The organism is Nocardia xishanensis NBRC 101358 (assembly GCF_001613365.1).
Taxonomy (GTDB): Bacteria; Actinomycetota; Actinomycetes; order Mycobacteriales; family Mycobacteriaceae; genus Nocardia; species Nocardia xishanensis.
The window spans coordinates 1-89,421 of the sequence record NZ_BDCF01000031.1; the positions used below are offsets into that span (position 1 = coordinate 1).

Below are 89,421 nucleotides of genomic sequence, written 5' to 3' on the forward strand. Positions count from 1 at the left end.
CGCGGCGCGGGCAATCAAGGCGGTCGCGCCGAGGCGGGTCCGCCTCGGTTCTCGCGACCCAGCCAGAACAGGGCGAACGCGGCCGGTGACGCGCCTGCTCGCGCGCAGCGGCCCGCTCCGCCGACGAGATCCGGCGACGACGACATCCCGCCGCCCGACTATCCCGATCTACCCGACGACCCGGGCCCCGGCGACTATCCGCCGCCTGATCCGGGCGGGTACGAATCGTTCTCCGGTCCGGCCGGAGTCGGCTCCGGCGGAGTGCCGGGTCCGTCCACCCCGGAAGAGGAACAGGAGATGCTGGCCGAAGCCGCCAAGCCGGTGGCGCCGGAGGCCCGCCACGACCCCGACGAGGTCGCCCTGGAATTGCTCCGCAGTGAGCTGGGTGCCACACGGCTGGATGGTTGACAACCACCGCCTCGAGGACGTTAAGTTAACCGGAGTTCGCACACGACGGTAGTATGAACGGGTGGCCGTGAGCTCCGGTGTGGCGGCGTTCTATGGTATGCCCAGGCGTATGGGCGTGTCCGGAACGTACGTCCGCCGGTGCTCGCCGACTTTTGTACAGCGTTATGCGGTGCGAGCGACGGGTCCGGGGACGGAGCATTCGTAGCCGCGCTGGGCCTCGTGAGCACGGCAAACTGAATACGGACGGTCGGTCTCATGGCCGGTCGGCGAGGTGACCCGCGGCCGTGCCGCACAAACGCGGTGCAGGCGCACCCCAAGGAAGGAAACACTCCGATATGACCACAGAGGCCTACATCTACGAGGCCATCCGCACCCCGCGCGGCCGCGGCAAGAAGAACGGTTCGCTGCACTCGGTCAAGCCGATCGACCTGACTGTTGGTCTGATCCAGGAGCTGCGCGGCCGTTTCCCGAACCTCGACGAGGACCGGATCTCGGACCTGATCCTCGGTGTCGTCGCGCCGGTGGGTGACCAGGGTGCCGATATCGCCCGCACCGCCGTGACCGTGGCGGGCCTGCCCGACACCGTCGGCGGCTTCCAGCTCAACCGCTTCTGCGCCTCCGGCCTCGAGGCCGTCAACCTGGCCGCGCAGAAGGTGCGCTCGGGCTTCGACGACCTGGTCATCGCCGGTGGCGTCGAGTCCATGTCCCGTGTTCCGATGGGCTCCGACGGCGGCGCCTGGGCGATGGACCCGACCACCAACTACGACACCTACTTCGTGCCGCAGGGCGTCTCCGCCGACCTGATCGCCACCATCGAGGGCTTCACCCGCGATGACGTCGACGCCTACGCGGTGCGCTCGCAGGACCTGGCCGCCAAGGCCACCACCGGCGGCTACTTCGCCAAGTCCATCGTTCCGGTCAAGGACCAGAACGGCCTCGTCGTGCTCGACCGCGACGAGCACATGCGTCCCGGCACCACCGCCGAGGACCTGGCCAAGCTGCAGCCCTCCTTCGCCGTGATCGGTGAGATGGGCGGCTTCGACGCGGTGGCGCTGCAGAAGTTCCACTTCGTGGAGAAGATCAACCACGTGCACCACGGCGGCAACAGCTCCGGCATCGTCGACGGCGCCGCGCTGGTGCTGATCGGTTCGGAAGAGGCGGGCAAGGCCTCCGGCCTGACCCCGCGTGCGCGCGTCGTCGCGACCGCTACCAGCGGCGCCGACTCCACCATCATGCTGACCGGTCCGACCCCGGCCGCCAAGAAGGCGCTGGCCAAGGCGGGCCTGACCCTCGACGACATCGACCTGGTCGAGATCAACGAGGCTTTCGCCTCCGTGGTGCTGAAGTTCCAGAAGGACCTGAACATCCCGGACGAGAAGCTGAACGTCAACGGTGGCGCGATCGCCATGGGCCACCCGCTTGGCGCTACCGGCGCGATGATCACCGGCACCATGGTCGACGAGCTGGAGCGCCGCAACGGCCGCTACGCGCTGATCACGCTGTGCATCGGTGGCGGCATGGGCGTGGCGACCATCATCGAGCGCGTCTAACCCCAACCGACAGCACAGAATTCAAGGAGACACAGAGCTGTGAGCGAGACCAACATGATCGGTTGGGAGCAGGATTCGGACGGCATCGTCGTTTTGACGATGGACGACCCGAACCAAGGCGCCAACACGATGAACGAGCTGTACAAGACGTCGATGACCGCGACCGTCGACCGGCTCGAGGCCGAGAAGGACAGCATCACCGGTGTGGTGCTGACCTCGGCGAAGAAGACCTTCTTCGCGGGTGGCGACCTGAAGAACATGATGAAGGTCGGCCCGGAAGACGGCCAGGCCCTCATGGACGAGCTGGGCACCATCAAGGGTGCGCTGCGTCGCCTCGAGCTGCTCGGCAAGCCGGTCGTTTCCGCGATCAACGGCGCCGCGCTCGGCGGCGGCCTGGAGATCACCCTCGCGACCCACTACCGCATCGCGGCCGACGTGCCGGGTGTGCAGCTGGGCCTGCCCGAGGTCAGCCTGGGCCTGCTGCCCGCCGGTGGCGGCGTCACCCGCACCGTGCGCATGCTCGGACTCCAGGGTGCGCTCATGCAGGTGCTGCTACAGGGCCAGAAGTACCGCCCGGGCAAGGCCAAGGAGATCGGCCTGATCAACGAGGTCGTCGGCTCGATCGAGGAGTTGGTGCCCGCCGCCAAGGCGTGGATCAAGGCCAACCCCGAGGGTGGCGTGCAGCCCTGGGACAAGAAGGGCTACAAGATCCCCGGTGGCACCCCGTCCACCCCGGCCTTCGCGGCGAACCTGCCCGCGTTCCCGGCCAACCTGCGTAAGCAGCTCAAGGGCACCAACATGCCGGCGCCGCGCGCCATCATGGCCGCCGCGGTCGAGGGCGCGCAGGTCGACATCGACAACGCCTCGCTCATCGAGTCGCGCTACTTCGTCAGCCTGCTGACCGGCCCGGTCGCGAAGAACATGATCCAGGCGTTCTTCTTCGACCTGCAGTCGATCAACAACGGCGGTTCGCGTCCGAAGGACGTGCCGAAGAAGGACATCAAGAAGGTCGGCGTGCTCGGCGCGGGCATGATGGGCGCGGGCATCGCGTACGTCTCCGCCAAGGCCGGCTACGAGGTCGTGCTGAAGGACGTCACCATCGAGGCGGCCGAGCGCGGCAAGAACTACTCCGAGAAGATCGAGGCCAAGGCCCTCTCCCGCGGCAAGACCACCGAGGAGAAGTCCAAGGCGCTGCTGGATCGGATCAAGCCGACCGCCGACGCGGCCGACTTCGCCGGCGTCGACTTCGTGATCGAGGCCGTCTTCGAGAACACCGAGCTCAAGCACAAGGTGTTCCAGGAGATCGAGGACATCGTCGACGCGGACGCGCTGCTGGGCTCCAACACCTCCACCCTGCCGATCACCGGTCTCGCGACCGGCGTGAAGCGCCAGGAGGACTTCATCGGCATCCACTTCTTCTCGCCGGTCGACAAGATGCCGCTGGTGGAGATCATCAAGGGTGAGAAGACCTCGGACGAGGCGCTGGCCCGGGTGTTCGACTACACCCTCGCGATCAAGAAGACCCCGATCGTCGTCAACGACAGCCGCGGCTTCTTCACCTCGCGCGTGATCGGCACCTTCGTCAACGAGGCGATCGCCATGCTCGGCGAGGGCATCGACCCCGCGACCATCGAGCAGGCAGGTTCGCAGGCGGGCTACCCGGCCGCGCCGCTGCAGCTGTCGGACGAGCTGAACATGAAGCTCATGCTGAAGATCGCCAAGGAGACCGAAGAGGCCATCGCCCGCGGCGACGCCGCCATGGGCAAGACCCGGCACCCGGCCATCGACGTCATCGAGTACCTGGTGAACGAGGGTCGTCCGGGTCGCCTGGAGAAGGCCGGCTTCTACGAGTACGACGAGAACGGCAAGCGGACTGGCCTGTGGCCGGGCCTGCGCGAGCACTTCAAGTCGGTCACCGACTTCAATGTGCCGCTCCAGGACCTGATCGACCGCATGCTGTTCATCGAGGCGATCGAGACCCAGAAGTGCTTCGACGAAGGTGTGCTCGAGACCACCGCCGACGCCAACATCGGCTCGATCTTCGGCATCGGCTACCCGGCCTGGACCGGTGGTGTGCACCAGTTCATCGTCGGCTACCCGGGCGGCCAGGAGGCCTTCGTTGCTCGCGCCGACGAGCTGAAGGCCAAGTACGGCGACCGCTTCGAGGTTCCGGTCTCGCTGCGCAAGTAATCGCGCCGCGTAGGTAATCGCGCAACGGCGAAGCCCGCCACCGCTTTTCGCGGTGGCGGGCTTCCGTCGTCTCCGGGCCGGTGTTCCGATGGCGTTCACCGCCCGGTTCGTGAGTGCCGCTACGGTGTGGCGCGTGGCAGTGCGCAGACGAATCGGATTCCCGCTCGCCCTCGCGGTCGGCGTCGCCGCGCTGACCGCGGCGCCCGCGGCGCACGCCGAACCTGCCGTGCGGCTGCTCGGTCAGCAGATCCTGCCGCGCGCGATGGACTTTCACGGCACAGCGGTCGGCGGTCTGTCCGGCATCGACTATCTGCCTGGCACAGGCGAATACGTGCTGATCAGCGACGACCGCTCGGAGCGCGCCCCGGCCCGCGGCTACACCGCTCGCTTCACGGTCGACGCCGATGGTGTCGGCCCGGTGGCTTTCACCGGCACGTTTCCGCTGCGCACCGCCGCGGGCACGGTCCACCCGGCGAAATCGGTCGACCCGGAGGAGATTCGCGTCGATCCGTGGACGGGCGACTACTTCTGGACCCAGGAGGGCGAGCGCGCGGAGGGCGTGCTCGCCGACCCATCCGTGCGCGTCGCGCGGCCGGACGGGACGTTCGTCGCCGAACTGCCGATCCCGGACGACGAGCGGATGCGGCCGGACGCCGGACCGCGCCGCAACGCGGCGCTGGAGGCGGCGACCTTCGCCGCGGGCGGCGCGCTGTTCGTGACGGCCGTCGAGGGCCCGCTGTTGCAGGACGGACCCGACGCGACGGTGACCTCGGGCGCGCTCACCCGCATCGCGGTGCAGGCGCGCTTCGGGCCTTTGCTCGCGCAGTACGCGTATCCGATGGAGCCGGTGTTCGCCGAGTCGCGGCCGGAGCCGGGACGCGGCGGCAACGGCGTCGCCTCGATCCTGGCCGCCGATCCGCTCGATCCGGCGAAGTTCCTGGTGCTGGAGCGCGCGTACGTCGAGGGCGTCGGCAACAAGATTCGCATCTACGAGGCCGACACCACGGGCGCGACCAACGTGCTCGACGCCCCGCTCGGCGACGCGCGCCCGGTCGCCAAGCGGCTGCTCGTCGACCTGGCCGACATCGGGCTCACGGACATCGACAACATCGAGGGCATGACCTGGGGGCCGCGGCTGCCCTCCGGGGAGCGGACGCTTGTGCTCGTGAGCGACGACAACTTCGCCGCGAATCAGATCACCCAGCTCGTCGCGCTCGCGGTGCGCTGAGCTCAGTCGGCGCGAAGTTCTTCCGTCGCATCGAAAAACGCGTCGGCGGCGCGGCGGAAGTAGTCGAACAACAGCTCGCGCTGCTCGGGCTGGTATCCGGCGATGATCTCGCCGACGCGCCGCCGCGCGGGGGCCAGCACGCGATCCAGTTCGGCTGGCGTTTCGACCAGTTCGACGGTGATCTTGCGCCGGTCGCCGGGGACCGGAACCCGCCGCACGTAGCCCGCCTCCTCCAGCCGGTCGACCAGCCGGGTGGTCGGGCCGGTGGTGAGGCCGGTGCGCGCGCCGAGTTCTCCCGGCGTCATCGGGCCGCTGAGTTCCAGCACGTTGAGCGCGTAGAGGTCGGTGGCTCCGAGGTCCACCGCCCGCGCTCCGGCCTGTCCGTGCAGCATGAGCGCGCTGAGGTAGCGGCTATAAATCGCACTCGCCTCCGATCGCGCCCTTACCCCTGACTGCGCGGCGTCGGATTGGTCCGGGGCGGATTGGGTTGGGCCCGATTGCGCCGTGTCCGATCGACCTGAGCCGGATTGCGCCGGGCCCGACTGTGCCGCGTCCGAGCGCCCTGGAGCCGATTGCGGTGCGCCCGATCGCGTTGCTTCCGATCGCCCTGTTGACACGATTACCTCCATCTCCTAATCTCTGCCTCAACGAAGAGAAATCTTCAACGAAGAAAGTTCTTCCAAGCAGAAATCTATCACGGAGGGCATCATGACCACCATCGATTCGGCCACCACCAGCCCCTCGCACCCGCGTCGCCGCAAGACGGTTCGCGTCCTCGCCGCGACGGCGCTCGTCCTCGGGCTCGCCGCAGGCGGCGGATACCTCTGGCTGGACAAGACCTCCGGGGTGCGCAATCTGGGGACCTCGGACTGCTCGGACCTCGTCCCGTCCGGGGCGGCCGCGACGCCGGAGGCCGTCGCCGAGATCTGCGCTGTCCTCGACCGGCTCACCGAGGCGTGGGCCGCGGGCGACGCCGACGCCTTCGGCAGCGTATTCACCGAGGACGCCACGTACACCACCTATGTCGGCACCTACTACGAGGGCAACGCCGATCTCGTCGAAGCGCACCGCGCGCTGTTCGGCGGTTTCCTGAAGGGCACAAAACTCGCCGATTCCTACCTCGGCATGCGGTTCTACGGTCCGGATACGGCGGTGGTCACCAGCCGCGGCGACACCTACAAGGGCGAACGCAAGAGCGCAGACGAGCTGACCAAGACCCAGACCTACACCCTGGTCAAGCAGAACGGACGGTGGCTTGTCGCGGCCTTCCACAACACCAAGCGCGGCAACGTCATGGAGCGAATCTCGTTCCTGTTCGCGCCCGACACCAGGCCGGCCGCCGAGCGTTGATCGCGCGGCGGCCACGGGTGGGGACGACACTGCCGCAATCTTCACCCAACCGGCCGTGCACCACGCTACGTTGGAGTATGCGCAGACAATTCGGGCACCGGGTGGTCGACGGTGCCCGACGTCGGCATGTTCAACGATCGCCGGTGACGCCGATTCGATGTGAGTTCGAGGTGGTCACGTGAATCCACAGGCGGGTTCGGGCAAGGTCAGTCCCGAAGCGTCCCAGGCCGATCCGAATGCCCAGCGGGAGATGGATCCGCGCGCCGCGGCAACGCAGCGCGTCGGGGAGACTCGACGCGGCGCGGACACCCAGCGCAGCGAGCCGATCGGCATCGCCGACGAGCTCGAGGTCATGGGGCTCTCCGGCGCCGTCGAGATCGGCCGGGGCGGATTCGGCGTGGTGTACCGCTGCCTGCAAACGGCGCTGGAACGGGTCGTCGCGGTGAAGGTGCTCTCCTCCGAGATCGATGTCGAGAGCCGCGAGCGTTTCCTGCGCGAGGAACAGGCCATGGGCAGGCTCTCGGGCCACCCGAACATCGTGGACATCCTGCAGGTCGACGTCACCGCCAGCGGGATGCCGATCATCGTGATGCCGTACTGCACCCACGGCTCGCTGGAACAGCTCATCCGCGAACGCGGCCCGCTCACCTGGGCCGATTCGCTGCGGGCCGGGGTGAAGCTGGCGGGCGCGATCGAGAGCGCGCACCGGGCGCAGATCCTGCATCGCGACGTCAAGCCCGCCAACGTGCTGCTCAGCGGCTACGGCGAGCCGCAGCTCACCGATTTCGGCATCGCCAGGATCCCCGGCGGCTTCCGCACCTCGAGCAGCATGATCACCGGCTCCCCCGCGTTCACCGCGCCGGAAGTGCTCAAGGGCGAGGAGCCGACCGTCCGCTCGGACATCTACGGTCTCGGCGCGACGCTGTTCGCGCTGCTTACCGGCCACGCCGCCTTCGAAAGGCAGGCGGGGGAGAAGGTGGTGGCGCAATTCTTGCGGATCACCACCCAGCCGGTGCCGGATCTGCGCGAACAGGACATCCCGCCCGACGTGGCCGAGGCGATCGAGCGGGCCATGGCGCCCGACCCGGCCGACCGGCCGGAGTCGGCGTTCGAATTCGGCATGCTGCTGCGCACGGTGCAGCGGGAGCACGAACAGCTGCCCGACGAGATGGCGTTGCTCGACACCACCGAGTCGCTCGAGGAACACGACGGCGAGCACCCCGCCGAAGCGCAACCATCGACGCGCACCCGCCGAGCGGTGACGCGCCGCAGCTGGCCGTTGACGCTGCGGCCCGCCGTCTCGCGGCATCCGAGCAGCCCGGCGACCATGCCGCCCACCGCGGCGACGAAGTTCCACCCGCCGTCCCCGGCCCTCGAACCGGTTCCGCGGCCCCGCCTGCTGGACATTCTGCGCGGGGGCGGCCGCCGCAGGCTGGCGGTGATCCATGCCCCCGCCGGGTTCGGCAAGAGCACGGTGGCCGCCCAGTGGCGTGCGGAGCTGGCCGGCGGCGGCGTGCCGGTGGCGTGGATCGGCGTCGACCAGGACGACGACAACGAGATCTGGTTTCTCGCACACCTCATCCAGGCCATCCACCGGGTGCGCCCCGACATCGGCGCCGGACTCGACCGAGCGCTCGAGGAACGCGCGGGCGATGCGGTCCCCTATGTCATCACGACCCTCATCAACGAGATCCACGCGAGCGGGGAGACCATCGTGGTGGTGGTCGACGACTGGCACCGGGTCAGCGATCCCGGCACGCACCGCGTGATGGAGTCGCTGCTCGACAACGGCTCCCATCACCTGCGCTTCGTGGTGACCAGCAGGGAACAGTCCGGCCTGCCGACCAGCCGGATGCGAGTGCACGACGAGCTGGTCGAGATCGGGTCGGCGGCGCTGCGGCTGACCATGGCCGAGACGAAGCAGATTCTGGTGGAGCGCAACGGTTTCGCGCTCACCGAGGCGCAGCTGGAGCAGATCCACGAGACCACCGACGGCTGGCCCGCCGCCATCCAGCTGATCAGCCTCTCGCTGCGCGGCAACGCCGACGCCGACCAGTTGATCGCGACACTGTCGGAGGGCAGCCACGGCATCCGCGAGTATCTCGCCGAGAACGTGCTGGACGCGCTCGAACCGCGAATGCTGGACTTCCTCACCGCGATCTCGGTGACCGAGCGCGTCTCGGCTCCGCTGGCCGCCGCGCTGTCCGACGACAGCGAGGCCGAGCTGCTGCTGGCCCAGGCCGAGCAGCGCGAGCTGTTCCTGCGGCGCATCGAGCACGATCCTGAGTGGTACCGGATGCAGCCGCTGTTCGCCGAGCATCTGCGGGCGCGGCTGGAGCGGACCCATCCCGGGAAGCTGAAGACGCTGCACCGCAAGGCCTCCCGCTGGTACGCCGAACATCAGCTGCTGCGCAAGTCGGTCGACCACGCGCTGGCCGCGGCGGATCTGAAGATGGCGCTCGACCTGCTCGAAGGCGGCGGCATGGATCTCATCGACGCGTCCCGGCTGGCCACCTTGCTCGGCACAGTGTCGAAACTGCCAGTGCAGCAGGTGGCTTCGCGATCCAAGCTGTTGATGGCGGTGGCGAGGGCGAACGTGAACCTTCAGCAGTCGAGCGCGGCGCGCAGCGCGCTCGGCAGGCTGTCGAACATGCTGGCCCGCGGCTCGGCGGGCGACGCCGACGTGATCCAGCAGCGCTGGGAGGCCGCGGTGCTCAACGCCGCCGACCAGATCGCGCGTGACCACACCGAGGGCGTGCTCGATCGGATCGAAGGCTGCCTGGAGCATGCCGACGAGCTGCCCGCCTGGACCATTTCCACCGCCGCGAACCTGATCTCGTTCGTGCGGTTGTGCGAGTTCGACTTCGAGGGCGCCCGCTCCATCCAGGATTGGGCGGCCGCGTACCACGCCGTCTCGAAGGATCCGCTCGGTGCGGTGTTCGGTCTGTGCGGGCAGGGCGCAGCGGCCTACGAACAGCTCGATATCGCCACGGCGACACAGTGTTTCCAGCAGGCGTGGGAGACGGCCAGGCTCCGCTCGGGCCCGCGTACCGACGCGGTGCGGGTGGCCTCGGCGCTGCTCGGCGAATTGAACTATCGAAGGGGCGATCTGGACACCGCCGACCGGCTGCTCGACGAGAGCCACCAGCTGGTCACCCGGGTCGGCCCGGTCGACTTCCTGATCTCGACGTACGTCACCGGCGCCAGGGTGAAGGCGGTCCGCGGTGATCTCGCCACCGCGGCGGCGCGGCTGGACGACGGCGCCCGCGTGGCCGCCGAGCAGCGGTTGGTCCGGTTGGCCGCGCACATTCGCGCCGAGCGGCTGCGCCTCGGCCTGCCCGTCGAGCCCCGCGGCGACGGGCAAGCGGAAGCGCTCGGCGTCGTGCACCACCGCTTGGTCGGCTCCGCCGCGCTCACCGCCGAAGCCGAGGAGATCGCCGGTATTCGCGGCCTGCTCGGACGCAAGGCACTGCACTCGGACGACACCGCCGTGCGCCGCGCCCGCGCCCTGCACAGCCGGATGCTCGAACAGAACCGTCCCCGAGCGGAATTGGACACCGCCCTGCTGCTCGCTGAATGCCTCGCCGCCTCGGGTTGGGTCGGCGAGGCAGCGGGACTGCTGCTCCCGGCCGCCGCCACCTGCGCGGAACTTGGCTGGACCCGTCCGCTGCTGGACGCGGGACCGGGCGTGGTCGGCATTCTGCGCGTGCTGCGCACCGAGATGCGCACCGCGCCTGATCAGCTCGAGGACGTGGCGCTACCCGCCCTGTTCCTGGAAGAACTCCTGGATTGAGCGGGTAGCGGCTGCGACGTTCTGCTTACGCCTCCCACCACGGGCGCAGCGGGACCGTCCACGATCCGTCGGCGGGCAGCTTGACGCCGAGCACCTGGTGCAGCTGAACCACGTTGCGCTGGAAGCCGAGCCGGCAGCCCGCCATGTACAGACCCCACACCTTGGCGGTGCCCTCGCCGACCTCCTCGACGCAGGCGTCCCAGTTGGCGACCAGGTTCTTGCACCACTCGTGCAGGGTCAGCGCGTAGTGCTCGCGCAGGTTCTCCTCGTGCAGCACCTCCAGCCCGATGTTCTGGATCTCGGAGATGATGCGGCCGGAGCCGATCAGTTCGCCGTCCGGGAACACGTACCGGTCGATGAAATCGCCCGCTTTGGTGCTGCGGGTGTTGTCCGGTCTGGTGATGCAGTGGTTCAGGAACAGGCCGCCGTCGCGCAGCTTGCCCTTGATGAAGTCGAAGTAGTACGGGTAGTTGTGCACGCCGATGTGCTCGGTGAGACCGATGGAGGACACCGCGTCGAACTCGCCCTCCGGCACGTCGCGGTAGTCCGAGTGCCGCACCTCGGCGAGATCGGACAGTCCTTCTTCGGCGATCTTGCGCTGCGCCCACTCGGCCTGCTCCGCCGAGAGCGTCGCGCCGATGACCTTCACGCCGCGCCGCGCCGCGTACCGCACCATGCCGCCCCAGCCGCAGCCGATGTCGAGCAGCCGGTCGCCCTCCTTCAGGCGCAACTTTTCGAAGACCAAGCGGTACTTGTTCTCCTGGGCCTGCTCCAGCGTCCAGTTCTCGTCGCCGTAGGCCGCGCAGGTGTAGGTCATCGACGGGCCGAGGACGTGCTCGTAGAAGGCGTTCGAGACGTCGTAGTGGTGGTGGATGGCCTCCGCGTCGCGGGTCTTGGAGTGGCGCAGGCCCTCGAACGCGATCCTGCGCCAGCGCGGCAGCGTCTCCTGCGGCGGCGGCGCGACCGGCTTGAGCCGCTCCCAGCCGAGCGAGCGCGCGATGGTGACCAGCGCGAGCGCCGAGGGACGCCGGAACTTCAAGTCCTGCATCGCCTTCAGGAGGTCGTACGGGTCGCCGGGGTGGACGCCGGTCGCGGTCATGTCGCCCGCGATGTAGGCGCGCGCCATGCCGAGATCGCCGGGCGCGGTAGCCAGGTAGTTGATGCCGCGCGGCGTCTTGATGTCGAGGGTGTAGTCCGAATCCTCCGGCCCGGTCGCGCTGCCGTCGTAGGCGGTCAGGCGAATCGGGACCTCGCCGTCGACGAGGGTCTCGAAGATCTCGGCAATGCTCAGCTTGGTTCCCAGATCCGCGAACACGTCGGAACGGTCCTTGAAAGTCGTCATTTCCTTTGCACCGCCTTCGAATACAAATCCAGCAAGCGCTGGTCCGGGTCGTAGCGTTTCTTCAGTTCGGTGTAGGTCTCGCCGCCGTAGAGCGCCGCGAACTCGTCCTCGTCGTAATAGGCGTCCGAGTACAACGATTTGTGCCCGTCGTATTCGGTCACCGTGCGTTCGATGGCCCGGTTGGCCGCGCCCTCCTGCTGTCCGGGAACGGTGGGCACGGCTGACCAGAATCCCACGTTGACGTAGGTCCGGTTCGGCTCGATCGGGTAGAGCGGCCAGGCGCGTTCGCCCGTCGCGGCGGGCGCGCCCGTGTCCCGCAAGCGCAGCGGGCACAGCCAGATCGGCTCGATCGGGATCTCGCGCAGGAACCACTCGACGAAATCCGCGGTGCGCTCCACCGGGACCTCGATGTCCTGCACCACCCGTTCGCGCGGCGGGTTACCCTTGCGGGCCTCCAGCTTGTCGCCGATGTCGTATTTGTGGTCGAGGGCGACCAGCTTCCAGTAGAAGCTGCTGCGCCGGTAGCGCTTCGGCCAAAACCGGCGGATCCTCGGGTTCTGCGTGCCGAAGGCGCGCGAGCACCAGAACCAGTCGGTGTCCCAGCGCCACAGGTAATCGTGAATGGTGAGGCGATCGCGCTTCGGTTCGGCGGATTCGTGCTGGATCGAGCGGTAGTAGATGTCCATCCCGGTGTAATCGCTGACCGGGCCGGGCTCGTCGGTCTGCCTGCCGAGGGTCAGGTAGCTCTCGCCGGCGGTGAACACGACGCCGTCCAAGTAGTCGACCCGCTCGCCGTCGTAGGACTTCTCGTCCACGATCCGCGCGATCGCGGCCTCCAGCTCCCGCAGGTCGCGGAACCGCACGTGGCGCAGCGCCACGTAGGGCTCGACCTGCTCGAGCTCGATCTTCAGCCGGACGGTGTAGCCGAGCGTGCCGTAGGAGTTCGGGAAGCCGCGGAACAGATCCGCGTGCTCGCCGCCAGGCCGCGCGGTGATCAGCTCGCCCGCTCCGGTCAGCACGTCCATCTCCAGCACGGATTCGTGCGGGAGGCCGTTGCGGAACGAGGTGGACTCGATGCCGAGTCCGGTGACCGCACCGCCGAGGGTGATGGTCTTGAGCTGCGGAACCACCAGCGGCGCCAGCCCGTACGGCAGGGTCGCGGCCACCAGGTCCTCGTAGGTGGTCATACCCGCGACGTCGGCGGTTCGTGCGTCCCTGTCCACCGCGATCACCGAGGCCAGACCGGAGACGTCCAGGCCGGGTGCGGTGTTCTTCGCCCTCGCCCGGAACAGGTTCGAGGTCTTCTTCGCCAGCCGCACGTTGGCGTTCGCGGGTATGGCGCGATAACTCGCCAAGAGGCGATCCACACCCGCTCGATGCGCGGCAAACCCTGATTCGCGTGCGGCCGGACCGTGACCGGCCTTCCCCAACAGACTCACTGCCACCCCTCGACGCTAGTACGCACCGTGACCTTCAGCCACTGAGAAATGATCAAGCCGGGATAAATGTCACGGGAATGTTGCATCGGGAATACCCGGTGTTCCGCGTGGCAGCGGCGCGATCGGACACGGAGCGAAACGCGGTCGGGCTGGACGCCGCGCCCATGGGGGCGCAGGGCAGGATAGGGGACGGTCGAGACACCGCACCCGGACAAGGAGCACATAGTGGGACAGGTCAGCGCCAGCAGTTCGATCACCGTCGCCGCGGATCCGAAGCGCGCGCTGGAGGCCATCGCGGACTACGACACGGTGCGTCCGCGCATCCTCTCTCCGCACTACCGCGACTACAAGGTCGTCGAGGGTGGCAAGGGCGCGGGCACCGTGGCCGAATGGACCTTGCAGGCAACCGAAAAGCGCTCACGGAATGTGCACGCCGTCGTTTCGGTGTCCGATTCCATTGTCACCGAGCGTGATTCGAACTCCACCATGGTGAACACCTGGACCGTGACGCCGGAGGGCGACGGCGCGCAAGTCACGCTGCGCACCACCTGGAAGGGCGCGGGCGGCATCTCGGGCATCTTCGAGGGCATCTTCGCGCCGCTCGGCCTGAAGAAGATCCAGGCCGAGGTGCTGGAGAATCTGCGGCGCGAATTGGCCTGAGCTCGAATCGCACTCGAACGAGGCCGGGGCCGGGTCGTGGAAAAGACCCGGCCCCGGCCTCGTTCGGCGGTCGTCAAGCGGCGCCGATATCGAAGAGGTTGCCCTCCGGGTCGGCCAGCGTGGCCCATTGCTGCCCGTACTCGTCGAAATCGGCGATGTGCTTCGCGCCGAGGGCGACCGCGCGTTCGACCTGTTCGCGCCACTGCGGCGCGTGCAGGTCGAGGTGCACGACGTTCTTGCCTGGCGTCTTGTCCGGCACCTGGATGAACATCAGCACCGGCGACCGTCCCGATGCTCGTCCGACGGTCGCGAAGAACTCACTGGCCTCCTCGTCGACGGGCAGTTCGAGCAGCTCCGCCCAGAATCCGGCTAGCGCGCCCGCGTTCTCGCAGTCGAAGGTGACGTTGGCGATGGACAGCGTCATGGTTGTTCTCTCCTGTCTCAGCGTCCGCCGATGGGCCAGCAGACTTCGGTGATGTATTCGGTGGGGTCGTCGGTGTCGTTCGGGGCCACCAGGTAGAGCTCGCGCACCGGCTCGGGCAGCGCGGTGTCGTGTTCGGCGACATGGCTGCCAAGCGCGCCGTAGGTGCGGTCGAAGTCCTCGAAGGCGCCGCTGTGCACGGCGACGGCGAAACGGCGCGCGGGAAGTTCCAGCACCGAAAGTCCTTCGGGCGGTTCGATGGCCTCGCGCATGGCGATCGGCACGAAGGCGACCACCTCGCCCGCGTCGTCTTCGAAGAACTCCATCGAGTAAGTGGCGCCGCCGACTCCGGCGGGAGCAACGCCCGCGGCCGCCAAGGTCTCGTAGAGCAGCGTGAACGAACGACCGCACCACGCATCGATACCGTCGCGCTCGACGAAGCCGGTGACGGCCAGCGCCGGAAATGCCGGAATCGAGCGGTAATTCACCGAGATCGGCGCTGCCTCGGTCAGCAGTGAACGCAGCGAGGCCACCACCTCGCGGGTCCGCTGTAGTTCGGCCTCCATGCGCTCCAGATGCGCACGCAGCGCGCTGTCGCGCGCACCGACGTCGGGCGCGGCGAGCACGGCCTTGATCTCCGGCAGCGGCATGTCGAGGCGGCGCAGGCGCCGGATCAGATGGGCCTGCGCCACCTGCTCGGTGGAATAGCGCCGGTAACCGGAGCCCGGGTCGACCGACACCGGTTCGAGCAGCTCGATGTCGTGGTAGTAGCGCAGCGTCTTCACGCTCAGGTAGGTCAGCCTGGCGAACTCACCGATCGAGACGGTCGCGGTCATTCGCTCAGCGAACACCCTCCAGTGAGGGGAGAGTCAAGCGACCCGTTCAGGCCAGCGCGAAGGTAAGCAGCAGGGTGGTCTGAATCGCGCCGCGCCACCACGAGTAGCCGAGCCACACGCCGGGGGTCACCTCGCGGATCTCGTCGTAGAGCGGCGGGGTCGGTGACGGGTCGTAGTTCAGCGCCCACGCCGGGCCGCCGTCGAAGATCGCGGGCGCGCGGTACACGTCGGCGCGCCAGGCCTCCATGCCCGAGCTGGTCAGCCGGTTCAACAGGTAGCCGCCGTCGGGGCCGGTGTAGAAGGTCTTGCCGATCCACAGGCTCGGCGTGATGCCCTGGACGTAGGCGGGACGGACCACCCAGCCGTCCCTGACGCCCATCGGCACCGCGCCGGACGGCGCGTCGTGGAAGATCGCGTCCTGCTGCTCGGGCGTGCAACGCAAGCGCAGCGAATCGAGGGTGGCCGCCTTGTCGCCGGGATACAGCACGCAGCCGCCGCCGTAGTCGGACGCCGCCGGGATCACCTCGGAATCCGCCGAGGCCGCGGGTGTGCCAGGGCCGAGGATCGGGAAGAGGGCCGAAAGCGCCATGGCGCCCACGAGAAGTACGCGGTCTGTATTCATACCGTCTCCAGAAATACCGAATCCGTATGCCGACCCACATCAAGGTTATGCGGGCCGGGGTGGCTGTCTCGACATATGCGGGAGGACTAGTCTGAACCGTGACAATCTCCCCCAGAGAGGACGAGCCGTGCAGCCTGAGGGTCAGTTCGACATGCAGCAGTTACTCGCCCAAGCGCAGCAGATGCAGCAGGCGGTGATGCAGGCGCAGGCCGAGATCGCGGCTTCCGAGGTGGAGGGACAGGCGGGCGGCGGTCTGGTCCAGGTGCAGATCAAGGCGACCGGCGAGGTGCTGTCGCTGACCATCGACCCGAAGGTGGTCGACCCCGACGATGTCGAGAGCTTGCAGGATCTGGTGATCGGCGCGGTCAACGACGCGATGAGCAACGCGCAGCGGCTGGCGGCCGAGCGCCTCGGACCGCTCTCCGGCGGCGGTTCGCTGCCCGGGCTGCCGGATTTCTGATCGAGGACGGGACGGTTGTACGAGGGTCCGGTACAGGATCTGATCGACGAGCTGGGCAAGCTGCCCGGCGTCGGTCCGAAGAGCGCGCAGCGCATCGCTTTCCATCTGCTCCAGGTGGAGCCGCCGGAGATCGACCGGTTGCAGGCCGCGCTGCAGAAAGTGCGCGACGGCGTGCAGTTCTGCGTGGTGTGCGGCACCGTCTCCGACGGCGAGCTGTGCCGCATCTGCGCCGATCCTCGTCGTGATCGCAGCATGATCTGCGTGGTCGAGGAGCCCAAGGACGTCCAGGCGATCGAGCGCACCCGTGAATTCCGTGGCCGCTATCACGTGCTCGGGGGAGCGCTCGACCCGCTCAGTGGCGTCGGGCCCGACCAGCTGCGGATTCGGGAGCTGTTGGGGCGCATCGGCAATCAACAGGACGGCGTCGACGTCAGCGAGGTGATCATCGCGACCGACCCGAACACCGAGGGCGAGGCGACGGCCACCTACCTGGTGCGGATGCTGCGCGATTTCCCCGGTCTCGCGGTGACGCGGCTCGCCTCCGGTCTGCCCATGGGCGGCGATCTGGAGTTCGCCGACGAATTAACCTTGGGGCGAGCCCTTTCCGGCAGGCGTGCGTTGTAAGTTCTCCGGCTTCGTCCGGTCGCGCGGATTACAGTGCGGGGGATGAGCATCGAGTTCTTGCTGACGACGCTCGTCATCGTCGCCACCCCCGGCACCGGCGTCCTGTTCACCCTGGCGGCCGGACTTTCGCGCGGCGTACGCGCCAGCGTCGTCGCGGCCTTCGGCTGCACCCTCGGCATCATCCCGCACATGATCGCGGCGGTGACCGGTCTCGCGGCGCTGTTGAACGCCAGTGCCGTCGCCTTCCAGACGCTGAAGTACCTCGGCGTCGCCTATCTGCTGTACATGGCGTGGAACACGGTGCGGGACAAGGGCGCGCTCGCCATTCCCGACGCCGGAGCCGGTCGCGCCGCGCCCAGCGCGCGCCAAGTGATCGCCTCGGCGGTGCTGCTCAACATCTTGAATCCGAAGCTGACGATCTTCTTCTTCGCGTTCCTGCCGCAGTTCGTGCCCGCGGGCGCGCCGAACGCGCTGGCCCGAATGCTCGAACTGAGCGGCATCTTCATGCTGGCCACCTTCGTGGTGTTCGCGGCCTACGGCGCGTGCGCGGCGGCGGTGCGCACGTATGTCATCGCGCGGCCGATGGTGGTGACGTGGATGCGGCGGGTGTTCGGTGTGTCGTTCGTGGCGCTCGCGGGGCGGCTGGCCGTGCAGAACCAGTAGGCGATCAGAACTCCACGCGGGTCCACGGGACGCGGGCGAGCGCGTCACGCTCGCCGGTGGTCCACGCCCAGATCAGGTCCGCGACCGTGGCGGGGTCCTCGACGGTGGCGCCGTAGTGCCGATCGGGTCCGCCGTCGCGGTATTCGACGGTGTATTCGCCGGGCTTGCCGCGGTAGGTCTGGATGTAGTCGTGGTCGGCCCGCTCCACGATCAGGTACGGGTTCGGCGCCGCGAGCTCCGGAACCCACTGCCGCACAAGCGCTTCGGTGAGATATGGGAACGCGCCCGCGCCGCCGTGGGTGACGGTGACCGGCACGTGCCCCGCCGGGTCGATCAGCCAGGCCAGCTGCGGATCGTAGATCGCGTAGTCTCGCGGCGTCGCGATGTCGAACAGCAGCTCGCGCACGTAGCCGATCGCGTCGTACGGACACGCCACGTGCAGCACGGCCCCGTTCGCCGCCCCGCCCACGGACTCCTCGCTGAGGAAGCTGTCCTCCTCCGGCAGCTCCAGGTTCCGCTCGTTGATCTCCGCCGCCATCTGCGCCACCACCGCGGCCTCGGCCACCCCCTGCTGCCCGGTCAAATACGCCTCGACCTCGGTCGGGCTCGCGGCAACCCCGGACGGCAACAACACGTGGTCGTAGTTCACCCGGCCAGCGTACGGGGAGCTACCCACCGGCTCGCCGCCCACCGGGGGACCAGACGTGCGGATTGACCTACGATTACTGCGACTACCAGCCTGAAGGACGGTCGCATGTCGGAACTGTTCGACTGGTCTTCCCCGAAGACCTACATCCTGCCGGCGGATATGGACGACTACCTGGCAATGCCCGAGGAAATGTCGCGCAATATCGAGATCAAGGACGGGATGATCGTTCATTGCGAATCAGCCTCGCCCAATCACTGCGCCATCGCCAGCAACATCGAGCGCGCGCTGATGGATGGCCGCGCGAAGCGTGATTCCGACGCACCGTGTCTGCGAATCATGCGCGAGGTGGACATGCTGGTGTCGGAAGTACCTCTGCACTACAAGCGGCCGGATGTGGTCGTCTACCGCTGTATCGAGGAACCGCGGCCCAAGTGGAAGAGGAAGCCTACTGCGGCGGACGCCGTGCTGGTGGTCGAAGTCGTCTCCCGGACGACCCGCACGACGGATCTCATCGATAAACGGGCGGAGTACGCCCGGCTCGGCATCCCGAACTACTGGATCGTGCGAATGGCCAACGACGACGGCCCAGCGATTTCGGTCGAGATGCTCACGCTCAGCTCCGCGGGCGAATACGCCCTGCACAGCCTCCGGACCCGCAATCCCAATGACCTGCTGGCTCCGGCTATCGAGACGTATTTGCCCTTCGAAGTGCAGGCTACCTGGCAAGACCTCGACGAAGACGTCGACTGAACGGTCAGGCTTGGCGGCGGGTGGGGGTTTCGGTGGCGCAGGCGCAGCCGCCTGCTATGTCGAAGCAGTCGACGATGAAGGTATGCCGGGCGTGGCAGAAGGCGGTGCAGCCGGGGTCGGTGCATTCGGGCATGCGACCCGCGTGGACGATCAGGGTTCCGTGGCAGTGGTCTACCGCGGATTCGCAGGATGTACAGGTCACGCGCATGGGACCTCCTGACGAGATCGGTTGGTGATTCGGTAATAGCACTCGCCAGTGGCGGGTGGTGGGAGGCCGTGACCGGCGTGTCGGAGCGTTTCGCGGCGTGCCGAGTGGTGAAAATGCTTGCGCGCCAAGCCCGGACGCGTCGACGCCGGGCCTGGCAATCGTGCCGCAACCGGCGTGTCGAGACCGGTGGACACACCGAGACTCGGGTTGATCGAGGGATTCACGTGCGAAGATGGCTGCACAGTCGACCGGCATCGGCGCGCAGAGCACCCCCGATCCGCACGTATGGACACCGGTCGGCGACCGGTGCGCGCGCACCGGACGCCCGTGGGTCACGGCCGGACGCGCAACGTCTGACAGCGGAGGTGAGGTCGGCATGGTCGCCGATGCGGTGCCCCCGGCGGCGACCGCCGCCGACGTGCGAGAACAGATCGCCGAGCAGTTCGCGCGGTACCGCGCGGAGGGCGGGCACAGCGGCGGCTACGACGAATGCGGCAGGCCGACCGGCGGCTACTACGACGAACTGGTCGACGCCGACGGCAAGGTGCGGCCGATGTGGTCGGAGCTCTCGGCCGACTTCGTCGAAATCGGCATCGCCGGCCTCGGCAGGCTGGACACCCGCGTGCGCAGGCTGATCGAAGACGACGGCATCACCTACACCGAGGTGGTGCGGGCGGGCGAGGCCGCGATTCCGACGCCGTGGCGGCTCGACCCGATCCCCCTGCTGGTCTCGGCCGACGACTGGACCAGGCTCGAGGCCGGTCTCGTGCAGCGCTCCCGGGTGCTGGACGAGGTGCTCACCGACGTCTACGGCTCGCGCCGCACCATCACCTCCGGTCTGCTGCCGCCGGAGGTGGTGTTCGGCAACACGGGCTATGTGCGCGCCGCGCACGGCATCACGATCCCCGGACGACACCAGCTGTTCCTGCACGGCTGCGACATCAGCCGGTGGAGCGACGGCGAGTTCCGCGCTATCGCCGACTGGGCGCAGGCGCCGTCGGGCGCCGGTTACGCGCTGGCCGACCGGCGCGTGGTTTCGACCGCGATCCCGGAGGCGTTCGAGCACTCCAGCCCGCGCCCGCTCACGCCGTTCGCCAGGGCGATGCGGCTGCTGCTGATCGAGGCCGCGCCGGTGGCCGCCGACGACCCGGTGGTGGTGGTGCTGAGCCCGGGGGTGCATTCCGAAACCGCTTTCGATCAGGCGTATCTCGCGTCGCGACTGGGGTTCCCGCTGGTCGAGAGCGCCGATCTGGTGGTGCGCGACGGCGCGCTGTGGATGCGTTCGCTCGGCACGCTCCGGCGGGTGGACGTGGTGCTGCGACGGGTGGACGCGGAATTCTCCGATCCGCTCGACCTGCGGCCGGATTCGCATCTCGGGGTGGTCGGACTGGTCGAGGTGCTGCGCCGCGGCGCGGTGACCGTGGTGAACACCCTCGGCAGCGGATTGCTGGAAAACCCTGCGCTGGCGGCGTTTCTGCCGCGGATATCGCGCGCGTTGCTCGGCGAGGATCTACTGCTCGACAGCGCGCCCACGTACTGGGGCGGCGACTCGAGCGAGCGTTCGCATCTGCTCGCCAATCTGGCGAACCTGATCATCCGGTCGACGGTGGACGGCGCCACGTTGTTCGGGCCGGACCTCACGGCCACCATGCGCGAGGAGTTGCGGCGGCGCATCGAGACGAACGGCTGGCGATGGGTCGGGCAGGAGCCTGCCCAGTTCTCGGTGGCCCCCGCCGTGCAGGGTTACGGCGGCTTGGCGGCGGCGCCGGTGGGCATGCGGCTGTTCTCGATCGCCCGCCGCGGCGGATTCACCGCGATGGCGGGCGGCCTCGGTCAGCTGCGCCAGCGCACCCAGCCGGACCGGATGGTGATCAAGATCGCGGCCAAGGACGTCTGGGTCCGCGCCGCGCCCGCAGCGACGACCGCCGTCAGCGCCGAGGCGCCGCACGAGGCGCGCGAGCGGCGGATCGCGCCCGTCGTCGAGGCGATCAGCTCGCCCCGCGTGCTCAACGATCTGTTCTGGATGGGCCGCTACGGTGAACGCGCCGAGGCGGCGGTTCGACTGCTGATGGCGACCCACGACCGCTACCAGGACTTCCGCTACCGGCCGTGGATGGAGGGCGCGGAGGCGGTGACCGTGCTGATGTCGGCGCTGGCCGCGACCACGTGCACGACCGCGCCCGACGCGGTTGTCGGCGACATGCGTCCACCGTGTCCCGTCGAATCATCGAGTGCGACAACAGGTTTTTCGGACGAAGCGCACCCGCGCCCGGCGGAGGCTGCCGAGCACGGCAACGGCTGGGTCGCCGCGGTCGCGGGCGCGTCCCGCGAGGGGCACGACTACCTCGAATCGCTGACCATCGACCGTGAACTGCCCGGATCGCTCGCGTTCGCGATCGATCGATACGGCTCGTCGGCGCGCGCCGTGCGCGACCAGCTCTCGCACGACACCTGGATGATCCTGAGTTCGATGGACCGGGCGCTCGCCGAATACCGTGGCAGCGGAGGCGATCAGGAGACGGCGCTCTCGGCGGTGCACGCGCAGACGCTCGCCGCGCTGCTCTCGCTGGCGGGCATCTGGTCCGAATCCGTGGTGCGCGACATCGGCTGGTTCGTCACGGATATCGGCAAACGCGTCGAGCGCGGACTCGCACTGACAGCATTGCTTTCCGCGGCATTGACCGAGACCTACCCCGCTGAGGCTCAGCGGGTGGTCACCGAGGCGGTGCTGCAAGCCGCCGAGTCCTCGGTGAGTTACCACCGGCGGCACCGGGATTCGGTCCGTGTCTCGGCGGTGGCCGGGCTGCTGCTGTTCGACAGGGGCAATCCGCGGTCGCTGGCCTACCAGCTGGAACGGTTGGAGACGGATTTCGCCGCGCTGCCCGGCGCCTCGGGATCCTCACGGCCGCAACGGTTGCTCGCCGAAGCGCAGCGCATCCTGCGCCGCCTCGACCCGGACGAGCTGGAGGTCACCGACGAGAACGGAAGGCGCACCGAATTGGCCGACCTGCTCGAAGGCGTGCACCTGCGGCTGCGCAAGATCGCGGAATCCTTCGAGACGACGAAACTGTCTCTGCCGATCGGCATTCAGCCGCTGTGGGGCAGCACCCGGGTGGTCGGATGATCGGCGGCGACGGGGCGACCCGGCGGTATCGGGTGGCGCACCGCACCACGTACTCCTATTCCCAGCAGGTCACCAGCTCCTACGGCCGGGCCTATTTGACTCCGCGGGAGTTCCCTGGGCAGCGGCTGCTCGCGCACGACGTGCACATCGACCCGGCGCCGTCGGACCGGTCCGTCGGCGCCGACGTGTACGGCAACACCACCTGCTATTTCCACGTCACGGCCGGACATCGGGAGCTGGTGGTCAGCGCCGAGTCCACGGTCGAGGTCGACCCGCCCGCCGAACTGGCGGACGGACCGGCCGTGCTGCCGTGGGAGTCCGCCCGCCCCGGCCACGGAAACGGTCCGCTCGCAGTGGAATTCACCCTGGACCTGCACCCGCCGGAGATCACCGACGAGGTCACCGCGTATGCCGCGCGATCGCTGACGCCGGGCCGTCCGCTGCTCGCCGCGGTGCGCGAGCTGACTACCCGCATCCACCGCGACTTCGCCTACCGGTCCGGCTCGACGAACGTCTCGACCAGGGTCATCGACGTGTTCGCCGCGCGCACCGGCGTCTGCCAGGATTTCGCAAGAATCGGCGCGGCCTGCCTGCGCTCGCACGGGCTGGCCGCCCGGTACGTGTCCGGCTATCTGGCCACCGACCCGCCGCCGGGCAAGGAGCGCATGATCGGCGCGGACGCCACGCACGCCTGGGCCGCGGTGTGGATACCCGGCGGGAGCCCGGCCGAGCGCGCGGGTCGCTGGATCGGCTTCGACCCGACCAACGATCAGCTCGCCGACGAACGCTACATCGTCGCCGCGTGGGGTCGCGACTATGCGGATGTGCCGCCGTTGCGCGGCATCATCTACACCGAGGCCAAGGAGAGCGCGATCACCGTGGCGGTGGACGTCACTCCGGTCGAGGCGCCGTGAGCCCGAGGCTCCGTGACACCGAAGCGCTGTGATCCTGAAGCGCTGTGATCCTGAAGCGCCGTGACGCTGAGGCTCAGGCGCGCAGGCGTTCGCGGCGGAGCTGATCGACCTCGGGGAGGTTCAGCGGCTCGAGCGCGTCGACGCCGAGGGCACGGGTGAGCAGGAGGTCGGCCAGCTCCGGGTTACGGGCGAGGGCGGGACCGTGCATGTAAGTGCCGATGCACGAACCCTGGACCACGCCTTCGAGGCCGTCGCCAACTCCGTTGCCGACGCCGCGGGTGACGCGCGCCAAGCCGGTCGCCTCGGGGCCGAGTTTCGTTCCGCCGCGATGATTTTCGAAACCTGTGAGCGGCGCGGTGAGACCCGCGAGCATGGGGCTGGTCGTCACCTCGCCGATGGCGCGCTTGGCCTGCGGTGAGGTGGTCACGTCGATCAGGCCGACGCCGTCGACGCGTTCGCCCGACGAGGTCTCGTACCAGTTGCCGAGCACCTGGATGGCGGCGCAGATGGCAAGCACCGGAGCGCCTTTCGCGGCCGCCTCCTGCAAGCCTGGGTAGCGCTGGAGGTGCCGGGTGGCCAGCCGCTGCGCCGAGTCCTCCGCGCCGCCGAGGGTGTAGATGTCCAGCGAGTTCGGAACCGGTTCGGGCAGCGTGATTTCCACGATCTCGGCATCGTAGCCGCGCATGCGAAGGCGCTGGCGCAGCACGAGGGCGTTCCCGCCGTCGCCGTAGGTGCCCATCACATCGGGCAGTACCAGGCCGATCCGTACGGTCGAGTCACCCATGATTCTCCAAGTCGCGGTTGAGGTCGCGGAACGCGGTGTAGTTGGCGAGCACCTCGACCTGACCGGGCGGGCAGGAAGCGATGGCGCGCAACGGATCGGGCACGGTGGTGTGCTCGACGCCCGCGTAGGTGAGGCGCACGGCGAGGTCGGTGGCGCGCTCGCCGGAGGCGACCACCTGTACGCCCTCGAAGTGCTCGAAACGCACGTCCCACAGCCAGGACAGGTCCTCGCCGTCGGGCACCTGCCCGTTCACCGCGATCACCAGTCCGGCCGCGGTCGGCTCGATCATCGACAGCGCTTCCTGCCAGCCCGCTGGGTTCTTGGCGAGCAGCAGACGGGCGGCGTGCTCGCCGACCTGCACGGTGCGATAGCGCCCGGCGATCTCGCGCACCGTCCCTGCGGCCACGACGGCCTTGGCCGCTTCCGCGCCGAGCGCGACGGCCGCGGCCACCGCCTGCGCGGCATTGCCCCGGTTGGCCCGGCCGGGCAGCGCCAGCTCGAGCAGGTGGCGTTCCCCGCCGGGGCCGACGAGATCGTTCCCGTCGAGCCACCAATCCGGTTGCGGCCGTTCGAAGTTCGTGCCGGTGCTGCGCCAGTGCGCGCCCTCCCACACGATCGGCTCCCCGGAGCGCGGGCAGCTCGTCGCGTCCATCGCCCAGCCGCTGCCCGCGGCGACCCACACCACGTTCGGGTGGTCGTAGGCGATGGAGGTGACCAGCACGTCGTCGCAGTTCGCGATCACCACGGTGTCGGGGTGGCGGGCCAGCCCGGCGCGCAGCTTGCGTTCGATCATGTTGATCTCGCCGACCCGGTCCAGCTGGTCGCGGCTGAGGTTGAGCAGGACGACGGCGGCCGGATTCAGCGAATCGCTGACGTGCGGCAGGTGCAGTTCGTCCACCTCGATGGCGGCCAGCGGCACACCCTGGTGCGTGCTCAGCGCGGCGACGATCCCCGCGTCCATATTGGCGCCGTCGGCCTGCGTGGCGACCTGTCCGAGGGTGCTCAGCGCGGCGGTGGTCATCCGCGTCGTCGTCGACTTGCCGTTGGTCCCGGTCACCAGCACCGTGCGCCTGCCGCGTCCGAGCTGATCCATGATGGTCGGATCGATCTTCAGCGCGATCAGGCCGCCGATCATCGAACCCTTGCCGCGTCCCGCCTTCTGCGAGGCCCACGACGCTGCCGCCGCGGCCCGCAGGGCGATCCGCCCACGCATCGATATCTTCGCCACGCCGAGAGTCTATGTGCGAGGTGCGGGCGGTGCCTCGACAGTGTCGGCGGGGGTGCGCGCTGTCACGTCGGGTGGTGTTCGCGCGCGGTCGGTGCGGCTCAGTCCTGGTACAACTTGGTCGCGTAATTCTCCGGCGAGTAGTACCGCTCCAGCTCCTCGACCGTCTCCGTGACGTTCGCCTGCACCTCTTTGACCAGGCGCGCGGCGCTGGGCAAGGTGTCGGCGGCCCACTCCTGCGGTTCCCACAGGTGGCTGCGGATGAACGCCTTGGCGCAGTGGAAGAAGATCTGTTCGACGGCGACCTCGACGGCGAGGATCGGGCGGTGACCCTTGACCACCATGTCGTCGAAGTACGCCGCGTCGCGGACCAAGCGTGCGCGGCCGTTGATGCGCAGGGTCTCGCGGCGGCCCGGGATCAGGAACAGCAGGCCGACGTGCGGGTTCGACAGGATGTTGAGGTAGCCGTCGGCCCTGCGGTTGCCAGGGCGCTCCGGGATGGCGATGGTGTGGTCGTCGAGCACCTTCACGAAACCCGCAGGGTCGCCCTTGGGAGAGGTGTCGCAGTTGCCGTCGGCGTCGCTGGTGCTCATCACCAGGAAGGGGGAGTTGGCGATCCACTCGCGGTCGCGCGGGTGCAGCGCGACGCGCTCCTTGGTCGCCGCGCGTGGCATCACCGCGCCCAGCAGCGCGCGCAGGTCGGCGGGGTCGGTGATCTCCGTGGTCTCGCCCATCTTTCGATTGAAGCACCGCCGTCGCGACCGGGGCGACCGAATATCCAACGACGGCAGGGAGATCCGTCACAGTCGCCGCGGGCCACCGACCGCTCGCGCGGAGACGCGGTCAGAACTGCACGTCGAACAGGTTCGGCTGACCCGCCGCGTAGCGGTCGGCGTCCATGCGCCGCAACGGCTCCAGCTCCGTGGCGCGGTACAGCGTGTACATCCGGCAGCGCGGCGCGTCCGAGCCCGCCACGTCGAGCAGCGCGTTCACCGCGGCGCGCGCCGACTCGTTGGCGCCTTCCATGGTGGCCAGGTCGACGTTGGTGCGCACATAGTCGCCCGCGAGGAAGAGGTTCTCCAGGTCGCCGTGCGGTTCGGGGCGGAGATCCCACGAGCCCGCGGTGTTGATCAGCAGCGGGTCGGCGTTGAAATTGCGGCGCCGGTCGGACTGCCAGACGATCGCGGGGTCGAGGAACCAGGAGTGCAGATCGGCGTCGCGCAGCTCCGCACCGCGGTCGTTGAGATGGGCCTGCAACTGCGCCCACACCTCGCGCGCGATCTCCTCGTGCGTGCACTCCTTGGCGGGTTTGCCGTACAGAATGCCGGGGGTGTTCCAGTCGGAGATGTCGACCGAGAGGCAGTCCTGCACCGTGCCGTCGCCGAATTCGGCGAGCTTGCGCGTCCAAAGCTGGTTCTGGCTGATCGAGGTGAGCGACCACGGTGCGTCGATGTAGGCGGTGTGGCCCTTGGATATGTCGGCCGGTCTGCGCAGGTAGAACTGCATGCCGGTCATCCAGTCCACGAACAGCCGGTCCATCGCGGCCAGTTCGGGGCGCACCGCGAGCACGTCGGGCGACCACAGCGCGCGTGCCTGCTCGGCGGCCAGCGCCACCACGAAGTAATCGGCCTCGATCGTGCGGCTGCCGCCGGCGTCGACGATGCGGGCGCCGGTGATGCGCCGATCGCGCACCTCTAGCCCGCGCACCTCGGCGCCGAGCGCGAACTCGACGCCGAGCTCGCGCAGCGACGTCGTCCACGGGTCGATCCACGCCGCATTGGTCGGTCCGTTCAGCACCCGGTCGAGCGCGCCGTCGTTGCCGATTTCGAACGGATTGCCGAGGAACTGCTCGCCCATGTTGCCGATGGTGCGCACACTGGCGAGGTTGTCCTTGGCGGCGACCATGATGCTGGTCAGCGTGCGCGAGATCAGCGCGCGGAATTCGTGGGAACGTTCGTGGGCGCCGACGTAATCGCGCCAGGCCATCCGCTCCCACTGGCCGAAACGGCGTGCGTCGCAACTGGTGTTGAACACCAGCAGCCGGTTGGCGAAGAAAAGTCCTTCGGCGGGGGTCATTTTCAGCGAGGTAGCGATAGCCGCGCCGACGGTCTCGCGGAATTCCTCCGGACTCGGGGTGACGGGTTTGGCGCGGAAGCCGAGCGGAACACGGAAGTCGTCCCCGCCACGGCGGGACATGCGCGCCTCGGGCATCGCGATCAGGTTGTTCCACACGCCATCGGCGTTGCCCGGGAAGGGAATCCGGCGCATGGTGTCCGGAATGTGCTGGTAGAAACCGGGAAAGAAGCGGAAGCCGTGTTCACCGGGTAGATCGGGACGTCCGCCGGATCCGCTGCCAGGCACCGGGATGCTGCGCGCCTTGCCGCCGAGCGCGCGTCTTTCGTAGACGGTGACCTGGAATCCACGTTCGGCCAGCTCATGTGCCGCGGTGAGGCCCGCGACCCCGCCGCCGAGCACCGCGACGCGTCTGCCGTTCGGAGCGCCGGACGCGGGCGCGGGTCCGAGCCCACTGGCCGTCAGCGCCCCCGCCGTCGAAACCCCCATTGCCACCGTGCCGCGAAGCATCGTTCTTCGCGAGACGGCCCATCGCTTTTCTGCCATGCGCGACTCTGCTGCCTAGCTTTCGGACCCTACCTTCACCGCCGCACTCACTGTAAAGCGCCTGTTGGGGGCCATCCCACCCGCCCCTGCCGCCGCCGGTATCGAACCTCGGCCGCGTCGAGTACAGCGCCCCGAGAGTACCGCCGCCCGCGCGCGCGGTGCGAGCTACTTCCCGAAACTCGCAAACCGCAGACTCGTGATCCGGCGCACCCTCAGCTCAGCGCCGGTTCGGCGACCCGATCCGGCGCGGTCGTCTTCTCGGCTCGCGGCGCGCGGCCGCCGGTGGTGGCGACGAACGCGCCCGCGATCACGATCGCACCGCCGATCAACTGCCACGCGGTCGGCGTCTCGTCGAGCAACGCCCAGGCCGCGGCGATTCCGACGACCGGAACCAGCAGCGACAACGGCGCGACCGTGCCCGCCGGATAGCGGCTCATCAGGAAGGTCCACAGCCCCGAGCCCGCGACGGTGCCGAGCGCGACGATGTACGCCAAGCCGATCGAGGCGGGCCACCCGGTCGGCGACGCGATATCGGCCAGCGCGCGCCACCCGGTCGCCGGTCCCTCGGTGAGCGCCGACAGGGCGAACAGCGGCAGCGGCGGCACCACCGTCATCCACAGGGTCAGGTGCAGCGGGTTCACGCCGCGCCCTGCGGCGGCCAGCCGGGAGCCGATATTGCCGAAGGCCCAGCCGAGCCCGCCCGCCAAAGTCAGCAGCAGCGGCAGCAGTGGAGCGACGTGCATGCGGTCGGCCCCGATCACCACGATCCCGACCACCGCGACGACCAGACCACCCAGCTGGATCGGGCGCAGCCGCTCGCCGAGCAGCAGCGCGCCGAGCACCACCGTGAACGGTGCCGAGGATTGCAGTACCAGCGAGGCGAGCCCGGTCGGCATGCCGGCGCGCATGGCGGTGAACAGGAACGCGAATTGCAGCACGCCGAAACCCGTTCCGTACAACAGCAACCAGCGCGCGGGCACGCTTGGGCGCGGCACGAACACGAGCACCGGCACCGCGAGCACCGCGAAGCGCAGGGCCGCGAAGAACAGCGGAGGGAAGTGGTCGAGGCCGACCCGGATGGCGATGAAGTTCAGGCCCCAGAGCAGGACGACGGTGAGGCCGAACAGGCGGTCGCGGTTGGTCACGCACACCATGGTCGAGCGCGAAAACCATCAGCACAATCGAATAAAACTGCACTGATATTGTAGAGATGCTTCACTGTTCATAGGGGGTGCGCCGATGCCGATCGAGCCGCAAGGGCCGCCGATGTCCGTGGACCGGCTGCGGGTGCTGCGCGAATTCGCCGACCGGGGCACCATTTCGGCGGTAGCCGACGCGCTCTCCATGACGCCGTCGGCGGTCTCCCAGCAGCTGAAGACGCTGGCCAAGGAGGCGGGCGTCGCGCTGCTCGAACCGGACGGCCGCCGCATCCGGCTCACCGATGCCGGGCAGGCGCTGGTGGTTCGCGCCGACGAGGTGCTCGCGGCCGTCGACCGGGCGGTGGCCGAGATGGCGCGCTATCGCGGATCCCCGCGTGGCCGGGTGCGCGTCGCGCTGTTCCCGTCCGGCGCCGCTCTGTTACTGCCGCTGGTGCTTCCGGCGCTGGCGGGCAGCGATGTCGACGTCGTCGCCCGCGACGAGGACGTGCCGCCGAGCGGCGTGCCGCGTCTGCTCGCCGACTACGACATCGTGCTCACCCACCGCGACGAGCGCTCCGGATCGGTCGCCGGGCCGCGCATCGCCTCGCGCTTCCTGATGCGCGAGCCCATCGACGTGGTGGTCGCGCCGACGCATCGGTTGGCCGGACAGTCCTCGGTCACCCCGGCCGAACTCGCCGACGAGACCTGGCTGAGCGTGCGCGGCGGCTTCCCGGTGGACGACGTGCTCGAATCGATCGCGACAGTGACCGGCGTGCAGCCGCGAATAGCGCAGCGGCTCAACGACTTCCGCGTCATCGAGATGCTGGTGGCGTCCGGTTACGGCGTCGCGCTGATGCCTCGCTTCGCGGTCGCGCACCCGGATCTCGCGGTGCTGCGGCTCGCCGGGGTGCGCGCCGCGCGCAACTACGACCTGGTCACCCGGCCGCACGCCGAGCGTCGGCCCGCCATCGCCACGGTGCTCGCGGCTTTCCGTGCCGCGGCGAACCAGGTCACCGCGGAGTAGTAGCCCAGAGTGTCGCCGCGGGGTCGCGTCATCGGCCGCGCTGCTCGTTTCAGGTTGTGCCGAGCGACGAACGCGAACCATTGAATCCACTGCCACGCCGGGACTTTCGGCAGGCGCAGGCCCAACGCTCGTCACGAACCCAACGCTCGTCACGAACCCAACGCTCGTCACGGAACCAGCGTTCGGGACGGACGCGACGCTCGGCGCGGACCCAGCGTTCGGGACGGGTCCCAGCGCGCGGCGCAGACCCAGCGTTCGGGACGGGTCCCAGCGCGCGGCGCAGACCCAGCGCTCAGCGCAGCTTCGACGCTCTAGCGCAGACCCGTCGGTCCCGGGTATTGGTACTGCTGGGCGCCGATGTAGCCGAAATCGTCGGCGACCATCGCGGCCAGCTCCAGCAGGGCCCGCCGGGTCGGCTTGCTGACCAGCTCCAGGTCGATCTCCGCGCCTTCGGCGAGGTGATCGTCGAAGGGCACCACCTGCACCGCGCGGGTGCGGTCCAGGAACAGCTTGCGCAGCTGGTCCAGGTCGACGGTGGACGCGCCGCGCCGGGAGGCGTTGACCACCACCACGGTTCGCTCGACGAGCTTGCCGTAGCCGTGGTGGTCGAGCCAGTCCAGCGTGGCCGAGGCGCTGCGCGCGCCGTCGATGGCGGGGGAGGTCACCAGTACCAGCGAGCTGGCCATGTCGAGCACGCCCGCCATGGCCGAGTGCATCAGACCGGTGCCACAGTCGGTGAGGATGATGTTGTAGAACGACTGCAGGATGCCGATCGCCTTGCGGTAGTCGGCCTCGCTGAACGCCTCGGAGACGGCCGGGTCCTGTTCGGAGGCAAGCACTTCCAGGCGGCTCGGGGCCTGCGAGGTGTGCGCCCTGACGTCGGAGTACCGCGAGATCTGCTGGTCTTCGAGCAGGTTGCGGACGGTGGAGCGGGTCTGCCGAGGGACACGGTGGGCCAGCGTGCCGAGGTCGGGGTTGGCGTCGATCGCGATCACCCGGTCACCGCGCAGCGAGGCGAAGGTGGAGCCGAGGCCGACCGTGGTGGTGGTCTTGCCGACGCCACCCTTGAGCGAGAGGATCGCGATCCGGTAATCGCCGCGCACCGGTTGATTCACCCGGTCGACGAGATCGCGGAAGACGACGTCGGCCGCGGATTCGCCCGGATTGATCATGCCGCCGGAGGCCTTGTGGACGGCGCGGCGCCACCCGCTGCGCGGCGCACGGCGGGCCCGCTTCAGCAGGTTGAGGTCGTTGACCGAGTGACCGGGCTGGCCCGGCTGCGGCACGTGCTGCGGCTGGAACGGTTGGTGCTGCGGCTGTTGCGGGGGCGGACCGCCCTGCCACTGCTGACCGGGGCCCGTCAGCCCGGGCGGTGTCTGGCCGGGACCGGTCAGCCCGGGCGGTATCTGGCCGGGGCCGGTGATCCCGGGCGGCGTCGGGCCGAGCGGAGGCTGGCCCATGGGCGCGGGCGGCTCCTGGTACATCGGCTGCGGCGGCAGCGGCGGCTGCATCGGTGGGGGCGGCGGCGCCCAGCTGTAGATCGGGCCGTTCGGTTGATCCTGTGCCGCACCGGCTTCCGGCCTGCCGTCCTGCGGCACCCGCCGGACCAGGCCGTCCGGGCCGATCTCCTGGCGGTACTCGCCGTACGGCGCGCTCTGCTGTTCGGGACCGGGCGGCGGCGGAAGATGTTCGGGGCCGGGCTGATACGGCGCGCCCTGGTAGGGGCCTGGAACCTGCTGCGCGAACTGGCCGGCGCTGAACGGGCCGTAGGACTCCGGCGGCGCGGGCGGCGCGAAGCCGTCGGCGGGACCGTAGCCGGGCGGGGCGACGGGCTGCGGGTACACGCCGGTGGGATCGCTCGGCCCCGCCGCGGTCGGATAGCCGGGAAGCTGCGCCGGTTCCGGTGCGGCGTCGGCCTGCTCGTCGGGCTCCTTACCCTCGAGGTCTTCCTGCGCTGCGGCGGCGTCCTTTTCGGGAGCCTCGGCGGCTGTCTCGTTCGTTTCGTCTTGCGCCACATGCGGTCCGGCGGGTTCGGCAGTGACTGCGGCCGTATCCACCGAATGACTCTGCAGCCAGGGCGGAGAGGTCGGATTGTGGTCGTTGTGTGTCACGGTTCCCCCATCTGCTCGGGATCGAGCAGAGAGCTCGGCGCTTGAATGCAAACCAACGCTAGCAGGTGAGCAAACCTCCGCGCAGGCTGTGTCCAGCTCCCGCGGCGGCCCCTACCCTGGCGCAATGATCTTCGAGGCGCCGATGCTACTGCGCTGCGACGGCAAACCTTTCGCCACGATCGTCCGGTACGGCTACGAGACGCCGTGGGCTACGGCGGGGCTGCGCGCGGACGATCCGGCCGCATTCGATCGAGAGAATCGAGCGGCCGCGCCGAATCGATGGTCGTGCGAGCAGGCGGAAAAACTGACGGACGATGAATACGACGCACAATACGAGCGAGAACGAGCCCGACTAGGACTCTCCGACGCCGATGTGCGGCACTACGAATCGGCGGCCTGGACTATCGTCACCGCGGATGGGACAGAGCGCCAAGCATATTCCCTCGACTTCGCCGACGGGCACATCCAATGGCGCTGGTGATGTGGCCGGGGCCGGTGCGCCCCGGCCACATCGACGCGTCAGCTCGCGGCGCGGTTGACCGCGGAAGCGACCGCGCGCAGCGAGGCGGTGGTGATGGAGGTGGCGATGCCGACGCCCCAGACCACCTTGTCGCCGACCGCGCACTCCACGTACGCGGCGGCCTGCGCGTCGTCGCCCGCCGACATGGCGTGCTCGGAGTAGTCGAGCACCCGCACGTCGAAGCCGATGGTGGAGATGGCGTCGACGAACGCGGCCAGCGGACCGTTACCGTTGCCGGTGACCTCGTGCTCGACGCCGTCCACCTTCACCGTCGCGGTGATGGAGTCGACGCCGCCGTCGGTCTCCGACGCGGTGACCCGCTGGCGAATCCGCTCCAGCGGCCGGATCGGGGCCAGATACTCCTCGTGGAAGACGTCCCACATCTCCTTCGGCGTGACCTCGCCGCCCTCGCCGTCGGTGATCCGCTGGATCGCCTGGGAGAACTCGATCTGCAGGCGACGCGGCAGCGCCAGGCCGTGATCGGTCTTCATGATGTAGGCGACGCCGCCCTTGCCGGACTGCGAGTTGACCCGGATGACCGCCTCGTAGGTGCGCCCGACGTCCTTCGGGTCGATGGGCAGGTAGGGCACCTCCCACACGATGTCGGCGACGTCGGCGTTCTGCGCGTCGGCCGCGGCCTTCATCGCGTCCAGACCCTTGTTGATGGCGTCCTGGTGGCTGCCGGAGAACGCGGTGTAGACCAGGTCGCCGCCGTACGGGTGGCGCTCGTGCACCGGCAGCTGGTTGCAGTACTCGACGGTGCGGCGGATCTCGTCGATGTCGGAGAAGTTGATCTGCGGGTCGATGCCGCGGGAGAACATGTTCATGCCCAGCGTGACCAGGCAGACGTTGCCGGTGCGCTCACCGTTGCCGAACAGGCAGCCCTCGATGCGGTCGGCGCCCGCCTGGTAGCCCAGCTCGGCGGCGGCCACGGCGGTGCCGCGGTCGTTGTGCGGGTGCAGCGACAGCACGATCGACTCGCGACGGGCCAGGTTTCGGCTCATCCACTCGATCGAGTCGGCGTAGACGTTCGGCGTCGCCATCTCGACGGTCGCGGGCAGGTTGATGATCAGCGGCTTCTCGGGGGTCGGCGCGATGATCTCGGAGACCGCGTCGCACACCTCCAGCGCGTACTCCAGTTCGGTGCCGGTGTAGGACTCCGGGCTGTACTCGTAGCGCCAGTTGGTGTCGGGGTAGCGCTGCTCGATCTCCAGGCACAGCTTCGCCGCGTCGGTGGCGATCTTCTTCACCGCGTCGCGCTCGGCGCGGAAGACCACTTTTCGCTGCAGGATCGAGGTGGAGTTGTAGAAGTGCACGATGACGTTGGTCGCGCCCGCGCATGCCTCGAAGGTGCGTTCGATCAGCTCGGGGCGGCACTGCGTCAGCACCTGGATGGTGACGTCGTCCGGGATCGCACCGTCCTCGATGATCTCGCGGACGAAGTCGAAGTCGGTCTGGCTCGCCGACGGAAAGCCGACCTCGATCTCCTTGTAGCCCATCCGCACCAGCAGGTCGAACATGCGGCGCTTGCGTGCCGGGCTCATCGGATCGATCAGGGCCTGGTTGCCGTCCCGCAAATCGACGGCGCACCAGCCGGGCGCGCGGTCGATGATCTTGTCCGGCCAGGCGCGGTCGGGCAGCGTGATCGGCTCGACCTCCTCGGCGAACGGACGGTACCGGAAGGTCGGCATGGAGGAGTTCTTCTGCGCGTTCCACGCGGGCTGGTCGGCCGGCGCGGCCTTGCTCGGAGCGGTGATCGTGCGTGAGCCGGATACGAAGGCGTCAGCAGGGGACATGCGATTTCTCCATGGTTTGGGGGGTCCCAGTTATGGGGCGACCGGCAGGCGAAACCCCGCGACGGGAGCCGGTCCGATCAGACCCCGTCGCGGCGGCCGAGAAGAAGTGCCCGCTGCATGATTGTCACGAGTTTACCGTGTCGCGCCGCGGCGCTGGAAGCCCGGTCCGATTGCGCGTGGTATGCGGGGCTGCCGATAGCGTGCCTGACGAACTGAACGCTTGTACGGACCAGCGGGTCCGACGGGACGTCGAAGGAACGTATTCGGATGAGTTGGCTCGAACTACTTGCAGTCTTCGGGGCGGGCATCGCCGCCGGTGGAATCAACACCATCGTCGGGTCGGGCACCCTGATCACCTTCCCGGTGCTGCTGGCCTTCGGGCTGCCGCCGGTGACCGCGAACGTGTCGAACACCATCGGCCTGGTGCCCGGCTCGATCAGCGGCGTGATCGGCTATCGCCGCGAACTGGCTGGTCAGCGCGCCAGGTTGCTGCAGCTTGGCACGGCCTCGCTGCTCGGCGGCATCACCGGCGCTGTGCTGCTGCTCGTCCTGCCCGCCGAGGCGTTCAAGGCGATCGTGCCGGTGTTGATCATCATCGCGCTGATCCTCGTGGTGGTGCAGCCGCGGCTGGCGGCGTGGGTGAAGCGGCGGCGCGAGAACGGCGACGCGGCCGTGCCCGAGCATGGTGGACCGATCCTGCTGGCGGCGGTGTACGCGACGGGCATCTACGGCGGTTACTTCGGCGCCGCGCAGGGCGTGCTGTTGATCGGTCTGCTCGGCATCTTCGTGCACGATGACCTCCAGCGGCTCAACGGCGTGAAGAACGTGCTCGCGCTCATCGTCAACGCGGTCTCCGCGGTGATCTTCATCGTGGTCGCCGAGGTGGACTGGCAGGCGGTGGCGATGATCGCGGTCGGCTCGATCATCGGCGGACAGCTCGGCGCGCGCGTCGGCAGACGGATGCCGCCGAACGTGCTGCGCGCCGTCATCGTGCTGGTCGGCGGCATCGCGGTGGTGCGGCTGCTCACGTCGTGAACCATGTACACCCGCGCCGACGCGGCGCCGACGAACAGGAGAGCCATGGCGCTGGAGATGGGGACGGCGTGCGAGCGCTGTGGCGCCGCGCTCGTCGCGGACGGTCCCGCGGTGATCTGTAGCTACGAGTGCACGTTCTGCGCGGCGTGCGGGCGCGCCATGAACGGCGTCTGCCCCAACTGCTCCGGCGAACTGGTGGCGAGGCCGCGGCGGACGACCGGATGACCTGGCACGGACGATCCGCGAATTCGCGGATTCCAAAGGCGAATTCGTCACTGAGGATGACGACGCGCGCGGGGCTCGGGGCACAGGATGGTTGGCGTGCGTAGGTGGAAGTTCGTGCTGATCGTGCTCGCCGCGGCGACGCAGGCGCTGACCGGATGCACCGTGACCCAGCGGGCGACTGCCGTCTCCGAGCTGGTCCAGCAGGCCGACGCGGCCCCGACGCCGCGCCTCGACTGGCAGCCGTGCGCCGACGCCGAGCTTCGCGGTTTCGACTGCGCGACGGCCGCCGTGCCGCTGAACTACGCCGAGCCGGAAGGCAAGACCATCGACCTCGCGGTGGTCAGGCAGTCCGCCACCGATCCCGAACAGCGGATCGGCACCTTGTTCACCGCGGTCGGCGGACCGGGCGGATCCGGTCTCGACTGGGCGCGGCAAGGCGAGCTGCTGCCAGGGGAGCTCAGCGAGCGGTTCGACGTGGTGACCTTCGATCAGCGCGGCATCGGCCGCAGCGCGCAGGTGCGCTGTTTCGCCGACGACGAGCAACAGCGCCGTTTCTGGGACGCCACGCTGCTCCCGCCGGCGAACGCCGACGAGGAACGCGCCGCGGAGCAGTCCGCGCTGACCCTCGCGCAGGGCTGCGCGCAGCATGGCGGCGAGCTGCTCGGGCACCTCACCACGGTCGACGCGGCCAGGGACATGGACCTGCTGCGCCGCGCGGTCGGCGAGAAGCAGCTGACCTACACGGGCGGGTCGTACGCCAGCTACCTGGGGCAGGTGTACGGCGCGCTGTTCGGCGAGCGGGTGCGCGCACTCCAGCTGACCTCGTTGATCGACCCGAAGACCTACACCGGCGACGCCCGTGCCGAGGTCGTCGGCACGGCGGCGGGTACCGCGGAAGTGCGCGCGGAGTTCTTGCGGTTGTGCGCCGCGGCGGGAAAGGACAAGTGCGCCTTCGCCGGTAGCTCGGAACGGTCCGACCTGACCGGGGCCGCCGCGCCGCAGGAGCGGCCGGAGAAGGCGGGCAGCGCAGGTCCGGTCGACCAGTCGACCACCGTCCAGCCCGCCGAGACCGCGGCGGATCGGTTGCGCGCCAGGGACGACGCCTTGCTCGAGCGTCTGCGGCAGGGCCCGATCACCGTCGGCGCGGGCGAGAACGCGTTGCCGGTGCGCTACAGCGAGGTCGTGCAGACGCACGCGACGATGCTCTACGACCCGGAGCGCGGCTGGCCCGCTCTCGCCGAGCTGCTCATCGAACTGGAACGCGGACCGGCGGGCGACCCGGCCAAGGTGCGCACGGTCCTGACCGCGGGAGCTCCGGACTACGACTTCCTCGACTCCTTCACCGCGATCACCTGTGCCGACCAAAGCGCGGGCTGGCGGCCCGCCGACTGGCCGGCCCTTTCGCGCGACGTCGCCACCGCCGCACCGCTTTTCGGCCCGTTCTGGCTGGCCATGCACCAGCCGTGCACGGCCTGGCCCGCGCCGGAGGACGGCTATCCGCAGCGCCACACCGGCTCGTGGACGCTCGGCTCGGACAAGCCGGCGCTGTTGCTCAACAACCGCTTCGACCCGGTGACGCCGCTGCCCTTCGCCAAGGACGCGCAGCAGGAATTGGTCAACGCCAGGTTGGTCGTGGTGGCCGACGGGTACGGCCACAACCCCGGCGGCTACTGCGTGCGGCACCTGCGCAAGCGGTACCTCGTCGATCTGCAACTGCCTGCGCCCGGCGCGACCTGCGCCGCCGATCGGCAGCCTTTCGCGTCCTGATCCGCGCCGTCGCGCGCCGGACCAGTGACGTTTCACAGTCGATGGCCTACTCCCGGTCAGGCGCGCTATTCTGCGCTCGGCCATGCGTGATGAGGGAGGTGGCCTGGTGCACAGACGCGCCTTGTTCAAGGCGGCGGGTTTGGCAGCGCTTTTCGGCGCTGTGGGATCGACGCTCGACGCGCGGCCGGCGGCCGCCGACCCGGTCTGGCACACGATGTTCCGCGATTGGGTGCCGGAAATCTTTGCGCCCCTTCCCGATCCGCCCGAGCACTCGCCCGCGATCGTGATCGGCTCCGGCTTCGGCGCCGCGGTCACCGCGCTGCGGCTGGCCGAGGCAGGCGTCGTCAACACCGTGCTGGAGCGCGGATCGCGCTGGCCGAACGACCCGTGGCGGGAGATCTTCACCGGCGACGACCTGCCCGACGGGCGCGGCTTCTGGCACCGCACCGATTTCACCGGTGTCACCAAGGTGCCGATGCATTTCGCCAAGTTCGGCGGCGTGCTCGACTGCACCGAGTACCCAGGCATCGACGTCTGGCGGGCCGCTGCGGTCGGCGGCGGCTCGGTGATCTTCTCCGGTGCGATGATCGCGCCGGAGCGGCGCTTCTTCGACGAGGTCTTCCGCGGCTCGGTCGCCTACGACGAACTCGACCGGGTCTACTACCCGCGGGTGCGGCAGATGCTGCGGCTCGACCCGATCCCGCCGGACATCTACGCCTCCGCGCCCTTCGCGCACTCGCGCGCCTGGGACGACCAGGTGCGCAAGGCCGGATACCAGCCCCTGCCCAATGATTCGATCTTCACCTGGGACATCCTGCGCGCCGAGCTTGCGGGCGCCATGCGGTCGTCGGCCACCGTCGCGCGCAGCAACCTGGGCAACTCGAACGGCGCGAAGTTCGATCTCAACCAGAACTACTTGCGATACGCGCAGGAAACCGGAAGGTCGGCGATTTTCGCCGGGCACCGAGTCGACTCCATCGGCAAGGACGGCGGCCGCTACACGGTCGTCGTCAGCAAGCTCGCGCCGACCGGCGAGGTGCTCGGCACCCGCACGCTCACCTGCGACCGGCTCTTCCTCGGCGCGGGCTCGATCGGCACCTCCGAACTGCTGGTCAGGGCAAGGGCCACCGGCACGCTGCCGGATCTCAACGAGCACGTCGGCGAGGGCTGGGGCACCAACGGCGACGTGGTGCTCGCGCGTGGCGCCAGTTCGGTGGCCGGATTCGGCCAAGGCGTGCCGAGCGCGAGCCGCATCATGGACGAATCGACCGTGCCGGTCACCCTGGAGAACTGGTACATCCCCGGCATCCCGTTCGAGACGGGCGCGCTCGCCTCGCTCGGCATGGTGCTCGATCCGGCGCGCAGCCGTTTCGGCTACGACCGGGCCAGCAACTCGGTCGGGCTGTCCTGGTCGACGCGCAATCGCGACGAAGTGGTCTCCGCCGCGCGCGCCGTCGACCGCCGCATCGCCGAACGCGCCGACGCGCTTGTCGAATACGGCGCTCTCGGCTACGACGCGAACGCGCTGTTCACCGCGCACCCGCTGGGCGGTGCGGTGCTCGGGCAGGCGACCGACGGCTACGGCCGGGTGCACGGCTGCCCGGGTCTGTACGTGATGGACGGCGCGGCCATGCCGGGCAGCGCGGGCGCGGTCAACCCCTCGCTCACCATCACCGCGCTGGCCGAACGCAACATCGAGGAGATCGTCCGTTCCGGTCGCTGATGCCGAGGATTCGCCGAGAACAGCGTCCGGTCCGCCGTTTTCGGGCGGCAAGCGGATTACGCTCGGCTGGACCATCGGTGTCGAAGGGACGCATTCCGTGACAGCCCCCATCACCAGCTCCGAGCGGGCGCAGGACGCGGGCGGCTACCCGCGTAAACCGCCCGCGCTGTGGATCGATTTCGTGATGCTCGCGCTGGCGGTGATCTCCGTGGCGCTGCTCGTGTGGATCACCCTCTTCACGGTGTCCGAGCAGACCTATCGGGTCGTCGTGCTGGTCGACTACACGATCTGCGCGGTGTTCGCCATCGAGTTCCTGTGGCGCTGGCGCAGGGCGGGCTGGTCGTGGACGTTCCCGCTCGTCTACTGGTACGACGTCGTCGGCATGGTCCCGGTGAGCAGTCCGCTGTTCCGCGGGTTCCGGCTGCTGCGCGTCTTGGTCATCGCGACCCGGCTGGCGCGCGTCGCCGACCGCGTCTTCGGCGACCGGGTGACGGCGGCGGTGGTCAACCGGTTCGTCATGACCATCGTCGACGTGATCAAGCGGCCGATGACCGTCGCCATGCTCGACGAGGTGGCTCATGTGCTGCGCACCGGCCACTACACCCGCAATATCGCCAGGGCGCTGGAAGAGAACCGCTCCGAGATGGACGAGATGATCCTGGAGCTGATCAAGAAGGATCCGCAGGCGGGCAAGGTCCGCTACCTCCCGTTCCACGACGACATCATCCGGCTGATCGCCGACACCAGCTTCCGGATCGTCTTCCAGGTGCTGGCCGACCCGCGCACCGACGAGCTGGTGTCGGACATGATCAGGGAGAACGTGGATCAGATTCGCCAAGCCGTGCGCGACGGGGTGCGCGTCGAGCCGGCCGCCTACGGCCCGACGCACCATGAGCGCACGCTGCGTTACCTGCTGGACAACGCCGAACCGCTGCCGTGAGCGGCCGCACGCGTCAGCCCGCGTGCGCGCCGTGCCGGATCTCGTCGCGCGGCTGCGCGTAGCGGAGGGTCTCCCAGAGGATCAGCCCGACCAGCACCGCGCAGAGCAGCGCGAGGGAGACCAGCGCGGGCAGCGAGCACGCCAACGGAGCGAGCGCGAGCAGCAGCGCCGCCGCGACAACACGCGGCACGGTGACCGTGCGCGTCGCGTAGTGCTTGAAGCCGACGAGGGCGATCAGATAGAGCACCACGCCGCCGTAGAGCGCGAACAGCGGGATGCCGTACAGCGCGTCGGTCAGGGTGTGGTGGGACGAGTCGCCGACGTAGTAGAGCACCTTCTTCAGGCCCAGCGAGAGGGCGATGATGCCGACGATCATCGGAAAGTGCCAGTACGTATAGCAATTGCGGGCGATCTTGATCTGGCGTTCGCCCTCGGCGCGTTTCAGTTCGTGTTCCACCGAGAGTGCCGCGACGTCGAAGTAGGCCCACCACAGCAGGCCGGAGACCGCGAGCCCCAGCATCGAGGCGAGCGCGATAGGCCAGGAGATCGGCAGCCCGGCCACACCGATGCCGATGGAGACGATCGATTCGCCCAGCGCGACGATGACGATCAAGCCGTGCCGTTCGGCGAAGTGGGCGGCCGAATTGACGCGCCAGTCCTCGCCCGCGAACATCGTCCACAGCATGTCGCCGACGATCGCCGCGATCCACAGTCCGATCTGCACCCGGCCGGTGGCCGTCGCGGCGATCACCAGCAGGGTGGTGCCGATGGTGATGGAGCCGAGCCCCCATTTCACGAGCTGACCGCGCAGCTGGGAGTCCTCGGTGCTCGCCATCCAGAACACGACGAGGTGCACCAGTCGCACCAGCAAGTAGGCGATCGCGAAGACCAGCGGGCCGAACCAGCCGCCGTCCATATCGCGGAAGGCTTCCGGAATCGTCAACGCCGCGAGGAACGCGCCGCCCATCGCGACGAACATCGCCACCCGGGTGAAGCCCTCGTCGGCGCGGACCACATTGCCCAACCACGCGTAGGCGATCCACACCCACCACATGACCGCCAGCACGAGCAGTGCGCGCAGCACGTTCTTGGCGCTGGTGTCGTCGGCCACCAGGCCGGTCACCATGGTGAACGCGAAAACCAAGACGAGGTCGAAGAACAGCTCGAGCTGGGTTACCGTGGCGCCTTCGGCAACCGGTTGGAACCGAACCCGTTTTCTACCGATCATGGCTGTAATCGTCGCACTCGCGCGGGAGAGGCGTGGTCCGGAAAGCGGTGGCGGCCGCGGTTTTCGCTCAGGGCGTCACCGGGGACGTGAATTATGCGCTCTCGCTATATTGATTTATGTGCGATCGCTATACGGAATGAAAACTCTCGGATTCTCCGTAGCTTTCCGCGAATTCGATGAAGTTCTGCACCACCGTTTCATTCCAGCGTTGCACGGTGCGCTTCATCAGCAAGCCGGGCAGTGGGAGCCGGGAGGACAACTCCGAGTGGTACCAGACATTGGTACCGTTCGCGTCCTCGGTGACCTCGAACCAGCCGCCGCCGCCGATGCCGCGGGAGCTGTCCACCACCGTCCATGACGACCGGTTCTTCGTCCATTCGTATTCCAGCACCTGTAAATCGGAACTGCCGAGCACGTCGGCGGTCACGTAAACGCGGTGCGGCCGGCCGGATTCGTCGCGGGTCGCCACGCGCGCGTCCTGGTACATCGACCATTCCGGGAGCATTTCGATTGCCGCTAGAGCGTCGAGAACGTGGGCCGGACTTGCCTCGACGGTGAAGCGGATATCGGTTTTCGTGCGCATGCAATACCTCCGCCCCCCGGTGGATCGACTCGCCGATTCTGCACAGCGCTCTTCCGATCCGTCAACAACGAGGTCTATGGTGCAAAAGCTACTGGCCAGTAGGCATTTGTGGGGGCGGGGAACGATTTTTTGCGCCGGCCGGATGATCGCCGACGGTGGGGCTGCGCGATGGTCGGGTCAGCCGCCCGCCGGGTTCGGTGGGCTGACCCATCGCCTCGGCGGGCGGTGCGGCTTCGGCGCCTCGACGGGGCGAGGCGCCGCGCGATCACTTGATGTGCTCGATCACCGCGTCAGGGCCGGGATAAACCAGGGATTCGTGCCCATCGGTGAAGCGGACGACGTAGGGCGGCGAGCCTTCGGGTCCGCGGACCTCGACGATCTCACCGTGGCGATCACCTTCCCCCACCACGTGTCCGTGCACGAGCAGTCGGTCTCCAACGTTCGCCTCCATCGGTCCATTATCGAATGGGCGTGACGGGAGTCACAAGGTTCCGGCGAATTCGCGAAATGTCAAGCGTTCTGGACGAGTCTTTCCACCGCGGTCTCGATGAGATGCGCGCTCTGTTCCTCGGTGAACATGTCCGGCAGCGTCAGCCGGTCCACGATCAGCCAGTTCAGCGCCAGGTAGAGCAGGCGGACGGTGTCGGCGTCGCCGGGTTGGCCGGATTCCAGGTGGTTGCGCACGTTGAAGTCGAGGTCCTCGCGCACCCGCTCGGTGAGCACCGCGCGCAGCTCCGGCCTTCGGGTCGCCTCGAGGCGCAGTTCGAGCATCGCGAGATAGCCGGTCCGGAACGCCTCGATCCGCGCGACGACCTCTTTCATCAGTTCGGTGATGTTGGCGCGGGTGCGCGGCCCTTCGGTCACCTTGGCCATCGTCTCCGCGCTCGGTTGCAGCCTCTCGTAGAACCTGCTGCCCACCTGGGTGAACAGGTCGTCGCGGCTGGAGAAGTAATTCGAGGCCGTTCCCGCTGGCACGGCGCCCCGTTTGTCCACCGCGCGGAAGGTGAGTCCGCGCGCGCCCTCGTCGGCGAGTACCTCTATCGCCGCGTCGATGAGCGCCTGCCGCCGCTCCGGGTTGGTCCGCATCTTGACACCACTCCATTCGTAGTACTACAGTTCAAATCACTACAGACAGAGTACAACGCGATGGGCGGTCTTGGAATGCGAAAGCTTGTGTACTACGTGGCGGTTTCTCTCGACGGCTACATCGCGGGTCCGGCGGGGCAGTACGACTTCTACCCGGTCGACGCCGAGATGATGGCCGCGATCAACGCGCAATATCCGGAGTTCGTCCCGTCCTTCCTGCGCTCGCAGCAGGGCATGTCGCAGGACGAGCCCAACAAACGCTTCGACACCGTGCTGATGGGCCGCGGCACCTACGAGCCAGCGCTCTCCGCGGGCGTGACCAACCCGTACGCCCATCTGAAGCAGTACGTGGTGTCCACGACGCTCGGCCACGTCGACGACCCGGCCGTCACGATCGTCGAGTCCGATCCCGTCGAACTGGTCCGCCGTCTGAAGGGCGAGCCGGGCGGCGACATCTGGCTGTGCGGCGGCGGCAAACTCGCCGGCGTGCTGCTCGGCGAGATCGATGAACTGATCATCAAGAGCTACCCGGTGGTCGCGGGCGACGGCATCGCCGCCTTCTCCGGTGCGTTCCGTCCGACCGGCTTCGTCCCCACTCAGCGCAGGGCCTTCGACAACGGCGCCCAGGTCACCTGGTTCACCGCCGCCTGATCCCACCCGCCCCGCGCATCGATAAGGAGAAACTTCATGCGAAAGCTCGTGTACTTCGTCGGCATGTCCCTGGACGGCTATATCGCCGGTCCGGACGGCGAGATCGACTTCCTACCCGTGGCCCCGGACTTCGCCGGATGGCTCGCCGCCGAGTATCCGGAGACCCTGCCGACGCACGCGCGTCCGCATTTCGGTCTCGCGGCCGACGCGCCGTGCCAGAAGTTCGACACCCTGGTGATGGGTCGCGGCACCTACGAACCCGCCTTGGCCGTCGGCATCACCAGCCCCTACTCGCATATGCGGCAGTATGTCGTATCCGGCACGCTCGGGCGGATCGACGACCCCACAGTCGAGCTGGTCGACGGCGACGCGGTGGGTCTGGTCCGCCGGTTGAAGCAGGAGGACGGCATGGACATCTGGCTGGCCGGCGGCGGCAAGCTCGCGGGCGCGCTCATCGATGAGATCGACGAGCTCGTCGTCAAGAGCTATCCCGTCACGGCCGGTGCGGGTGTCCGCGCGTTCGACGGGCCGTTCCGGCCGACGCTGTTCACCCCGGCCCGGCGTCAGGGGTTCGACAACGGCACCCAGGTCACCTGGCTGGCCAGGGCGTGACGCTCAGCCCGCGTCGGCGAGGAACGACAGCCTGACCTGTCGTTCCGGGTTGTCCACGTTGAGGTCGACCATGGCGATCGACTGCCAGGTGCCGAGCATCAGCTTCCCGCCGATGACCGGCACCGTGGCGTGGGGCGGGATCATCGCGGGCATCACGTGCGAGCGCCCGTGCCCGCGCGAGCCGTGCGCGTGCCGCCACCTGTCGTCGGCGGGCAGCAGATCGCCGAGTGCGGCGAGCAGGTCGTCGTCGCTGCCCGCGCCCAGTTCGATGATGGCGATACCGGCCGTCGCGTGCGGCACGAAGACGTGCAGCAGCCCGTCTCCGCCCGCCGTGGCGGCGAACTCCGCGCACTGCGGCGTGAGGTCGTGCACCACCTCGCGCCGCCCCGTCGTGACCGCGATCAGTGAGCTCTTCATGGCCCCATCATGACCGGTCGCGTGGGCGAGGTGGTCGACCATTCGAGAGTTCTTGCGTATGTGTGCTTTTGCACAGCTCGGGGAGGTAGCGACGAATCCGGTGGACGGCGGCCGGTAGTCTTGGGGGCTGTTACCAGCCGATTGTCGATCTTGGAGGACCCAGTCGTGGCTCTCGTTGTTCAGAAGTACGGAGGATCCTCGGTCGCTACCGCCGAGCGTATCCGGCGCGTCGCTGAACGGATCGTCGAGACCAAGAAGCAAGGCCACGACGTGGTGGTCGTCTGCTCGGCGATGGGCGACACGACCGACGAACTCCTCGATCTCGCCCAACAAGTGGCGCCGGCGCCGCCCGCCCGCGAGATGGACATGCTGCTCACCTCGGGCGAGCGCATCTCCAACGCCCTGGTCGCGATGGCGATCCACTCACTCGGCGCGGAGGCCCGCTCGTTCACCGGCTCGCAGGCGGGTGTCATCACCACCGGCGCGCACGGCAACGCGAAGATCATCGACGTCAGCCCGAGCCGCGTGCGCGAGGCGCTCGACGGGGGCACCATCGTGCTGGTCGCCGGGTTCCAGGGCGTGAGCCAGGACAGCAAGGACGTCACCACGCTCGGTCGCGGCGGCTCCGACACCACCGCCGTCGCGCTGGCCGCGGCGCTGGATGCCGACGTCTGCGAGATCTACACCGATGTGGACGGTGTCTTCACCGCCGACCCGCGGATCGTCTCCGACGCGCAGCGGCTCGAGCAGGTCTCCTACGAGGAGATGCTCGAGATGGCGGCCTGCGGCTCCAAAGTGCTGATGCTGCGCTGCGTCGAGTACGCGCGCCGCTACAACGTGCCCGTGCATGTGCGCTCGTCCTACACCGACAAGCAGGGCACCTACGTTTACGGATCGATGGAGGACATCCCCTTGGAGAAAGCAATCCTCACTGGCGTCGCGCACGACCGCAGCGAGGCCAAGGTGACCGTGGTCGGGCTGTCGGACGAGCCGGGATTCGCCGCCAAGGTGTTCCGCGCCATCGCCGACGCCGAGATCAACATCGACATGGTCCTGCAGAACATCTCCAAGGTGGAGACCGGCAAGACCGACATCACGTTCACACTGCCCAAGACCGAGGGCGCGCGCGCCGTCGAGATGCTGACCAAGCGCCAGGGCGAGATCGGCTTCTCCCAGGTGCTCTACGACGACCACATCGGCAAGGTGTCGCTGGTCGGCGCGGGCATGAAGAGCCACCCCGGCGTCACCGCGACGTTCTGCGAGGCGCTCGCCGACGCCGGCATCAACATCGACCTGATCTCCACCTCCGAGATCCGGATCTCGGTCCTGGTCAAGGACACCGAGCTGGACGACGCCGTGAAGGTGCTGCACCGCGCCTTCGATCTCGGCGGCGACGAGGTGGCCGTGGTGCACGCAGGAACGGGGCGCTGACATGATCGGGTCAAGCCCGGAGGCGGCAGCGCAGCGTAACCACGCAGGGCTCCCGATCATGTCGAAAGGACGCTGACATGGGTATTCGAGTAGGAGTCGTCGGCGCGACCGGACAGGTCGGCGCCGTCATGCGGAAGCTGCTGGAGGAGCGCGACTTCCCGGCCGACGAGGTGCGATTCTTCGCGTCCGCGCGCTCGGCGGGCAAGACGCTGCCGTGGCGCGGCGGCGAGGTCGTGGTGGAGGACGCCGAGACGGCGGACCCCTCCGGCCTCGACATCGCGCTGTTCTCGGCGGGCGCCACCATGTCCAGGGTGCAGGCGCCGCGATTCGCGGCGGCGGGCGTCACCGTCATCGACAACTCGTCGGCCTGGCGCAAGGACCCCGAGGTCCCGCTCGTGGTCAGCGAGGTCAACCCGGAGCAGACCCGCAACCTGGTCAAGGGCATCATCGCCAACCCGAACTGCACCACCATGGCCGCGATGCCGGTGCTCAAGCCGCTGCACGACGAGGCGGGCCTGACCAGGCTGGTCGTCTCCAGCTACCAGGCGGTATCCGGTTCCGGTCTGGCAGGCGTCGACGAGCTGGCCTCGCAGGTGCGCGCGGTGATCGACGACGCCGAGAAGCTGGTGCACGACGGCAGCGCCGTGACGTTTCCCGCGCCGAACAAGTACGTCGCGCCGATCGCCTTCGACGTGATCCCGCTGGCCGGTTCGCTGGTCGACGACGAGTCCGGCGAGACCGACGAGGACCAGAAGCTGCGCAACGAGAGCCGCAAGATCCTCGGCCTCCCCGAGCTTCTGGTGAGCGGCACCTGCGTGCGGGTTCCGGTCTTCACCGGCCACTCGCTGTCCATCAACGCCGAGTTCGCCAACCCGCTTTCGGTGGCGCGGGCCAAGGAACTGCTGTCCGACGCGCCCGGCGTGAAGCTGGTCGATGTGCCGACGCCGTTGCAGGCCGCAGGCGCCGACGAGTCGCTCGTCGGCCGCATCCGCCAGGATCCCGGCGTGCCCGACGGTCGCGGTCTAGCGCTGTTCGTCTCCGGCGACAACCTGCGCAAGGGCGCGGCGCTGAACACCATTCAGATCGCCGAGGTGCTGCTCAGCGACCGCTGAGCCGTTTCGTCCCAATCGGGCCGATTCGATCCGCCACTGGATCGGGTCGGCCCGCTTGCCGTATCAAGCGCTGGCACAATCGCTTCGGTAAGCGAGTCCGGCGTGGAGAGGTGTGACCGGTGGGTTCCTATGTCGCCGTGCACATCGCGGACTGGCCGCGCCTGGCGCGGACGGTGTCGGAACGGGCGACGCGACGGTTCGCCGACCTGGAGTGGCCCGACGAGGATCATCGCCAGCTCTATCCGATCGGCCTGCGCTGGCTGGACCGCACCGAGCGCTGGATCGCGGAGTACCGTTTCCACGCCTACAGTTCCGCCGCGCTGCACTCCGAATTCGAGGCGGTGTGGCGCGACGCCCGCCTCTTCGTGCCGTGGGACGCTCCGCCCGAGACGGCCACGCTGATCGCCGACACCGACCTGTTCCTGCGCGGCCTCTACGGCGCCGACCTGCCTGTCGAACCCGCCGCCCACCAGCCTTGGAGCGGGCACAGCGACACCATCCGTCCCACCGCGTGGCTCGCTCACTCGCCGGCGCACCTGGCCACCTTGGCCGACCTGTGGGGCCGCATCGCCACGCGCATTCCCGATCTGCATCCACATCTCGACCGCGAAACCGCGAACCGCCACCGCATCACCACTCCCGCGGTCTTCGAACGCTTGCTTCGCGATTGGGGCGAGGTGGTCCACGAAGCCGATACCCGCCGCTGGGGACTGCTCATCGACATGTGGTGAGAACCCGGCACGTGACAGCCGACGTACGGATGGTTTGGGGCGGCGGTCAGTGGATGCCGGGGGTGCGTGGATCGTGCCCGAGGCAGACGACGATGAAGCAGCCGGGGGCGATATCCGCGAACGGGGGCGCGAGCGGGTAGTTCAAGCAGGAGAAGACATTGCAGCCTGGGTAGGTGGCCGGCCCGATGCCGAAGACCGCGAGCAAAAGGTTCGGGTCGACGAGTCGGCGCGGGTCCAACCGAATCGGCGGCTCGATGTACGGCCCGGGATCGGGGACGGGATTCTCGGGCATGGCGGCGAAGAGCATGCGGAAGAACTCGTACGGCAGTTCGTCGGTGTTCTGCAGGATGCCGGAGAAACCGTAGCTGCTGACGTTGCCGAAGACGCCGGTCCACATCACCATCAGATCGAGCGAGGGCAGCACGAAAACGTTCTGCAAACCGAGCCCGGCCATCATGTACATGTCGGGCGGCATGAACGAGGGCGATTCCGCGCAGTCCGGGCCCAGCCAGAAGAGGTAGCCGTAGCACGGGTTCGCCTGCGACGGCGTCAACGCCATCCGGAGATACTCTTCGGATACGAGTTGGTCTGCGCCCCAGCGGCCTTCGTTGCTCACCAACAGGCCGAGCTTGGCGAGATCGTTCGGCGGGATCATCAGATGCGCGTAGCCGTAGGTGTTTCCGGCGCGATCCTTGGCCCAGTAGTAGTCGCCGCGGAGAATGCCGAGCGGGTCGAACAGCTCCCGCTGCGCGAACTGCTGAAGCGGCTCGCCGATGGCCAGTTCGATGACGAACGTCAGCAAGTCGACGTTGCGCTGGCTGTAGCTGAAGACGGTGCCGGGTGGATTGTCCAGCGGCACAGCGAGCGCCTGCACCGCGCTGTGCGGATCGATGGGGACCACACCCGTGATGCCCTCGGTGACTACGCCGACTGTCATGCCGGATGTTTCGGTGAGCAGATCCTCGACCCGGATGGCGCGGTGTGCCGCGTCGCCGAGGCCAGGGGGAAGGTACTTGTCGATCGGGGCGTCCAGGTCGAGCAGGCCACGGTCCCAAGCGATGCCCGCGAGCACCGAGACCACGCTCTTGGTCACGCTCCAGACATTCCACGCGACGTTGTCGGTCTTCGCATTGTTCGGTCCCTCGCCGACCAGGCAGTTGTGCCGAAAGACCTGGATATTGAGGCGATTTCGGTGACTGGCGAACTCCAGTGCGGCGTCGAGCAGCTCGGCGTCGAATCCGGCTCGAGCCGGCGCGGCGCGCTGCGCTTCCCGGCCGGAGCTGACCTCGCAGCGAGCCTGTTTCGTGGTGGCGGCTGGAGCCGCGTGCGCGGTCGCGCCGAAGAGGCTTCCCGCGACAAGCGACATCGCCGCGATTCCAGCGAGGAAACCACAGAAACGCCCCATGGGCATGAGGCTATCGCGCCGGACCCGCATGGACCGGGCAACAGGCGGTGGCGCGCGCCACGAAAATCGCGGAGGCTCAGCGTGCCCGGCGAGTCACCGCGTAGAGCGCGGCGCCGAGCGCGAGAACCGCGGCTCCGACCAGCACCGACCCCAACGGCAGCGCGACCGCGACGACCACGCATCCGGACGCTCCCACCACCGGAATCCAGCGGGCAGGCCGGTCCTCCGCCGCGGTGAGCGTGCCGGCCGAGACATTGGCGACGAGGTAGTAGACCAGCACGGTGAACGACGAGAAGCCAATGGCCGCACGCAGATCGAAGCTCGCCGCGACCACGGCGACCACCGCGCCGACGACCAGCTCGGCCCGGTGCGGCACGCCGAAGCGGGGATGCACGGCGGCGAGCGCGTGCGGCAGATACCGGTCGCGGGCCATGGCCAGCGTCGTGCGCGAGACGCCGAGGACGAGCGCGAGCAGCGAGCCCGCCGCCGCGACCACCGCGCCGACCCGAACCACCGGCGCAAGCGCCGGAGCGCCCGCCTCGGCGACGACCCTGGCCAGCGGATCGGTCGCCGAGGCGAGCCCGGCCGAGCCGAGCACCGCCAGCGCGGCGGCCGCGACCACGGCGTAGACCACGAGCGCGACGGCCAGCGCGAGCATGATCGCGCGCGGAATGGTGCGTCTCGGCTCGCGCACTTCCTCGCCGAGGGTGGCGATGCGCGCGTATCCGGCGAACGCGAAGAACAGCAGCCCGGCCGCTTCCAGCACGTCGCGCGGTCCGATCCGGTCCGGCAAGACGGTCGCGGCGGTGTGCGTGCCGGAGAAACCGGCCACCGCCACCATCGCGAGTACGGTGAGCACGATCGCCACGATGATCCGGGTGGCCAGCGCGGACTTCTGCACGCCGGTGTAGTTGATCGCGGTGATGATCAGCACCGCCGCGACCGCGACCGCTCGGGACTGCTCGGGCCACGCGTAGTGGCCGACGGTCAGCGCCATCGCGGCGCACGAGGCCGTCTTGCCGACGACGAACGCCCACCCGGCCAGGTACCCCCAGAACGGGCCGAGCCGTTCCCGGCCGTATACGTAAGTGCCGCCCGAGACCGGATAGCGCGCGGCCAGCCGGGCCGACGACATCGCGTTGCAGTAGGCGAGCAGCGAAGCGATTGCCAGCGCGAGCAGCAGCCACGAGCCCGCGGCCCCGGCCGCCGGTGCGAGCGCGGCGAAGATCCCGGCGCCGATCATCGAGCCGAGACCGATCAGCACCGAGTCGGTGAGCCCGAGCCTGCGGTGCAGTGCCGGATCCTGCGAGGCCGAATCTTGTGAGGCCGGGTCGTGCGAGGACATAGCAGCATCTTGGACCGTCCAGGTGAACGGCGCGCGTTACGCGAAACGCCGCCAGGTCGGGGGGTAACCTGGCGGCGCCGCTGAGTCACCGGACGCCACGCCAGCGCCACGGATCGGGTGTCGACGTCCCACAAGCGCCTCTCGGCGGGTGGTCGCTCGAAGCGACGAAGGGTGCGGCCCGGGGCTGTCCGGACGCCGACAGTGAGCTTCAACGGGGTCGGAGACGGAACTATTCCGGCGCCGAATTGTGGTGTGCATCACGTGTGGCGCGCGGCATCGGGTGTTCGCACGACGCGATGTTTCCGGACGGTAACCGTTTAGGATCGTCGGGGTATTCGTGTGTCGAACGGGGGACTGCCGTGACCGATGATCCGGTGCTGGTCGAAATGCTTGCCGCGCTGGACCGCAGCCCTGACGTGCTCGCCCTGCGATTGCGCGTGATCGAACTGCTCGCCGAGCGCGGCCGCCACGCCGACGCTCTCGCTCAGTGCGGCGCTGCGCTGAGCCAGGAGCCCGGCAACGCGCGCGCAGTCGAGTTGCTCCAGCAGTGCACCGCCGCGCTCGCGGGCGGCGGTGCACCCGACGCGACTGCGTCGCATGCCGAAAGGTCGGCCGCTGTCACGCCGTCCGACGGCGCCACGTCACATGCCGAAACGTCCTCTGCCGGCACGCCTTCCGACCGCGCTGCGTCACATGCCGAAACATCGCCCGCCGTCCCGCCTCCCGATGGCGCCACGCCGGACGTCGAGCCCGCGCCCTCGCCGGAGCGCGAAACGCCTGCCGCGGACTACGACTGGGCGGCGGCCGAGGATCAGGTCTCCGACATCATCGCCCCCGCCTTCATCGACTCGGGCCCAACGGAATACGCTGCCGCCTCCGATGCCGGACTCTTCTCCCGCACGCGGGTGACGCTGGCCGACGTCGGCGGCATGGAAGAGGTCAAGCGTCAGCTCGACCTCACCCTGCTCGGCCCGCTGCGCAACCCGGAGCTGGCCAAGGCGTTCGGCACCTCGGCGCGCGGCGGTCTGCTGCTGTACGGGCCGCCCGGCTGCGGCAAGACTTTCATCGCCTCCGCCGTGGCGGGCGAGCTCGGCGCGAATTTCTACCCGATCGAGATCGCCGACATCCTCGACATCTACACCGGCGCCAGCGAACGCAACCTGCACAGCGTGTTCGAGGTGGCCCGCCGCAACGCGCCGTGCGTGCTGTTCCTGGACGAGGTGGACGCGCTCGGCCACAAGCGCAGCCAGATGTCCGGCTCGGCGACCATGCGCACGGTGGTGAATCAGCTGCTGAACGAGATGGATTCGGCCACCGTCGACAACGAGGGCGTCTACATCCTCGGCGCGACCAACCATCCCTGGGACATCGACGTCGCGCTGCGCAGGCCGGGACGCTTCGACCGGATGATCCTGGTCGCGCTGCCGGATCCCGCCGCGCGCAAGTCGATCCTGCGCTACCACCTGCGCGAGCGTCCGGTGGCGGGCGTCGACCTCGGCGCGATCGCCGCGCGCACGGAGGGTTTCTCGGGCGCCGACCTGGCGCACGTCTGTACCTCGGCCACCCAGCTGGCCATGGCGGAATCGATCCGCACCGGCACCGTCCGCCCGATCGGCATGGCGGATCTGGAGGCCGCGATGGCGCAGATCAAGCCGAGCGCGGGCGCGTGGTTCGAATCCGCTCGCAACGTGGTCGAGTTCGCCAACGGCGACGGCAGCTACGACGAACTCGCGCTGTACATGAAGCGAATGAAGATGCGCTGACAAAGCCGGGCGCATGACTACTTTCGCGCACGACGAGGTCGCACGGGCCAAGGTACTGATCGACCTCGGCCGGATCGACGCGGCGCGGGCGAAGCTCGGCGCGGTGCTCGCCGCCGATCCCGACAATGCCGACGCGCTGATGTTGATGGGATACGCCTGGTTTCGCACCGGTGAGTACGAGAAGTCCGTTGGCTACAGCGCTGCCGCGCTGGCCGCCTTCCCCGACTATCAATCCGCACTGCGCGTGCTGGCGCTGGCCGAACAGGAGCTGGCGCACCTGGCCGAGCACGATTCCGCCGAGCGGAAACGGCATTACGACCGCGCGCTGGCCGCGGCCACCCGCAGCGCGGAACTCGACCCGGAGTATGTCGAGAACCTGCGCCTGCTCGCGGGGGTCCAGTCGGCGACGGACCCGGCCGCCGCGCTGGCGACCATCGACCGTGCCATCGAAATCGATCCCGACCACGCCGATCTACACCGCGTCCGCGGTTCGATCCTGCGTCGCGGCGGGATTTCCGTGCCGGGCGCGGAAGCGGCGCTGCGCGAGGCGCTTCGGCTGCAACCCGAGCACGTCGACGCCACCCAGGAGCTCGCGCTGCTCGACCTGGATCGCGGGGATCTGGAAGCGGGTGAGCGCGGCTTGCGCCTTGTCGCGCAGTGGGATCCGAGCCGCGCCGACTTCGTGCGCGCGACTCTTGCCGCCGTCGAAGCCGAGGCCCGCCGCGAGCCGGAACCGGTGTTCACGCACATGCCGCCACCGCCGGAGGTGCGGTACCTGCCGGAGACGCCGCGCTCGAACTGGCGGGTCTGGATGGCGTTGGTGTTCGGCGCCATCGTGGTGCTGCGCCTTATTTTCACCGGGGCGAGCGCACCGTCCGAACCGCCTCCGCCGCGCCCATTGCCGTCGCGGTATTTTCCGACGCCCGTCGCTCCGCCCTATCTGCCGACCGGGCTTTATCCGCCGACGCTGCGCCCATGGCCGGGCCTCACACCGCCGCATGCGCCGTTCCGCACGCCGCCGGTGACGGCGCCGCCACGGGTGACGCTGCCGCCGCACTTGCCCTGAGCGGCGGGCTGCGTCCGCGTGCATGTGCTCGGCCCGGCCGGTGATAGTCCGGGGTGTTCGGCGACCGACGCATAGCCGACCCGTCGAGCGGACGGATCGCGCTTCGTCAGGTAGCCGGAGCTCCGATCGGCGCGAACAGCGCGCGCAGCGCCGCGGCGACCTGCGCGACCGCTCGCTCGACCGGGCCCAGCGGTTGGAAGAGGTGACTGAGGGTGAGCCGGATGACGGTCTCCGTGCGCGCCCCGAGCTCGTCCTCGGACAGGTCGGCCAGCTCGTACCGCGCTCGCACCGCCGCGCCGACCGCGCCGAGCGCCCGGCCGAGAACCGGCTCCGGATCGGTCATCAGCGTCGGCAGCAGCTCGGCGTTGGCGCTCGAGCGCCCGGACAGCACTGCTTTGAGCAGTGCGTTGTCGGAGGCGGCCCGCAGCGTGTAGTCGACAGCCGCGGTCAAGCCCGCGATCACGTCGCCGGGATGTCCGGCCAGGCTGTCGTCGATGCCGACCAGGAAGGTCTCCAGCTCGTGCCGGATGACCAGGTCGGCGAGGTCCTGTTTGGTGCCGACCTCCTTGTAGAGGACCGGGCGGCTGACGCCGACCTCCTTGGCCACGCGCGACATGTTCACCGCGCCCCAGCCCTCGGTGCACACGAGTTCGCGTGCGGTCTCGATGACGCGCTCGCGGAGCAGTAAGCGCATCCGGGTGTGAAAACTCGGCGCTTCAGGCACGCCTTCATCGTACACAGCGGCACGATTTGTCCGAGCTATTGACACTCGCCGGTAATGTGTATTCCAATTGGACAAGAGAGCTAGTTTGTAAAGTGCTCCACACCACATCGAAGGCGCGAGCGCTTACCGGTCCTGGTGCTTCCGGCCACCGCCCGGCCCGCTCGCAAGTCCCCGAGGAGATCGAGAATGACGACATCCCGAACCGATGCGCCCGCGCAGGCGCTGCAATGGCGCGACCGGAAGCGCTATCTGTGGCTGTTCGGCCTGGTTGCGCCCACCGCCGTGCTGCTCGCGACCTGGCTGGTCTGGGTGTTCAACGAACTCGGCCTGCAACAGCTGTCGCCGGTGTGGTGGTGGATCGGCCCGTTACTGGTCTACGTGCTGCTGCCGATCCTGGACCGCTTCTTCGGGCCCGACGGGCAGAACCCGCCCGAAGAGGTGATGGAGCGGCTGGAGAACGACAAGTACTACCGGTACTGCACCTACGCCTACATCCCGCTGCAACTGATGAGCCTGGTGTTCGCCTGCTACCTGTGGACAGCGACGGACCTGACCTGGCTCGGTATCGACGGCGGCTTGGGCCTGATCTCGAAGATCGGTCTCGCGCTGAGCATCGGCACGATGGGTGGCGTCGGCATCAACACCGCGCACGAACTGGGCCACAAGAAGGACGAGTTGGAGCGCTGGCTGTCCAAGATCACCCTCGCCCAGACGTTCTACGGCCACTTCTACATCGAGCACAACCGCGGCCACCACGTGCGGGTCGCGACACCGGAGGACCCGGCCAGCGCGCGTTTCGCCGAGACGTTCTGGGCCTTCTTGCCGCGCAGCGTGTGGGGCAGCCTGCGCTCGTCCTGGGAACTGGAGAAGACCCGATTGCAACGAATGGGCAAGAGCCCGTGGACCATTCACAACGATGTGCTCAACGCCTGGCTGATGTCGGTGGTGCTGTGGGGCGCGCTGGCCGCGGTGTTCGGCCCGGTCGTGCTGCCGTACCTGATCATTCAGGCGGTCTACGGCTTCTCGCTGCTCGAGACAGTGAACTACCTGGAGCACTACGGCCTGCTGCGACAGCGGACCGCGGCGGGCCGCTACGAGCGGTGCACGCCGGAGCACAGCTGGAACTCCGACCACATCGTCACCAATATCTTCCTGTACCACCTGCAACGGCACAGCGATCATCACGCCAACCCGACCCGGCGCTATCAGACCCTGCGCAGTATGGACGGCGCGCCGAACCTGCCGAGCGGTTACGCCAGCATGATCGGCCTGGCCTATCTGCCGCCGCTGTGGCGCAAGGTGATGGATCACCGGGTGCTCGCGCACTACGACGGTGACATCACCCGGGTGAACATCCAGCCGAGCAAGCGGGAGCAAGTGCTGGCGAAGTACGGGGTGCGGTGATGGCCGTCTACCGCTGTCCCGTCTGCGATTACGCCTACGACGAGGTCGCGGGCGCGCCCCGCGAGGGCTTTCCCCCAGGCGCGCCGTGGTCCGCGGTGCCAGTCGACTGGTGCTGCCCCGATTGCGGCGTCAGAGAAAAGCCCGACTTCGAAAACGATTCCATCACTACGGCAGGACGTGAACGATGAACCCCGATTACAAGCTTTTCCGATGCGTGCAGTGCGGCTTCGAGTACGACGAAGCGCTCGGCTGGCCGGAGGACGGCATCGAGCCGGGCACCCGGTGGGACGCCATCCCCGACGACTGGTCCTGCCCCGATTGCGGCGCGGCCAAAGCGGATTTCGAGATGGTCGAGGTCAGTCGCGCATGACCGAACGGATCGTGATCGTCGGCGCGGGAGTCGCGGGCGCCACCGCGGCCAAGACCCTTCGTGCGGAAGGATATTCGGGACGCATCGTGCTGGTCGGGGCTGAGGACGGCCCGCCGTACCGGCGTCCCATGGTCTCGAAGGAAATGCTGGCGGGCGTCGCGGTCGAGCGAAGGGCGCTGCTCGAATCCGCGGAGTCGTGGCGCGACAAGGACATCGAGCTGCGCACCGGCGTCACGGTGGAGGACGTCGACACCGAGCTCGGGCGGGTGCGGCTTGCGGGCGGCGAGGCGCTCGGCTACGACCGCTTGTTGCTGGCGACCGGCGCGCGCGCCCGCAGCCTGCCCGCGCCGCAGCGCAATGTGCACACGCTGCGCGGGGCCGCCGATGTCGGGCCGCTGCGCGCGGCCATCGACGCGGGCAAATCGCTGTTGATCGTCGGCGGTGGCCTGATCGGTTGCGAGGTCGCGGCGACCGCGCGGTCGCTCGGCGCCGAAGTGACCGTCGTGCACGCCGGATCGGCGCCGCTCGACCGCGTCGCCCCGCCCTCGGTCGGCTCGTTTTATCGAAAGCTGCACGCCGACAACGGCGTCGAGATCCTGGACGAGGTGACGCTGACCCGCCTGGAAGGCCACGAGGACGGCGTCACCGCGACCGCGCGCGACGGCAGGACGTGGGCGGCGGGCGTGGCGCTGATCGCCATCGGCTCGGTTCCCGACACCGAACTCGCCGAGTCCGCCGGGCTGTCCGTAGACAACGGCATCCTCGTCGACGAGCGCTACCGCACCTCCGCCCCGGAGGTCTACGCGGCGGGCGACGTGGCCAATCGGTTCGACCCCGACCTCGGGGCGCACGAACGCACCGAGCACTGGAACAGCGCGCTGTCGCAGGGTGCGGCCGCCGCGCGGGCGATGCTCGGCAAACCGGTTGCCCGCCAGGATGTCTCGTGGGGCTGGTCCACCCAGTACGGGCTCAACCTGCAATTCGCGGGCCGGCTGCGGCACGACGACGATTTCGTGCTGCGAGGCACGCTCGCCGAGCCGAACTTCACCGTCCTCGCCCTGCGCCGTCGTCGCCTGGTCGGCGCGGTCGCCATCGCCAGGCCATCGGATATTCGCGCGGCGCGCGAGCTGATCGGTCACGGCGCGGTTCTCGACCTCGTCGCGTGGTCCGACGAATCGCTCGACCTGGCCGAACTCGTCTCCCGTCACCGCGTCGGCGCCGCGCAGGGCTGACCCTTCCGTCGCGCCGGGCGGGCCGTCACGGAAACTCTGGAAGAGATCATTTTCTTGACTAATTCCAGAAAAGCTTCCATCATGGGTTCATGCACACCAACGACGCCGACCCTTGCGCCTGGCTGCGCTCCGCGGGCCTGCGGGTAACCGCACCCCGGGTCGCGGTGCTGAACGCGGTCGCCGCCCGTCCGCATTCGGACGCCGATCTGGTGGCCGCCACGGTTCGGGAGACCCTGGGCTCGGTGTCGACGCAAGCCGTCTACGACGTGCTGCACGCCTGCGTCCGGGCCGGGATTCTGCGGCGTATCGAGCCCGCGGGCTCGCCCGCGCGGTACGAGACCCGGATCGGCGACAACCACCACCACCTGGTGTGCCGGAACTGCGGCACGGTCGTCGACGTGGATTGTGTCGTCGGCAGTGCCCCGTGCCTGGAACCGCTGAACGATCACGGATTCGTGGTGGACGAAGCCGAGGTCGTGTTCTGGGGCCTGTGCCCGACCTGCCGCTCGCCCGAGCGGCGCCCGGACGGGGTGGATTGATCCCCGCTCACTCGACAGCCCGGGTCAGCCCGTTCCCGGGGACTTCGCTCAGCCGTGAAGGAGGCTTCGAATGACCAAGCCGACAACGACGAACACCGGAACGCCCGTCGAAAGCGACGACGAATCGCTCACCGCCGGTACGCAGGGCCCTATCCTACTGCACGACCACTACCTGATCGAGAAGCTCGCCCAGTTCAACCGGGAACGGATTCCGGAGCGGATCGTGCACGCCAAGGGCGCGGGCGCCTACGGTGAGCTGGTCGTCACCAACGACGTCAGCCAGTACACCAAGGCCAAGCTGTTCCAGCCCGGCGCGCGCACCGAATCGCTGGTCCGGTTCTCCACCGTCGCGGGCGAGCAGGGCAGCCCCGACACCTGGCGTGACCCGCGCGGTTTCGCGGTGAAGTTCTACACCGAGGACGGCAACTACGACCTCGTCGGCAACAACACCCCGATCTTCTTCATCAAGGACCCGATCAAGTTCCCCGACTTCATCCGGTCGCAGAAGCGGTTGCCGGGCAACGGCCTTCGCGATCACAACATGCAGTGGGACTTCTGGACCCTGCGTCCGGAGACCGCGCACCAGGTGACCTGGCTGATGGGTGATCGCGGCATCCCGAAGACCTACCGGCACATGAACGGTTACGGCTCGCACACCTACCAGTGGATCAATGCCGCCGGTGAGCGCTTCTGGGTGAAATACCACTTCAAGACCGACCAGGGCATCGAGTTCCTGACCCAGGTCGAGGCCGACCGGATCGCGGGCGCCGACGCCGATTACCACCGCAAGGACCTGTGGGAGGCGATCGAGCGCGGCGAGTTCCCGAGCTGGACGGTGTACGTGCAGGTGATGCCGGTCACCGAGGCGGAGGGCTACCGCTTCAACCCGTTCGACCTGACCAAGGTGTGGTCGCACAAGGACTACCCGTTGATCGAGGTCGGCAAGTGGACCCTGAACCGGAACCCGGCGAACTACTTCGTCGACATCGAGCAGGCCGCCTTCGAGCCGTCGAATGTCGTTCCCGGCATCGGCTTCTCGCCGGACAAGATGCTGCTCGGCCGCGTGTTCGCCTACGCGGACGCGCACCGCTACCGCATCGGGACCAACTACGCGCAGCTGCCGCCGAACCAGGCGCGGGCCGCGGAGGTGAACTCCTACTCCAAGGAGGGCGCCATGCGGTACCACTACAACGACCCGAGTGTGCCTGTGTACGCGCCGAATTCGTTCGGCGGCCCGCACGCCGAGCCGGAGCGCGCGCCCGACGGCGGCATCTGGGACTTCGACCCGGTCATCGTGCGCGCGGGCTACGTCCCGCACGCGGAGGACGGCGATTTCACCCAGGCCGGCACCCTCGTCCGCGAGGTGCTGAACGACGACCAGCGGGACCGGTTGGTGGACAACATCGTCGGGCACGTGCTCGGCGGCGTCCGTGAGCCGGTGCTGTCGCGGGTCTTCGAGTACTGGAAGAACGTCGACGCCGATCTCGGCAAGCGCGTCGAGGAGGGCGTCCGCGCCGGTCTGAACGGCAACGGCTCGACCCCGCCGCCCGCCCAGGGCTGATCCGCGACGACACGGGCACGACAAAGGTGCGCACCGGCTATCGGTGCGCACCTTTTCGCGTTCCCCCGCACGGATGCGAAGCCCGGCGAGCACGCCGCCGCCGCGCTGGTCATCAGCGCCGCCACCGACGACAGTGGGCTGGCCGCCGCCGCGCGGGCGGCCTTCACCTCCGGGATGTCGACCACCTTCGTCGTGGCCGCCTGCTCGGTGCTCGCCGCCGCCGCGCTCTCGCTGGTCTTGCTGCGCGAACGCACGGCGCTCGGCGCGGACGCGGAAGCGGGCGAGGCCATCGAGGCGCTGGCCGCCGAATCATCTCGCTGAACGAACGATAAGTACGCCCCCGGCCGAAAAGGCCGGGGGCGCGGTCGTTTCGGTCATCGGAGAGTCGGTATGACGAGCACGAGAAAGTGCTCCGGTTCGCCGTAGGACGGCGGATCGATCCCGAGGTCGGCCTGGCCGAGCACGCGGCCAGGCGCTCTTCTCACTACAGCAGACCCCACCAGTACAGCAGCGTGGCAAGGATCCAGACCACCACGGTTTCCATCGTCGCTCCAATCGTCGATCACACCGCTTCCATCATCGCTCGCGCGGCGGGGAAGTGTTAGCGAACGGCGATCTACCTGCGGATTCGTCCATGCAAGGTGTTCTTAAGGGCGCGCCAAGACGCTGGCCGCATTGTTTGTGACAACACCGGATCGACCGGAACCACGGACCTGACGAAGGACGCACAGACGATGATCGGCAAGCTGACCACCGCCCTCGCTCTCTCGACGACCACCGCCGCCCTGGTGTTCGGCGCGGGCGCCGCAATGGCGGACACCGGCCTTCCCGGTGTCGCGCTCACCGGCCAGGCCACCTGCACCCACAAGGACGACCGGATCGAGATCGAGATCGCCGCCCCTGTCGTCTACGCCCAGCCAGGCTACCGCCCCGGCGAGCACCAGCAGATCCGCTACCGCACCGTCGTCTATGACGCCGCCCAGCACACGCTGGCCGGCGCGGGGGAATGGAAGAAGGGCAAGTCCACCGACACCAAGCCCGCCGAAATGGACGACACCAAGGTCAAGGTGCTGCGCAACGACCCGAACGCCTACCAGGTCGTGCAGCAGGTCGAGTGGCTGGCGCCGGACGGGGAGAACCCGGTGGCCAGCACCGATCTCGCCGCTACCGGCTACCTGATCAAGGACGGCCGCACCGTACTCGGCACCTTCGAGTACTGCCAGTAACCGGGGGAAGGGGGGACAAGCCACCACCGGGGGTGGGAACCGGGTGCGACCTGTCCACGAGGGGTGACAGGTCGCGCCCCGGGGATGAACCGTCCGGGTCGGTCCAACGAGGGGTGACCGACCCGGCCGGATCCCTCCGGCGGCGCCATCGATGGCTCTTCCTGGAGCTGGCGGGCGAAGGAGGATCGCCCCCTGCCGAAGGTAACCGTCCGGTCGCAGGCCAGGAGTCCCGCCCGAAGGTAAGGGCGGGCCGGTTCACGAGGGGTAACCGGCCCGCCCCATCGTTGGTCACATCGGTGAATCACGTTCACGGTAAGTTCGTTTGCGGCGTCGAACGTGCGGCTGTCACGCTGGATGGATGGAACGATCGGTCATGCCGACCGGGCCTGCCTATCGCCTGCTGGCCCTGGATCACGAGACACAGTTGAGCGCCGCCGAAAAGCGGCTGCTCGCCGAGTTCGCCACCATGTTCACGCCGGAAACCATTGTCGCTTATCTATTTTCGTCTTACGAGGAATTCGCCGCACGAGCCACGGTGACGCTGTACCTGCCGATCCTCGGGGAGAAGTTCGCCCGGCAGCGGCTGGAAGCCAGGGCGAAGCTGGAAGGCAAAGTGGCGCAACCACGTCCGACCGTCTTGTTCCTGTGTACCCACAACGCGGGCCGCTCGCAGATGGCGCTCGGCTTCTTCACGCATCTCGCTCGCGGGCGGGCAGTGGCCTGGTCGGGCGGCTCTGAGCCGAGCTTGCAGCTCAATCCCGCCGCGGTCGGCGCGATGGCCGAGACCGGCATCGACATCGCGGGCGAATACCCGAAACCGTGGACGGACGAGATCATTCGCGCCGCCGACGTCATCGTCACGATGGGCTGCGGAGACATCTGTCCGTTGGTGCCGGGTCCGCGCTACCTGGAGTGGATCATCGAAGACCCGGCCGGATTGGAACTCGAACTGGTGCGGCCTATTCGCGACGACGTCCGCCGCCGGGTCGAGCGCCTGCTCGAGGAACTCGGTGTGCCGGTGGACGACGATCGTGGCGCTCAGGCGGCCGACCGCGCCGGGTAATCGGGGAGTTCGTACGACTCGGTCGCGGTGAGCATCCGCATCATCAGCGGTTTCATCGCCTTGGTCGTCATCAAGCGGGACACCGCGTGTCCGACGCGGATGCCGAACCGGGTCTTCGGGGTCATCGAGCGCAGACCGCCGGGCGGCAGCTCCTGCGCCTTGGCGACGAAGGGGCGCAACACTTCCTCGTAGCGGGTCAGCGCGCGATCCGGATCGGTTGCGTGCGCGGCTATCTCACCCGCCAAGACGTAAGCGCCCACCAGCGCCATCGCGGTGCCCTGCCCGGTCAGCGGCGAACCGCAGTATCCGGCGTCGCCGATCAGGGCGACCCGGCCGCTGACCCAGCTCGGCATGTCGATGCGGGCCAACTCGTCGAAGTAGAAGTCGTCGGCCTCGGTCATCGCGGCGCTGATCGTCGCCGAATGCCAGCCGCCACCCGTGAGGCGCTCTCTGATGAACTGCTGCTGCGCTCGGACATCGCGGCGCAGCGCCGGATCGGCGGCGGCGCGCAGCATGATGATGGCCTTGCAGGTCGCCGGATCGGCGTCCGGGCGCATTCCGACGCCGGTCGCGCCGACCAGCGAGTGCATCGAGAACCAGTGCGGCTCGGTGCCTTCCGGGGTCGGCATGGTGAAGAAGGACATGTAGCCGCCGAGGTAGGTCGCGAAGTCCTCCTCCGGTCCGAACACCAATCGCCTGGTCGCGGAGTGCAATCCGTCGGCGCCGACGAGGATGTCGAAGCGCTCGGCGGCGCCGGAGGCGAAGGTGACCTCGACGCCTGCCGCGTCCTGCCGCACATCGGTGATCCACTCGCCGTAGCGGTAGTCGACCCCGCCCTCGTTCGCCAGCGCCTCGAGCAGCACCTCGTTCAGATCGCCCCTGGTGATCTCGATTTCGGCGACGCCGCCCTTGCCCTCGAACAACTCGGCGGGCATGCGCAGGGTCTCGCGGCCCTCGTCGTCGACGTAGAGCATGCCGCGCTCGTCCAGCTGGCGTGACTTGATGCCGGGCATCAGGCCCATGCGCTCGGCGACGTCGCGGCTCGGTCCGCGCAGGTCGACGGCCTGACCGCCGGGGCGCGGGGCGGCGGCGCGCTCGACGACCGTGGTCTGGATGCCTGCGCGAAGCAGTTGCAGCGCGACGGCATTGCCTCCGATGCCGCCGCCGCTGATCAGCACGCGGGGGGAGTTCGAGTTGGTGGAGATGCTCATGGCCTGTTCCTCGTTAGAGCGGATGTCTAAGACAAATGTCTAACCGAGGGATTGCACGTTTGTCTAGTACAAATGTCTGAAACTGCGTCGAACAGGGCGTATACACGTCGATGGCCCGGTAGCGGTGAGCTACCGGGCCATCGCGCGCGATCAGTTGGCGGCGTTCAAATACGCCTGCCAGCCGCCGAATTCGGTGATGTCGGCGGCGGTCGAGGCCGCGTCGTAGGTGCAGGCGAAACCGATAACGGATCGCCCGTCGGCGAGTTCGATGCTGGTCAATGCCATGGGCGCGGGCAGTTCCGCGAGGAAGCCGCCGAGCCCGGCGCGCGAGACGGTGAACAACTCGCCGAGAATCGGCGCGCCGAGCCCCGCGCCGTGCCGGACAAGTCCCGGCTTGGCGGGCACGGTGTCGAGAGCGGTGAGCCGATAGGCATCGCTGGTGCGGATTTCCCCGGCGAACCGCGCGCCGATCCGCTCGAGCTGCCAGTGCAGCGGCTGGCCGCGCAGGTGCGCGCCGAACACGGCCAGTTCCACGCCGCCCCCGACCAGTAGCGGCGCTTGCTCGAGGCCGCTCACGCGGGCGGCGATATCGATCGCGACCTGATCGCCGAAGGCGGGCGTCACCACCATCACGCCGAAAGGAGCGCCCACCGCTGTCGGTGCGCCCGGCACCGCGACGGCGGCCATGTCCAGCAGGTTGCAGAAGTTGGTGTAGGCGCCCATGCGCCGGTTGATGGTGATCGGATCCGCCTGCACCGCGGCGATACTCGGGTGCTCGGTGGTGGTCGGAAGCAAGAGCGCGTCGCAGTCTCGCAGCAGCACCGCCGCATCGGCGCGCGCACGGGTCAGCGCGTCCAGGTCGGCGGCGAATGCCGGACCGGTGGTGGACGCGGCCGCGCCGATGATGGCGGCCACCGTGGGATCGGCGCCCGCCGGACGGGTCGCCAGGAATTCGCCCACCGCCGCGTAGCGTTCCGCGACGATCGCGCCGTCGTAGAGCAGGCGGGCCGCCTCCAGCAGTGGAGAGATGTCCAGCTCGACCGTCTCGATGCCGGAATCGCACACGGCGGCAACGGTTCTGGTGAAGGCATCGCGATAGTCGTCGGCCAGGACGGCGAGATCGGCGGCGCGCGGCACCCCGACCCGAGGGGTTCGCGGTGCGGCGAACCGCACGTCGGCGGGCCAGGCGCGGCTGCGCGGGTCGCCCGTATCGGGCCCCGCCATCATGGCCGCGGCGGCGACCGCCCCTTCGAGATCCTTCGCGAAGACCGTGACGGCGTCGTAGTCGGCGCAGGCCGGGACGAGGCCGTGCGCGGGGATGATCCCCAGCGTGGCTTTGATGCCGACGATCCCGTGCAGCGCCGCGGGCACTCGCCCGGACCCCGCGGTGTCGGTGCCGACGCCGATGTCGACGAGTCCGAGCGCGACCGCGACCGCCGAACCGGAAGACGAGCCGCCGGAGATCAGCTCGGGACGATCGGCGTGCCGGACCGCGCCGTACGGGCTCCTGGTGCCGACCAGACCGGTGGCGAACTGGTCCAGGTTCGTCTTGCCGAGCACGATCGCCCCGGCCCCTTGCAGTCGTGCGACGGCCGCCGCGGTAACCGTTGCCGGATAAGCGAATTCGGGGCACGCCGCGGTGGTGGGCAAGCCGGCCACGTCGATGTTGTCCTTGACCGCGACCAGCTGCCCGGCCAGCGGCAGCGTCTCGCCCGCGGCAATCCGCCGCTCCACCTCCGCCGCGTCGGCGACGGCTTCGTGCTCGGGTCGCAGCGTGATCCACACCTCGGGGCGATCCACCTCGGCGATGCGCCGATAGGCGGCCGCGACCCGCGCGGTGGGTGAGTCCCGATGGGCGGTGGTGCCTAGAACGCCTGCGGTCATTCAGTCCACTCCGATCACTGCTAGCGGGGTACCCGGGGCCACCTTGGCGCCCGGTGCGGTCAGCACTCTGAGCACCGTGCCCGCACCCGGGCTGTGCACGGGTAGCTCGAGCTTCATCGCCTCCAGGATGGCGACCGGCGTACCGGCGTCGAGTCGCTGGCCCTCCTCGACCTCGACGCGCCACACATTGCCGATCATCGGCGCCGTCACCACGGTCGCGCCGGCGGGCAGCCCGGCCAGCGGATCGGCGACGGGTTCCGGCGGGGCCGGTGCGGTCACGGTGCGCTCGAATTCGCCCGCCGCGTGCCACGCGCGCTTCTCCGCCTCGAACGCGGCCGCCTGTCGCTCCTCGAATTCCGCTATGGCGGCGGCGTTTTCGGTGAGCAAGCGCAGGTGGTCAGCGAGTGCGAAGGTGCCCTCGCCGACCTCGGCGTCGAAGCGGCCCGCGGCAGCCGCCGCGCGGTGTTCGAGCAGTTCCTCGGGGCTCACCGGCTCCCAGACGATGCGGTCGAAGAACCGGAACAACCACGGGGTGCCCGGTTCGAAGGGCGCGGCCTGCCGGTAACTGGACCAGATCGGGACGGTGCGGCCGATCAGCTGATAACCGCCGGGCGAGGCCATTCCGTATACGCACAGGTACTTGCCGCCGATGCCGACCGCGTCCGCGGGCGTCCAGGTGCGTGCCGGGTTGTACTTGGTGGTCACCAGGCGGTGCCGCGGATCGAGCGGAACGGCCAGCGGCGCACCGAGATACACATCGCCGAGGCCGAGTATCAGGTATTCCGCGTCGAACACCGTGTCACGCACCTGCTCGACGCTGTCGAGTCCGTTGATGCGCCTGATGAATTCGGTGTTCGAGGGCAGCCACGGCGCTGTGTCGCGCACGCCGCTGCGGTAGCGGTCGATCGCCTCGGCGATGGAGGGATCGTCGAACGAGAGCGGCAGCCGGATGGTCCGGCTCGGCACCACTAGGTCGTGGGTGGCTGGTAGCTCGGCTTCCAGCTCGGCGAGCGTGCCGAGCAGCCGGTGCTGGGCGAGCACGTCCGGATCGAAGTGGATGTGCAGTGAGCGCACGCCTGGGGTGACGTCGACGATGCCTGGCAGGCCTGCCGCGGCCAGCGCCTCGGCGAGCGCGTGCACCCGCATGCGCAGACCCAGATCCAGCACCATCTCGCCGTATTCGATGAGGATGTTGTCGTCGCCGCCGCGCAGATAGGTCACCCGCGGCCGGTCGGCATCGCCGGGCTCCGCGCCTAGGACGCCGCGATCGCCGATGGCGTCTCGGGCTCGGGACACAGTCGCCTTCGCGCGCCGATCGTCGGAGCGGCGCAGCGCGGTGGCTTCGGCGTCCTCGACGGGCACGAACCGGACCGTGTCGCCGGGACGCAGCTGCCCGAGCTTCCATCGGTGCGCCGAGACCACGGTGAGCGGGCAGGCGAAACCGCCGAGGCTCGGTCCGTCCGGGCCGAGCAGGATCGGGGTGTCGCCGGAGACGTTCAGCGCGCCGACGCTGTAGGGGTTGTCGTGCAGGTTCGACGGATGCAGTCCGGCCTCGCCACCGTCGGCCCGCGACCAAGTCGGCTTGGGGCCCTCCAGCCGGATGCCGGTGCGGTTGGCGTGGCTGCCCACCCGCCACGGGTGCGCCACGAACTGCGCCATGTCCGCGTCGGTGAAATAGGCGGGCGCGGTCTGCGGGCCGATGCCGACGGCCAGCTCCCAGTCGTGAGTGAACTCAGGGCGCATCGGCGTCGCGCTGGGTTTGCTCAGATCCGCAGCTAGTCCACCTCGCGGCGCCGCTGGTTCGGACGTCGCGGTGGATTCGCCCGGTGCTGCCGCGAATCGGCCCACTCCCGTACCGCCGGTGACGACGTGCAGAACATCGCCCGCCGCGACGGCCTTGCCCGTGATCCCGCCGAATCCGCCGAGGGTGAAGGTGGCGGCGCTGCCATGGTAGAGCGGGGCGTCGAGGCCGCCGCGCACGGCGAGATAGGTGCGCAGGCCGGTGTCGGTGGGTGCGCCGATGTCGAGCACCGCGCCCGCCGGGACCGTGATCGGTTCCCACATCGGCACCCGGGCGTCGTCGATGGTGATCGGTGCTTGCGCGCCGGTCACGCAGATCACCGTGGCGGCGGCGAAGCGCAGGCGCGGGCCCTGGAGCGTGCACTCCAGCGCGGGCAGGCCCGGCGGATTGCCGACGGCCGTGTTGGCGCCGGTGAACGAGAGGTCGTCCATCGGGCCCGAAGGCGGAATGCCTACCTCCCACAAGCCGATTCGGCCAGGCAGGTCCTGGATGGTCGTCATGGTTCCGCCGCGCAGCACGTCGATGCGCGTTGCCGCGGGGTGGATGTCTGCCAACGTGCCGGTTCCATGCGCCGCGGCGCGAACCTGCGAATTCGTTGCCGCAGCGCGCAATTGGGCGATGTTCGTCTGCACGCCGTGAATCCGGGTCGCGGCGAGCGCGTCGGCCAGGGTGTCCAAGGCGGCGTCGCGGGTAGGAGCCGCGACGATCACCTTGGCCAGCAGCGGGTCGTAGTACGGGCTGACTTCGGTGCCGGTGCTGACCCAGGTGTCGACGCGCACGTCGGAGGGGAATTCGGCGGCCGTGACGAGTCCGGCGCTCGGCCGGTAGTCCTGGCCGGGATCCTCGGCGTAGACCCGGGCCTCGACGGCCCAGCCGGATTGTGCCGGACCGGTTTCCGGCAAGCCGTCCAGCATGCCGGCGTCCCCGCCCGCCAGCCGAAGCATCCATTCGACCAGGTCGACGCCGGTGATCGCCTCGGTCACCGGGTGTTCCACCTGGAGCCTGGTGTTCATCTCGAGGAACGAGGCCGCGCCGCGCTCGGAGTCGTAGACGAATTCCACCGTGCCCGCCGAGCGGTAGCCGACCGATCTGGCGAGCTGCCTGGACGCGGTGAGCAGTTCTTCGGTCAACTCCGCGCCGAGACCGGGCGCGGGCGCTTCCTCGATCACCTTCTGGTTGCGCCGCTGCAACGAGCAGTCCCTGGTGCCGAGGCTGACCACCCGGCCGTGGCCATCGCCGAACAGTTGCACCTCGACGTGCCTGGCGCGCGCCACGAAACGCTCCAGGAAGACTCCCGTCGACGAGAAGTTCGTCGCGGCCAGGCGCTGCACCCGGAGGTAGGCCGCGCGGAGTTCGTCCGCGGTGAAACAGCTCTGCATGCCGATGCCGCCACCGCCGCCGACCGCCTTGAGCATCACCGGGAAGCCGATCCGCTCCGCCTCGGCCACCGCGTGCTCGGCCGAATCCAGCAGACCGCTGCCGGGAATCAGCGGAACGCCGACTCGTTTCGCGGTCTCGCGTGCGGTGTGCTTGTCGCCGAAGATCCGTAGCTGCGCCGGTGTAGGGCCGACGAACGCGATGTCAGCTTCGGCCACGGCCGTCGCGAAATCGGCGTTTTCCGAGAGGAATCCGTAACCGGGGTGGATCGCGCCCGCGCCGGTCGACAAGGCCGCTTCGATCACCAGGTCGGCGCGCAGATACGACTCGGCGGCCTGTGCCGAGCCGAGACGCACCGCGGCATCGGCGAATTCGACATGCGGCGCGGCGGCGTCCGCGTCGGAGTAGACGGCGACGGTCTTCAGGCCGAGCGCTTTCGCGGTGCGCAGCACCCTGACCGCGATCTCGCCGCGATTGGCGACGAGCACAGTATCGAAATCCACCGTGAGGCTCCCTATTCAGTTGCGAGCGACATCGCGGTGATGGCGCGGGTGACCCGCTCCAGAACGACGTCGAGTGATTCCCCGATGTGGGTGTGCAGCAGGCGATAAGCCAGCGACAGATCCTCGGCGAGCACCGCGTCGAGGATCGCGAGGTGCTCGGTGATGGTGGTTTCGATCCGGTTGTTGACCATGAAGTCGTACATGCGCACGTGCCGGATACGGGAGTTCACCGATTTCAGCGCGCGCACCAGTTCGGCGTTGCCCGCCGCGGCGAGCAGCGTGACGTGGAATTCCTCGTCGCGCACCACGAAACCCGGCTCCTGCTCCGGCGGATCGGCTTGCAACTCGAGCCAGCTCGCCCGCTCGGCCTCCAGCAGCGCGCGGTCGTGGCGCACCTCGGGATTGCCGATGGCGCGCTGAATACCGCCGAGCTCCAGCGTGATTCGCAATTCGTAGAGGTCGCGAATCAGTGGGATGCTCGGCCGCACGGGGCTGAAGCCGTACTCCTCGCGGCGCAACAGCCCGTCCGAACACAGCACGGTGAGCGCCTCGCGAATAGGCGTGCGCGAAATACCGAAGCGCGCGGACAGTTTCGGCTCGGTGAGCCGCTCCCCGAACTTGATGTCACCGTTCATCAGCTCATCGCGCAACGTCGTATAGACCACGTCGCGCAACGGCCGTCCCGCTGCATCGGCCAGCGTGGCCACCCGTGTCGACATGCGTGTATACGCTATGGACCTCGCGTTTCGGCCATGTGTCCGCAAGTTATCAAGCGGTAAGCGTCTCCTCACCGCGCCCTCCGCCCACCCTACCGCCGGTCACTCCAGCGCCGGCTCACCCGGAACCCGTGATCGGCGGGCATACCCTCGAGCACAATCGTCGGGCTATCGCCCCGCATCGAGATTGGAGTTCACCATCCGTGCGGATGGGATAGGAGGAGACTGCAACAGCGGGCTACACGGGGTTTGGTTGGCCGTCATATCGGGCGCCGATGCTTGGGATAGCCCCGGTACCGGGACGATGCTGTCCCTCATCGGCATGCCGGCCTTGTGCGCCTTCAGCCGGCTGTCCCGGCGCCGGGGCGCCGACCTGTTGTCGCTGGGAGGAAGCCATGAATGCCTCCGTGTTCTTCGCATTGCTGGCCTTGGTGTGCGGGCTGCTCGCGGTGATCGCCGCGACCGTCTGGTGGCCGGTGCCGGGCGAGCCGCCGGGCGGTGAATCGCCGCTGGGCGACGCCGAACGGCGTGGCCTGACGGACAGCTCGACTCGACAAGGTGCCGTCAGGACCGAGCGCGCGCGTCATCAGCGCCTCGCCGGTCGCCTCGATACCAACGCCGGTGCCGTACCGCGTGGCGCTGTCGAGGCCGACGCTCGGGTAGTGCGTCGGATGGCCTAGCGCCACGCGGCGCGCGCGGATATTGCTGTCCCGCGAGCCCCGATGAGCTCGCCGCACACGCGCCTCGAAGGATCAGGTCCACGATCGAATAAAGAAAGGGCCCCTGGCCGGAATACCGGTCAGGGGCCCTGTCGTGTCTCAACCACACGAGTCGGGGTGACAGGATTTGAACCTGCGACCTCTTCGTCCCGAACGAAGCGCGCTACCAAGCTGCGCCACACCCCGTGAAGCGAACCTGGAGTAGCTTACAACAGGGAAGGTCCAGACGTTAAACCCGCAGGTCAATCGGGTGAATCAGCTTTCGAAGGAGCGGACGCTGCGGAAGATCCGCTTGGCGGACTCCGAGTCGACCGCGTTCGGGACGCCGGTGTCGGCGGCGATCACCATGACGAAGCTGCCGATGTCGGCGGAGGTGGCGAAGGTGTACACCGAGTACTCGGTGGCGCAGCCCGGCTTGGCGTCGGTGATGGCGCCCCTGGTCTCCACGAACGTGCCGTGCTGGGCGCCGTCGAGCGATTCCAGCGGCTGCGGGGCGCCGGGAATGCCGCCGCCGGGCGAATTGGAGTACGCGATCTTCGCCGTCTTCGTGCCGAGCTCGGTGGCGGCGCCAACGGTATCGGTGTTGTCCGAGCCGGTGACGAATGCCACGGTGCGCGTCGATCCCTGGCAGTAGTTCTTGCCCTCGGTGGCGTACCCTTTGCCGCCGACCGTGTTGGGCGGCTTGCCGAACCCGCCCGAGGCGCCTGGATCGCCGACGGTCCAGTCGGCGGGCACGTCGTACGCGGCGGCGCTGTCGGGTACGACGACGACCTGGTACCCAGGCACCACCGGCGGCCCCGGCTGCGCCGCCTGCCGCCGCGCCGGGGCCCTCGTTCCGGCGGAGGTGGTCAACGCGCTCACCATCGACGGCGTCCCGTCCGCACTGGCCTCGTCCGTGCCTCCCGCGACCACCACGGCTACCGCGCCCGCGACCAGAACCGTCGCCGCGACGCCGATACCGAGCCATGCACGGCCGCCCGCCGTACGCGGCGGGTCCATCAGTCGCGGTTCGATCCAGAAGTCTCCCGGCGCGCTACCGACCGCTCCCATCGGCTCCGCCCACCCGCTGGACGCGCCGTAGTTCTGATTCGCTGCGGGGATCCCACCGAACTGCAGGGCACCGTGCCCGGTCAGTTCCCGCGCGTGCGATCCACCTGCGTAGCCCGCCTGTGTCGTGCCGGTGCCGAACTGCGCGGTGCCTGCGGCCTGCGCCGCGCTCGTGGCTACGTGTGTCGTGCCTGTGGCGGGCTGCGCTGTGCCGGTTGGGGCCTGTGTTGTGTCGGTGGCGGGCTGCGCCGTGCCGGTTGGGGCCTGTGTTGTGTCGGTGGCGGGCTGCGCCGCGCCCGTCGGGATTTGTATCGTGCCTGTGGCGGCCTGTGCCATCCCTGTAGCGACCTTCGCCGCGCCCGTGGCGGCCTGTGTTGTGCCGGTGGCGAACTGCGCCGCGTCCGTTGGGATTTGTGTCGTGCCCGTGGCGAACTGCGTCGTGCCTGTAGCAACATGCGCGGTCCCTGTAGCAACCTGCACTGTGCCCGTGGCGACCTGTGTCGAGCCTGTAGCCACCTGTGTCGTGCCGGTGGCGATCTGTGTCGCGCCTGTAGCGACCTGCGTCGAGCCTGTGGGGAAAGGCGCCGTGCCCGTGGCGATCTGTGTCGTGCCCCTAGGGAAAGGCGCCGTGCCCGTCGGGGCCTGCGCCGAGCCCGTAACCGCCTGCGCCGCGCCCCCGGCGAACTGCGCATTCGCAGCGACTTCGTCTCGGGCATAGAGACTTTGCTGCCGAGCCATGGCAGCGTGGTGGACCGGATGCGCCGATCCGGTCATGGACGGATCAGGCGAAAACTGGGTGGCGGCTGGAAGATTCGGCGCGGACGTGCCGTCGAACTCCGAGGCGGCGGCGCGCACCGGTGCGCCGGGTATGCCGCCGGCGGCGGTGCGTGGTTCGTCGAATCCTCTGCTCAAAGTCGTCCCCTAGTCGACCGATTCAAGTTTCGGCACGCGACCCTACCGGGTCGGCGAAGCGCGGTCCGCGCCCGGTAAGGACGGACAAGCCTTGCGTCGGTTGGCGTGTCGAGCTGGGGAAGTGCCGAGGCCGCGGTCGCGGCCGATCAGCGAGCGACGGTCTCCGAGGTCGAGAACCCGTGGTTGTTCTCGGCCGCCGGACGCTTCGGGGGAGCGGCGACGAGAGTCAGCAGGGTCGCTTCGGGTCGGCAGCAGAACCGGTACGGCGCCCACGGCGAGGTGCCGATGCCGGCGGAGACGTGCAGCTGGGTGTGCTCGCCCCACTTCGACGGGCCCTTCACGCGCGACTTGTCGATGCCGCAGTTGGTGACCAGCGCGCCGTAGCCGGGCAGCACCAGCTGGCCGCCGTGGGTGTGGCCGGCGAGCACCAAGTCGTAGCCGTCGGCGGCGAAGCGGTCGAGCACCCGGGGTTCGGGGGAGTGGGTGAGGCCGATGCGCAGCTCGGCCAGCGGGTTGGGGGCGCCTGCCACCGTGTCGTACCGGTCGCGCTGCAGGTGCGGGTCGTCGACGCCCGCGGTGGCGATCCGCACGCCCGCCACCTCGAGATCGCGGCGCACGTGGGTGAGATCGAGCCAGCCGCGTTCGGTGAACGCCGCGCGCAGGTCCTTCCACGGCAGCGGCGCGCCGTAGACGCGGCGGTGGTCCTTCTTGAAGTACTTCATCGGGTTCTTCGGCACCGGCGCGAAGTAATCGTTGCTGCCGAAAACGAAAAGGCCCGGGCGGGAAAGCAATCCGCCGAGGGCCTGAACCACCGCGGGCACCGACTTCTGGTGCGAGAGGTTGTCGCCGGTGTTGACCACCAGATCGGGCTCGAGTCGATCCAGCTCGCGCAGCCATTGCTGCTTGAGCTTCTGACCGGGCATCATGTGCAGATCGCTGATGTGCAGAACACGTAGGCTCGACGAACCGGGCGGCAGCACCGGCATGGTCGCCTCGCGCAGGACGAACGCGTTGCGCTCGATCAGCGAGGCGTAGCCGATTCCGGCTACCGCGGCCCCGGTGGCTCCCAGCGCGGTTCGGCGGACGGCGGAGGTCGAGATTACGGGCATTTGCCCAGCATAGGTGAGGCTGACTCAGAACGCCGAGTGTGTTTCCGCACAGGCCATCGGGCTCACTCGCGCCGGGCGGCGCCGAATCGTCCCGGCGGGTCCGCGAGCTGCGATCTTCCCCGTTCGCCCGCGCGACGCCGGGGTGAAATGTGGTGGGCCCCGGGACGGCGACCGGCTACCGTGTGCCTCATGTCGGAACTCAAAGATCGGCTGCGGACGGACATGACCGCCGCGATGAAAGCCAAGGACACGCTGCGCCTCGCGACGTTGCGCATGCTGCTGGCCGCGATCCAGAACGCCGAGGTCGCGGGCGCGGAGGCGCGTGAACTCTCCGACGCCGACGTGATCGCGGTGCTGCAGAAGGAAGCGAAGAAACGCAACGAGTCGGCCGAGGTCTACACCCAGGCCGGTCGCGGCGAGCTCGCCGCCAACGAACACGCCGAGGCCAGGATCATCGACGAGTACCTGCCGACCCAGCTGACCGAGGCCGAGATCGCCGATCTGGCCGACACCGCCATCGCCCAGGTCGCCGAGGAATTGGGCGAACGCCCTGGCATGCGCCAGATGGGCCAGGTCATGAAGATCGCCACCGCGCTGGCCGAGGGCAAGGCCGACGGCTCGCGGATCTCCGCGGCCGTGAAAGCCCGGCTCTGAACCCTGCCCGAACCAGAACCGCCGACCGAGCGCAGTAGCGCCGGTCGGCGGTTCTTTTGTTCATTGATTACCGGGGCCACCAGGGCGGCAGCGGGAAGCCGGGCGGCAGCGCCGGTGGCGGCGGCAGCGGTCCCGGTGCGGCAGGCGGCGGGGCCTGGCGCTGGGTGCCGTCGCTGATGTAGATCGTGATCACCGAACCGGGAATCGCCGATCCGTTCGGCGCGATGCTCATCACGCTGCCCTTGGGCGGCGGACCGGATCCGTTGACGGCCGAGACCTGGAAGCCCGCGGCCACCAGCGCGGTGGTCGCCTCGCCCTGCGACATGCCGACCACGTCGGGCACCTGCGCGTTGTTCGCGCCGCGGACGTACTTGTCGTCCAGCGGCGGCAGCGCGGGCGGCGGGAAGTTGCCGACCACCGGCCTGATCGCGCTGAACCAGGTGCGTGCGGGTTCGTTACCGCCGAACAGGTTTCCGTCGCCGCAGTTGCGCAGCGGGAAGGAGCAGATCTCGCCGGGGGTCGGGCTGTCGCCGTAGACGTAGACCGCGGCGGCCAGCGAGTTGGTGAAGCCGAGGAAGGCCGAGGAGCGGTGGCTTTCGGTGGTTCCCGTCTTGCCCGCCATCGGCAGGTTCCAGCCGGTCGCCTGGGCCGCGCCCGCCGCGGTGCCCGCCGTGTCGTCCTTGCTCATGGCGTTGGCCAGCGTGTTGGCCAGGCCGGGATCGACGACCTGCTCGCAGGCCTGCTGGGTGAGCGGAACCTGCTTGCCGCTGCGGTCGACGACCTCCTTGATCGGGGAGGGCGGGCACCAGCGTCCGCCCGAGGCCAGCGTGGCGGCGACGTTGGAGAGCTCGAGCGGGTTGATCGCGACCGGGCCGAGGGTGAACGAGCCCAGGTTCTGGTCCTTGATCATGTCGGCCAGGCTCTGGTTGCCGTGCCCCGAGCTGCCGGGGTTGGTGAACGAGCGCATGCCGAGCCGCACCGCCATGTCGACGGTCGGGGTGACGCCGACGGCTTGGATCAGCTTGACGAACGCGGTGTTCGGCGAGGTGGCCAGCGCCTCGGTCACCGACATCGGCGACTTGTAGCGGCCCGCGTTCTCGACGCAGTAGGTAGCGGGCGGGCAACCCCGCGCGCCGCCGTTGCCCATGCCCTTCGCGTCGAAGCGGCCTGGCACGTCGAGCTGAGAGCTGATGCCGAGGCCCTTCTCCATGGCCGCGGCGGTGGTGAATACCTTGAAGACCGAGCCTGCGCCGTCGCCGACCATCGAGAACGGCTGCGGTTGCACCGTCTCGTTGACGTCGCGGTTGAGGCCGTAGGTGCGGCTGCTCGCCATGGCGACCACGTCGTGCGAGTCCTGGCCCGGCGCGACCACCGACATCACCTCGGCGATGTCGTCGAGGTTCGGGTTGGCCGCCTCGCTGACCGCGCGCTTGACCGAGTCCTGCACGGCGGGATCGAGGGTGGTCTTGATCAGGTAGCCGCCCTTGTCGATCTGCTCGCGGCTGATGCCCGATTCGGCCAGGTACTGCACCGCGTAATCGCAGAAGAAGCCGCGGTCCTGTGCGGCGATGCAGCCGCGCGGCAGGCCCTTCGGCTCCGGCAGCACGCCGAGCGGCTCCGACTTGGCCTTGCGGAACTCCTCCGCGCGGCCCGGGATGTTCTGGATCATCGTGTCCAGCACGGTGTTCCGGCGTTCCAGCACGCCCTGCGGGTTGGTGTAGGGGTTCAACTTGGAGCTGGACTGCACCATGCCCGCGAGCATCGCCGCCTGCGGGACGTTCAGGTCGGCGGCGTCGACGCCGAAGTAGGTCTGCGCCGCGTCCTGGATGCCATAGGACGAATTGCCGAAAGGCACGAGGTTCAGGTACCTGGTGAGGATCTCGTCCTTGGTGAGTTCCTTGTCCAGGGTCAGCGCCATGCGGATCTCGCGGATCTTGCGCGCCGGGGTGGTCTCGATCGCCGCGCGGCGTTCGGCGTCGGTCTTGGCGACCACGAGCAGTTGGAAGTTCTTCACGTACTGCTGGTCGAGGGTGGACGCGCCCTGCTGCACCTCGCCGCTGGTGGTGTTGGTGAGGAACGCGCGCATCGTGCCCTGCCAGTCGACGCCGTCGTGCTCGGCGAAGCGGCGGTCCTCGATGGAGATGATCGCCAACTTCATGTTGTTGGCGATCCGCTCGCTCGGCACCTCGAACCTGCGCTGCTCGTAGAGCCAGGCGATGGGCGAACCGTTCTTGTCCACCATCGTCGAGACCGCGGGGACGGTGCCCTCGACCAGTTCCGAGGAGACGTTGTCCACGGCATCGGCGGCGCGGTTGGAGACGAATCCAAACCCGCCGGCGAGGGGGAAGAGCAGTCCGGCGACGAGTACTGCGGCCAGCGCGCAGCTGCCCGCCAGCTTCGCGAGCGTATGTGTGATCGGCACGTTCGACACGTTCCCAAGGGTACGGGGTGCGCTTCTCGCGCTGTCGGGTGTGTTTGTCGGAGCGCGAGATCCAGTGCTCGACCCGGCTTGTTGGGCGTGTCGTTCAGGCGTGTCCGGCGTGTCGCGCATGGGCGCGTCGTGAACCGACCCGACTGCCCGGTTCTCTATCACGTTTGCATGGACGGGCGTACCAAAAAATCTCGAGACGGTCTTGCGCTCGAGCCATACCTTTACCTAGATTGAGAACCCAGTGTGATGGAGCTAACACTCAAAGTGGAATGTGGTTCAGAGCGCAGCGGGGTTCGGGTTGCTGCGATCTGGCACGCGATTCTGGAGCGCCGTTGACCCGGTGTTCGGACTGCAAAGGGGCACACCAAATGCATATGACAACCCCCATCGCTCGATTGGACGTGGAGCAGGCCGAAGCGCGAATCGCCTGGGTATCCCAGGCCCGATGCAAGGAAGTAGATCCCGATCAGTTGTTCGTCCGCGGCGCGGCGCAGCGCAAAGCGGCGACGATCTGCAGGCACTGTCCGGTGCTGATGCAGTGTGGAGCCGATGCCCTCGACAATCGAGTGGAATTCGGTGTGTGGGGTGGGATGACCGAACGGCAGCGCAGAGCGCTGTTGAAACAGCATCCCGAGGTGACCTCCTGGGCCGATTTCTTCCAGGCCCAGCGTCAGCATCAGGTGGCAATGTAGTCGAACGAAACAGAAGCCGAGCCCGCGATTGCGGGCTCGGTTTCGTTTTGGCCTATAGCGATTCCGACTCAATACCGAACGTTATGGTCTGGTCGCCGGTGGGTGGGAACGGCGCAGCCGGACGCAGTCCGTGCACAACCGGAGCGTAGACGGAGGTGCGCCTACGCGGACAGGACCGTTCCGGTCAGTTGATCGCCCACCACGCGCAGCGCCTCGAGATCGGACACCTCGAACGGCAGCGCGGTCACCGAGACCATTTCCACCCGCGGGTGCGCCCCGGTGAAGCGGTGCAGCAGATGCTGCTCGCGCTTGGCCGTCTCGACCCGTTCGGCGTGGATGCGCAGCACCGCGCTGGTCAGCGGGTCGGATTCGGCCAGCTGGTCGGCGGCGGTGAGGGCGTGATCGGCGGGCAGATCGCTCAGCGCGGGATGCGTCCGGTTGAGCACGAGGCCCGAAAGCGGCATCTGCTCGGTGGAGAGCCGATCGACGAAGAACGAGGCCTCGCGCAGAGCGTCAGGTTCCGCCGCGGCCACCACCAGGAAATGGGTGCCCGGCTTGGACAGCATCGCGTAAGTGCGGTCGGCGCGGTCCTGGAAGCCGCCGAACAGCGATTCCAGCGATTGCAGGAAGACGGACGCGTCCTTGAGCATCTGCCCGCCGATGACGGTGGAGACGCCGCGCATCGCCAGGCTCATCGCGCCGGTGACGAACCGGCCGACGCCGCGCCCCGGCGCCATGATGAGCCGAATCATCTTGCCGTTCAAGAAGTTTCCGAGGCGCTTGGGCGCGTCGAGGAAGTCGAGTGCGTTGCGCGACGGCGGGGTGTCGACCACGATCAGGTCCCATTCCCGCTTGTTCGCCAGCTGCCCGAGCTTCTCCATCGCCATGTATTCCTGTGTGCCGCCGAAGGAGGACGCGACCGTCTGATAGATCGGATTGGCGAAAATCTGCTCGGCCTTCTCGGCGGTTGTGTGCTCGAGCACCATGTCGTCGAACGTGCGACGCATGTTCAGCATCATCGCGTACAACTCGCCCTTGGCCTCCGGGCCGAGCACCACCCGCTGCGGGTAGTTGTCCAGATCGGCGATGCCGAGTGACTGAGCCAGTCGGCGGGCAGGGTCGATCGTGAGCACAACGACCTTGCGGCCGAGTTCGGCTGCGCGCAGCGCGATCGCGGCCGCCGTGGTGGTCTTACCGACGCCGCCTGACCCGCAGCACACCACGACCCGCGCGGTCGGGTCGGCGATGATCCTCGAAATGTCCAGCGTGTTCACGACTGCGCCCCACTGGTGCTCGGCTCCGGCACGCGCACAGCGCGCCGCTGACTTCGTTCGCTCATCGCACTCCCTGCGCGGTCAGATGTTCGGCCAGCTCGTACAGCCCGCCGAGGTCCATGCCGTCGGCCAGAGTCGGCAGGTACAGCTGCGACACGTCGACCTTGTTCAGCTCGGCCGAACTCGCGTCCTGGGCCTGCAGCCGGGCCGAGTGTTCGACGGTCTCGGTGATCAAGCCCGCGAAACTCGCTTCGGACAAGGTGATTCCGGCGCTTTCCAGTCCTGCGCGGACGGCGTCGCGGTCGATATCGCCCGCTGCGGCGCGATTACGCACGTCGGTGGGCAGGAAACCCTCGCCTGCCCGATTCACGATGACGGTGCCGATGCGCAGGTCGTTGGCGGTGAGCTCGGCGACGGCATCGGCGGTCTCCTGCACCGGCAGCGCCTCGAGCAGGGTGACCAGGTGGATCATCGTCTCGTCCGAATGCAGCAGACGGGACACGCCTTCGGCCTGCGAGGCGATCGGGCCGCCCTTGGCGATCTCGACCATGGCGGTGGTGACGTCGAGGAAGCTGGCGATCCGGCCGGTCGGGGGCGCGTCGACCACGATCTCGTCGTAGACCCGCTTGCCCGTCTGGTCCACGCGGACCGCGCACTCCTTGATCTTGCCGGTCAGGATGACGTCGCGCAGTCCCGGCGCGATGGTGGTGACGAATTCGATGGCGCCCATCCGCCGCATCGCTCGTCCCGCGAAGCCCAGGTTGTAGAACATGTCGAGGTATTCGAGGAAGGCGTGCTCGATGTCGAGCGCAAGCGCGACCACCTCGCCGCCGCCGTCCGCGGTGGCGATCCTGGTCTCGGTCGGCGGCAGCGGCGGCAGATCGAACAGCTGCGCGATGGACTGTCTGCTCTCCACCTCGACCAGCAGTACCCGGCGCCCGCCCGCGGCCAGCGCCAGCGCCAGCGCACCGGCGACCGTCGACTTGCCCGTTCCGCCTTTGCCGGAGACGTAGTGCAAGCGGGCCTTTTCCGCGCGCTTCGGCCAACCCGTTTCGAGCCCCGGCTCCGCCGAAATAGGCACTGCTGTTGGTACTCCCACGTTCGCGAGCCTATAACCCGTTATGCGATCACGCTCTAGGGATACGGTCACACTGTCGATTTCGGTACCTTCTGTACCAGACAGTCTCGTCGGTCGCTATCATCCGCCGTCCGCCGCGCGCGGAACGTGACAAGCGAGCCCGGAACGCACAGCGCCGCGAGCTCGCCAATAAACTCACCGCATGAGCGATGTGATTGTGTGGGAGTACGCGACCGTTCCGCTGCTGACGCACGCGACCAAGCAGATTCTCGACCAGTGGGGCGCCGACGGCTGGGAGCTGGTGTCGGTGCTGCCCGGCCCGACCGGCGAGCAGCACGTCGCCTACCTGAAGCGTCCGAGGCGGTAGGCGATGGCGGTCGACGCGGCCACTCCGTGGCGGAAGAACCTGGAGCGGCTCGGACTGACCGTGCCCGCGGTGGCCGCGCCCGTCGCGGCGTACATTCCCGCGGTGCGCACCGGCTCGCTCGTCTACACCTCGGGTCAGCTGCCTTTCGTGAACGGCGAGCTGTCCGCGACCGGCAAGGTCGGCGCCGAGGTGTCGCTCGAGGCTGCCGCCGAGGCGGCCCGGCTGTGCGCGCTCAACGCGCTGGCCGCGGTGCACGACCTGGTCGGCCTCGACGAGGTGGTGCGGATCGTCAAGGTGGTCGGTTTCGTCGCCTCCGCGCCGGGATTCACCGATCAGCCGCTGGTGATCAACGGCGCCTCGGAGTTCCTCGGTGAGGTCTTCGGCGACGCGGGCGTGCACGCCCGCTCGGCCGTCGGCGTCTCCGAATTGCCGAAGAACACCCCGGTCGAGGTCGAACTCATCGCCGAGGTGCGTTAGACACGTTGTCGGACAACGACTCCGAACGACCGAGGTAATGCGATGACGCTGACTCATCCCGCGTACGGGCAATTGCGTCAGGTGACGCCGACGGCGGCGGTGCTGCTCGCGGACAATCCTGGCCAGATGACCCTGGACGGCACCAACACCTGGATCCTGCGCGCGCCGGACGCGTCGGAGTACGTCGTGGTCGACCCGGGGCCGAAGGACAAGACGCACAGCGAGGCGATCGCCAGGGTCACCGACGGCATGATCGCGCTGACTCTGATCACGCACCGTCACCACGACCACACCGGCGGCATCGATCGGCTGGTGAAGCTGACCGGCACGCAGGTGCGTGCGACGGACCGCGAGTTCCTGCGTGGCACGGACGCGCTGCTGGCCGACGGCGAACTGATCGAGGCGGCCGGTCTGCGGATCCGCGTGCTGGCGACGCCGGGGCACACCGGTGACTCGGTGAGTTTCGTGCTCGACGACGCGGTACTCACCGGCGACACCATCCTCGGCAGCGGGACCACCGTGCTGGATTCCAGCGACGGCGCACTCGCCGATTACCTCGCCTCGCTGGACCGGCTGGTAGAGGTCGGCGCGGGCAAGGCGCTGCTGCCCGCGCACGGCCCGGACCACCCGGATCTGGAGCCGGTCGCGCGGTACTACATCGAGCACCGGCGGGAGCGGCTCGATCAGGTGCGCGCGGCGCTGCGCGACCTCGGGCCGAACGCGGGCGCGATGGCGGTGGTGCGCAAGGTGTACGCCGATGTGGACAAGCGGCTCTGGCCGGCCGCGCGCAGCTCGGTGCAAGCCCAGCTGGAGTACCTGCGCGCCGCGCTATAGGTCGCGGAAAACGACGGCCCGCCGAATCCAGTGGAGCGCTGGATTCGGCGGGCCGTGCCGTCTTGGGGAGCGGGTCAGCGGGCGCGCCGCGCCAGCCGCTCGGAGTCGGAGATGAGCACGCTCTTGCCTTCCAGCCGCAGCCAGCCGCGGTGCGCGAAGTCGGCGAGCGCCTTGTTGACGGTCTCGCGGGACGCGCCGACGAGCTGGGCGATCTCCTCCTGGGTCAGGTCGTGGGTGACCCGGAGGGCGCCGGCTTCCTGGGTGCCGAACCGCTGCGCGAGCTGCAGCAGCGCCTTGGCAACGCGACCGGGAACGTCGGTGAAGATCAGGTCGGCGAGGTTGTTGTTGGTGCGCCGCAGACGGCGGGCGAGCACGCGGAGCAGCTGCTCGGCGATCTCGGGCCGCTGGTCGATCCAGGACTTCAGCGCGTCGCGATCCATCGTGACGGCGCGGACCTCGGTGACCGTGGTAGCGGTCGAGGTGCGCGGGCCCGGGTCGAAGATCGACAGCTCGCCGAACATATCCGACGGACCCATGATCGTGAGCAGGTTCTCCCGGCCGTCCGGGGAACGTCGGCCGATCTTCACCTTGCCCGAGGTGATGATGTACAGCCGATCGCCGGGTTCGCCCTCGTTGAAAATGACATGGCCGCGCGGAAAATCCACGGGCTGCAGCTGTTTGGCGAGTGCCGCCACCGCGGTGGGCTCTACGCCTTGGAAGATGCCTGCTCTGGCGAGGGCCTCGTCCACGAATGTGCTCCTTATGGGAAATGGCTCTGGGCTGGACCGAAGCGAATCGGCCAACAGCGCAGTCTACGCGGCATCGTGGCGGCGTAGTGACAGACACCACGTAACGAGTGGATTGCGCGGTGTCCGGGATGGTGGATTCAGCTCGCTCGAGCGACGTCCAGGTCGTCGTTGCGGGACCGGCGCTTGCGCATCCGGGCCACCGCCGCGGGCAGTCCGGCTTTCGTCAACTCCTTGACCTCGGCGTTGCTTGCCCTGTCCAGGTACTGCTGAACCTCCGGATCGGGTTCGAGAAGTTTGCGGAGCCGATTCTCGACCCGCTCCATCAGCAGTGCGAACAGCATCAACACCACTGGGAAGAGCACCACAGCGAGTCCTTGCATATCGAGGAGTAAACACGGTGAAGGTCTCAGATGGAACACGGCAGTGGATCTGAGCGGGCAACTTGTCGGAGCAGTTCCGTATGGTGGACGCGTGCGTGCCTCCCCGTCTGTGACCGATCTGAACGGCTCATCCGCTGTCGACGGGGCGACCGATCCGCTACCCGCCGCCGTGAGCGTTCCGAAACGGAAAACCCGCGCGCGACAGGCGGAAACGAAGCTGGGGTTGGTGCGAAGGGCACGCCGCATGAACCGCACCCTCGCCGCCGCTTTTCCCGACGCGCACTGTGAGCTGGATTTCACCACTCCGCTCGAATTGGCGGTTGCGACAATCCTTTCCGCGCAGTGCACCGACGAGCGCGTGAATCTCACCACGCCCGCCGTCTTCGCGAAGTACCGCAGCGCGCGCGATTACGCCGAGGCGAACCGCGCGGAGCTGGAGGAATACATCCGGCCGACCGGGTTCTACCGGAACAAGACGAACTCCCTCATCGGGCTCGGGCAGGCACTGGTGACCGAGCACGATGGTGAATTACCTCACACTCTCGAGGAACTGGTGAAGTTGCCCGGCATCGGGCGCAAGACTGCCAACGTCATCCTCGGCAACGCCTTCGACGTGCCGGGAATCACGGTCGACACCCACTTCGGCAGGCTGGTGCGCCGGTGGAAGTGGACCGCCGAGGAAGATCCGGTCAAGGTCGAACACGCCGTCGGCGAGCTCGTCGAGCGCAAGGAATGGACGATGCTGTCCCATCGCGTGATCTTTCACGGGCGGCGGGTGTGCCATGCCAGGAAGCCCGCGTGCGGCGCGTGCGTGCTTGCCGGCGACTGCCCCTCGTTCGGCGCGGGGCCGACCGAGCCAGAGCTCGCTGCCAAGCTGGTGAAGGGGCCGGAGCGCGAACACCTCCTCGGGATGGTCGGCCTGTGAGATCGCGGGCCGCGGACGAGACGTCGCGGGAGGAACGACCCGGCACGGCGAGATCTCACTCCGCGGTGCGCTGGGCGCTGGTCGGCCTGATCGTTGCGGTCGCCGCGGTGATCGCGCTGTGGCCGCGCGGTGGCGAGGACACCGCGTCCGATGCGCGCATCCAGTCCGGCGAGCGGCAGGTTCCCGCGCAGCTGCGCGCGGATGCCGCGCTCGCGCCCTGCCCGCGACCCGCGACGGGCGCGACGGGCGCCGGCCCGCTGGCGGGCATCACGCTGACCTGCCTGGCCGACGGCGCACCGGTCGACCTTGCCGCGGCGCTCGCGGGCAAACCCGTATTACTCAACCTCTGGGCCTACTGGTGCGGGCCGTGCGCCGAGGAGCTGCCGTTCCTGCAACAATTCGCGGCACGCGCGGGTGACGCCGTCACGGTGCTGACCGTGCACAGCGATTCCGACGAAATCAAGGCGCTGCTGCGCCTGACGGGTCTCGAGGTGCATTTGCCCGGCGTGTTCGATGCCCAGGCGAAGGTGCGCAGCGCGGTCGGTGCTCCTGCGGTGCTGCCGATTTCGGTGCTGGTTCGTCCGGATGGTTCCCTCGCGCAAGTCGTGGTGCGTACGTTTACCGGGGTCGACGATATTGCCGATACGGTGGCCGCGGCGCTGGGCGTACGAACGTGACGGCGCGGCGGTCGTGTGCACCGCCCCCGGAGGCGCCGTGAGAAGGTCTACACCGCAAGACATCTCGCAGCGTCTGTTGCGGGCGGACAGAACGGTTGTGGAGGTGGTGGTGCGCAGGTTCACCGGGGGAGCGGCATGACGATTCCGCTCCCCACCGATATTCCGCACTGGCTGCGCAGGGCCGTCGAGCCCGGCCACGCCGAGGCGACCGACACGTTGACGATCGCGCGCGCCCTGCGCCGAGCCATGACCATCACCGGCGAACCGCGCCAGGCCGCGGTGCTCGTGCTGTTCAGCGGCTCGACGGAGAACGATCCGACGGCCCCCGGCGGGCTGCCCGCCGACGCCGACGTGCTGCTCACTCAGCGCGCGTCGACGCTGCGCCAGCATCGAGGACAGGTCGCGTTCCCCGGCGGCGCGGTCGATCCCGAGGACGACGGGCCGATCGACACGGCGCTGCGCGAGGCGTGCGAGGAGACCGGCGTCCTGCGCGAACACGTCGAGCCGCTCGCGGTGCTGCCGAAGCTCTTCGTGCCGCCGTCGCGCTTCGACGTGACCCCGGTGGTGGCGTACTGGCGCACGCCGGGTGAGGTGCGGGTGGTGAACCAGAGCGAGACCGAGCGGGTGGTGCGGGTACCGCTCTCCGAGATGCTCGACCCGGCCAATCGCTTCCTCGTCCGTGGCAGCCTCGGCTACCAGAGCCCGGCCTTCCAGGTCGACGGCATGCTGGTCTGGGGGCTCACCGGCGGGATACTCGCGGGCATCTTCCAATCCGCGGGCTGGGAACTGGAATGGGACCGCGACGATGTGCGTGACCTGGAAACGGCGCTTGCCGCAGTGGGGATGACTTTATGAGTTCCTCGGCCTGGCTCGACCTCATCGTGGTGCTGCTCGCCCTGGCCGCTGCCGCGTCCGGTTGGCGGCAGGGCGCCGTGGCCTCGGCGCTGGCCTTCCTCGGCGTCGTGCTCGGCGCAGTGGCAGGCATTCTCATCGCCCCGCACATCCTGGTGCACGTGGACGAGGGGCGGACCAGGGTACTCACCGGCGTGCTGCTGATCGTGCTGCTGGTGATCGTCGGCGAGGTCGCGGGCATGGTGCTCGGCCGCGCCGCGCGCAGCGGGATGCGACATCCGTTCACCCGCAGTGTGGACAGCGTGGTCGGCGCGGTGTTGCAGGCGGTGGCGGTGCTGGTCACGGCCTGGCTGCTCGCGCTGCCGCTGGCGACCTCGTCGCAGCCCGCGATCGCGACCGCGATCAACGGTTCCCGGGTGCTGGCCGATGTCAACGACGTCGCGCCGAACTGGCTGCGCAAGGTCCCGAACGAATTCTCCAAGCTGCTCAACACTTCCGGGCTGCCGGACGTGATCGGCCCGTTCGGCCGCGCGCCCATCGCCGCGGTCGAGCCGCCGGATCCGAGCGTGCTCGCCAGCCCCGTCGCGGCGTCGCTGCAGCAGAGCGTGCTGCGCATCCGCGGTGTGGCGCCGAGTTGCCAGCGCGCGCTAGAGGGTTCGGGCTTCGTCATCGCGCCGGAACGGGTGATGACCAACGCGCACGTGGTCGCCGGCACCACCAGCGTCGCGGTCGACACCGCGCGCGGTCCGCTGGAAGCCACTGTGGTGCTGTTCGATCCGTCCAAGGACATCGCGGTGCTCGCGGTGCCCGGCCTGACTTCGCCGGTGGTGCCGCAGGCGCCCGCGCCCGCCCGCTCCGGCGACAGCGCGATCGTGCTCGGCTACCCGGGCGGCGGACCGTACACGGCGAGCGCGGCCCGCGTCCGCGAGACGCTCGACCTCACCGGCCCGACGATCTATCGCAACGGCACGGTCGAGCGCGAGGTCTACACCGTCCGCGGCCTGGTGCGCGCGGGCAACTCGGGCGGTCCGCTGGTCGATACCGAAGGCCAGGTGCTCGGCGTCGTATTCGGCGCAGCGGTGACCGACGACGACACCGGATACGTGCTCACCCTCGACGAGGTCCGCTCCGACCTCGACAAGGCCACCGGCGCGCACCTACCGGTCGACACGGGAGCCTGCGTGCTCAGCTGAGTGCGGGCGAGATTGCCCGCGCAACGGCCGCCGACCGCTTTCGCCGGTCGGCGGCCGTGCCGGTGCAGGATGTCGGATGCCGACGTACTTGGCAGCCCCAGCCGGGGTTGTGCGGCGCGGGACGGATCGCGGCGTGGATGAGCTTGTCCGACCGGTCGAGCACGTTTGCGCCGGTGTTGTGCCTGTCTCGGGCCCCACCTCGTCCGGTACTGCGTGGCGTTTGCCGGTCGACCGCTCGCCTGACCCGTCGCCTATCCATCGGTGCGGGGCCGCGTTGCCCGGCTGGATCGTGACCGGGTTGCGTGTGCGTCGCGCGCCGACCTCAGCCGAGGAACTTCGCCAGTTCCGCCGTCACCACGTCCGGGTTCTCCTGGTGCGCGAAGTGACTCGCGCTCGGGACGGTGACGAGCCTGCGGTGCGGCGACCACTGCTCGCCGCCGCGGACGGTGCTCGCCAGCAGGTAGTCGTCGAACTCGCCGCGCAACGCGAGCACGGGGATGTCGATGGGTACCCGGACGGTGGCCATGAAGCGGCGGCCGTCCGGTCGCCACTGGCTGCGGAACGCCCACCGCTGGTACTCCAGCGCGCAGTGGGCGGCGCCGGGAATCTGGATGGCCGAGCGCATCCGCCGCACCGTGTCGACGAATTCGGCGCTGTGCGACCAGGACTCGGTGACCCGCTGGCGCAGCAACCGCTCGACCTCGTACCCATCGCGGGTGGTCAGGCGGTGTTCGGGATACCGCGGCAGCTGATAACGCAGGAAGTTCGGCAGCCAGGCGCGGCGCTGGCGCGAGTCGCGCAGTACGGCCTTCTTCAGCGCGGCCGGGTGCGGCGAGCCGACCAGCGCGATGGCGCGCACCAGCCGCGGGTGCAACACGGCGGTGGCCCAGCAGACCAGCCCGCCCTCGGCGTGACCGACCAGGGCCGCCTCGGTATGGCCGAGCGCGCGAATGAGTCCGGCGATATCACCCGCCAGCGTCCAGCCGTCGTAGCCGCGCGGGGGTTTGTCGCTGTCGCCGTAGCCGCGCAGATCGACCGCGACCGCACGGAAACCCAGCTCGGTGAGCCCGGTCAGCTGATGCCGCCATGACCACCAGAAGTCCGCGAATCCGTGCAACAGCACGACCAGCGGCGCTTCGGCGCGCTCGGGCGCGGCCTCGACGATGTGGAATCGAATGCCGTTGGCATGAACATCCCGGTGCGTCCACGGACCGTCGTAGCGGACGGTGGACGGATCCGGAAGGAAGTTCGACGACACGCCGACCGAGCCTAGTAGTCGGCGTGCGTCGTCGCGACCACGACCCGCACGGTCAGTCGACGCGCTTCTCCAGCGCCAGGTGCTCGTCGTGCGTACCGCCGAAGCCGGCAGGCAGCACGGAGCGCGCCTGCTTCAGCGAATCGATGGTCTTCTCGGGGGCGCGCAGCTTCTTCACCCTGCGGTAACCGAGGAACGCCAGCACCGCGGTCGCGACGACCATCAGCAGGAACACGATCAGGAAGGCAGCCCACCTGGCCAGCCACACGTCGAGCAGCTCGCCGAGGAAGAAGAAAAAGAAGAACGTGCTGAACAGCAGCACGGTCAGCGCGAGGATGAAGTAGACGCTGCCCTGCAGGCCCTTCTTGATCTCGCCGGTGACCTCGGCCTTGGCCAGCTCGACCTCGGCGCGCACCAGCGTCGACATCTGCTCGGCCGCGTCGCGGACCAGGGTGCCGAAACTGGCGGAGTTCGTCGGGTTGGCATCGGTCAGCGGAATGGACGTGACAGTGCGCCCGCTGTGCGCGTCGTTCCCGTTACCGCCCTGGGTGAAACTCACTTGGTCGACCCTTCTCCCTGTCCCGGCACTGCTTTCAGCTCCGTTCGACGTGCGGCGCTTCAGGCGTCCGCCATCGTCACGCAGGCTACCGCCTGCGGGCTCGTCCCTCGCGCGGTGTTCCTTCCGCGGCACGCCCGTGGCCCTTCGTTGTCACCCTCACTCCGATTCCAACGCACGCGCCTCGCGTCGAGCTTGGTGGACACGCCCACGTCGCAACAGTAGCGCCGAACCGGCGAGCGATGCCGCCATGGAGGTCATCAACACCGCGGCCTTCGCCAATTCGACGGACGAGCCGTCGCCGACGTCGGCCAGCGCGAGTTCTGCCACGAGAAGGCTAACCGTGAAGCCGATCGCGCCGAGCACCGACAGGGCGAACATGTCGCGGTATCCGAGGTTCGCCGGCTTCTTCGCGACGCCGAACCGGATTGCCGCCCAGCTGATTCCGAAGATGCCGACGGTCTTGCCGAGCAGCAGCCCGAGAATGATCGCCAGCGAAAGCCGGTTGGTGAACAGCTCGCCGAAGATATTGCCGTCCAGCGGAACCCCGGAGGCGAACAACGCGAACAGCGGCACGCACAGCCCCGCCGAAATGGGCTGGAACCGATGCTCCCACCTGGTCGCGGGCGCCTTGTCCTCGCCGGGGTCCGTGCGCACCCTGGTGAGCAGGCCGAGCGCGACACCCGCCAATGTCGGATGGATGCCCGCCTCGTGCAGCGCGTACCAGGAGACCAGCGCCAGCGGCACGTACACCACCGGCGAGGTGATCCGCCGGTGTTGGGCAAGCGCCCACGCCGCGAAACAAGCCGCGGCGGCAAGCAGCCAGAGCAGCGCGAGCCCGGCGGTGAACAGCACCGCGATCAGGATGATGGCCAGCAGATCGTCCACCACGGCGAGGCTGAGCAGGAACACCCGCGCGCCCGCCGGAATGCGCGAACCGGTCATGGCGAGTACGGCCAGCGCGAAGGCGATGTCGGTGGCGACCGGGATGGCCCAGCCGCGGTCCATGCCCTCGATGCCGTAGCCGACGACCGCGGCGATCAGCGCGGGCGTGACCACGCCGCCGACAGCGGCGATAATCGGCAGAGCGGCGCGTCTGCGGTCGGCGAGCTCGCCGACGACGAGCTCGCGTTTGAGTTCGAGCCCCGCGACGAAGAAGAAGACCGCGAGCAGACCGTCCTGGGTCCAATCCGCGAGCGTGAGCTCGAGATGCAGCGGCTTTATCGCGAGCACCGTCTCCGTCATCGTGACGTAACTGTCACCCCACGGCGAGTTCACCCACAGCAACGCGATCGCGGCGGCGATGAGAAGCAGTGCGCCACCTACGGTTTCGGTCCGCAGATACCGAGTCAACTCGGAGCGCACCTGATTGATCACGGAAAACCTCTCGGCCGGGCGGGCAGAACCGCGGACCCGCGACCCGAGCCGTTGCGCCTCGAACCACCTGCCCGCACGCCGACCAGACTTCCCGGCACACCTGACGCAATTCTAACGGGTACGGCCGGTGACAAGATCAGTCACCGGCCGTACCCTGTGCCCTTGCGTGAAGGCCATGGTGCACATGCCTCGCAAGCACGCACTTTCTGCGAGGGAACCGGTCAGGCGCGGCTGGCTCGGATGGCCTCGAAGACGTGGGGGTCGACGAGGGTGGAGGTGTCGCCGAGTTCGCGGCCTTCGGCGACGTCGCGTAGCAGGCGGCGCATGATTTTGCCGCTGCGGGTTTTGGGGAGTTCGGGGACGATGTGGATTTCGCGTGGTTTGGCGATGGGGCTGATTTCGCGGGCGACTTCGGTTTTGAGTTCGTCGATGAGTGTGTCGCCGGTGTTTTCGGCTTCGGCGGTGAGGATGACGAAGGCGACGATGCCTTGGCCGGTGGTGGTGTCGGTGGCGCCGACGACGGCAGCTTCGGCGACGTGGGAGTGTCCGACGAGGGCGGATTCGACTTCGGCGGTGGAGATGCGGTGGCCGGAGACGTTCATGACGTCGTCGACGCGGCCGAGGATCCACAGGTCGCCGTCGGTGTCGAGTTTGGCGCCGTCGCCGGCGAAGTACCAGCCCTG

At 68.7% G+C, this 89,421-nt stretch carries 83 protein-coding genes, 1 tRNA gene and 1 pseudogene; 46 read left to right on the forward strand and 39 right to left on the reverse strand.

Annotated features, from left to right (window positions below; translation table 11 throughout):
• From NX1_RS36990 to NX1_RS22495, 4 genes and pseudogenes are all read left to right on the forward strand, one after another.
• Positions 1-408 (forward strand): annotated as a pseudogene (locus tag NX1_RS36990) (DNA polymerase III subunit gamma/tau); the annotation flags it as partial.
• Between the two features lie 335 nt (positions 409-743).
• Entirely contained in the window at positions 744-1,958 is a 1,215-nt protein-coding gene (locus NX1_RS22485) for an acetyl-CoA C-acetyltransferase (RefSeq protein ID WP_068062978.1), read from the forward strand.
• A gap of 39 nt (positions 1,959-1,997) precedes the next feature.
• Positions 1,998-4,148, forward strand: a complete 2,151-nt coding sequence (locus tag NX1_RS22490) for a 3-hydroxyacyl-CoA dehydrogenase NAD-binding domain-containing protein (RefSeq protein WP_068062979.1) — start codon at positions 1,998-2,000, stop codon at positions 4,146-4,148.
• A 133-nt stretch (positions 4,149-4,281) separates the two neighbouring features.
• Complete coding sequence (locus tag NX1_RS22495) at positions 4,282-5,376, forward strand: esterase-like activity of phytase family protein (protein ID WP_245668633.1); 1,095 nt, start codon at positions 4,282-4,284, stop codon at positions 5,374-5,376.
• 2 nt (positions 5,377-5,378) lie between these two features.
• On the opposite strand, the gene NX1_RS22500 is transcribed toward NX1_RS22495, so the two are convergent.
• The gene (locus NX1_RS22500) at positions 5,379-5,738 is read right to left on the reverse strand and encodes a MarR family winged helix-turn-helix transcriptional regulator (protein ID WP_245668634.1); all 360 of its coding nucleotides are present in this window, start codon (positions 5,736-5,738) and stop codon (positions 5,379-5,381) included.
• A 346-nt stretch (positions 5,739-6,084) separates the two neighbouring features.
• Here NX1_RS22500 and NX1_RS22505 point away from each other — a divergent pair, with 346 nt between their 5' ends.
• Together NX1_RS22505 and NX1_RS22510 are read left to right on the forward strand one after the other, a co-directional pair.
• Positions 6,085-6,726 (forward strand): SgcJ/EcaC family oxidoreductase, encoded by a 642-nt coding sequence (locus NX1_RS22505; RefSeq protein WP_084501674.1) that lies wholly within the window; start codon positions 6,085-6,087, stop codon positions 6,724-6,726.
• A gap of 250 nt (positions 6,727-6,976) precedes the next feature.
• Positions 6,977-10,519, forward strand: coding sequence for a protein kinase domain-containing protein (locus NX1_RS22510; RefSeq protein WP_068063130.1), 3,543 nt, complete (start codon positions 6,977-6,979; stop codon positions 10,517-10,519).
• Between the two features lie 25 nt (positions 10,520-10,544).
• Here NX1_RS22510 and NX1_RS22515 read toward each other — a convergent pair whose 3' ends face one another.
• Both NX1_RS22515 and NX1_RS22520 read right to left on the reverse strand, forming a co-directional pair.
• Positions 10,545-11,861, reverse strand: a complete 1,317-nt coding sequence (locus NX1_RS22515; RefSeq protein ID WP_068062980.1) for a class I SAM-dependent methyltransferase — start codon at positions 11,859-11,861, stop codon at positions 10,545-10,547.
• On the reverse strand, positions 11,858-13,300 hold the full coding sequence (locus NX1_RS22520) for an FAD-binding oxidoreductase (RefSeq protein WP_068062982.1): 1,443 nt from the start codon (positions 13,298-13,300) through the stop codon (positions 11,858-11,860). The genes NX1_RS22515 and NX1_RS22520 overlap by 4 nt, the downstream gene beginning before the upstream one ends.
• A gap of 225 nt (positions 13,301-13,525) precedes the next feature.
• Here NX1_RS22520 and NX1_RS22530 point away from each other — a divergent pair, with 225 nt between their 5' ends.
• Entirely contained in the window at positions 13,526-13,960 is a 435-nt protein-coding gene (locus NX1_RS22530) for an SRPBCC family protein (protein WP_068062986.1), read from the forward strand.
• Between the two features lie 73 nt (positions 13,961-14,033).
• Here NX1_RS22530 and NX1_RS22535 read toward each other — a convergent pair whose 3' ends face one another.
• From NX1_RS22535 to NX1_RS22545, 3 genes are read right to left on the reverse strand one after another with little or no spacing between them, the layout of a single operon-like run.
• Positions 14,034-14,384 carry a VOC family protein gene (locus NX1_RS22535; protein WP_068062987.1) on the reverse strand — a complete coding sequence of 117 codons (351 nt, stop codon included), beginning with the start codon at positions 14,382-14,384 and terminating at the stop codon, positions 14,034-14,036.
• Positions 14,385-14,401: 17 nt separating this feature from the next.
• Entirely contained in the window at positions 14,402-15,217 is an 816-nt protein-coding gene (locus NX1_RS22540; protein WP_068062989.1) for a MerR family transcriptional regulator, read from the reverse strand.
• Positions 15,218-15,263: 46 nt separating this feature from the next.
• Entirely contained in the window at positions 15,264-15,839 is a 576-nt protein-coding gene (locus NX1_RS22545; RefSeq protein WP_068062991.1) for a hypothetical protein, read from the reverse strand.
• A 127-nt stretch (positions 15,840-15,966) separates the two neighbouring features.
• Here NX1_RS22545 and NX1_RS22550 point away from each other — a divergent pair, with 127 nt between their 5' ends.
• The 3 genes from NX1_RS22550 to NX1_RS22560 are packed head-to-tail and all read left to right on the forward strand — an operon-like array spanning position 15,967 to position 17,586.
• Positions 15,967-16,299, forward strand: a complete 333-nt coding sequence (locus NX1_RS22550; RefSeq protein ID WP_068062992.1) for a YbaB/EbfC family nucleoid-associated protein — start codon at positions 15,967-15,969, stop codon at positions 16,297-16,299.
• Positions 16,300-16,314: 15 nt separating this feature from the next.
• Positions 16,315-16,923, forward strand: coding sequence for a recombination mediator RecR (gene recR / locus NX1_RS22555; RefSeq protein WP_068062994.1), 609 nt, complete (start codon positions 16,315-16,317; stop codon positions 16,921-16,923).
• 42 nt (positions 16,924-16,965) lie between these two features.
• The gene (locus tag NX1_RS22560; protein WP_068062996.1) at positions 16,966-17,586 is read left to right on the forward strand and encodes a LysE family translocator; all 621 of its coding nucleotides are present in this window, start codon (positions 16,966-16,968) and stop codon (positions 17,584-17,586) included.
• 4 nt (positions 17,587-17,590) lie between these two features.
• Here the strand turns inward: NX1_RS22560 and NX1_RS22565 are convergent, their stop codons facing one another.
• On the reverse strand, positions 17,591-18,235 hold the full coding sequence (locus tag NX1_RS22565) for a hypothetical protein (RefSeq protein WP_068063133.1): 645 nt from the start codon (positions 18,233-18,235) through the stop codon (positions 17,591-17,593).
• 105 nt (positions 18,236-18,340) lie between these two features.
• On the opposite strand from NX1_RS22565, the gene NX1_RS22570 reads away from it, so the two are divergent.
• On the forward strand, positions 18,341-18,985 hold the full coding sequence (locus tag NX1_RS22570; RefSeq protein ID WP_068062997.1) for a Uma2 family endonuclease: 645 nt from the start codon (positions 18,341-18,343) through the stop codon (positions 18,983-18,985).
• A 4-nt stretch (positions 18,986-18,989) separates the two neighbouring features.
• Here the strand turns inward: NX1_RS22570 and NX1_RS35575 are convergent, their stop codons facing one another.
• Entirely contained in the window at positions 18,990-19,193 is a 204-nt protein-coding gene (locus NX1_RS35575) for a hypothetical protein (protein ID WP_084501675.1), read from the reverse strand.
• A 376-nt stretch (positions 19,194-19,569) separates the two neighbouring features.
• On the opposite strand from NX1_RS35575, the gene NX1_RS22580 reads away from it, so the two are divergent.
• Both NX1_RS22580 and NX1_RS22585 read left to right on the forward strand, forming a co-directional pair.
• A complete protein-coding gene (locus NX1_RS22580) occupies positions 19,570-22,317 on the forward strand; it encodes a circularly permuted type 2 ATP-grasp protein (protein WP_068063137.1) in 2,748 nt (915 codons plus the stop codon).
• Entirely contained in the window at positions 22,314-23,231 is a 918-nt protein-coding gene (locus NX1_RS22585) for a transglutaminase family protein (protein ID WP_068063135.1), read from the forward strand. The genes NX1_RS22580 and NX1_RS22585 overlap by 4 nt, the downstream gene beginning before the upstream one ends.
• A gap of 73 nt (positions 23,232-23,304) precedes the next feature.
• Here the strand turns inward: NX1_RS22585 and NX1_RS22590 are convergent, their stop codons facing one another.
• From NX1_RS22590 to NX1_RS22610, 5 genes are all read right to left on the reverse strand, one after another.
• Positions 23,305-24,015, reverse strand: coding sequence for a type 1 glutamine amidotransferase (locus NX1_RS22590; protein WP_068063000.1), 711 nt, complete (start codon positions 24,013-24,015; stop codon positions 23,305-23,307).
• A complete protein-coding gene (locus tag NX1_RS22595) occupies positions 24,008-25,228 on the reverse strand; it encodes a Mur ligase family protein (protein ID WP_068063139.1) in 1,221 nt (406 codons plus the stop codon). The genes NX1_RS22590 and NX1_RS22595 overlap by 8 nt, the downstream gene beginning before the upstream one ends.
• Before the next feature lie 113 nt (positions 25,229-25,341).
• Positions 25,342-25,974: a pyridoxamine 5'-phosphate oxidase family protein gene (locus tag NX1_RS22600; RefSeq protein ID WP_068063001.1), complete on the reverse strand. Its 633-nt coding sequence runs from the start codon at positions 25,972-25,974 to the stop codon at positions 25,342-25,344.
• A gap of 109 nt (positions 25,975-26,083) precedes the next feature.
• Complete coding sequence (locus tag NX1_RS22605; protein ID WP_084501676.1) at positions 26,084-27,802, reverse strand: hydroxysqualene dehydroxylase; 1,719 nt, start codon at positions 27,800-27,802, stop codon at positions 26,084-26,086.
• Positions 27,803-28,071: 269 nt separating this feature from the next.
• The gene (locus NX1_RS22610) at positions 28,072-29,004 is read right to left on the reverse strand and encodes an EamA family transporter (RefSeq protein ID WP_157119957.1); all 933 of its coding nucleotides are present in this window, start codon (positions 29,002-29,004) and stop codon (positions 28,072-28,074) included.
• 121 nt (positions 29,005-29,125) lie between these two features.
• On the opposite strand from NX1_RS22610, the gene NX1_RS22615 reads away from it, so the two are divergent.
• Complete coding sequence (locus NX1_RS22615) at positions 29,126-30,022, forward strand: LysR family transcriptional regulator (RefSeq protein WP_068063006.1); 897 nt, start codon at positions 29,126-29,128, stop codon at positions 30,020-30,022.
• A gap of 311 nt (positions 30,023-30,333) precedes the next feature.
• Here the strand turns inward: NX1_RS22615 and NX1_RS22620 are convergent, their stop codons facing one another.
• On the reverse strand, positions 30,334-32,079 hold the full coding sequence (locus NX1_RS22620; RefSeq protein WP_068063141.1) for a MinD/ParA family ATP-binding protein: 1,746 nt from the start codon (positions 32,077-32,079) through the stop codon (positions 30,334-30,336).
• A 178-nt stretch (positions 32,080-32,257) separates the two neighbouring features.
• On the opposite strand from NX1_RS22620, the gene NX1_RS22625 reads away from it, so the two are divergent.
• A complete protein-coding gene (locus tag NX1_RS22625; protein WP_068063008.1) occupies positions 32,258-32,614 on the forward strand; it encodes a hypothetical protein in 357 nt (118 codons plus the stop codon).
• A 38-nt stretch (positions 32,615-32,652) separates the two neighbouring features.
• Here the strand turns inward: NX1_RS22625 and leuA are convergent, their stop codons facing one another.
• Positions 32,653-34,449 carry a 2-isopropylmalate synthase gene (gene leuA / locus NX1_RS22630; RefSeq protein ID WP_068063012.1) on the reverse strand — a complete coding sequence of 599 codons (1,797 nt, stop codon included), beginning with the start codon at positions 34,447-34,449 and terminating at the stop codon, positions 32,653-32,655.
• A gap of 267 nt (positions 34,450-34,716) precedes the next feature.
• On the opposite strand from leuA, the gene NX1_RS22635 reads away from it, so the two are divergent.
• The 5 genes from NX1_RS22635 to NX1_RS22655 all read left to right on the forward strand — a co-directional run bounded on the left by NX1_RS22635 (position 34,717) and on the right by NX1_RS22655 (position 40,139).
• Entirely contained in the window at positions 34,717-35,484 is a 768-nt protein-coding gene (locus tag NX1_RS22635; RefSeq protein WP_068063014.1) for a sulfite exporter TauE/SafE family protein, read from the forward strand.
• Between the two features lie 45 nt (positions 35,485-35,529).
• Complete coding sequence (locus NX1_RS22640; protein ID WP_068063143.1) at positions 35,530-35,709, forward strand: DUF1272 domain-containing protein; 180 nt, start codon at positions 35,530-35,532, stop codon at positions 35,707-35,709.
• Between the two features lie 96 nt (positions 35,710-35,805).
• Positions 35,806-37,476: an alpha/beta hydrolase gene (locus tag NX1_RS22645; protein WP_068063017.1), complete on the forward strand. Its 1,671-nt coding sequence runs from the start codon at positions 35,806-35,808 to the stop codon at positions 37,474-37,476.
• Positions 37,477-37,582: 106 nt separating this feature from the next.
• On the forward strand, positions 37,583-39,199 hold the full coding sequence (locus NX1_RS22650) for a GMC oxidoreductase (protein WP_084501682.1): 1,617 nt from the start codon (positions 37,583-37,585) through the stop codon (positions 39,197-39,199).
• A 97-nt stretch (positions 39,200-39,296) separates the two neighbouring features.
• Entirely contained in the window at positions 39,297-40,139 is an 843-nt protein-coding gene (locus tag NX1_RS22655; protein WP_084501678.1) for an ion transporter, read from the forward strand.
• 13 nt (positions 40,140-40,152) lie between these two features.
• Here NX1_RS22655 and NX1_RS22660 read toward each other — a convergent pair whose 3' ends face one another.
• From NX1_RS22660 to NX1_RS22675, 4 genes are all read right to left on the reverse strand, one after another.
• On the reverse strand, positions 40,153-41,367 hold the full coding sequence (locus tag NX1_RS22660) for a low temperature requirement protein A (protein ID WP_068063019.1): 1,215 nt from the start codon (positions 41,365-41,367) through the stop codon (positions 40,153-40,155).
• Between the two features lie 127 nt (positions 41,368-41,494).
• A complete protein-coding gene (locus tag NX1_RS22665; RefSeq protein WP_068063025.1) occupies positions 41,495-41,950 on the reverse strand; it encodes an SRPBCC family protein in 456 nt (151 codons plus the stop codon).
• Between the two features lie 265 nt (positions 41,951-42,215).
• Positions 42,216-42,401: a DUF1918 domain-containing protein gene (locus NX1_RS22670; protein ID WP_068063027.1), complete on the reverse strand. Its 186-nt coding sequence runs from the start codon at positions 42,399-42,401 to the stop codon at positions 42,216-42,218.
• Between the two features lie 59 nt (positions 42,402-42,460).
• Positions 42,461-43,036: a TetR/AcrR family transcriptional regulator gene (locus NX1_RS22675; protein ID WP_068063033.1), complete on the reverse strand. Its 576-nt coding sequence runs from the start codon at positions 43,034-43,036 to the stop codon at positions 42,461-42,463.
• Positions 43,037-43,111: 75 nt separating this feature from the next.
• Between NX1_RS22675 and NX1_RS22680 the strand changes: the two genes are divergently transcribed.
• Together NX1_RS22680 and NX1_RS22685 are read left to right on the forward strand one after the other, a co-directional pair.
• A complete protein-coding gene (locus NX1_RS22680; RefSeq protein ID WP_068063035.1) occupies positions 43,112-43,687 on the forward strand; it encodes a dihydrofolate reductase family protein in 576 nt (191 codons plus the stop codon).
• 36 nt (positions 43,688-43,723) lie between these two features.
• Positions 43,724-44,299: a dihydrofolate reductase family protein gene (locus NX1_RS22685; protein ID WP_068063037.1), complete on the forward strand. Its 576-nt coding sequence runs from the start codon at positions 43,724-43,726 to the stop codon at positions 44,297-44,299.
• 3 nt (positions 44,300-44,302) lie between these two features.
• Here the strand turns inward: NX1_RS22685 and NX1_RS22690 are convergent, their stop codons facing one another.
• The gene (locus NX1_RS22690; RefSeq protein WP_068063038.1) at positions 44,303-44,716 is read right to left on the reverse strand and encodes a secondary thiamine-phosphate synthase enzyme YjbQ; all 414 of its coding nucleotides are present in this window, start codon (positions 44,714-44,716) and stop codon (positions 44,303-44,305) included.
• A 165-nt stretch (positions 44,717-44,881) separates the two neighbouring features.
• Here NX1_RS22690 and NX1_RS22695 point away from each other — a divergent pair, with 165 nt between their 5' ends.
• The 3 genes from NX1_RS22695 (at position 44,882) to NX1_RS22705 (ending at position 47,990) form a co-directional block, all read left to right on the forward strand.
• Positions 44,882-46,147, forward strand: a complete 1,266-nt coding sequence (locus tag NX1_RS22695) for an aspartate kinase (RefSeq protein WP_068063040.1) — start codon at positions 44,882-44,884, stop codon at positions 46,145-46,147.
• Positions 46,148-46,224: 77 nt separating this feature from the next.
• The gene (locus NX1_RS22700) at positions 46,225-47,259 is read left to right on the forward strand and encodes an aspartate-semialdehyde dehydrogenase (RefSeq protein WP_068063042.1); all 1,035 of its coding nucleotides are present in this window, start codon (positions 46,225-46,227) and stop codon (positions 47,257-47,259) included.
• Positions 47,260-47,378: 119 nt separating this feature from the next.
• Entirely contained in the window at positions 47,379-47,990 is a 612-nt protein-coding gene (locus tag NX1_RS22705; protein WP_068063046.1) for a hypothetical protein, read from the forward strand.
• A gap of 46 nt (positions 47,991-48,036) precedes the next feature.
• On the opposite strand, the gene NX1_RS22710 is transcribed toward NX1_RS22705, so the two are convergent.
• Both NX1_RS22710 and NX1_RS22715 read right to left on the reverse strand, forming a co-directional pair.
• Positions 48,037-49,395: a serine hydrolase domain-containing protein gene (locus NX1_RS22710; RefSeq protein ID WP_068063048.1), complete on the reverse strand. Its 1,359-nt coding sequence runs from the start codon at positions 49,393-49,395 to the stop codon at positions 48,037-48,039.
• A 76-nt stretch (positions 49,396-49,471) separates the two neighbouring features.
• Entirely contained in the window at positions 49,472-50,740 is a 1,269-nt protein-coding gene (locus NX1_RS22715; protein WP_068063051.1) for an APC family permease, read from the reverse strand.
• A gap of 359 nt (positions 50,741-51,099) precedes the next feature.
• Here NX1_RS22715 and NX1_RS22720 point away from each other — a divergent pair, with 359 nt between their 5' ends.
• Positions 51,100-52,503, forward strand: a complete 1,404-nt coding sequence (locus NX1_RS22720; protein ID WP_068063053.1) for an ATP-binding protein — start codon at positions 51,100-51,102, stop codon at positions 52,501-52,503.
• 13 nt (positions 52,504-52,516) lie between these two features.
• Positions 52,517-53,569 (forward strand): tetratricopeptide repeat protein, encoded by a 1,053-nt coding sequence (locus tag NX1_RS22725; RefSeq protein ID WP_068063056.1) that lies wholly within the window; start codon positions 52,517-52,519, stop codon positions 53,567-53,569.
• A gap of 106 nt (positions 53,570-53,675) precedes the next feature.
• On the opposite strand, the gene NX1_RS22730 is transcribed toward NX1_RS22725, so the two are convergent.
• Entirely contained in the window at positions 53,676-54,293 is a 618-nt protein-coding gene (locus tag NX1_RS22730; protein WP_245668637.1) for a TetR/AcrR family transcriptional regulator, read from the reverse strand.
• Positions 54,294-54,479: 186 nt separating this feature from the next.
• On the opposite strand from NX1_RS22730, the gene NX1_RS22735 reads away from it, so the two are divergent.
• The 9 genes from NX1_RS22735 to NX1_RS22770 all read left to right on the forward strand — a co-directional run bounded on the left by NX1_RS22735 (position 54,480) and on the right by NX1_RS22770 (position 61,688).
• A complete protein-coding gene (locus tag NX1_RS22735; RefSeq protein WP_068063064.1) occupies positions 54,480-55,697 on the forward strand; it encodes an alkane 1-monooxygenase in 1,218 nt (405 codons plus the stop codon).
• Positions 55,697-55,885 carry a rubredoxin gene (locus NX1_RS35580; RefSeq protein WP_084501679.1) on the forward strand — a complete coding sequence of 63 codons (189 nt, stop codon included), beginning with the start codon at positions 55,697-55,699 and terminating at the stop codon, positions 55,883-55,885. Before NX1_RS22735 ends, NX1_RS35580 begins: the two co-directional genes overlap by 1 nt.
• Positions 55,882-56,067, forward strand: coding sequence for a rubredoxin (locus NX1_RS22740; RefSeq protein ID WP_068063067.1), 186 nt, complete (start codon positions 55,882-55,884; stop codon positions 56,065-56,067). The genes NX1_RS35580 and NX1_RS22740 overlap by 4 nt, the downstream gene beginning before the upstream one ends.
• Positions 56,064-57,299 carry an NAD(P)/FAD-dependent oxidoreductase gene (locus tag NX1_RS22745; protein ID WP_068063068.1) on the forward strand — a complete coding sequence of 412 codons (1,236 nt, stop codon included), beginning with the start codon at positions 56,064-56,066 and terminating at the stop codon, positions 57,297-57,299. The genes NX1_RS22740 and NX1_RS22745 overlap by 4 nt, the downstream gene beginning before the upstream one ends.
• 89 nt (positions 57,300-57,388) lie before the next feature.
• Entirely contained in the window at positions 57,389-57,838 is a 450-nt protein-coding gene (locus tag NX1_RS22750; RefSeq protein ID WP_068063069.1) for a Fur family transcriptional regulator, read from the forward strand.
• Positions 57,839-57,908: 70 nt separating this feature from the next.
• Positions 57,909-59,399, forward strand: a complete 1,491-nt coding sequence (locus NX1_RS22755; RefSeq protein ID WP_068063076.1) for a catalase — start codon at positions 57,909-57,911, stop codon at positions 59,397-59,399.
• A gap of 174 nt (positions 59,400-59,573) precedes the next feature.
• Positions 59,574-59,720, forward strand: a complete 147-nt coding sequence (locus tag NX1_RS36475) for a hypothetical protein (RefSeq protein ID WP_157119958.1) — start codon at positions 59,574-59,576, stop codon at positions 59,718-59,720.
• Positions 59,721-60,133: 413 nt separating this feature from the next.
• On the forward strand, positions 60,134-60,625 hold the full coding sequence (locus NX1_RS22765; protein WP_068063080.1) for a hypothetical protein: 492 nt from the start codon (positions 60,134-60,136) through the stop codon (positions 60,623-60,625).
• 358 nt (positions 60,626-60,983) lie between these two features.
• Positions 60,984-61,688, forward strand: coding sequence for an arsenate reductase ArsC (locus NX1_RS22770; RefSeq protein ID WP_245668638.1), 705 nt, complete (start codon positions 60,984-60,986; stop codon positions 61,686-61,688).
• Here the strand turns inward: NX1_RS22770 and NX1_RS22775 are convergent.
• The 4 genes from NX1_RS22775 to NX1_RS22790 all read right to left on the reverse strand — a co-directional run bounded on the left by NX1_RS22775 (position 61,664) and on the right by NX1_RS22790 (position 69,183).
• Positions 61,664-62,899, reverse strand: coding sequence for an FAD-dependent monooxygenase (locus NX1_RS22775; RefSeq protein ID WP_068063081.1), 1,236 nt, complete (start codon positions 62,897-62,899; stop codon positions 61,664-61,666). The genes NX1_RS22770 and NX1_RS22775 overlap by 25 nt on opposite strands.
• A 150-nt stretch (positions 62,900-63,049) precedes the next feature.
• Positions 63,050-64,783 carry an allophanate hydrolase gene (atzF, locus tag NX1_RS22780; RefSeq protein WP_068063082.1) on the reverse strand — a complete coding sequence of 578 codons (1,734 nt, stop codon included), beginning with the start codon at positions 64,781-64,783 and terminating at the stop codon, positions 63,050-63,052.
• On the reverse strand, positions 64,784-68,464 hold the full coding sequence (uca, locus tag NX1_RS22785) for an urea carboxylase (RefSeq protein WP_373864904.1): 3,681 nt from the start codon (positions 68,462-68,464) through the stop codon (positions 64,784-64,786). It lies immediately after the preceding gene.
• Between the two features lie 11 nt (positions 68,465-68,475).
• A complete protein-coding gene (locus NX1_RS22790) occupies positions 68,476-69,183 on the reverse strand; it encodes a GntR family transcriptional regulator (protein ID WP_068063091.1) in 708 nt (235 codons plus the stop codon).
• A gap of 392 nt (positions 69,184-69,575) precedes the next feature.
• On the opposite strand from NX1_RS22790, the gene NX1_RS22795 reads away from it, so the two are divergent.
• On the forward strand, positions 69,576-69,860 hold the full coding sequence (locus tag NX1_RS22795; RefSeq protein WP_068063093.1) for a hypothetical protein: 285 nt from the start codon (positions 69,576-69,578) through the stop codon (positions 69,858-69,860).
• A gap of 151 nt (positions 69,861-70,011) precedes the next feature.
• Here the strand turns inward: NX1_RS22795 and NX1_RS22800 are convergent.
• The 3 genes from NX1_RS22800 to NX1_RS22815 form a co-directional block, all read right to left on the reverse strand.
• Positions 70,012-70,085, reverse strand: a tRNA-Pro gene (locus NX1_RS22800).
• A gap of 69 nt (positions 70,086-70,154) precedes the next feature.
• The gene (locus tag NX1_RS22805; RefSeq protein WP_068063095.1) at positions 70,155-71,282 is read right to left on the reverse strand and encodes a DUF8017 domain-containing protein; all 1,128 of its coding nucleotides are present in this window, start codon (positions 71,280-71,282) and stop codon (positions 70,155-70,157) included.
• 722 nt (positions 71,283-72,004) lie between these two features.
• Entirely contained in the window at positions 72,005-72,967 is a 963-nt protein-coding gene (locus tag NX1_RS22815; protein ID WP_068063100.1) for a metallophosphoesterase, read from the reverse strand.
• Between the two features lie 189 nt (positions 72,968-73,156).
• Between NX1_RS22815 and NX1_RS22820 the strand changes: the two genes are divergently transcribed.
• Positions 73,157-73,621, forward strand: a complete 465-nt coding sequence (locus NX1_RS22820) for a GatB/YqeY domain-containing protein (protein ID WP_068063102.1) — start codon at positions 73,157-73,159, stop codon at positions 73,619-73,621.
• 67 nt (positions 73,622-73,688) lie between these two features.
• Here NX1_RS22820 and NX1_RS22825 read toward each other — a convergent pair whose 3' ends face one another.
• Positions 73,689-76,043 carry a penicillin-binding protein gene (locus tag NX1_RS22825; RefSeq protein WP_068063104.1) on the reverse strand — a complete coding sequence of 785 codons (2,355 nt, stop codon included), beginning with the start codon at positions 76,041-76,043 and terminating at the stop codon, positions 73,689-73,691.
• Positions 76,044-76,420: 377 nt separating this feature from the next.
• On the opposite strand from NX1_RS22825, the gene NX1_RS22830 reads away from it, so the two are divergent.
• Positions 76,421-76,744, forward strand: coding sequence for a WhiB family transcriptional regulator (locus NX1_RS22830; RefSeq protein WP_011206869.1), 324 nt, complete (start codon positions 76,421-76,423; stop codon positions 76,742-76,744).
• Between the two features lie 161 nt (positions 76,745-76,905).
• On the opposite strand, the gene bagB is transcribed toward NX1_RS22830, so the two are convergent.
• Positions 76,906-78,018: an ATPase BagB gene (gene bagB / locus NX1_RS22835; protein ID WP_068063106.1), complete on the reverse strand. Its 1,113-nt coding sequence runs from the start codon at positions 78,016-78,018 to the stop codon at positions 76,906-76,908.
• Positions 78,019-78,079: 61 nt separating this feature from the next.
• Positions 78,080-79,099: an ATPase BagA gene (gene bagA / locus NX1_RS22840; protein WP_068063109.1), complete on the reverse strand. Its 1,020-nt coding sequence runs from the start codon at positions 79,097-79,099 to the stop codon at positions 78,080-78,082.
• 199 nt (positions 79,100-79,298) lie between these two features.
• On the opposite strand from bagA, the gene sp36 reads away from it, so the two are divergent.
• The 3 genes from sp36 to NX1_RS22850 are packed head-to-tail and all read left to right on the forward strand — an operon-like array spanning position 79,299 to position 80,774.
• Positions 79,299-79,463, forward strand: a complete 165-nt coding sequence (gene sp36, locus NX1_RS36480) for a Sp36 family protein (RefSeq protein WP_157119960.1) — start codon at positions 79,299-79,301, stop codon at positions 79,461-79,463.
• A gap of 3 nt (positions 79,464-79,466) precedes the next feature.
• Positions 79,467-79,940: a RidA family protein gene (locus NX1_RS22845; protein WP_068063110.1), complete on the forward strand. Its 474-nt coding sequence runs from the start codon at positions 79,467-79,469 to the stop codon at positions 79,938-79,940.
• A 42-nt stretch (positions 79,941-79,982) separates the two neighbouring features.
• A complete protein-coding gene (locus tag NX1_RS22850) occupies positions 79,983-80,774 on the forward strand; it encodes an MBL fold metallo-hydrolase (protein ID WP_068063111.1) in 792 nt (263 codons plus the stop codon).
• Between the two features lie 74 nt (positions 80,775-80,848).
• On the opposite strand, the gene NX1_RS22855 is transcribed toward NX1_RS22850, so the two are convergent.
• Positions 80,849-81,523 carry a Crp/Fnr family transcriptional regulator gene (locus tag NX1_RS22855; RefSeq protein WP_011206875.1) on the reverse strand — a complete coding sequence of 225 codons (675 nt, stop codon included), beginning with the start codon at positions 81,521-81,523 and terminating at the stop codon, positions 80,849-80,851.
• A 137-nt stretch (positions 81,524-81,660) separates the two neighbouring features.
• On the reverse strand, positions 81,661-81,903 hold the full coding sequence (locus NX1_RS22860) for a hypothetical protein (protein WP_067790206.1): 243 nt from the start codon (positions 81,901-81,903) through the stop codon (positions 81,661-81,663).
• Between the two features lie 244 nt (positions 81,904-82,147).
• On the opposite strand from NX1_RS22860, the gene nth reads away from it, so the two are divergent.
• The 4 genes from nth to NX1_RS22880 all read left to right on the forward strand — a co-directional run bounded on the left by nth (position 82,148) and on the right by NX1_RS22880 (position 85,550).
• Entirely contained in the window at positions 82,148-82,828 is a 681-nt protein-coding gene (gene nth / locus NX1_RS22865; RefSeq protein ID WP_218024169.1) for an endonuclease III, read from the forward strand.
• Positions 82,829-82,893: 65 nt separating this feature from the next.
• A complete protein-coding gene (locus NX1_RS22870; RefSeq protein WP_068063113.1) occupies positions 82,894-83,505 on the forward strand; it encodes a TlpA family protein disulfide reductase in 612 nt (203 codons plus the stop codon).
• Positions 83,506-83,640: 135 nt separating this feature from the next.
• Complete coding sequence (locus NX1_RS22875; RefSeq protein ID WP_084501680.1) at positions 83,641-84,360, forward strand: NUDIX hydrolase; 720 nt, start codon at positions 83,641-83,643, stop codon at positions 84,358-84,360.
• A complete protein-coding gene (locus tag NX1_RS22880) occupies positions 84,357-85,550 on the forward strand; it encodes a MarP family serine protease (protein WP_068063115.1) in 1,194 nt (397 codons plus the stop codon). Before NX1_RS22875 ends, NX1_RS22880 begins: the two co-directional genes overlap by 4 nt.
• Positions 85,551-85,872: 322 nt before the next feature.
• Here the strand turns inward: NX1_RS22880 and NX1_RS22885 are convergent, their stop codons facing one another.
• The 4 genes from NX1_RS22885 to NX1_RS22900 form a co-directional block, all read right to left on the reverse strand.
• Positions 85,873-86,808, reverse strand: coding sequence for an alpha/beta fold hydrolase (locus NX1_RS22885; RefSeq protein ID WP_068063117.1), 936 nt, complete (start codon positions 86,806-86,808; stop codon positions 85,873-85,875).
• A gap of 52 nt (positions 86,809-86,860) precedes the next feature.
• Entirely contained in the window at positions 86,861-87,364 is a 504-nt protein-coding gene (locus tag NX1_RS22890; RefSeq protein WP_068063120.1) for a phage holin family protein, read from the reverse strand.
• A gap of 156 nt (positions 87,365-87,520) precedes the next feature.
• Positions 87,521-88,738: a Na+/H+ antiporter NhaA gene (nhaA, locus tag NX1_RS22895; RefSeq protein WP_068063122.1), complete on the reverse strand. Its 1,218-nt coding sequence runs from the start codon at positions 88,736-88,738 to the stop codon at positions 87,521-87,523.
• 221 nt (positions 88,739-88,959) lie between these two features.
• On the reverse strand, positions 88,960-89,421 hold a 462-nt coding region (locus tag NX1_RS22900), incomplete at its 5' end, for an AMP-binding enzyme (RefSeq protein ID WP_157119962.1).

Coding starts and splice junctions, on each gene's coding strand:
- NX1_RS22680 (WP_068063035.1), top strand. CDS start 43,112: ATGCGAAAGCTTGTGTACTACGTGGCGGTTTCTCTCGACGGCTACATC.
- NX1_RS22815 (WP_068063100.1), bottom strand. CDS start 72,967: ATGCCCGTAATCTCGACCTCCGCCGTCCGCCGAACCGCGCTGGGAGCC.
- NX1_RS35580 (WP_084501679.1), top strand. CDS start 55,697: ATGGCCGTCTACCGCTGTCCCGTCTGCGATTACGCCTACGACGAGGTC.
- NX1_RS22600 (WP_068063001.1), bottom strand. CDS start 25,974: ATGGGCGAGACCACGGAGATCACCGACCCCGCCGACCTGCGCGCGCTG.
- sp36 (WP_157119960.1), top strand. CDS start 79,299: ATGAGCGATGTGATTGTGTGGGAGTACGCGACCGTTCCGCTGCTGACG.
- NX1_RS22605 (WP_084501676.1), bottom strand. CDS start 27,802: ATGGGGGTTTCGACGGCGGGGGCGCTGACGGCCAGTGGGCTCGGACCC.
- NX1_RS22640 (WP_068063143.1), top strand. CDS start 35,530: ATGGCGCTGGAGATGGGGACGGCGTGCGAGCGCTGTGGCGCCGCGCTC.
- NX1_RS22700 (WP_068063042.1), top strand. CDS start 46,225: ATGGGTATTCGAGTAGGAGTCGTCGGCGCGACCGGACAGGTCGGCGCC.
- NX1_RS22690 (WP_068063038.1), bottom strand. CDS start 44,716: ATGAAGAGCTCACTGATCGCGGTCACGACGGGGCGGCGCGAGGTGGTG.
- NX1_RS22740 (WP_068063067.1), top strand. CDS start 55,882: ATGAACCCCGATTACAAGCTTTTCCGATGCGTGCAGTGCGGCTTCGAG.
- NX1_RS22675 (WP_068063033.1), bottom strand. CDS start 43,036: ATGCGGACCAACCCGGAGCGGCGGCAGGCGCTCATCGACGCGGCGATA.
- NX1_RS22725 (WP_068063056.1), top strand. CDS start 52,517: ATGACTACTTTCGCGCACGACGAGGTCGCACGGGCCAAGGTACTGATC.
- NX1_RS22545 (WP_068062991.1), bottom strand. CDS start 15,839: ATGAATACAGACCGCGTACTTCTCGTGGGCGCCATGGCGCTTTCGGCC.
- NX1_RS22845 (WP_068063110.1), top strand. CDS start 79,467: ATGGCGGTCGACGCGGCCACTCCGTGGCGGAAGAACCTGGAGCGGCTC.
- NX1_RS22615 (WP_068063006.1), top strand. CDS start 29,126: ATGTCCGTGGACCGGCTGCGGGTGCTGCGCGAATTCGCCGACCGGGGC.
- NX1_RS22790 (WP_068063091.1), bottom strand. CDS start 69,183: ATGTCGACACGGGTGGCCACGCTGGCCGATGCAGCGGGACGGCCGTTG.
- NX1_RS22485 (WP_068062978.1), top strand. CDS start 744: ATGACCACAGAGGCCTACATCTACGAGGCCATCCGCACCCCGCGCGGC.
- NX1_RS22710 (WP_068063048.1), bottom strand. CDS start 49,395: ATGGGGCGTTTCTGTGGTTTCCTCGCTGGAATCGCGGCGATGTCGCTT.
- NX1_RS22585 (WP_068063135.1), top strand. CDS start 22,314: ATGATCGGCGGCGACGGGGCGACCCGGCGGTATCGGGTGGCGCACCGC.
- NX1_RS22625 (WP_068063008.1), top strand. CDS start 32,258: ATGATCTTCGAGGCGCCGATGCTACTGCGCTGCGACGGCAAACCTTTC.
- NX1_RS22510 (WP_068063130.1), top strand. CDS start 6,977: ATGGATCCGCGCGCCGCGGCAACGCAGCGCGTCGGGGAGACTCGACGC.
- NX1_RS22595 (WP_068063139.1), bottom strand. CDS start 25,228: ATGCGTGGGCGGATCGCCCTGCGGGCCGCGGCGGCAGCGTCGTGGGCC.
- NX1_RS35575 (WP_084501675.1), bottom strand. CDS start 19,193: ATGCGCGTGACCTGTACATCCTGCGAATCCGCGGTAGACCACTGCCAC.
- NX1_RS22540 (WP_068062989.1), bottom strand. CDS start 15,217: ATGACCGCGACCGTCTCGATCGGTGAGTTCGCCAGGCTGACCTACCTG.
- NX1_RS22635 (WP_068063014.1), top strand. CDS start 34,717: ATGAGTTGGCTCGAACTACTTGCAGTCTTCGGGGCGGGCATCGCCGCC.
- NX1_RS22515 (WP_068062980.1), bottom strand. CDS start 11,861: ATGACGACTTTCAAGGACCGTTCCGACGTGTTCGCGGATCTGGGAACC.
- NX1_RS22765 (WP_068063080.1), top strand. CDS start 60,134: ATGATCGGCAAGCTGACCACCGCCCTCGCTCTCTCGACGACCACCGCC.
- NX1_RS22795 (WP_068063093.1), top strand. CDS start 69,576: ATGAATGCCTCCGTGTTCTTCGCATTGCTGGCCTTGGTGTGCGGGCTG.
- NX1_RS22685 (WP_068063037.1), top strand. CDS start 43,724: ATGCGAAAGCTCGTGTACTTCGTCGGCATGTCCCTGGACGGCTATATC.
- NX1_RS22660 (WP_068063019.1), bottom strand. CDS start 41,367: ATGATCGGTAGAAAACGGGTTCGGTTCCAACCGGTTGCCGAAGGCGCC.
- NX1_RS22665 (WP_068063025.1), bottom strand. CDS start 41,950: ATGCGCACGAAAACCGATATCCGCTTCACCGTCGAGGCAAGTCCGGCC.
- leuA (WP_068063012.1), bottom strand. CDS start 34,449: ATGTCCCCTGCTGACGCCTTCGTATCCGGCTCACGCACGATCACCGCT.
- NX1_RS22590 (WP_068063000.1), bottom strand. CDS start 24,015: ATGGGTGACTCGACCGTACGGATCGGCCTGGTACTGCCCGATGTGATG.
- NX1_RS22775 (WP_068063081.1), bottom strand. CDS start 62,899: ATGAGCATCTCCACCAACTCGAACTCCCCCCGCGTGCTGATCAGCGGC.
- NX1_RS22570 (WP_068062997.1), top strand. CDS start 18,341: ATGTCGGAACTGTTCGACTGGTCTTCCCCGAAGACCTACATCCTGCCG.
- NX1_RS22805 (WP_068063095.1), bottom strand. CDS start 71,282: ATGGCACAGGCCGCCACAGGCACGATACAAATCCCGACGGGCGCGGCG.
- NX1_RS22670 (WP_068063027.1), bottom strand. CDS start 42,401: ATGGAGGCGAACGTTGGAGACCGACTGCTCGTGCACGGACACGTGGTG.
- NX1_RS22735 (WP_068063064.1), top strand. CDS start 54,480: ATGACGACATCCCGAACCGATGCGCCCGCGCAGGCGCTGCAATGGCGC.
- NX1_RS22580 (WP_068063137.1), top strand. CDS start 19,570: ATGGTCGCCGATGCGGTGCCCCCGGCGGCGACCGCCGCCGACGTGCGA.
- NX1_RS36475 (WP_157119958.1), top strand. CDS start 59,574: ATGTCGACCACCTTCGTCGTGGCCGCCTGCTCGGTGCTCGCCGCCGCC.
- NX1_RS22860 (WP_067790206.1), bottom strand. CDS start 81,903: ATGCAAGGACTCGCTGTGGTGCTCTTCCCAGTGGTGTTGATGCTGTTC.
- NX1_RS22750 (WP_068063069.1), top strand. CDS start 57,389: ATGCACACCAACGACGCCGACCCTTGCGCCTGGCTGCGCTCCGCGGGC.
- NX1_RS22875 (WP_084501680.1), top strand. CDS start 83,641: ATGACGATTCCGCTCCCCACCGATATTCCGCACTGGCTGCGCAGGGCC.
- NX1_RS22560 (WP_068062996.1), top strand. CDS start 16,966: ATGAGCATCGAGTTCTTGCTGACGACGCTCGTCATCGTCGCCACCCCC.
- NX1_RS22830 (WP_011206869.1), top strand. CDS start 76,421: ATGCATATGACAACCCCCATCGCTCGATTGGACGTGGAGCAGGCCGAA.
- NX1_RS22880 (WP_068063115.1), top strand. CDS start 84,357: ATGAGTTCCTCGGCCTGGCTCGACCTCATCGTGGTGCTGCTCGCCCTG.
- NX1_RS22715 (WP_068063051.1), bottom strand. CDS start 50,740: ATGTCCTCGCACGACCCGGCCTCACAAGATTCGGCCTCGCAGGATCCG.
- NX1_RS22505 (WP_084501674.1), top strand. CDS start 6,085: ATGACCACCATCGATTCGGCCACCACCAGCCCCTCGCACCCGCGTCGC.
- NX1_RS22770 (WP_245668638.1), top strand. CDS start 60,984: ATGGAACGATCGGTCATGCCGACCGGGCCTGCCTATCGCCTGCTGGCC.
- nth (WP_218024169.1), top strand. CDS start 82,148: ATGAACCGCACCCTCGCCGCCGCTTTTCCCGACGCGCACTGTGAGCTG.
- NX1_RS22745 (WP_068063068.1), top strand. CDS start 56,064: ATGACCGAACGGATCGTGATCGTCGGCGCGGGAGTCGCGGGCGCCACC.
- NX1_RS22755 (WP_068063076.1), top strand. CDS start 57,909: ATGACCAAGCCGACAACGACGAACACCGGAACGCCCGTCGAAAGCGAC.
- atzF (WP_068063082.1), bottom strand. CDS start 64,783: ATGACCGCAGGCGTTCTAGGCACCACCGCCCATCGGGACTCACCCACC.
- NX1_RS22850 (WP_068063111.1), top strand. CDS start 79,983: ATGACGCTGACTCATCCCGCGTACGGGCAATTGCGTCAGGTGACGCCG.
- NX1_RS22535 (WP_068062987.1), bottom strand. CDS start 14,384: ATGACGCTGTCCATCGCCAACGTCACCTTCGACTGCGAGAACGCGGGC.
- NX1_RS22820 (WP_068063102.1), top strand. CDS start 73,157: ATGTCGGAACTCAAAGATCGGCTGCGGACGGACATGACCGCCGCGATG.